The sequence below is a fragment of the Faecalibacterium sp. 3 genome (genome assembly GCF_048323735.1).
Taxonomy (GTDB): Bacteria; Bacillota; Clostridia; order Oscillospirales; family Ruminococcaceae; genus Faecalibacterium; species Faecalibacterium wellingii.
This window is the reverse complement of sequence record NZ_JBLWFN010000001.1, coordinates 2,417,971-2,533,313: the sequence shown is the minus strand read 5'-3', so window position 1 is coordinate 2,533,313 and position 115,343 is coordinate 2,417,971. Positions and strand designations below refer to the sequence as shown.

Here is a 115,343-nt window from a genome sequence, read left to right as displayed (position 1 = left end):
TGCGCCTACTTTGTGGAGCGTGCCGACGACAAAGCCCTGTCCGAAGCGGCCCGCAAGGTGGAGGCCGTGGGCGGCAGCGTGAAGCTGGTGCTCAAGCGTCTGCCGGAAGAAAACTGATAACGGAAAAAGAAAGGTGCAGCGGCTATGAAGATCAAGGTTTCTGTCCCGGCCACCAGCGCGAACATCGGCTCCGGCTTTGATGCGCTGGGTCTGGCGGTGACGCTGTATAATACGGTCACCTTTGAAGACAGCGAGGTGCTGGATATCTCGTCTGCGGACGGTACCCGCATCCCGCGCGGTGAATCCAATCTGGTGTACCGCTCGGCAAAGGGCCTGTTTGAAAAAGTTGGCAAGCAGATCCCGCCCCTCAAGATCACCCAGACCAACCCCATTCCCATGGCCCGGGGTCTGGGCTCTTCTTCGGCCTGCATCATCGCGGGCCTGCTGGGTGCCAACCGGATGCTGGGCGATGTGCTCAACACCCAGGAGCTGCTCACGCTGGCCACCTCCATCGAGGGCCACCCCGATAACGTGGCCCCGGCCCTGCTGGGCGGTCTAACCAGCAGCGTGTTTGAGGAGGGCAAGGTGTACTCGGTCAAGCGCAATGTGGACGAAACACTGTGCTTTGCCGCCATCGTGCCGGACTACAAGCTGCTGACGGAAGCCGCCCGTGCGGCCCTGCCCAAAGAGGTCTCCCACAAGGATGCGGTATATAACCTTTCGCGTGCAGCGCTGGTGCCTGCCGCTTTCTGTGAGGGCAGACATGACCTGCTGGCCATTGCCACGGAGGATAAGCTGCACCAGCCCTACCGCATGCCGCTGATGCCGGGCTCCAAGGAAGTGTTCGACATGGCGCGCCTGTGTGGTGCAAAGGCGGTCTATGTTTCCGGTGCGGGCAGCACCGTGATGGCGGTGGCCGAAAAGGCTGAGGCCGAAAAGTTCTATTCCAAGCTGGAAAAGGGTCTGGAGCTTCTGGAAGGTCTGGACGGATGTGAAGCATTTACATTGCTGCGTTTGGATGCCGATAACACCGGCGCAACGGTGGAATGATAAATGGGATAGGGAAGTGCAAGGTTCTGCCTGCTGCTTCCACCCGGTGTACCCCTTTTGATCAAGGGACAAAAAGAGGAGAGTGACAAGATATGGCGTTGATCGTACAGAAGTTCGGCGGTTCTTCGGTGAAGGACCGTGACCGTATCTTCAACGTGGCACGCATTGTGGCAAATACCCACAACGCGGGCAATGACGTAGTTGTGGTGGTGTCCGCTCAGGGCGATACCACCGATGACCTGATCGCCAAGGCTGGGGAAATCACCCACAACCCTTCGGCTCGTGAAATGGATATGCTGCTGGCTACCGGCGAGCAGATCAGCATTTCGCTGCTGGCCATGGCGCTGAATGAGCTGGGCTGCCATGCCATCAGCCTGACCGGCTGGCAGGCAGGCTTCCGCACCGACCGCGCCTACACCAAGGCACGCATCAGCCGTCTGGAGACCGAGCGTATCTCCTCGGAGCTGGAGCGCAACCGTGTTGTTGTTGTAGCTGGCTTCCAGGGGCTGAACAAGCTGGACGACATCACCACTCTGGGCCGCGGCGGTTCCGACACCAGTGCGGTTGCCATTGCAGCAGCCCTGCACGCAGACCGCTGCCAGATCTATACCGATGTGGAAGGCGTTTACACTGCCGACCCGCGCAAGGTGCGCAACACCCGCAAGCTGGAGGAGATCACCTTTGACGAGATGCTGGAGCTGGCATCTCTGGGCGCACAGGTGCTGAACAACCGCAGCGTGGAACTGGCGAAGAAGTATAATGTGGAGCTGGAGGTGCTCTCCAGCCTGAATCCCGTGCCCGGTACGGTGGTCAAGGAGGTTACGAAAGACATGGAAGGTATGCTGATCAAGGGCGTCGCAAAGGACGCTGATGTTGCTGTTATCACGATTCTGAACGTTCCCGACGAGCCGGGCATGAGCTTCAAGATCTTCGGTCTGCTGGCACAGAAGAACATCAACGTGGACATCATCCTGCAGTCCACCGGCCGCGATGGCAAGAAGGATATCAGCTTTACCTGCTCTGAGGGCGAAGCCGATCTGGCCATGCGCGTGCTGAAGGAGAGCGCACACTTCAATGATGTGAGCGTGGACACCACCTGCGCAAAGGTCTCCATCGTGGGTGCCGGTATGCAGAGCCACAGCGGCGTTGCTTCCAAGATGTTCGAGGCAATGTCCAACAACAATATCAACATCAAAATGATCTCCACCAGCGAGATCAAGATCTCCTGCATCATCGACCGCGGGGATGCCGACAAGGCCGTTTCCGCCATCCACGATATGCTGTTTGACTGATTTGTAAAAAAATGAATTTTGTGCGCTGTACAGTTTCTTTGAGAGCTGTACGGCGCTCTTTTTGTTAACGGCCTCGCCCTCTCAGTCGTTTGCGCGACAGCTCTCCCAAAGGGCGAGCCTCTGGCGAAGAGAAAAACTTTCTGGTTCTGCCAAGGCCTCTCACTTTGGGAGAGGTGGACACGAACAGCGTGAGCGGACGGAGAGGGCAAGGCCGCTGACGAGGACGGTCATACTTATTTTACACTTCCGGCGTTTACACAAAATGCAAAGGGGTGTATAATATACACTGTATCTGTGCGGCGCAGCGCGCTGCAAATTCTGCCAAAGGAGCTGCAACGCACCATGGAACCAACCAGCAAAAAAACTGTAAAGCCCCGTATGACCCGTGAGCAATACATGCGCCGCAAGCGCCTGCGTCTGGCCCGCAACTGGGCGCTCCTGATCCTGATCTGTGCTGGCATCGTGGCTCTGATGACCCGGGGCATCCTCTGGCTGCTGCCCAAAGCAAACGCTCTGCTTGCCGGGCCCCGGAGCTTTGAAGCTGCCAGCTACAGCGGCACCGGCTACACCTTTGACGCCGACGATGCGCGGCTTGTACTGGTAAACGCCAATCTGCCCTTTGCCGGGGAACCGTCGCCGACCCTTGCCCCGGCCAATGAGGATGGCACCATCCAGCTGGAAGCGGAAGCTGCCGATGCCTACCGGCAGATGTCTGCCGCAGCGGCAGAGGATGGCGTTGCGCTGGTGCTGTCCGCAGGCTATCAGGACGCAGATGCCCGGACCGCAGCCTATGAGGCACAGAAGCAGCAGTATCTGGAAAAGGGCAAGACCGAGGAGGAAGCCGCCAGCCTGTCCGCAGACATCCAGCTGCCTGCGGAATGCAACGAGCATGGCACCGGTTATGCGGCGGATATCCTCAGCAGCGACTACCCGGACCGTGACACCGGCTTTGATACGACCCGCGCCTACGAGTGGCTGACCGCTTATGCCGCGGAATACGGCTTCATCCTGCGCTACCCGGAAGACCGGCAGGCCGCGACCGGTGTGGTGTTCGAGCCGTGGCACTGGCGGTATGTGGGTACAGAAAATGCCCTTGCCATCCGGGCCAGCGGCTTGAGTCTGGAAGAATTTCTTGCCTTGCAGAAGGCATCATAAAATAAAAAGCTCCCTGCAAAAGCAGGGCGGAGGAACAAATTGAAACGTACTCTCATTGCGCCGGGCGTGCACCTTTCCTGCGACCCGGCGGAAAAATTCAACCGCTGCCGCATCAGCATCCATTTTGCCTTTCCGGCAAAGCGGGAGACCGCTACGGCACATGCACTTTTGCCCCTTGTGATGGAGCGCGGCTATGCCGACTGCCCGGACATGACCCGACTGACCAAAAAGCTGGCCAAGCTCTACGGTGCAGATCTCACGGTGGATGCCCGGCCCATGGGCTGCAGCCACAATCTGTGCGTCAGCGTCACCGGCATCAAGGATAAATTTGCGCTGGAAGGCGAAGAACTGACGCGGGAATATGCATCCATTGCACTGGGCGCGGCCTTCCACCCCTATTTTGTGGGCGGGACCTTTGACCCGGAGGCTGTGGGCATTGAAAAGCAGATGCTGAAAAAGGCGCTGGAGGATGAGATCAACGATAAGCGTCTGTACTGCCTGCATCAGGCCAACCGGGAATTCTTTGGCGACAGCCCGGCAGGCGTGCGGCAGGAGGGCTATCTGGAAGAGGTGGACGACCTGACGCCGGAACAGCTCACCACGGCTTATTACGAGATGCTGCGGACCGCGAACATTGAGCTGCTTGTGCTGGGCTGCGACGCCGCGCAGACGGCAGCCGTGCGGGATGCCCTGCTGGCCGAACTTGCCGCCATCGACCGGGCTCCGCTGCCGCTGGCCGAGAACATTGCCATGCCGCGCCGCGAGCCTGTGCACAGGGTAGAAACCTACGATATGGTGCAGGCAAAGCTGTGTATGCTGTTCACGCTGGGCGAGCCCATGCGCACCGAACAGCTGGCAGCAGTCCGCCTTGCCATGGCGCTGTATGGCGGCAGCGTGACCAGCCGCCTGTTCCTGAATGTGCGCGAGCGTGACCATTTGTGTTACTACTGCTCGTCCTCGTTCCAGAGCTTTACCGGCAGCATGGCTGTGAACAGCGGCGTGGAGCACGCCGACGCTGCCCGCGCAGAGCAGGCTATCCTGAAGGAGCTGGCCGACCTGTGCAGCGGGCCCATCACCGATGAGGAGCTGGAGGACTGCCGCCGGGGACTGCTGAGCGGGATGCAGGGCGTGGAGGATACGCTGGGCGGCATTGAGACATGGTATTACATCGAGGTGCTGCGCAGCGGCGGCGACCCTGCCAAAGTCCAGACGCCCGCCGAGGCCCGCGCCGCCCTGCAGGCCGTGACCCGGGACGATGTGCGCACGATCCTGCGTAAGCTGACCCTCTCGGTCAGCTATCTGCTCACAAAGGAGGTGGACGCCCATGCCGCAGAATGATCAGACCCTGCTGGAAAAGACCGTGGCCGATCAGTGGAAGATCCTGCCCTCCGGCCTGACCGTCATCGTGCGGCCTATGCCGGGCTATTCCAGCACCCATGTCATTTTTGCCACCCGCTTTGGCTCCATCGACCGGGATTTCCGGCTGGACGGAAAAGAAGTGCACCTGCCCGCAGGCGTGGCACACTTCCTCGAGCACAAGATGTTCGAGGATCAGGACGGAGATGCCTTTGCAAAGTACGCAAAGACCGGCGCGAACGCCAATGCCTTCACCAGCTTTGACCGCACCTGCTATCTGTTCACCGCGACCCAGCAGCTGGACGAGAGTCTGGATGTGCTGCTGGGCATGGTGACCCACCCCTATTTTACCGAGCAGACCATCGCCAAGGAACAGGGCATCATCGGGCAGGAGATCAAGATGTACGATGACAGCCCGGACTGGCGGCTCATCACCGGCCTGTTCGAGTGCCTGTACCACAGCCACCCCATCCGCAGTGATATCGCGGGTACGGTGGAGAGCATTGCGGAAATTACGCCCGAAATGCTCTACGACAGCTGCAAAGCGTTCTATGCACCGGGCAACATGGTTCTGGCAGCGGCTGGCAATACCACCATGGAGCAAATTTTAGCCGCCTGCGAGCGCCATGGTCTGACGGAGCCCCGCACGGCAGAGGGTGTGCGGCGCCTTTGGACGCCGGAGCCCATGACGCTGGCCGCAGCGGAAAAAACGCTGAAGATGCCGGTGTCCAAGCCCTGCTTCGGCGTGGGCTTCAAGGAAGAGCCGCTGCCGTCCGGCGACCTGCGCACCGAAGCGCTGTATGATCTGATCCTGAGCTGCATCACCGGCGGCATGTCGCCGCTGTACCGCCGCCTGTACGACGAGAGTCTTGTGAACCCGGGCTTTGGCGGGGAAGTGCTGCGGGTGGACGGCTGCTGCTGCATCCTGTTCACCGGCGAGAGCGACGCCCCCGATGCCGTGAAGCAGATGCTTCTGGACGAGATCGCCCGCATCCGCGCAGAAGGCGTGGACCGGGAGATCTTTACCCTGTGCAAGAACGAAAAATACGGCCAGCTGATCGAAAACCTCGAAAATGTGGAGGATTCGGCCAGTCAGATGGCAGATTTTGCCCTTTCCGGCCAGACGGTGGCCCAGCAGATCGCCATGCTGGCGGGCCTGACCGCGGAGGATGCGGATGCAGCGCTGCAGCACATCCTCAGCACAGAGCGCATGGCTGTCATGTATATCCAGCCGGACGGCACTGCGCCGCTGGCAGAGGACGAGGAGGAAGCAGAATGACAAATCTGGTACAGTTCCCGGGCCTTGGCCTGAGCTTTGAGCTCAACCGCGTGGCCTTTTCCATCGGTGGATTCAGCATTTACTGGTATGGCGTGTGCATCGCGTTCGGCATCTGTCTGGCGCTGGTGTTCGCGTTCCGTCACAGCATCGAGTTCGGCGTGGACCCGGACAGCATGGTGGATGTGATCCTGATCGGCATCGTGCTGGGCATTGTCAGCGCCCGCGCCTACTATGTGGCCATGGCACCTTTTAAATATGAGAGCATCTGGGAGATGATCGCGGTCCGCGACGGTGGTCTGGCCATCTACGGCGGTATCATCGGCGGCTTTGTGTTCGGAGGCCTTGCCTGCAAATGGCGGGGCGTGCCGGTGCTGCCCATGTTCGACCTGACCGCCATGGGCTTTCTGCTGGGGCAGGGCTGCGGCCGCTGGGGCAACTTCTTCAATCAGGAGGCCTTCGGCTGCAATACCACCCTGCCGTGGGGCATGTACAGCGAGGCTACCAGAGCATACCTCATGGGCAGTACGGTCACAGCCCAGAGCGGCGTGACCATCGACCCGAACCTGCCGGTGCATCCTACCTTCCTGTATGAGAGCATCTGGTGCTTCGTGGGCTTTCTCCTGCTGTTCCGCTACATCAAAAAGCGCAGATTCAACGGCGACATCGCCCTGCGGTATATGATCTGGTACGGTGCAGGCCGCTTCTGGATCGAAGCACTGCGCACCGACAGTCTGATGCTGGTGCCTTCTATTGGACTGCGGGCGTCCCAGCTGGTGGCAGGCATCGCCGTGGTGGCCGGTGTGGCGGCAGAGATCTACTTTACCCATAAGTTCAAGGACAAACCCCTGATGGTGGAGCTGGCTTTGAACGCTGATAATAAAGCGGCCATGAAAAAGCTGGACGGGCCCATCGCCTTTGCAGGCAGCAAGACCCAGCTGCTGGCTTCCAGCCCGCGCAAGCTCTTTGTGGAGCGCACCGAAGCGTATAACGCCGAAGTAAAACGCACCATCGCGGAAAGCGGAAAGGCGGAAAAATAAAAAATCTTTCGGAAAGAGGAAAATTCCTCTTGCAATCCCGGCCTTTTTTTGCTATACTATTCTAGCCGCGTGGTGTGGGCGCCTGAAATGGCCCAGTGTAAGGGCCTGCCTTTACGACCAGCGAGTACAACGAAAAGGAATGAACAAAATGTACGCAATCATTGTTACCGGCGGTAAGCAGTACCGCGTGGAGCAGGGCGACATCGTCTACATCGAAAAGCTGGACGTTGAGGCCGACTCCGAAGTGAAGTTTGATCAGGTTCTCGCTATTGGCGAGGAGGGTTCTGTGAAGGTTGGCGCTCCTGTTGTTGAGGGTGCTACCGTTTCTGCTAAGGTCATCAAGAATGGCAAGGGCAAGAAGCTGAACATCATCACCTATCGCGCAAAGAAGCACAGTGCTCGCCGTATGGGCCATCGTCAGCCCTTCACCAAGGTTGAGATCACTGCGATCAACGGCTAAGGAGGTAAATTACAATGGCACATAAAAAGGGCGTAGGCAGCACCAAGAACGGCCGCGATTCCGCAGCACAGCGTCTGGGCACCAAGCGTGCAGACGGTCAGTTCGTTCTGGCCGGCAACATCCTGGTTCGTCAGCGTGGCACCCATATCATGCCGGGTGAGAACGTTGGCAAGGGCAGCGATGATACCCTGTTTGCTCTGGTGGACGGTACCGTCCGTTTTGAGCGCGTGGGCAAGAACGGCAAGAAGTGCAGCGTCAAGCAGTAACTTCTTTCGGATAACTGCAAAACGTAGAGAGCCGGACCCTCGTGGCCCGGCTCTTTTTGATGAAAAGAACCCTCTCAGGCCGCGCTCTGGCGCGTCCAGCTCTCCCGAGGGGCGAGCTGAATAGAGGTAAAAACTAAGGAGGGGCTGTATGGCAGCACAAACCAACTTTATCGACATCGCCACGATATGGCTCCACGCGGGCAAGGGCGGCGACGGTGCGGTGAGCTTTCACCGTGAAAAATTCGTGGCCGCTGGCGGCCCGGACGGCGGCGATGGCGGCCGTGGCGGCGACATTATTTTTGTGGTGGACGATCACCTGACCACCCTGATGGACTTCCGCTATAAGCGCAAGTATGTGGCCCCGGAGGGCGGCAAGGGCGGCGCCAGCCTGTGCCACGGCAAAAACGCGGAGAACCTTGTCATCAAGGTGCCGCTGGGCACCGTCATCAAGGACGCCGAGAGCGGCCTTGTCATTGCGGATCTGTCCGACCACACCCCTGTCACCATCGCAAAGGGCGGCCGCGGCGGTTACGGCAATGCGCATTTTGCCACGCCCACCCGCCAGATCCCCAAGTTTGCAAAGCCCGGTATGCCCGGCGAGGACATTCAGGTGACGCTGGAGCTGAAACTGATCGCCGATGTGGGCCTGATCGGCTTCCCCAATGTGGGCAAGTCCACCCTCATCTCCACCATCAGCGCAGCCAAGCCCAAGATCGCAAACTACCACTTCACCACGCTGGTGCCCACGCTGGGTGTCGTATCCGTGGCAGAGGGCGCAAGCTTTGTCTGCGCCGATATCCCCGGCCTGATCGAGGGTGCCAGCGAGGGCATCGGTCTGGGCCACGACTTCCTGCGCCATGTGGAGCGCTGCCGCCTGCTGCTGCATGTGGTGGACGTCTCCGGCAGCGAGTGCCGTGAGCCCATCGAGGATTTTGAAAAAATCAACGAGGAACTGGCAAAGTTCAGCCCTGTGCTGGCTGAGCGTCCGCAGATCGTCATTGGCAACAAGTGCGATCTGGCCACCGAGGAGCAGATCGAAGCTTTCCGCAAGTATGTGGAAGCCAAGGGTCTGACCTTCGTGCCCATCTCTGCCGCCACCATGCAGGGCGTCCGGGAGCTGCCGGGCCTCGTGTATAACCGCCTGAAGGATATCCCGCCGGTGCCGGTGTTTGCTCCCGAGTACAAGAAGCCCGAACCCAAGGCCAACGACCGTGCGTTTGAGATCAAGCGCATGGAAGCCCATGTATGGAGCGTGGAAGCCCCGTGGCTGGAATACATTCTGGCCGGCAGCAATGTGGACGACTACGAAAGCCTGCAGTTCTTCCAGCGTCAGCTGGGAGAGAGCGGCATTCTGGATGCTCTGGTGGAAAAGGGCGTGCAGGAGAACGATACCATCCTCATCGGCGATTACCAGTTCGATTATATCTTCTAAGAGGTCACTATGAACGAATCAGAAAAGATCGACCCGCGGGAGCTCAGCCCGTTGGCGCTGGCCTTTGTAGGTGACAGCGTGCTGGAACTGCTGGTGCGTCAGCGGCTGGTGGAGCACCACCGCCTGTCTGCCGGAAAGCTCAACGCAGAAAAGGTCAAATATGTTTCGGCCCGGGCACAGTTCCGGGAGGAGCAGCTGCTGGAGCCGCTGTTCACCGAGGACGAACTGGCTGTGTTCAAGCGGGGCCGCAACGCCAGCAAGGCCAGTGTGGCAAAGCATGCATCCCCTGAGGAATACCGCGCTTCCACCGGTTTCGAGTGCCTGCTGGGCTGGCTGTATCTGAATGGTCAGCTGAGCCGTGTGCATGAGCTGTTTGATACGCTCTGGCAGCAGTTTGACCCCAACGACAAGTAAGTAAACATGCGAAAGCCCGCTGCTTTCCGCACTGGAAAACAGTGCCGGAGGGCAGCGGGCTTTGCGGTTTGAGAGAAAGGTCAAAGGGTGCACGTCTGTGGTCCGTCAGGCGCGCAGGGCAGCGTTAGCGGCTGTTTCTGGCGTTGCTGGAACGGCTGTTCGTGGAGTTTTTGGCACTTTCGTCGTCAGCGCCCTTGGTGTACTGGTTGGGGTGCTTGTGCTCGTTGGTGGCGCTGTTGGAGGTCTGATTGCTGGTGCGGTTGGAAGTCTGGTTGGACGTACGGTTCGAGGTCTGATTCTTGCAGTTATTGCTGCGGTTTTCGGTTGCCATAGTGAATGATCTCCTTTCGGTTTTCCGTGCGGGGCGGTGTGCCCCTCACAAGACCTAGTTTGGCCGCAGACGGCGGCTTTATACATCCCACAGGAGGATTGCAGAATGCCTACAGAATATTTTGAGCAGCGGGAGCGTGCCCTGTTGGGAGAGCGGTTCGACGCACTGTACGCGGCCCCGCAGGAGACCGCCGAGCGCGGCGTGACGGTCTCGGCCCTGCGCACGACGCCGGAGCAGTTCGCCGCAAAGGCAGACTTTTCGCTGGAAGCATCACCCTTTTGCAAGGCGGCATTTGTGGTGCACCAGCCGGACTTTAAGCCCGGGCGGCATCCGTACCACCATGCGGGCGTGTTTTACTCGCAGGAGCCGTCGGCGTCCTCGGCAGCGCCGCTGCTGGGCGTGCGGCCCGGGATGCGCGTGCTGGACATGTGTGCAGCCCCCGGCGGCAAAAGCAGTCAGCTGGCGGCGGCATTGCAGGGGCGCGGTGTGCTGGTGAGCAACGAATATGTTGCGGCCCGTGCGGATATCCTGAAAAGCAATCTGGAACGCATGGGCGTGTCCAATGCGGTGGTGCTCAATGAGTCGCCCGCCCGCATTGCGGACGCTCTGCCGGAGTTTTTTGACCGTGTTCTGGTGGATGCACCCTGTTCCGGCGAGGGCATGTTCCGCAAGGAGCCGGTGGCTCGTCAGCAGCACTGTGAAGCGCTGGTGAAGCAGTGTGCTGAGCTGGGCACGGAAATTCTGGACTGTGCAGCTGCCGTGCTGGCCCCGGGCGGGCAGCTGGTTTATTCCACCTGCACCTTTGCGCCGGAGGAGGACGAGGGACAGGTGGCGGCATTCCTGCAGCGCCACCCGGAGTTCACACTTGCAGATGCCTTGGGAAATGTGGACTACACCTTTGGCAGCGAGGGCGAAGCCAACCGCACCGGCGATCTGCCGCTGGATGTGAGCAAGGTGCGGCGCATCTGGCCCTGTCAGGGCGGCGAGGGGCATTTTATGGCAAGGCTTATCAAGGCAGGCACGCCCCGCGCCCTGCCGCCGGAAGGAGAATACACCCCGGAGGAGCAGCTCTGGCTGACCGCAGCGGAAGCCGCAGGCAAAAAGGCCAAGGGAAAGAACGGCAAGACTGCCAAGACCCCGGACGCCCGCAGCGCCCGCCGCGAGAATGCCCGCGCCTGCCGTGAGGCGGTGCAGGGCAGCAAGCGCAGCCGCGAAGCACAGGCAGGGGAGACAAGCCCTGCCCAGAGCCTTGCAGCGTGGCATGAATTTGCCGGGCAGTATTTCCCGGCGCTGGCAGACCGCCCGGCTGTGGTGCATGGCGGCGGTGTGCTGCTGCCGGTGCCCTTCCCGCAGACGAACCTGCATGTGTTGCGGGCGGGCGTGTTCGTGGGCAGCGTGCAGAAGGGCCGCTTTGTGCCGGAGCACCACCTGTTCACGGCGTTCGGCGCGCAGTGTACGAACTGCGAGCAGCTGACCCTTGCCGACCCGCGCACGACAGAGTACCTTTCCGGCCATGAGGTGGAGGCCCGCACTGCCGCAGACGGCTGGTGCTGTGTGACGGTGGACGGCTGGCCGCTGGGCGGCGGCAAGGTGTCCGGCGGGCGGGTGAAAAACCACTACCCCAAGGCCCTGCGGCTGCTGTAAACAGGCAGAAAAAGCGCATTTTTCCCTACGATCCGCCGAAAACCGGGCCGATAAGACTTGAACGCTCTGCCCGGTTGTGCTACAATAATAGAGTTAGATTTTGTGTGCTGCCACAATGCGGGCGACCACAGCCCGTCTGCCCGCAGGCGGAGATTTGAGAATATACAGGAGGCTCTTTCCCATGTCTGGACATAGCAAATGGAACAATATTAAGCGCAAGAAGGAAAAGACCGACGGCGCAAAGGCGAAGGTCTTTACCAAGATCGGCCGCGAGATCAGCGTTGCCGTCCGTACCGGCGGCCCGAACCCTGCTTCCAACAGCAAGCTGGCTGACCTGATCGCCAAGGCAAAGCGCATGAGCGTGCCCAACGATAACATCCAGCGCATCATCAAGAAGGCTGAGGGCGGCGATAAGACCGAGTACGAAGCAATCACCTACGAAGGCTACGGCCCCGGCGGCGTTGCCGTTATGGTGGAGACCCTGACCGACAACCGCAACCGTACCGCTGCCGATCTGCGTCACTACTTCGACAAGAACGGCGGCAATCTGGGTGCTATGGGCTGCGTGGGCTTCCTGTTCAGCCAGAAGGGTGTCATTGATATCTCTCTGGAAGATAAGGATGCCGACGAGGCTATGATGGATGCTCTGGATGCCGGTGCCGAGGACTTCGACGCCAGCGAGGATGCAGCTGAGATCACCACCGATCCCGAGAACTACTCTGCCGTGGTCAAGGCCATGGAGGAGAAGGGCTACGAGATCCTGTCCGACGATCTGGCTATGGTGCCCATGACCACCACCCGCCTGACCGACCCCGATCAGCTGAAGCTGATGGGCAAGCTGCTGGATGCGCTGGAAGACAATGATGACGTCCAGAACGTCTGGCACAGCCTGGAGAACGAAGAGGACCTGCCGGAATAAGCTTCCGCAAGGCTCTTTGCTTCTGAAATAAGACGATAAAAAGCCGCTTTTTGTGCTGCGAGGCACGAAAGGCGGCTTTTTTGTGCTGTGTTGTGGAATGAAGGTCGGCCCGATATCTTCGCTGAGCAATAAAAATCCCCCGCCGGCAAGGCATACCGGCGGGGGAAAGGGGGGAGAGCGACTATCTTAAAAGATCAATGCACGCTTGCGAGGAACCGCACAAAGCCTGCACGGCCAGCCTCGTCCAGCTTGTAGACGCCGGCATCGGCGAGGACTTCGGCGAACACCTGACCGATCTCATCCTGCAGGATGGGGTGCACATTGTCGGCGCTGAGCTCCGGGTGACGGGCAAGGATGTCCTCGGCCCACTCGGCATGCTTCTGCAGCTCTTCGGGGTACTGGGCTGCAGGTGTGCGGGAGACCAGCACATCGGCAAGCTCAGCCATTTCCTTTTTCAGGCGGCTGGGCAGCACGGCAAGGCCCATGACCTCGATCAGACCGATGTTCTCCTTTTTGATGTGGTGCAGCTTTGCATGAGGGTGGAACACGCCCAGCGGATGCTCCGGGGTGGTGATGTTGTTGCGCAGCACCAGATCCAGCTGGTATCTGCCGTCCCGCATCCGGGCGATGGGGGTGATGGTGTTGTGGGGTTCGCCGTCCGTCTCGGCAAAGACAAAGCAGCTCTCGTCAGAATAGCCGCGCCATGCGGTCAGGATCTTGTCCGCCAGCTCCACAAGGCGGCTGTCGTCCTCACTTGTCAGGCGGATGCAGCTCATGGGCCAGTGCACGATACCGGCATCCACGTCCTCAAAACCGGGGAACACCCACTTCTTTTCAATGGGAGCCTTGGCCATGGCAAACTCGTAATGACCGCCCTGAAAATGGTCGTGGCTCAGGATGCTGCCGCCCACGATGGGCAGGTCGGCGTTGCTGCCCACAAAATAGTGGGGGAACAGGCCCACGAAGTCCAGCAGCTTGCGGAAGGTGGCACGCTCGATCTTCATGGGGGTGTGCAGATTATTGAACACGATGCAGTGCTCGTTGTAGTAGACGTAAGGGCTGTACTGCAGGTTCCACGCGCTGTCGTTGATGGTGAGCGGGATGATGCGGTGGTTCTCGCGGGCGGGGTGGTTCATGCGGCCTGCATAGCCCTCGTTCTCAGCGCAGAGCTGGCACTTGGGATAGGCGCTCTGGGGGGCCAGCTTTGCGGCGGCAATGGCCTTGGGGTCCTTCTCCGGCTTGGAGAGGTTGATGGTGATGTCCAGATCACCGTAGGAGGTCTTGGTGACCCATTTCAGATCCCGCTTGATGCGGTAGCGGCGGATATAATCGGTATCCTGACTGAACTTATAAAACCAGTCGGTAGCGGCCTGCGGGCCTTCGTTTTCGTAGCGCTCCTCAAAATTGGCGCGCACGATGCTGGGACGCGGAGTCAGCACACCCATGAGTTTGGTGTCGAACAAATCGCGGGCGGTAGAATTATCCTCGCACACGCCGCGGGCTGCGGCGTCGTCCACCAACGTTTTCAGGATGCTTTCCAGATCAGTGTAGCACACCTCACCCTCGGGTGCCGTAAAATCGTCCAGCTGCATGGTCATGAGCAGCTGGTTGCGGATATAGATTTCGTCATCGGGCAGGATGAGCCCGGTGTCCAGCCCGTAATTCACGAGCTGCTGGATGGCAGTAGAGATCACAGGACAGCGCCTCCTTCGGGACGGATGCTCAGCACATGGCAGCGGCCCTCGCCGAGGATGGCCTCCATGTTTTTCTTGAAATCAGCCAACATTTCCACCGGCACAAAAGCCTGAGCGGTACCGGCAAAGCCGCCGCCATGCACGCGGACCGCGCCCTTGCCGTTCAGGTAATGCTTGGCGGCAGCAATGGTCACGCCCATTTCCTGATGCTCCTTATACCCGGCGGGGATGACGTTCTGCAGGTATTCCCAGCTGCTGTGGCCGGATTCGCTGACCAGACGCAGGAAAGTGCCGAAATCACCCTCGCGCAGAGCAGCGACCTGTTTTGCCACACGGTCGTTGTCGGCATAAATATGGAAGGCACGCAGCACCGCGCGGTCGCCGCACTGCCTGCGGCATTCCGGCAGCTTTGCAAGGAAGGTCTCGAAGGGCACATCCCGCAGCACCTCGCCGCCGCACACAGCGGCCACAGCGCGGCATTCGGCGGGGACGGCGGCGTATTCGTCGGTCAGGTCAGCATGGTCTGCGCAGGAGTCCAGAATGCACAGCGCAAGACCGGCCTTGGAGAAATCCACCGGCACCGGCTCCACATCGGGGTGGGCAGGGTCGGCAAAATCGATGGTGATGATGTTGCCCACGCTGGAAGCCATCTGATCCATCAGGCCGCAGGGCTTGCCAAAGTAGACATTTTCTGCCCACTGGCCGATCTGCGCGATCTCGATGGGGGAGACCTTATCGGTCATGAAGCAGTCGTTCAGAATGACGCCGATCAGCACCTCGAAGGCGGCAGAGGAAGAAACGCCGCTGCCCTTGGGCACGTTGGAAGAAATGTACACATCCAGGCCGGCCAGCTCTGCGCCGCGCTGACGGAACGCCTCACACTCGCCGCGCAGAAGGGAGATGGTGGTGTTTTCCTCTTCCTTACGGGCGGTCAGGTCGTCAAGGCTGATAATGCACAGGTCGTAGCCCTCGCTCTGCACACGCAGCTGGTTCAGGCTGTTGGGCGCGGCGGCGGCGATCATATCAATGTTCACACTGCCGGCCAGAACGCGGCCGTGCTGGTGGTCGGTGTGGTTGCCACCGATCTCGGTGCGGCCGGGTGCGCTGTAAAGGCCGGCTTCGGCATGGGGGCCAAAGGTGGTCTCCAGACCGTTCAGGGCTGCTTCGTAGCGGGCAGCCTGCGGGGCGGTCTCTTCGGGTGCACAGCAGTACAGCGATGCCAAACGGGCAGCGTGTGCGCCGCTGGAAAGCTCCTGCTTCCATGCGGAAACAGATTTCATCATAGGATAGTCCTCCTTTTGAGCGGGTTGGAACTGCAAGTACAGGGCAGCATACAGGACGCTCTGCACACTTCTGCCTTTATCATATAAAATCCGGACGAAAAAAACCATGTGTTATTGTTGCATCTGAATGAAAAGTTGCAAAAAGTATAAAATCCGGCATCGGAAGGGAAATAGACGATTGAAATAAAATCGATTTAGAAACGGAAAAACCATTGTGGAAAACGCCTGTGAATCGGGTGCTTTGCGCAAGGTGGACAAACACTGCACGGCATGGAGATTTGCGTCGGACAGATGGATCGATGCCGTTGACAGCCATGACCCTTCCGGTGAAATGAAAAAGCCGGGGCTGCTGCACATCGTCTGGTGCAGCAGCCCCGGCCTCCTATGATAAAAGATCCCGCCTGAGCGGTTATTTTGCAAAGTCGCTGCCGGTCAGGCCGTCCATGTTCAGCATTCCTTCCAGTGCAGCCACATCGGCGGAGACATCCAGCGCGTCGGACTGGAACAGCTTGTCCAGCTGGTTTTCAAAGGCGGTCACCAGCAGGTCCATGCTGCGCTCGATGTTCTTTTTGGCATCGGCGATGTTTTCGCCCTGCACATCCTGCGCGGGAAGGCTGGCGTAGGTGTTCAGCAGCTTGAGAGCAGTGGGCAGATAGTAGTCCATGAATTTCTGCAGCTGCGCCTTTTTGCCGGGGTCCTGCTTTGCCAGCTCAAAGATGCGGGCGCTGACCGCTTCCAGACGGCTGATCTTGGCGGTCATCACCGGGTCAGGAATGGCATCGTTGGCCTGCCGCAGCTGCTGCAGAAGGGCGGCGTACTGGTCCGCTGGTTCCGGTGCGGGCTTCGGTTCCGGCTGCTTGGGCGGCTGGGGCGCAGCACCGCGCACCACAAGGGTAGCGGTGCGGTTGTCGATGTAGGCGTCGGCACCGAAGTAACCGTGAGAAATGGCGCTTTCCACCGCAGCACGCCCCTTTGCGGCATCGATGCCTGCGGCGGCAAACAGCTCGTCCAGCGGGATGTTGTCGCGGTCGCCTGCGATCTTGTCCAGCAGGCGTTCCAGCTTGCGGGTGCGGTCCATGCGCAGACCGGTCAGCAGAGCAGCGCCGCCGCCCAGCATCTGGGCGATGGCTGTAAACGCCTCCATCATGCTGTCAGCACCATCCATGAACAGGGTGCTGAAGCCCGCGAACAGAAAGACGGCACCGCCGATGGTGCACAGGGTGGTAAGGAGCTTGTGCCGCTCCTTGGCATCCTTCTGCTCTTTGGTGGGAACATCGTGGCCGTAAGTTGGCTCGGTTTCCTGCCGGGGTGCCGTCTGCGCAGGGGCGGGGCCGAGGTCGGAACGATAGTCTGCCTGCGCCTGTGCAGCGGCTTGTTCTTCTTTTTCGGCGTTTTTGTCGATGCTTTTTAAGATGAACAGCAGCACGCCCAGCGGTGCCGACATGGCAAACACAATAAAAATGGCAATGGTAGGGATATGCGCAAAATAGTGCTTCTTTGGCTGCATGGATAAGACCTCTCAATGTATCAAAAACAGTTCAAAACAGAAAAAGACCGCGTTCCACTCTATTATAGCGGAGCACGGTCTTTTTGTTAAGGGGTAAATATCGATGCGTACGAAAACAGCAGGGGAGTAAGACCGCTGTTTTCCGGGAAACGTTACTTCATCAGGCTGCAGACGGCCTCCGCGTAAGCGGCAGGGTCATCCACCGGCAGGCCTTCAATGAGCTGCGCCTGTGCATACAGCAGAGCGCTGTACTTCTTGAGCTTGTCGGTGTCACCGGCCTCTTGTGCGGCCTTGAGCACGGCAAACACGGGGTGGTTGACATTCAGCTCCAGCACCTTGTCGCTCTTTACGCCCTCGCTGCCGGGCTGCTTGGACAGCACTTTTTCCATTTCGATGGACAGCGGGCCGTCGGCACTCAGACACACGGGGTGATCCTTCAGACGGGTGGAGACCTTGACCTCCTTCACCTTGCCGTCCAGAGCATCCTTCATGGTGTCGAACAGAGCCTTGTTCTCGGCGGTGGCATCCTCGGCGGCCTTCTTCTCTTCCTCGGTCTCAAGGCCCAGATCGCCGCTGTTGACATTCTTGAACTCCACAGTGCCGTCCTTGCCCTCGGCATCCTTGCGGGGATAGCTGCGCAGGATCTGCAGGCAGAACTCATCCACATCCTCGGTCAGCAGCAGGACGTCATAGCCCTTATCCATGACCAGCTCAGCGGCGGGCAGCTTTGCCAGACGGTCGGTAGAATCACCGGCAGCAAAGTAGATATACTTCTGCTCAGCGGGCATCTTGTCCACATACTCCTGCAGAGTGACCATCTTCTGCTCCTTGGCAGACCAGAACAGCAGCAGGTCGCGCAGCAGCTCGGCGTGCATGCCGTAGTCGGAGTAAGCGCCGAACTTGATCTGACGGCCGAACTCCTTCCAGAATTCCTCGTACTTCTGGCGGTCGTTGGCCAGCATGGCGTGCAGCTCGTTCTTGATCTTCTTTTCCAGAGCGTTGTGGATCAGCTTGAGCTGGTTGTCCTTCTGCAGCATCTCGCGGCTGATATTCAGGCTCAGATCCTGACTGTCCACGATGCCCTTGACGAAGCTGAAGTAATCGGGCAGCAGGTCGGCACACTTCTCCATGATGAGCACACCGGATGCGTACAGGGCCAGACCCTTCTCGTAATCCTTGGTGTAGAAATCGTAGGGGCGGTGGCTGGGTACGAACAGCAGGGCGTTGTAGTTCGCGGTGCCCTCGGTGCGGCTGACGATGACACGAGCGGGGTCGGTATAATCGTTGAACTTCTCTTTATAGAAGCTGGCGTACTCCTCGTCGGTCACTTCGCTCTTCTGCTTTTTCCAGATGGGCACCATGCTGTTCAGGGTCTCCAGCTCGGTGTAGCTCTCCCACTCGGGCTTGTAATCCTCGGGCTTGGGGTCCGGTTCCGGCTTCTGGCGCTCGTGCTGGCGCTCCATCTGGATGGGGTAGCGCACATAGTCGCTGTACTTCTTGACGATGGCAACAATGCCGTATTCATCCAGGAAATTATCGTAGTGGTCGGTCTCGGTGTCCGGCTTGATGTGCAGGATGATCTGGGTGCCGGCGGTGTCCTTCTGGGCGGGGGTCATTTCGTAGCCGTCCACGCCGGAGGACTCCCACTGCCATGCTTCATCCGAGCCATAGGCCTTGGAAATGACCGTAACCTTGTCGGCAACCATGAAGGAGGAGTAGAAGCCCACGCCGAACTGACCGATGATGTCGATGTTCTCGTCCTTGTTGTCTTTCTTGAAGTCCAGAGAACCGGAGTGGGCGATGGTGCCCAGATTCTGTTCCAGTTCCTCTTTGGTCATGCCGATGCCGTTATCCTCGATGGTCAGGATGCGGTTATCCTTGTCGCGGGTGATGAGGATGTGGAAATCGCCCTTGTTCATGCCCACGGAGGGATCGGTCAGACTCTTATAGTAGAGCTTATCAATGGCATCCGATGCGTTGGAGATCAGCTCCCGCAGGAAGATCTCCTTATTGGTGTAGATGGAGTTGATCATCATATCCATCAGTTTTTTGCTTTCAGCCTGAAATTCTTTCTTAGCCATAATGCAAGACCTCTTTTTATCTATATTCAGCGCCGGGCACTCGGGAAGCTGGAACACTTCGGAATGCTTAGCACTCATGACTTTCGAGTGCTAATATACACCGCTTCCCGGCAAAAATCAAGGGCTTTCATAAAAAGTTTAAAAATCGGAAGCGGCCTGCGGTCTGTGCAGACCTTTTGTGCCTGCCAATTAAAACGGAACTGCCATTATAGATGACCGTGGTGCACACAAAGACGGGTTTGAATCGTATTTCAAATGAAAGCGTTTTGTGCTATAATGAACCCCGAAGATCATTTCCGAAGGGGGAAAATATCATGCAGCTGAAGCAGCTGGAACTGGAAGGCGGCGGAACGCTGACTGTTTATCTGCGGGATTCCTGCGAACGGATGCCGAAGGCCATCGACCGGCCTTTGGTGCTGGTGGTGCCCGGCGGCGGCTATACCCACGTCAGCGCCCGGGAGGGCGACCCGGTGGCACTGCAGTTTGCAGCAGCGGGATATCATGCCGCTGTGCTGGACTACGCCATCTGCGAACAGGCAGCGGACTATCTGCCGCTGCGCCAGCTGGCACAGGCCATCGGCCTTGTGCGGCAGCACGCGGCCGGGTGGCATATCCTGCCGGAAAAGATCGCAGTGTGCGGCTTTTCGGCGGGCGGCCATCTGGCACTTTCCGGTGCTGTGCTGGACATTCCCGGGGAGCGCGCCCAGCCCCGGCCCGATGCGGTGATCCTGGGCTATCCGGTGATCACGGCAGGGCAGTATGCCCACCGCGGCAGCTTTGTGCAGCTGGCGGGCAGCACCGACCCGGCGGCACAGCAGGCATTCGGTCTGGAGGATAAGATCACGCCGCAGACGCCGCCGGTGTTCGTGTGGGCCACCATGGAGGACGCCACCGTTCCGGTGGAAAACACACTGATGATGGTGAGCGCCCTGCACAGGGCAGGTGTACCCTGCGAGGCGCATCTGTTTGAAAAGGGGGTGCACGGCACCAGCATCAGCACCGCAGAGGTGGATCAGCCCAGCCGCCACCGGCATCACTGGGTGAAACTGGCAGTGGAATGGCTGGGAGACACTTTTGACTGGTCGGTTGGATAAGTCTGACATATTTGAACGAACCTACAAAAAATTTACAATTAAACTGTTGACTTGCATAAACCTTTGACGTATACTGGTCAGCAGGGACAAACTCAAGGAGGAATACCTATGGTTATGGACCCGACCCTGCCGCGTGTTTCTGTGCGCGACCTGCTCATGCAGGCATTTCTTACCGGATGGGAGCTTTCGGACAAGACAGTCTCGCAGGACGAATACCTGCAAAGCTCCATTCAGGTGATCGAAATGCTGCAGGTGGAACCGGAAAACCTTTACGCCGAAGAAGGCCTTGGCCTGCCGGACGGCGAAGAGGTGGATCATCTGGACGATTGGCTGCGTGCCGACGGCCAGTGGCTGTACTACGGGGTGGAGGAAGAGAACTTCTTCCTGATCCAGTGGTATCCGGACGAAGCGGCTGCAAACGCAAAGCTGGCCCAGCTGGAAGAACTGGGCGACGGCAAGCAGTATCTGGTAGATCTTTCCCTCAAGCGGGAGAACCCTTCCAGCGCAGAAAACTTCGGCAATTCCAATCCGGTTCAGCTTCGTTCCTGAAAACATCACCTTAAAGCGAAAGGAAATTTTGCAGCATGCAGCTTTCTGAGATCGAGCGCGAACAGCTTTATGCCATCGTAGAAAAATACGATCATCACCCGGATGTACAGCGGATGCGGGAGTATATCCAGCACGGTTCTGTCACCACCTACCAGCATTGCAAGAATGTGGCGCTGGTGAGCTTCTGGCTCAACCGCCGTCTGCGTCTGCACGCCGACGAGACCTCGCTGGCGGTGGGGGCCCTGCTGCATGATTTTTATCTGTATGACTGGCATAACAAGGGCACCTTCCACGGCCTGCGCCGGTTGTTTGAGATGCACGGCTTCTCGCACCCGGGCTGTGCCTGCATCAATGCAGAGCGTGTGTTCGGCATCACCAAAAAGGAACAGAGCATCATTTCCAGCCACATGTGGCCGCTGACCTTCCGTCATGTACCCACCTGCCGTGAGGCCATTATCGTCTGTCTGGCAGATAAGTACTGCGCTGTGGTAGAGAGCATGTTCCAGCGCTCCCACGCCGGTGCTGTGGTAGACGGCAGCGTGGAAGTCGATGGCGAAGAGTGGTAAGCCTGCCTGCTGGTAAATAAGCGAAACAAAAAAGGACTCTGCATCGTCAAGGTGCAGAGTCCTTTTTTGCATCTCACAGCTTTTTGTAGCCCTCCGGCTCATCCGCAGCGGCACGGCGCTCCATGAGGAAGGTGTCCAGCCAGCGGCCATGACAGTCCCGCGCAATGCGCTCGCGGCGGCCTACCAGACGGAAGCCACACTTGGTGTGCAGGGCACGGCTGGCAGCATTATCCTGCAGCACGGTGGACTGCAGGGTCCAGTAGCCGGCCTCTTCGGCCTGACGGCACAACTCGGCCAGCAGATGACAGCCCAGTCCATGGCCGCGGAACTGCTCCCCCACATAGATGCTCACCTCAGCTACGCCGCGGTAGCACCAGCGCGGGTCTACCCGGTGCAGTGCGGTCCACCCGGCAATGACATCGTTCACCAGCAGTACCAGCCGACAGTCCTTTGTGTGGGAGGCATCCCACGCAGCGTATGGGGGGCAGGTAGTCTGAAAGGTGGCATGTTCTGTGGCGATGCCCTCTAAATAGATTCTGGAAACGGCGTCCCAGTCTTCCGGCTCCATGGGCCGGATCGTGATCTTGCTCATATGCAATTTCCCAGCGGACAGGCAGAAGCCTGCCCATACCCTCAACTCTCAAAAATGACCGATTTCAGTATAGCAGAATTTGCAGTGCGGTACAAGCGCCGCACTGCACAGAAATGTCTTTGACATCAGGCAGGTTTGTGATACAATAAAACATATAAACAAGAGCACGGCGCAGAGACCGCCGCTGCAGAACGGAGGACATTGACACATGAAATGGATCAGAACGGCACTGTGTGCGCTGGGAATGCTGGCGTGCCTGTCACTTTCGGCTTTTGCAGCAGAGCTTGGAGAGCCGAACATCACAGAGCAGACCACGATGAAGGAGCTGCGGGAAAACCCCAGCATCAAGGGTTCGGGCTTTTACACCTACTGTAACGAGTGGATCGAGGGCAGCACAAAATACGACAACACGCCGATCAAGGGCTATGTGAGCTGGGCGGCCTCTGAGGATGCCGCCGAGGGCATGAACCTTGTGATCGAGAACTACAACAAGGGCGTGCAGGTCACATGGCAGGTGTATACACCGGAAGAGATCGAGGCAGACCCGGCGCTGGGCATGGTGCAGCTGTTTTATTTCCCGGCAAAAACGGAAAACGCCAAATATGTGGTCGTGGTGCCTGGCAACGGAGGCAACACCACGGCAGAGCTGAACGAGGGCGCATCCATCGCGAACCAGCTGCACGATCTGGGCTATGCGGTGTTTGTGCTGCGGTACCGTTCGTTCCTGAATGCTTCCGACAACGCGCCGCTGTACGACATTGCCAATGCCGTGAAGTATCTGACTAAAAATGCAGAGCAGTTCGGTGTCCAGCGCGAGAACTATGCCCTGATGGGCTTCTCGTCCGGCGGACACATCGTGGGACTGATCGGCTCGGACAACGAGCGGTTCGGCTACAAGGCCTTTGGCATTCCTCAGCCGGCAGCACTGCTGCTGGGTTATCCCATCAACGATTTCTATGAGGTAAAGCCGCTGTACCACATTGCCATCGACCCGCTTATCATCGGCTGGCGTTACTACTGGACCAACATCTCGGATGTGGTAAACAAGAATTACACCCCCACCTTCTTCTGGTACGGCAAAAACGATTATTACATGGAGTGCATGAACTACGAAAAGCAGGGCCCCCTGCTGGAAAAGACCCTGAAGGAGAGCGGTGCGACCTATCAGTGCGTGGTGTATGAGGACGCCCCGCACGCCATTGGCCCGGGCCGTCACACCGATGCGGACGGATGGATCAAGCTGGCTACTGAGTTCTGGGAGGAACAGTGTAAATAACCGACAGAAAAAGGGGATTGCTGTGAAAAAACGATTTCGTGCGGTGCTGCTGAGTCTGGGATTCCTGTTCCTGCTGGCACAGCCTGCATTTGCGGCAGAGCTGGGCGAGCCCAATATCACACCGCAGACTACCATGCGGGAACTGCGGGAAAACCCATCATTGAAAGCTTCCGGATACTATACTTACTGCAGGGAAATGCTGCCCATCGAAAGCAATTACTGGAACAATAAAACACTGGCCCAGTATGCAAAACCACAGCTGGTCTATGATTGCGCGGATGCGATGAACCTTGTGATCGAAAACTACAATAAGGGCGTACAGGTCACATGGCAGGTGTACACTCCGGAAGAAATTGCGGAAAATTCTTCTCTGGGCATGGTGCAGCTGTTTTATTACCCGGCGGAAGAATCCGGCGGGCGCTATGCGATAGTGTTGCCAGGCAACGGAAGCACCATCACCTCAGAAATGGAAGAGGGTGGCTCTGCTGCCAGCCAGCTGCATGCGATGGGTTATACCGTATTTGTGCTGCGGTATCGTTCTTTTCTGGATGCAACGGACAATGCGCCGCTGGACGATATTGGCCGCGCTGTGCAGTTCATCACGCAGAATGCAGAGCGGTTCGGCGTACAGGCAGAAGGGTATGCCATTACAGCGTTTTCCTCTGGCGGACAGCTGGCTGGACTGTTCTGCAACGAGGAGGTCGGCTGGGGCAGATACAGTGTGCCCAAGCCCGGTGCGCTGCTTATGGCCTATCCGGTCATCAACTTCAACGAGGTCAAGCTGCTGTATCATGTGCTGATGGATCCGGGCGAGTGCGGCTGGCGCTTTTACTGTTCCAGTGTAGCCGATGTGGTAACGGATGATTACCCGCCGGTGTACTTCTGGTATGGCAAAAATGATATCATCCTGCCGCTGATGGACCTGCGGAAGCAGGGCCCTGCCTTTGAAAAAGCTTTGCAGGCACATGGTGTGCCATACCAGATGCATGTGTATAAAAATGCGGGACACAGCATTGGCACAGGGCGTGGCACAGACGCCGAAGGCTGGCTGAACGAGGCTGTTGCGTTCTGGGAAGAACAGGTCAGATAAAAAGGAGGCGCGGCAATGAAACGCAAACTCTGTACAGCTGCAGTGTGCATCGGGATGCTGCTGGCTCTGGCACTGCCCGCATGGGCGGCAGAATACGGTGAAGCCAATATTACCCCGCAGACCACGATGAATGAGCTGAGGGAAAATCCCAGCATCGTGGGCTCCGGTCTGTACACCTACTCGCGTGAGCAGGACTGCACCCTGAAACAAGCCTACTGGGGTACACAGGAACTTGAAAAGTTCTCCAACCAGTGGACGGCACAGGATGCGGCAGAGGGCCTCAATCAGTTGATCCGGAATTATAATGCGGGCATCCAGATCACCTACCCGCTGTATACGGCAGAGGAAATTGCGCAGGACACCAGCCGGGACGTTGTGGAACTATACTATTTTCCGGCGCAGGGAGAAACGAAAAACCGGAAATATGCACTGGTGCTGGGTGGAAATGCCCTGATTACCAGCGCCGAGATCCGCGAGGGCATATCTACGGCGTGGCAGATGAACCAGATGGGCTATACTACGTTTGTGCTGCGCTACCGTATCGGGATACGGGCAGGTGGCAACGCACCCATGGAAGATGTGGCGCGGGCAGTGCAGTATATCACCGCACATGCAGAGCAGTTTGATGTGCAGCCGGAGCAGTATGCGGTGATCGGATACTCTTCCGGCGGACAGATCACCGGTCTGTTCGGTACGGATGCAGTGGGATACCGGAACTACGGCTTGCCAAAGCCTGGTGCTCTGCTGCTGGGTTATCCGGTAAATACATTCCGGGAACTGAAACCGGGCTATCGGATCCTGCTGGATCCCGATGTGCTTGCACAGCGGTATTACGATATGAATGTGTCGGACTATATAACGCCGGATTATCCACCGACCTTTTTCTGGTGTGGCAAAAATGACCTGACGCTTATGCTGATGGACTGGTACGCACAAATTCCGCAGCTTCAAAAAGCGATGGAGAAGAACGGCGTGCCCTATGTCAGCCATGTGTATGATAACGCGCCGCATTCGATTTCTACAGGACGCGGCACCGATGCAGAAGGATGGCTGAACGAGGCTGTTGCATTCTGGAAAGAACAGACAAAATAAAAAAACACGCAGATCCGGGCTTTGCAGCTGCACAGCCCGGATTTTGCAATGGGAGACGAAAATGGAATTTCTGGCATTTCTTTACACGGTGCTGCTGGTGGCCATCTGCCTGATGATGGCGCTGCTGCTCTACCGCTCGGCAAAGCCGACGGCCAGCCGGGACGATACGGAACTGAAGGAATGGCTGCGCCAGCAGCTGGATGCGCAGAACCGTCAGATGGAAGCAAAGCTGGCAGAGATGTCTCAGCAAAACCTTGCCGCCATGGGGCAGATCAGCGAGACGCTGCAGGCTTCGGTGCAGAGTATGAGCACCGCCCTTGCTGCCGGGCAGGGCAGTCAGCAGCAGACCATGGAGCAGCGGCTCCAGGGGCTGGAAGCCTCTAATTCCCGCAAGCTGGAAGAGATGCGCCGCACCCTTGCCGAGGGCCTGACCACCTTGCAGGCCCAGAACGCCCAGAAGCTGGACGAGATCCGGCATACCGTGGACGAGCAGCTGCAGGATGCCCTGCAAAAGCGGGTGACCGAGAGCTTCAAAGCGGTCAATGACCAGCTGGAACAGGTATATAAGGGTCTTGGCGAGATGCAGAACCTTGCCGCCGATGTGGGCGGGCTGAAACAGGTACTTTCCGGCGTGAAGACCCGCGGCATTCTGGGCGAGATCCAACTGGGTGCGATCCTGGAAGAGATCCTTGCCCCGGAACAGTACGACACCAATGTAGCCACCATCCCGGGCAGTACCCAGCGGGTGGAATATGCCATCCGGATGCCCGGCGCGGACGGCGGCACGGTCTGGCTGCCCATCGATTCCAAGTTCCCCGGCGATACCTATGCTCACCTGCAGGACGCGCAGGCTTCCGGCGACGCACAGGCCGTGGAGAACGCCCGCCACGCACTGGAGCTGGTGCTGCGCAGCGAGGCCAAGGACATCCGGGAAAAATATGTGGAGCCGCCCTATACCACGGCCTTCGGCATCCTGTTCCTGCCGTTTGAGGGCCTGTATGCCGAGGTGGTGAACGCCGGTCTGCTGGAAGTGCTGCAGCGGGACTATCAGGTGAACATCGCGGGTCCCAGCACCATGGCGGCGCTGCTCAACAGTCTGCAGATGGGCTTCAAGACCCTTGCCATCCAGAAGCGCTCCGGCGAGGTGTGGCAGCTGCTGGGTGCGGTAAAGACCGAATTTGACAAGTTCGGGCAGGGGCTTTCCAAGATGCAGCAGCGTCTGCGCCAGACCGACGAAGAGCTGGATAACCTCATCGGGGTGCGCAGCCGTGCCATCAGCCGCAAGCTGCGGGCGGTGCAGACCATGGACGAAAGCACTGCCGCCGCGCTGCTGGAGCTGGACAACGAGCCGGGCAGACCGGTGGCGGCACGTCTGCCGGAGAATGGGGAAGAGCTCTGATGCGCAGAATATTCCCGCGTTATCCCTTGCGATTTTTCTGACGATGTGGTATGATAGGAACTGTTCTCAGAAACAACCGCCGCAAAAACGCGGCACTGCATAAAAATATAAATAAGGAGACCGAGCATTATGAGCGTAAACAAGATCAGTGAAGCCATTCTGGGCGTTGGTGTGGATGATACCACCATCGACCTGTTCGAGAGCCAGTATCCGGTGCCCACCGGCGTCAGCTATAATTCCTATGTCATTCTGGACGAGAAGACCGCCGTTCTGGATACGGTGGATGCCCGCGCCACCGAGCCGTGGCTGGAAAACCTGACCGAAGCTCTGGCAGGCCGTAAGCCGGATTATCTGGTGGTCTCCCACATGGAGCCGGACCACGGCGCAAATATCGCAAAGCTGGCGGCACTCTATCCGGAGATGCAGGTGGTGGGCAACGCCAAGACTTTCCTGTATATGGATCAGTTCTTTGGTGCTGATGCTGTGGCAAAGGAGCGCCGCGTGGTGGTGAAGGACGGCGAGAGCCTGAGCCTTGGCACCCACACCCTGACCTTTGTGTTTGCCCCCATGGTGCACTGGCCGGAGGTCATGGTCAGCTATGAGAGCAGCGAGAAGGTGCTGTTCTCCGCTGATGGCTTTGGACGCTTTGGCGCTGTGGCAAAGTTTGACGAAAAGGCCGACTGGGCCAGCGAAGCCCGCCGCTACTACCTGAACATCGTAGGCAAGTACGGTCCGCAGGTACAGGCGCTGCTGAAAAAGGCAGCGGCTCTGGATATCCGGACCATCTGCCCGCTGCACGGTCCGGTGCTGACCGGAGATCTGGGCAAGTATCTGAACTACTACGACATCTGGTCCAGCTACAAGCCCGAGGAGCCGGAAAAGATCCTTGTGGCAAGTGCTTCCATCCACGGCCACACCCGTGCAGCAGCCCACCTCATGGCAGAAAAGCTGCGTGCAAAGGGCGCAAAGGTAGTGGAGATGGACCTGACCCGCACTGATGTGTCCTATGCCGTCACCGAAGCCTTCCGCTGCGGAAAGATCGTGCTGGCCTGCGCCACCTATGACGGCTTCCTCTTCCCGCCGATGGAGAATCTGCTGACCCACCTCAAGACCAAGAGCTTCCAGAACCGCACGGTCGGCCTGATGGAGAATGGCACCTGGGCACCCATGGCTGCAAAGCTCATGCGCGCCGAGTTGGAAGGCATGAAGAACATCACGGTCTGTGAGAATGTGGTTACCATCCGTTCTGCTGCCAATGCCGCCGCAGAAGCCCAGATGGATGCTCTGGCTGCGGAGATCATGGAAAAGTAAACAGAATGGTCTGTACAGGGTCGCTGCCTGCCGGAGAGCCTCGGCGGGTAGCGGCCTTTTTGCAGCCATTGAACAGACGAAAGAAGTCTGATATAATACAGCTAAAACATATGGTGGGAGGAGCTCAGGAGTGTTAAAATCGATACACAGGGATGTGCTGCAATGGTGGAAAGGCCCGGATAAAAAGTATTTTTGTGTGATGCTTGGGTTTGCTGTTGTGGTGTATTTTCCACTAATGAGTCAAAAACTGACAAATACATTTGACGGACTTTGGATGGATACATATTATATTGCCGGCGGCTGGGAACTTTCTATCGGCAGATGGCTCTGGCCGCTTGCAGATGCGCTGAGGTTTGGCGTTCAGACGGACCCGATCAATTCGCTGCTTACGCTCTCGCTCGTGACACTTTCGTTTATTCTGGTGCGCAGGCTCTTTACGACAAAGGATTCGTTTCTTACCTATCTGCTGGGAATGGCATTTATCTCAAGTGCATCGGTCAGCATCCAACTGTCGTATCGGTACATGTCACCGATCTTCGGATTATCGCTTTTTCTCTCGGTTGCTGCAGCATACTGTGTGATCCGCACGGAAAATAAGGTCAGAGCAGTTGTGCAGGGGACAGTGTGTCTGACACTGAGTCTGGGTCTGTATCAGGCAAATCTCGGGAGTTTCTGCCTGATCCTTCTGGTCTATTTCCTCATGCTTCTGTTTCAAAAGCCGGATCGCAGCCTGATTCATGGGCATATTGCAAAAAGTCTTTGCAGTGCGGCGGCTGGCGTGGTATTGTATTATCTGACCCTGAAGATCGTTTTGCTGATTACGGGCTCTCGGATGTCAGAATACAACGGAGCTGCGAGTGTTTCACCGCTTTATGTTTTAAAGCGGCTGCCCACAGGAGTAGCAAGGGCATACCAGATCTTTGGGATCTATTTTTTTCGGAACCAGTATCGGAACAATATTCTGCAGGCCATGGGCTTTTTTGCGCTGATCGTTTTGCTGGTCGGATTCGGGCTGTTAAAACGCTTTTGGCGGGTCGTCCGGAGCAGAGACCCGGAATACATTTTGCTGAGCGCTGCGGCGTTGGCAGTGCTGCCGGCAATATGCAATGTGACGTTGTTGATTACCAGCGAAGCAACCTGGCATCTGCAGATGGCAGGGGCACTGGATCTGTTTATCCCTCTGTGCATCTTGCTTCTGGATGTGACCCGGAAGGAACAGCCTCAAAATGAAAAATTAAGGATGGCGGCTATCGGAGGGGCCGTCCTTTTGGCAGGCCTTATCGTATACGGCAATGTTTATATGAGGGCGGTCGATCAGGAAGCGATGTATGAAGGCAGAAAATCGCTAAAGACCATGACGGACCGGATCGCGGACGATCTGATCGACTTTGGATATTTTGACGGAGAAGAGCGGCTGCCGGTGGTGTTTGTGGGTAGACCCAGTTCAAACTCGGCTTTCCTGATGAGAGAATATTACCTGTATGCAAACACGTATGCCCAGATAGGCCGATTCTGGGGTGGCGCCGATGTTGCCCGGCAGGTGTGGAAGAGCGTTTTTCAGAATATCACACCGGTCAACTTTACCTATGGAAGAGTGGAACGTTACCTTGAAGTTTATGCGGAAAGCGAAACGGAGCAGATGCCGATCTATCCGCAGGAGGGGTATATCCGGCAGATCGGAGATACGGTGGTCGTCAAGATCTCGGACGATTACAAGGATGAGCTGACCAGCGCGGAAGAAGAAAAGCCGCTGTCGGGCTTTTTTGAACTCGGGCAGGTAGACAATGGCTTTTATGAGCCGTGGAAAGAGGAAGAATGAACCTGTCTGAAAAATGCGGTTGAGTGCGGCATTTGCGGAAACTGCGTGCGCAGCCCTTGCAAACTTCCGCGAAATGTGGTAGTATACATATGGTTATGAACCTGAATACTCCCAAACGCAGCGACGGAGAGAGTAGGTCTGTACCGCACGGCAAAGAGAGAAGCTTCACCGGCTGAAAGGGCTTCCGTGTGCGGGCTGGCTGAAGTTCGCTCCTGAGCGGTCTGTGCGAAAGGCGGAAGCTCACTAGCACAGAACGGTTGCGCCCCGTTACGGCGTTCTGAGAGCCGCCCGGCATCTGTGCACGGGTGGAAACCGGGTGGTACCGCGGAGCAGAAGAATTACAGCTTCGTCCCTTTTGCCTGAGAAATCGGGCAGGGGACGGAGCTTTTTTGTTGCACTCCGCTCATCAACACGAAGAATAAAGGAGAGAACATCCATGCAAGCAATGATCGACGAGCTGGCAAAACAGGCCGCTGAAAGCCTTGGTCAGGTGTCCGGCAAGGAAACGCTGGCCTCCTTCTGGCAGGAGTACCTCAGCAAAAACGGCAAGATCTCTGCCCTGATGAAGAACCTGCGCACCGTTGCGCCGGAAGAGCGTCCTGCCATGGGCAAGATCATCAACGAACTCAAGGCAAAGGTGCAGGCAGACTATGACGCTGCCGCAGAACAGGTGAAGCAGGCAGAGCTTGCTGCCCGCAATGCCGCTGAGACGGTGGATATCACGCTGCCCGCCAAGACCCGCCCCATGGGCGGCCTGCACCCGCTGACCCTGATCACCAACCAGATCATCGACGTGTTCTCCGGCATGGGCTTTTCGGTGGGCACCTTCCCGGAGATCGAGGACGATGACCACAACTTTACCCGTCTGAACGTGCCCAAGGATCACCCGGCACGCGACATGCAGGACACCTTCTACCTGTCGGAGGAGTTCCTGCTGCGTACCCAGACTTCCGGCGGCCAGATCCGCACCATGGACGTTCAGAAGCCGCCCATCAAGATCCTGATGCCCGGCCGTGTGTTCCGCTCCGACTCCGACGCTACCCACAGCCCCATGTTCCACCAGATGGAAGGTCTGGTGGTGGATAAGGGCATCACGCTGGGCGACCTGCAGGGCGCACTGAACACCTTCGTGCAGAAACTGTTCGGTGCTGACACCCGCACCCGCCTGCGTCCTTCTTACTTCCCGTTCACCGAGCCCAGCGTGGAGGTGGACGTGAGCTGCTTCGAGTGCCACGGCAAGGGCTGCCCGCTGTGCAAGCACACCGGCTGGATCGAGGTGCTGGGCGGCGGCGTTGTCAACCGCAAGGTGCTGGAGAACTGCAATATCGATCCGGATGAGTATTCCGGTTTCGCCTTCGGCATCGGCATCGAGCGTATCGCCATGCTGAAGTATGGCATCAACAATATCGGCCTGATGTTCGAGAACAACCTGCAGTTCCTCAAGCAGTTCCACGAATAAGAGGGGAGAGAAGAGACAATGAAAGTACCTTTCAGCTGGTTAAAAGAATTTGTAGATATCGACGTTACTGCGCAGGAACTGGAGGAAAAGCTCTTCTCCTGCGGCTTTGAGGTCGAAGAGCTGATCCCGCTGGATGCCGGCATCAGTAAGGTGGTCGTCGGCAAGATCGTGGAGATGGAAAAGCAGGAGGGCACCCACCTGACCAAGTGTGTGGTGGACTGCGGCGACTACGGCCACGACATCCGCATCAGCACCGGTGCCGCCAACATGAAGCTGGGCGACTGCGTGCCCGCTGCTCTGGATGGCTCCACCCTGCCCGGCGGCATCAAGATCAAGGCCCGCAAGATGCAGGGCGTGGAGTCCAACGGTATGCTGTGCTCCGGCGAAGAGCTGGGTCTGAACGACGACCTGTTCCCGGGCTCTGAGGTCTACGGCCTGCTCATCCTGCCCGAGGATTCTGTCCCCGGCACCGACATTGCCCCCGTGGTGGGTCTGGATGACTATATCTTTGATATCTCCATCACCGCAAACCGCCCGGACTGCCAGTCCGTTCTGGGCATCGCCCGCGAGGTGGCTGCCGTTCTGGGCAAGCCCCTGCACATGCCCGCCATGGACTACAAGGCTGTCTGCGAGCCGGATGCGCCCATCACCGTCAAGGTGGAGGCACCGGATCTGTGCCCCCGCTACATGGCACACTATGTGCGCAACATCCGCATGGGCGAGTCTCCCCGCTGGATGAAGCGCCATCTGGCTCTGTGCGGCCTGCGCTCCATCAGCAACGTAGTGGATATCACCAACCACACCCTGCTGGAAATGGGTCAGCCCATGCACGCCTTTGACCTGAACAAGGTCGCCGGCCGCACCATCGATGTGCGCCGCGCACAGGAAGGTGAAAAGATCGTCACACTGGACGAGAAGGAATTTACCCTGAACCCCAACAATCTGGTCATCTGCGATGCCGAAAAGCCGGTGGCACTTGCCGGCATCATGGGCGGCGCAAACTCCGGCATGGATGAGAACACCACCAGCCTGCTGTTTGAGTGCGCCACCTTCGCCCGCGACTGCGTGCGTAAGACCAGCCGCGCTCTGGGCCAGAACAGCGATTCCTCCGCCCGCTACGAGAAGGGTGTGGACCGCCACTCTCCTGAACTGGGCCTTGCCCGTGCCCTGCACCTGATTCAGGAGCTGGACTGCGGCGACATCACCACGCTGGAATATGACCTGACCGATGGCCGCCCGATGGAGCGCAAGCACATCGTTACCACCCCGGCTAAGATTTGCGGCGTGCTGGGCATCACCGTGCCGGATCAGACCATGATCGACATTCTGCAGCGTCTGGAGTTCACGGTGGATGTACAGGCCGATGGCAGCTGGGACGTGTCCGCACCCCTGTACCGCGAGGATGTGGAGAGCTTCCCGGATCTGGCCGAGGAGGTCATCCGTGAGTACGGCTACGACCACATCGTGCCCACCTTCCTGAACACCGCCTCCGTTACAAACGGCGGTCTGAACTACGACCAGAAGCAGCAGCTCAAGACCAAGCGTCTGCTGGCTGCGCAGGGCTTCTACGAGGCCTCTACGCTGGCCTTCTACTCCAACGCAGAACTGGATATGCTGCACATCCCGGCGGACGATGCTGCCCGCAAGGCCATCCGCATCCTGAACCCCATCAGTGAGAATCTGTCCATCATGCGTACCCTGCTGGCTCCCTCCATGCTGAATGTCATTGTGGACAATCTCAAGAAGGGCAACACGGAAGGCCGTCTGTTCGAGATGGCACCGGTGTATCTTGCCAAGGAACTGCCCATCAATGAGCATCCGCACGAGCGCCAGACCCTGTGCATCGGCGCATTCGGCCCTGAAGAAGATTTCTTCACCGTCAAGGGTGCACTGGAAGCGCTGGCAGCCGGCTTTGGCCTGAGCTTTGACTACAAGCGCGAGACCACCTCTTGGCTGCACCCCGGCATCAGTGCCGCTGTTTACTGCGGTGACAAGCGTCTGGGTGTATTCGGCAAACTGTCCAACGAGATCAACGGCGAGCTGGAAATTGCAAAGGATCAGAAGGACAGCCAGAATATCTATCTGGGTGAACTGGACTACGAGGCCCTGATGTCCTGCGTGGATGGTGAACTGCGCTATCAGCCGCTCAGCCCCTATGCTGCTGTCAAGCGTGATCTGGCACTGGTCTGCGATGAAGAGACTACCTGCGGCGAGATCGAAGAAACCATCAAGAAGGCCAGCCCTCTGGTGGGTGAAATCAAGCTGTTCGATATCTATCGCGGTGCAAATCTGGGCGAGGGCAAGAAGAGCATGGCGTTCACCCTGTCTCTGTCCGATCCGAAAAAGGAAGTTTCCACTGAGGAAGTGGAGCGCGTGGTCAAGAAGATCCTCGGCAATCTGAAGTTCAAGCTGGGTATCGAGATCCGCTAACTTTATTATAGAAGTAATATAAGGCCGTCTGTGCAGGAATGTGCAGGCGGCTTTTTTGCGTAAAAAAGAGAACGTTGAATACTGCTGGGTATCCGTAAAACAGTTTTCGAAAAATGACACGGCAACTGCCTGTCAGGATTGGTTACGGAGTACCCGGCTAGGCCGAGGAAACATCAAGTCCCATGTCCGCACCGTTAAGGTGTTGGGTATGGGGCTTTTTGCATTTCAGGAACGTATACACCTCTGGAAAGGTGTAACACACTAGACTTTGTACCAAAGTCGTGTGCCAAGGGTGCTGCGCCCCTTTGGAATCCCTGCTTACATCGCCTGTGGGCGATGTAGATTCGCCGCACAGAAAGCTCTCACAAAGGTGCACCGGGCTGTCTGCGGCGAGGAAAAGGCACTTCTGCGGAAGTGTAATAACCCACTATGACACTTTCATCCCTGCGGTCTGCAAAGTGTAGTGGGCTCTCCGAGGGGGAACGGCTGTATAGAGTGCGTTTCGGGCAAATCGCTACGTACGTGCGTACAGGGTTCTGGTACGTATGTACGCAGTAAATCGGCCAAATTCTCCTATATAGGGGTATTCTTTCATTGGAGAATATGGTATACTTGGTTTGGCCCAGTAAATCGGAATTTGTAAAGGAGATGTACAACATGAAGAAAGTTTGCTTAGTGGTTTTGCCGGCTTTAACAATAGTGTTAGAATCGCTGCCTTTGGGAGCAGTTTGCATTTTTGCAACATCTCCAACAGAAAGAGTAAAAGAAACATTCTCATACTTTAGCCTTACACCGTTTGGCTATGCAAATTTTGCCCCACTTATTACAGCCATACTTACCGTTGCCATCTTCTTGCTTTCATTGTTTTCATTGAAGAAGAACAGTGTTCTCAAAGCATTGTTTGTCCTTTCAATTATTACAGTAGTTGTTTCTCTTTTGCCGTTGATGTATGGTTTAAACTACTACACCTTTGTAGGAGCCTTTATAACGGTAACACTTGTAATAGAAAGTATTTTGGCTAAGATTCAACAAAAAATAAAGTGACAGCTTCCAGCCTTTTAAACAGAAAGCTAATTTCCTATTTAGCGGAGAACAAATAGAGCAAAAAATCGGAATCCAACAAGGGCAAAGCAAATGGAGCAGATCATCAATTATAGAGACATACCTACAGATAAAAGAACTGATATTCTAAACGCTCTTGCGCAAATAGGTTTTATTCCAGCATACGGCGGAGTGAAAACAATGCAGCGAATTATGGAAAAATCGGTTCCGGGTTCAGGACCTCAATTCTATTTTGTTTTTCGCGAAGAAAAGTTGATAGGGTACAATTTTCTCATTGGTGACACTAAAAGATATAAGGCATTCCCATGGCTCGCTATTAGTAATGCAGATGAGCAGAAAATGGTTGTTTGTGAAGAAATGATGGGAATGCAGGTTGCTTTTTTCGAGAAACTTGGAATGAAGAATATAGCAGACCATTGTGTTAGGCTTATGGAAAATTACAGAAAAGGAATTGGAAAACGAGAAGAAAGTGGTAGCAGATAAATTCCAGTTTGCCGTACTTGTTTCTAGCAGGGTTTGGGGCAGGCACGCCCCAACAAGAAGCTGTCCCAAAGGGGCAAGAATTTTCAAGAATTGAAAATTTGTGGCCACGGGACGATTCTTGCTCTCACGAAAACCTATGCTTTTTGAAAATCCGCTTTTCACAGCCAAAGGAGGATGAACCATGAAAAAAGAAATCGAAGCCTTTGTCAATGCAGCCAACGAACAGGAGTTGGAAGCCGCATGGAACAACCTCTCGGCAGAGGAACAGCAGGTTTTCGAGCAGCTCATGGAGGAAGACCCGCCCGAAGATGCACTGGCATTTTTCGCCCAGCTGTATGACGATGCCCCGAAGGAGCAGGCCAGCGAGACCGTGAGCATCTCCGAAAATGAAATCTATTTCAAGCGGCAGCCCTTGACCGAAGAACAGAAGAAGCACGACTCTTATGTGGACGAGAACGGCAATCTCCACGTCAAGAACCTGTCCGCGTTCTGGATTCCTGAACTGACCACCACGGAGAAAGTCGGTCACACCACCTACACCGTGACCGGCAGCTATGAGGGTAAGGAATCCTTTTTGAAGAAGCTGGAGCGCATTGTTGCCAAGAACGCCCAGCAAAAATTTGAAGATGAGGGTGCAGACGAATGACAACTGCGCCCAATTCTGCTATACTTGACCCGGTAACCAATCCTGTACTGACAGTTGCTCCACAGAGTAAGGAGGACACAACAATGTCTGGAGCAACGAATAAAATCACCGCACTTTATTGCCGACTGTCACAGGAGGACGCGCGACTCGGTGAAAGTCTTTCTATCGAGAACCAGAAGGATATCCTTTTGGACTACGCTAAAAAGAACCACTTCTCGAACCCGGTGTTCTTTGTGGATGATGGCTATTCTGGCACGAACTACGACCGCCCCGGCTTTCAGAGTATGCTGGCCGAGATTGAAGCAGGGCGTATAGGAATCGTTATTACGAAAGACCTGTCCCGACTGGGGCGCAACTCTGCCTTGACGGGACTGTACACAAACTTCACCTTTCCCCAGTATGGCGTTCGCTACATTGCCATTAACGATAATTACGACACCATTGACCCGAACAGTGTAAACAACGATTTTGCAGGCATTAAGAACTGGTTCAACGAGTTTTACGCCCGTGATACCAGCCGAAAGATTCGGGCTGTCCAGAAGGCCAAGGGAGAGCGTGGAGTGCCGCTGACGGTCAATGTGCCGTACGGTTATGTAAAAGACCCGGAGAACCCGAAGCATTGGCTTGTTGACCCGGAAGCGGCTGCGATTGTGAAGCGCATCTTCTCCATGTGCATGGAGGGACGTGGGCCGACCCAAATTGCGAACCAACTGTGGGAAGATAAAGTTCTGAATCCTACCGCCTACAAGTTGAGCCATGGCCGGAGTACAAACGCACCTGCCCCGGAAGACCCTTATCGCTGGGATAAAAGAGCAGTAAGTTTGATTCTGGAACGCCGGGAGTACACGGGCTGCACAGTCAACTTCAAGACCTATACTAACTCTATCTGGGATAAAAAGAGACATCTGAATCCTGTGGAAAATCAGGCTATCTTCCTAGATACACATGAGCGCATTATTGACGATGATGTGTTTGAAAAGGTTCAGGAGATTCGTAACCAGCGTCACCGCATGACCCGGACAGGCAAGAGCAGCATTTTCTCCGGTATGGTCTACTGCGCTGACTGCGGTTCTAAGATGCAATATGGTTCGTCCAACAACAGGGACTTCAGTCAAGACTTCTTTGATTGCTCTCTGCACAAGAAGAACGGGAGCAAGTGCAAGGGACACTTCATCCGGGTAAAGGTTCTGGAAGGACGTGTACTGAGTCATGTTCAGCGGGTGACGGACTACATTCTCCGTCATGAAGACTACTTCCGCAAGGTCATGGAGGAGCAGCTTCGGGTGGAAAGCACCGAAAAGCTGACCGTCCTGAAGAAGCAGCTTGCCCGGAATGAGAAGCGGATTGCAGACCTCAAACGGCTGTTCATGAAAATCTACGAGGATAACGCCAGCGGAAAGCTGAGCGATGAACGCTTTGACATGATGAGCCAGAGCTACGATGCCGAACAGAAGCATCTGGAAGAGGAAGCCCTCTCTATCCAGCAGGAAATTGAAGTACAGGAACAGCAGATCGAGAATATTGAAAAGTTCGTCCAGAAAGCGCACAAGTACGTTCATATTGAAGAACTCACCCCTTATGCTCTCCGTGAACTGGTGTCGGCCATCTATGTGGATGCCCCGGATAAGTCCAGCGGAAAGCGGGTGCAGCACATCCATATCAAGTACGATGGGCTGGGGTACATCCCTCTGGATGAACTGGAAGCAAAAGAAAAGGCGTGACCGAAGTCACGCCAAATCTTCCCCATTTCGGGAGCTTTTGCAAATACTGTTTTATGGGAACTCTGCTACAAGAAAATGAACGTTTTTCAGCAGCGCAAGAAAAAAGATGAAAAAATCTGTCAAAAAGTGTTGACAAGGAGGCGGGGGTGTGGTATTATACTTGAGCGCCAAGCGCTGAGGCAAAAGAATGACTTCCGGAGCCACAGCAGGAAGCCCTTGAAAAGAACCAATAGACGCTGAAAAAGTTCCAGTTTGTTCTGAGAAACTTCTTGAGTGTCCAAGTTCAGAAAGCTCAAAAGCTTCTAAAAAATAAGGCTTGACAAAAAACCACTTCGGTGGTACAATAAACAGGTCGTCAGCCGCAAGGCTGAGGCGCTACAGGACCTTGAAAATTGAACAATATCGAAAAAACTTGTAAGGAACCTTTATGTGTTTGGAAAAACACTTAAAACAATTCCAAAAGTAATTCACACAGGACGCAAGCGATTGCGTGCTGAGCGAACAAGATTTAACACTTTTAAGTGATAAATATCATTTATAAAGAGTTTGATCCTGGCTCAGGACGAACGCTGGCGGCGCGCCTAACACATGCAAGTCGAACGAGCGAGAGAGAGCTTGCTTTCTCGAGCGAGTGGCGAACGGGTGAGTAACGCGTGAGGAACCTGCCTCAAAGAGGGGGACAACAGTTGGAAACGACTGCTAATACCGCATAAGCCCACGGCTCGGCATCGAGCAGAGGGAAAAGGAGCAATCCGCTTTGAGATGGCCTCGCGTCCGATTAGCTAGTTGGTGAGGTAACGGCCCACCAAGGCGACGATCGGTAGCCGGACTGAGAGGTTGAACGGCCACATTGGGACTGAGACACGGCCCAGACTCCTACGGGAGGCAGCAGTGGGGAATATTGCACAATGGGGGAAACCCTGATGCAGCGACGCCGCGTGGAGGAAGAAGGTCTTCGGATTGTAAACTCCTGTTGTTGGGGAAGATAATGACGGTACCCAACAAGGAAGTGACGGCTAACTACGTGCCAGCAGCCGCGGTAAAACGTAGGTCACAAGCGTTGTCCGGAATTACTGGGTGTAAAGGGAGCGCAGGCGGGAAGACAAGTTGGAAGTGAAATCTATGGGCTCAACCCATAAACTGCTTTCAAAACTGTTTTTCTTGAGTAGTGCAGAGGTAGGCGGAATTCCCGGTGTAGCGGTGGAATGCGTAGATATCGGGAGGAACACCAGTGGCGAAGGCGGCCTACTGGGCACCAACTGACGCTGAGGCTCGAAAGTGTGGGTAGCAAACAGGATTAGATACCCTGGTAGTCCACACCGTAAACGATGATTACTAGGTGTTGGAGGATTGACCCCTTCAGTGCCGCAGTTAACACAATAAGTAATCCACCTGGGGAGTACGACCGCAAGGTTGAAACTCAAAGGAATTGACGGGGGCCCGCACAAGCAGTGGAGTATGTGGTTTAATTCGACGCAACGCGAAGAACCTTACCAAGTCTTGACATCCCTTGACAGGCATAGAAATATGTATTCTCTTCGGAGCAAGGAGACAGGTGGTGCATGGTTGTCGTCAGCTCGTGTCGTGAGATGTTGGGTTAAGTCCCGCAACGAGCGCAACCCTTATGGTCAGTTACTACGCAAGAGGACTCTGGCCAGACTGCCGTTGACAAAACGGAGGAAGGTGGGGATGACGTCAAATCATCATGCCCTTTATGACTTGGGCTACACACGTACTACAATGGCGTTAAACAAAGAGAAGCAAGACCGCGAGGTGGAGCAAAACTCAGAAACAACGTCCCAGTTCGGACTGCAGGCTGCAACTCGCCTGCACGAAGTCGGAATTGCTAGTAATCGTGAATGAGCATGCCACGGTGAATACGTTCCCGGGCCTTGTACACACCGCCCGTCACACCATGAGAGCCGGGGGGACCCGAAGTCGGTAGTCTAACCGCAAGGAGGACGCCGCCGAAGGTAAAACTGGTGATTGGGGTGAAGTCGTAACAAGGTAGCCGTAGGAGAACCTGCGGCTGGATCACCTCCTTTCTAAGGAGTCAGGCAAGGACAGAACATCAAAAGATGGACAGTTCTTGGACAGGTTTGAACGAGTAGAGTAGATATTGTTCGATTTTGAGGGCCCTGAAAAGGACACTCAAAGACGTACCTTGAAAACTGAATAATAACTGCGAAACAAAGATTATAGTAAGTTCTTTTTAAGAAATATTGCAATTTCAAAAGGAAGGGTAACAATAATCTTCGTTGGCAAGAGAGAATCAAGAGGATACCAAATGTTCCAAGAGAACGTTTGAAAGGTCAAGCGAACAAGGGCGCAGGGCGAATGCCTTGGCACTGGGAGCCGATGAAAGACGTGATAAGCTGCGATAAGCTTCGGGGAGCTGCAAATAAGCATTGATCCGGAGATTTCTGAATGAGGAAACTCACCTGGGTTCATACTCAGGTACGTTATACTGAACTTCAAAATAGGTATATCGAGGGAACCGCCTGAACTGAAACATCTAAGTAGGGCGAGGAAGAGACATCAAACGAGATTCCGTAAGTAGTGGCGAGCGAACGCGGAAGAGGGCAAACCGAGAGTAGAAATACTTTCGGGGTACGGAGCGCATTTAGGACTTAAGTTGTTAACCGAACGGCATGGGAAGGCCGGTCAGAGAGTGTGAGAACCACGTAGGTGAAAGCGACAAGAGCCGAGCGAATTCCAGAGTACGGCCAGACACGTGAAACCTGGTCGGAATACGGGGGGACCACCCTCCAACCCTAAATACTACCCAGTGACCGATAGCGTATAGTACTGTGAAGGAAAGGTGAAAAGCACCCCGGGAGGGGAGTGAAAAAGAACCTGAAACCCTGTGCCTACAAGCACCTAGAGCGCGTCAAAGCGTGATAGGGTACTTTTTGTAGAACGGTCCGGCGAGCGATTGTATGCAGCAAGGTTAAGGACTTAAGGTCTGGAGCCGAAGCGAAAGCGAGTTTGAAAAGGGCGTTAAGTTGCATACAATGGGCCCGAAACCGGGTGACCTACCCATGGTCAGGTTGAAGTGGAAGTAAAATTCCATGGAGGACCGAACCGACCTCCGTTGAAAAGGCGGCGGATGAACTGTGGGTAGCGGAGAAATTCCAATCGAACCCGGAGATAGCTGGTTCTCCCCGAAATAGTTTTAGGACTAGCCTCAAGTTAGATACCTGGAGGTAAAGCACTGAATAGCCTAGCGGCCGAGAGGTTAGCGAAGCTTATCAAACTCAGAATGCCAGAGTATTGATGCTTGGGAGTCAGACAGTGTCAGATAAATGTCATTGTCAAAAGGGAAACAGCCCAGATCTACAGCTAAGGTCCCAAAGTCAGGTTAAGTGGAAAACGATGTGAAGATACGCAGACAACCAGGATGTTGGCTCAGAAGCAGCCACTCATTCAAAGAGTGCGTAATAGCTCACTGGTCGAGCGTCTTTGCGCGGAGAATTTAACGGGGCTAAACCTGACACCGAAGCTTAGGCAATACAGCAATGTATTGGGTAGGGGAGCGTTGTATACGCGGTGAAACAGTAGCGCAAGCGGCTGTGGAGTGTATAGAAGTGAGAATGCCGGAATGAGTAGCGCGAATGCAGTGAGAATCTGCATGGCCGAAAGCCTCAGGTTTCTGGAGGAAGGTTCGTCCGCTCCAGGTCAGTCGGGAGCTAAGGTGAGGCCTAACGGCGTAGCCGATGCACAGACGGTAGAGATTCCGTCACCACCAAAAGAGTTAAACACAGGGACACATATGAAGTCTCGGAGCCGGGTGTTGGTTCCGGTAGCGATCGAGGGAAATTAGTACCGAAGTCCGGGATGGAAGATGGCGAGAAAAGCTGTGTGTATTTCTGCGGTGCCCGTACCGCAAACCGACACAGGTAGGTAGGAAGAAGATTCTAAGGCCAACGGGAGAAGGGTTGTTAAGGAACTCGGCAAATTGACCCCGTAACTTCGGGAGAAGGGGTGCTGCAGCAATGCAGCCGCAGAGAATCGGCCCAAGCAACTGTTTACCAAAAACACAGGTTTGTGCTAAATCGAAAGATGACGTATACGAGCTGACGCCTGCCCGGTGCTGGAAGGTTAAGAGGAGATGTGCAAGCATTGAATCGAAGCCCCAGTGAACGGCGGCCGTAACTATAACGGTCCTAAGGTAGCGAAATTCCTTGTCAGGTAAGTTCTGACCCGCATGAAAGGCGTAATGATTTGGGCACTGTCTCAACAGCCCGCCCGGCGAAATTGTAGTACCGGTGAAGATGCCGGTTACCCGCGACAAGACGGAAAGACCCCATGGAGCTTTACTGTAGCCTAATATTGGGTTTCGATGTTGCATGCACAGGATAGATGGGACACTGGGAAGCAGGTGCTTTGGCGCTTGTGGAGTGGCCGTTGGGATACCATCCTTGCGATATTGGAATTCTAACCTGCGCCTTTGAATCAAGGCGGGGGACATTGTTAGGTGGGCAGTTTGACTGGGGCGGTCGCCTCCTAAAGAGTAACGGAGGCGTTCAAAGGTTCGCTCAGCTTGAACGGAAATCAAGCAAAAGAGTGCAAACGCAGAAGCGAGCCTAACTGCGAGACTGACGGGTCGAGCAGTAACGAAAGTTGGAGTTAGTGATCCGGTGGTATGTGAGTGGAAATGCCATCGCTCAACGGATAAAAGTTACCCTGGGGATAACAGGCTGATCTCCCCCAAGAGTCCACATCGACGGGGAGGTTTGGCACCTCGATGTCGGCTCATCGCATCCTGGGGCTGTATTCGGTCCCAAGGGTTTGGCTGTTCGCCAATTAAAGCGGTACGCGAGCTGGGTTCAGAACGTCGTGAGACAGTTCGGTCCCTATCTGTCGTGGGCGCAGGATATTTGATGGGAGCTGTTCCTAGTACGAGAGGACCGGAGCGGACGTACCTCTGGCGCACCAGTTGTTCTGCCAAGAGCATAGCTGGGCAACTATGTACGGATCGGATAAACGCTGAAAGCATCTAAGCGTGAAGCCGACCCAAAGATAAGATATCCCATTGTTTCAAACAAGTAAGACCCCTTGAAGACTACAAGGTTGATAGGCACGATGTGTAAGTGGAGCGATCCATTCAGCAAGCGTGTACTAATAGGTCGAGGGCTTGACCACAATTCGCTTGAGACTCTGAGAGTCAACGAAAAAATGTAAGCAGTGATTATTCAGTTTTGAAGGCACGTCCTTCTAAGAAACACTGGACAAAGTACAACAGATATGTTATACTAGGCCAGTCAGATCGGTCGGTGTCGATGACGGTGAGGTTCCACCTGTTCCCATTCCGAACACAGAAGTTAAGCTCACTTGTGCCGAAGATAGTTCGCTGGAAACGGCGCGTGAAAATAGGTAGTCGCCGACTTGAACAGAAAGCCCTGAGATGGATGTCTCAGGGCTTTTTTGAATTTATGCTGGCAGGATTGCAGGGAAAGAAGGAAGAACAAATGAGGAACCATCATATCGACCTTTGCGGACAGATCGATTTCACACGTACGGATGCCATGCCTCTGCTGGCACGGGACGCGCATTTCAGCTTTGCGTGCAATGGCTGTGGCGATTGCTGCCGGGGGCGGGAGGATATCGTGCTGTCGGGCTTTGATCTCTGGCGCATTGCGGCCCGGCTGCGTCTGCCGCCGCAAATGGTGGCGCGGGGGTTCTGCCGGGCAAGCATCGGCACAGTGAGCCATCTGCCGGTGCTGCGGCTGGCCCCGGTGAAAGAAAACCGAAACAATTGTCCTTTCCTTACTGGGGACCACTGCGCCATCCATGATGCTGAGCCGCTGGTGTGTGCACTTTACCCGCTGGCGCAGGAGATCAGCAGGGAAGGGGAGGTGAGCTATTTTCTGCAGCCCACTGCCTGCGGTGGACGGGTGATCGAAGCGAAGGTGGAGGATTACCTGTCCCGCTATGATGTTCCCGCCCGGGAGCAGACGGACGTGCGCTGGGCACTGGGCTGTATGGAGCTGGAAGATGTGGTGGAACAGGCCGAGACTCTGCTCAGCCCGGTGCTGGTACGCCGGATGCAGGCGAAACTCTGGCAGGCACTGTACTTTAATTACGATTACACCCAGCGGTTCCTGCCGCAGTTGGAGCGCAACCTCAATTGGCTGAATGGCGAAATTGTAAAATTGACGGAATATCAGAAGAAACAGAACGGCAAATCAAAATAATCGATAGATATATTTAATACAATCGATAATAAAGGCCGTTTTTGGACAAAAGTGAGTTGTTTTACCGCGAAATGTGTGTTATACTTCACGAGTGTAAAGCGAGACTGTACGAGTCCCGCATACAAGACTATGCTTTCTGGCGCGGCACCTGTAGGCCGCGTAAGCAAAAAGATAGAGGAGATAGATCATTATGCGTAAAATCACTCGTCGTTCGTTTCTGGCAGCAGCCGCTGCCTGCGGTGCTGCAGCTGCTCTGACTGCCTGCGGCGGTTCTTCTGCATCTTCTGCAGCTGCTTCTTCTGCCGCCCCTGCATCTTCTGCAGCAGCCTCTGCCGCAGCTGACGGCCAGAAATTCACCATTGGCATCTGCCAGCTGGTGCAGCATGCCGCTCTGGATGCCGCCACTCAGGGCTTTGAAGATGCTTTGACTGCGTCCTTCGGTGAGAATGTTACTTTCGATTTCCAGAATGCACAGGGCGATTCTGCAACCTGCGCTACCATCACCAACGGCTTTGTTTCTGCTGGTGTGGATCTGATTATGGCAAACGCCACTCCTGCCCTGCAGGCTGCACAGTCTGCCACCAACACTATCCCGGTGCTGGGCACCTCTGTTACCGAGTACGGTGTGGCTTTGGGCCTGACCGATTTCGATGGCGTTGTGGGCGGCAATATCTCCGGCACTTCCGATCTGGCCCCGCTGGATCAGCAGGCTGAGATGATCGTGGAGTGGATGCCTGAAGCCAAGAAGGTTGGCCTGCTGTACTGCTCTGCTGAGGCCAACAGCCAGTATCAGGTGGATGAGGTTCAGAAGTATCTGAAGGAAAAGGGTGTCACCGTTACTCAGTACGCTTTCTCTGATTCCAACGACCTGTCCTCTGTCTGCCAGAAGGCTGCGGACGAGAACGATGCTCTGTACGTTCCTACCGATAATACGGTCGCTGCCAACACCGGCATCGTGGACGGTATCTGCCGCCCGGCAAAGAAGCCTGTGTTCGCAGGCGAAGAGGGCATCTGCGCCGGCTGCGGTGTGGCTACCCTTTCCATCAGCTACTACGATCTGGGCTACACCACCGGTGAGATGGCAGTCAAGATCCTGAATGGCGAGGCTGATATTTCTTCTATGCCCATTGAGTACACCGATGTGACCAAGAAGTACAACAAGGCCATCTGCGACGATCTGGGCCTGACCGTTCCCGACGGCTACGAGGAAATCGAAGGCTAAAGTATTTCGGAAAACAAAATAGAAAATCAGCGGAGAAGGGCTGAGAACGCTCTTCTCCGCTTTCCCGTATTCAAACGGGTGAATAAAAAAGTGTATCAGAATCAGGAGGAATTGTTTTGGACGTTATTGCAAGATTGGCAAATCTGCCGGGCGCTTTGCCGGGTGCCTGCGCACAGGGCCTTATCTGGGGCATCATGGCCATTGGCGTGTATCTGACCTACCGCATTCTGGATGTGGCTGACCTGACCGTGGATGGCTCCTTTGGTACCGGCGGCGCGGTGTGTGTCATGTGCCTGCTGTCCGGCCAGAATGTCTGGGTCTCGCTGTTCATGGCGCTGTTGGCAGGCTTGCTGGCAGGCTTTGTCACCGGCATCCTGCACACTTTTATGGGAATCCCGGCTATCCTTGCCGGTATCCTGACCCAGCTTTCGCTGTATTCCATCAACCTCAAAATCATGGGCAAGGCCAATCAGGCTATCAATGTGGATAAGTACAGTCTGCTGATCTCCCTGCGCTGGGTCAAGGAATTTGCAATCCATAACCCCATTATCATGGTCATCATCGTTACCGCTGCGCTCATCGGTATCCTGTACTGGTTCTTTGGCACCGAGCTGGGCTGCGCCATCCGTGCTACCGGCTCCAACCCCGCAATGTCCCGGGCGCAGGGCATCAACACCAACTTCAATATTGTGCTGGGTCTGGCGGTCTCCAATGGTCTAGTGGCTCTGTCCGGTGCGCTGCTGAGCCAGTATCAGGGCTTTGCAGATGTCGGCATGGGCCGTGGCGCCATCGTCATTGGTCTGGCTGCGGTTATCATCGGCGAGGCACTGTTCAGCCGCATCTTCCACAACTTTGCACTCAAGATGGCTGCCGTTTCTCTGGGTGCCATCATCTACTACATTGTGATCCAGCTGGTGCTGACGCTGGGCTTTGATGCAAACCTGCTCAAGCTGCTGAGCGCCTCCGTGGTGGCAATTTTCCTTGCCGTGCCGTACTGGAAGGGCAAGTACTTCTCGAAGCCGGTGAAGAAGGCAAAGGAGGATGAAAAAAATGCTTGAGATCCAGAACGTTTCCAAGACCTTTAACGCTGGCACGGTCAACCAGAAAACTGCCCTGAACGACCTGAACCTGAAGCTGAATGAGGGCGATTTTGTCACTGTGATCGGCGGCAATGGTGCGGGCAAATCTACGATGCTCAATGCTGTTGCCGGTGTGTGGCCGGTGGATGAGGGCAAGATCATCATTGATGGTGTGGATGTCACCCGCCTGAGCGAGCATCAGCGCGCTGCCTATATCGGCCGTGTATTTCAGGATCCCATGACCGGCACCGCCGCTACTATGCAGATCGAAGAAAACCTTGCGCTGGCAGCCCGCCGCGGTAAGCGCCGCACTCTGCGCATCGGCATCACGAAGGCCGAGCGTGAGCAGTACCGTGAGCTGCTCAAGACCCTTGATCTGGGCCTTGAAAATCGTCTGACCGCCCGTGTAGGCCTGCTTTCCGGCGGTCAGCGTCAGGCACTGACCCTGTTGATGGCTACCATGAACAAGCCCAAGCTGCTGCTGCTGGACGAGCACACGGCGGCATTGGACCCCAAGACGGCATTAAAGGTGCTGACCCTATCAGCCAAGATCGTGGAGGAAAACCACCTGACCACCATGATGATCACCCATAACATGAAGGATGCCATCAAGTATGGCAATCGCCTCATCATGATGCACGAGGGCCACATCATCTATGACGTGGCCGGTGAGGAAAAGAAGAATCTGCATGTTTCTGACCTGCTGGCCAAATTCCAGATCGCCAGCGGTGGTGAGTTTGCAAACGACCGCATGATGCTGTCCTGATAAAAATTTCGTTGCCCGCAAAAATCAAAGGACGCCTGCCCTCGGAAAAAACCGAGGACAGGCGTCCTTTTTTCAAATACGGGAAGCACGTTGAGAGGCTTCATAGGTAACCGCCCAGTGAAAGCACGCCCACAGAAAGACAAGAGGCTGTTGCACAAGGATAGTGAACCGCTCCCTGTCAAGTAGACAGACGAAAAAACAAAATATTTTCTCCAGGATTTCAGAGATGAGATATACAACGGCAACTTTTTCATTGCAAAATGCTTGTTGGGGGACACCAAAACCCGTGAACTGCATCTGCCGGATGCAGGCTGATGTACCGAAAAAACTGGTATAACAAACAAATTTCAACCGAATGATTTGGATAAAATGCGGCTGTTTGGAATTTCTATTTTATTGTTGAACTATTAGTGGTAATATTAATCTATTATAATTGGGTTCGACAAAGTGTATGAGGAGAACTATTATGGGATCACTAACGCATGTATGTGTGTGGTCTTCTAAGGGCTGGACTCATATCGCACCTGAAGAAGTCGCCCGTAGCCATCCGGGAGAAGCGGTATCTGCACGCAGTGGGCTTTTTATGTGTGAATTGTGCGGACAATATGCAAAGTCGTATGCAGTTCAGAAGATTTTGAATGTCTGATAAGACAATAGAACTCTATATTATGTAAAGTGTACAGGAGAGTGTGCTCGATGACTGAACAGGAAAAACTCCACCACGCAAAACACTATATTGACAGCCTTGCCAATGGGGTGAATCCACTGGATGGAACACCGATTCCAGAACAGGACATCGTGAATAACGTAGAGATTTCTCGATGCCTGTTCTTTGTATCCGATGTCCTGAGAAAACAGCTTGATGGTCATGAACCTAAAAAGGTGTCCGAGAAGGATAAGAAACTGTTTTACATTACGGAAGAAGAAAAGCTGCAATATGTACCGTCAAAAACACCGATACCTGCCAGTGGAATCAGCTATAAAGTAAATGAGATTCTGGACGAAAAGAAAATGCGGAAGGTATCTTATCGAACCATCACCACGTGGCTGGTAAAAGTTGGACTTATGGAGGAGGAAGATATTTCAGATGGAAAATGTCGCAAGGTTCCAACTGCCAGTGGTATTGCGATGGGAATCACTACTGAAATCCGTACAGGAGTACATGGAGAATATCCGTGCGTTGTCTACGATGAGAATGCACAGGAATTCGTGATAGACAATCTGAATGCAATCATGAATCCAACGGATGATTGAAAAATCCCCAGTCTAAACCGACTAGAATCGGTATAGACTGGGGATTGCTTATCAGATTATCTTAAAATACTTCAATGCTTCCACAATCGCATCCTCTTTATCCTTCGGACACTTAGGTTGCTTTGCATACCATAAAGTTATTCAAATTTTTAGGAAGTGATACTTCCGCTTTTTACCTTCAAAACCGGAAGTAATAGTTCCGGTTTGATGTGATATTGGATGAATCAACGCCGATTTTCATAGAACAAATTTTTCTCCAAGAAAATTTGCTCATTCGGCATCAGCGAGAATACACGGTCAGCGCAATTTTGTGCGGAATATCGGGTTTGGGCGAAGCCCAACAAGTGTTTTGAAGCTGGATTTGTAAAAAATCAGGTTCAAAACTTGCGAGGTGGTACCGGCTTGCCCTGCTTGCTGCGATTGCAAACTCGAAAACTTCCTGAGCAAAAAATAACCGTCCGCTTCAAGTTGAACTTGAAAACGGACGGTCTGATTTGCAAAATGATTTTCAAATTTGGGAAGCACGTTGAGAGGCTTCATAGCACCCGCAAGCAATGCAGACGTATATACATCTGCTTATTTTGCGTTGCAAAATACTTGTTGGGAACACCCAAACCCTTGAACTGCATCCCGTGGATGCAGGCTGTTTTAAGCAAATAAAAAGGGAAAACTGTTTTACTTATTGCGGAATTCCCCATACAGCCACTCTGCCAATGCCGACATAATAGCCTTGTACTTGCTGGTGTCCTCAAACAGGGAAGAGAAGGTGTCCTGCGCTTCGAGATAGCTGTCCTGTGCGGCAGTATCAAAAGCCTTGGGGAAGATGCTCTCGGTGAAGATCTGCGGGTCGGAGCTGCGCGCCAGCTTTGCCAGCTTCGGGTCGGCCAGCAGACGGTCATGCAGGGCAGTAAGCAGCACCCGGTCGGCGTTGGTGAACTCGCCCTTGAACTTCTCATTGATCTTCAAAATGATCTCGTCCAGCGGCTCCTTGGGGTCGTGGCCGAGAGCGCCTTTCTGGGTGACTGGCTCGTAGACGCCCTTGGCGTGTTCCAGCTCGATGGCACCGGCAAAGGTCTTTTGCAGCTTGTAATACTCCAACTGTAATTTGCCCTCCAGATCCAGCGGAGAGACCTCGTCCGGCGGCAGCAGTTTGAGCAGGTAAGCGCAGAATACGTTCTCCTTGTGCAGCTCTTCATCAAACATCCGCGCCACCTGTGAAACGTAACCGTACCACTTGACAAGGCTGCGCAGCAGGCGGCGGAACTGGTACCGCTCGGCCTGCGTTTTCTGGTTGTAGCGGTCTGCCACCGGCTTCAAGACGCTGCTCATGCGGCCCACGGCATTTTTGTCCTGCTTGGTGCTGCGGAAATACTCCTTGGCAAAGGCTTCCACGTCTGCATCGGAATAAACGGCAAAGCTCCGCAGCTCCTTCTGGGTCTTGTAAATGAGGTCGGTGTTGACCTCCTGCTCCAGAAAGGTTTCCTGATAAAACGGCTGGAAGGCCTCCCGGATGTCCTCTGCCTTGTTCACAAAATCCAACACAAAGGTGTCGATTTTGCCGGGGCAGGTACGGTTCAGACGGGAGAGGGTCTGCACCGCCTTGACGCCCTTCAGCTTTTTGTCCACGATCATGGTGTGGAGCAGCGGTTCGTCAAAACCGGTCTGGTACTTTTCTGCCACGATGAGCACGTCGAAGTTGTTGTGGAACTCCTTTTTGGTCTGGCTCTCTGCAATGTGGCTGCCGTCGGCGCGGACGTTCAGGGACTGCTCCGTGTACTCCACGCCGCCGTCCGGTACGGCACCGGAAAACGCCGCTAAGATTTGCACATCGTCATAACCCTGCTCGGCAATGTAGCGCTTGACCTCGTGGAAGTACCGCACCGCCGCCAGCCGGGAGGAGGTGACTACCATCATCTTGCCCCGCCCGCCGATCTTGTGGCTGGTGGTCTCCCGGAAGGTCTCTACAATGATCTTTGCCTTTTGGCTGATGTTGTAGGGGTGCAGTTCCTCGTACTTGCGGATAAGTTTTGCCGCCCGGCTGGCAGGCAGGTCGGGGTTGTCCGGGATGGTCTTGGCAATCTTGAAGCAGGTGGTATAGGTCATGTAGTTTTGCAGCACATCCAGAATGAACCCTTCCTCGATAGCCTGCCGCATACTGTAAATGTGGAAAGGGTGGTGGCTGCCGTCCGGGTACTCGGTGCCGAACAGTTCCAGCGTGGCGGCTTTTGGGGTGGCAGTAAAGGCAAAGAAGGACAGGTTCTTGTGCCGTCCGTGGGAGGTCAACTCCTTCACCAGTGCATCCTCCGGGTCGATCTCGTCCTCCGCTTTGCCCTCCAGCTCGGCATATTCCCGCAGCGCATCCTCGGTGTCGGCAAGGGCGGCTTTCAGCTTCAAAGCAGAGGTGCCGGTCTGGGAGGAGTGCGCTTCGTCGATGATAACGGCATAGTTCTTCCCGGCGGTCTTGTTTACCTCAGTATAGATGACCGGGAACTTTTGCAGCGTGGTGATGATGATGCGTGCGCCGTTGTTGATGGCATCCCGCAGGTCGCCGGAGTTTTTGTCCTCGCCGATGGCCTCCACCGCACCCAGCGTGTGGTCGAAGCCGGAGATGGTCTCCTGCAGCTGTGCGTCCAGCACGGTGCGGTCAGTCACCACGATGACGCTGGCAAACACCGGCTTGTTCTCGGTGTTGAACAGGGAAGCCAGCCGGTACGCCGTCCATGCAATGGAGTTGGACTTGCCCGACCCGGCGCTGTGCTGGATGAGATAGTGCTGCCCGGCACCCTTCTGCCGCACATCTGCCACCAGCTTGCGCACCACGTCCAGCTGGTGATACCGGGGAAAAATCAGTTTTTTTCCGTCCTGCAGGCTCATAAACTTTTGCAGGATGTCCATCATGCTGTCCTTCTGGAACACTTCTTCCCAGAGGTAGGCGGTAAGGTAGCCGTTGGGGTTGGGCGGGTTGCCTGCACCGCCGTCCCGCCCGGCACCGTTAGAGCCCTGATTGAAGGGCAGAAAGCGGGTGTCCTTACCCGCCAGCCGGGTGGCCATCCACACCTCGGTCAGGTCTACGCAAAAATAGCCCAGAATGCGCTTATTGAACTGGAAACACACCTCCCGGGGGTCCCGGTCGTGCATCCACTGCTGTTTGGCGTTCTCCACGGTCTGCCCGGTGAACTGGTTCTTCAGCTCAAAGGCGAACACCGGGATGCCGTTTACCGCCAACACCATGTCCACCGAGTTGTGGGCGGTGTCGGAGTAGAACCACTGCCGGTTGCAGGTGATCTCGTTTTGGGCGTAGCGCTGGGCGTCCTTCTGGTTCAGCGCAGATTCCGGCTGAAAATAGCACACCCGGAACCGCCGTCCCCGGTGCTTGAACCCATACCGCAGCACCGAAAGCAGCCCGTCCGCATCGCAGGCATTGTTAAAGGCCGTGCAGAACTTCCGCACCGGGTTTACCGGGTTCTGCTTTTCAAAAAATGCCCACTCGTTGGGCTGGGTCTTTTGCACAAAGCGGATGAGGGTATCCACAAACAGCCCCAGCTTGGGGTCGTAGCAATCCCCGTTTCGGGTGTAGCCCCCGGCAGGGGAGAGCAGCGCCGCCGCAATGTCCGATTCAAACTGCTTTTCGGTGGTGTTGAGGGGCATAGTTAGACCTCCTTAGTTTTTCATTACATGGGTTTGACAGTCAATAGCGTCAAATTTTATTACTTTTTCTTTGCAGGAAAGTTTTGGATGTGGGTCGCCGGTATACTCTTCAATTCGGAAGCGCAAAGGATATTCATACAAATTGAAATTGCTATCGTAAACGCCAAGTGAGATAGATTCAATAGAAGAGAATATAAAAATTGAGATGAGATTTCCAATAATTTGAAAAGTTTCAAAAGGTTTTATGGGGGATTTAGTCGGGAAAGCGTAAGGAGAACTATTGATTTTTATATAAGCAAAGATGCCAGTACTATTACTCACATTAGTAAGAACTAAATTTTCCCAATGATAAACAACAGAAGTTTGGGTTAACGAAGGAAGGGGAGCGGCAGAATCATTCGGGATGGAAAGTGTTTTAATATTTTGAATTTCGCTTTTAGAAAGATCAACTAAATGCTGTACGACTAAGTAAGGTTTGATGCTCTCTAAATAATTGCGTCGCTCTTTCTTTTGCTCGTGCTTGATAGTTAACCACACGCCACCGAAAGTAAATAGACCACCGATAATACTAGACAATATAGAAATAATAATATTTGAAGCTGTCTCCATTTTACACCTCCCGTTTCCCCGTTACAACCTCATAAATCAAACTCTTCTTGTAGCTTTCCAGTTCTTTCACCAGCTGCTCCTTCTTTGCAATCAGCTTATCAATCTCGGCGCACTTGGCGTCAAGGTAATCGGCAATTTCTTTTTGTTCGGTTAATGAAGGAACGGGCAGAAGATAGTTGCATATCGTAGAAATATTAACATGTGGAGCTGTGCTGCCGATTGTATCTAAAGCACCCTGCATATACACTGTTTCGGAGTTAAGAGCATACATAGCATACTTGGGATAGAGCAACCGAGTATTGCAACGAAACTGCATTACACGTTGTCCAAGACAATATTTATTACTTTGAGGAACGAGACAAGCGAGACCCCAACTTCCTTCGCGTCCATAGACAATATCATCTTTGTCTAATGTCAAACGACGAGTGCGCTTTTTATATTCAGCTTCATCAAGGCGGTACATGTCTTCATCACAGCGCAAGGATGCTAGAGATTGGTCAGAAGTTCGAATTACTAAGTAGTTGCCTGTAAATGTATAAATGGGAGTTTCATGTGGACAATCAACGATAATATCCATTAAATACTTAAGCTTGACATTCGGGCAGTTCAGCGTTGTCACAGCCTGAGTAATAACCGCTTGTTTGAGCTTTTTGTATTCCTCAATGCTGGAGCGGGTTTTGAAAAGTATTTTATCAATACTTGAGCATTCTAAATCTAGAAAATCAGCTCTTGATTTTTGCTCATCAAGAGGAAGGGTGAAAAGCCGGACTTGTGCAAAGTTAGAATAACGCATTGCCTGACCATCACGAACCATATTTGTGGTTCGTTGCAGGGCGTCAATATAAACTGAGGACTTCAAAAGCCATCTATAAAAGCGTGGGTAAACTAATTCAAGATTCGGGACAAGCATAACGTATGCGGAGCTAATAGCGCCGGATTTTGTGCTGTATTCCAGTCCGCCTTGAAAACTACGCATACTGATTACAAAATCACCAGCTTCGACGTGTTTGAGAATATCAAAATCTTTTTCAACAGTAACAACTTTAGAGCCAGTCAGCTCCATATAGTCATCCTGATAAAGAATGCCATGTTGTTGGCTAGAGGTAAGCTGGCGCTCGCCTTTCTGTGCCTTGTCTTTACGCTGAGTGAAGAGAGCTTTTGGGTTTATGGTTCTCCACCCCTCCGGGATCTCCCCGATCCATTCAATGCCGCTGTCTTTCATCTTACGCATTTCCTGCACCATGCTTTCCGTATTCTGCAACTAGATAGTTGACAATTGCGCTGCAAGTAACCATCATAAATTTGGCTTCTTCAAAAGTGACAGTACTTTCGGTTTCGCGCTCGGAGTGACGGATGCCGCCTTCGTCAGAAGCATAGCCGTATAGGGCCAAGATGGCTGATTTTAGGCTGCCATGAATGTTCATGCCATTGGCAATTAAACTGTTGAGAGCATCTTTCAGAGCGGCTTTTTCGTTGCCAGAGATTACTTTGCAGACGGATTCCACAGCACTGATACTTTCTTTGATGCAGTTTTTGTAGTCAGGATGTTCACGGTCAGATAAAAATCCAAGGGCCTTTTGAAGCTGAGCACGCGCACCGTCAAAAGGAGTTTGACAAGCTTGGCCAATTTCTTGCGCTTCGCTTTCATCCGTGATAGGAACAATTTGCTTGGAAACAAAACGATAACCGATATGTTCTTGCTCGAATATATTGTTAAAGTTTTGATAGACAGTGTTTTTAGTCCCGGAGCGGTATTCTACAAGATTACAAACATACTCAATAATATCGAGGACTTCATTATAAGGAGCAGTTGTAATTACTTCCTTGACGCTAGAATAAATGACTTTCCAACTATAGCTATCAGAATAATGATGCTCATCATGTTCATGAAAAACATTACGAATCATATTTTTACAAAATGATATTTCATAAGAGGAGGGGTATTCAGGAAAAAGGGCAGCAGAAGAACTGTATTGAATTGCAAATGTACTATACAGAAAATCATAGATACAATTGCATAATGCAATCCGAGAACAGTTGTCGAATTCAGTTGATTGTATAGCATCAGAAAATTGGATGATTTTATTTCGTTCACTAAATCCACCCCGAACTTTAATCATGCTTTTCCGTTCATTCTTATCCATAAATTACCCCTCCTTATGGAACAACTCTGCCAGCCCGGCGGAGATATCCTGTTCCAGTGCGGTAATGCGTGCCACGATATCCTCCACGGCTTCCGGCGCCTGATACTCATAGAAATAGCGGGTCATGGGGATCTCGTAGCCCACCTTGGTCTTGCTGTGGTCGATCCATGCGTCGGGGGCGTAGGGCAGAACTTCCCGGGCAAAGTAGGCGTCAATATCCTGCACCAGCGGCACGTTTTCGGTGTCCCGCAGGCTGGTGTCCGGCACAGGCTTGCCGCGTTTCAGGAGAATGTTGCCTGCCTCGTCCCGCTGGGGGCGCTCCACCACGATCTTGTTGTAGCCGAACTCCACGCTCTCGAACACCTTGCTCTCGCAATAGATGCCGTTTTTGTCGCCGTACACCTTGCCGTTGGCAAACTCACCGTAGGCGGTGACGATCAGCTCCCGGCAGGCATCGGTGATGTCGTTGCGCTTGGTGCCGATGCTCTTGCGGCGTGGCTCAAAGCAGTGACTGGCGTCAATAAGCTGCACCTTGCCCGCACGGTGGGCGGGCTTATCCTTGCTGAGCACCCAGATGTAGGTGGAGATGCCGGTGTTCATGAACATATCGGTGGAAAGCTGGATGATGCAGTCCAGCCAGTCGTTTTCCAGAATATACTGCCGGATGTTGCTGGGCCCGCTGCCGGCATCGCCGCTGAACAGGGGAGAGCCGTTCTGGATAATGGCCATCTTGCCCTTGTTTGCCAGCTTGGCAAGGCCGTTCAGCACAAAAAGCTGCTGACCATCGCTGATCTTGGGCAGACCGGGCGCAAAACGCCCCATCTCGCCCCGGGCGGCTTCGGCTTCCACCGCCTTCTGCTCCCTCTTCCAGTCAATGCCGAAGGGCGGGTTGGAGATGATGTACTGGAAGGTGAATCCGGGGAACTGATCCTCTGACAGGGTATCACCGAACCGCATATTGTTGGGGTCGCCGCCGCGGATCATCATGTCCGCCTTGGCGATGGCAAAGGTGGAGGGATTGAACTCCTGCCCGAAGCAGGTCACCTCAATGTCGCTGTTCAGCTCGTGGATGCGCTCCTCCATGCAGCTGAGCATCTGGCTGGTTCCCATGGCCATATCGTAAACGGTCATGCTGCTGGTATCGAGGTCGGCTTCGGACAGCAGCAGGTCGGTCATCAGGTAGATGATATCCCGGCTGGTGAAGTGGGCTCCGGCTTCCTCGCCAAAGCTTTCGGAGAACCGCCGCACCAAGTCCTCAAAGATGTAGCCGCAGTCCACGGCACTGATCTTGTCCGGGCCGAGATAGCCCTTCTCGGAGCCGAACTCCTTGATAACGAGGTAGAGGGTGTTGCTCTCCACCATCCGCTTGATGATGTTGTCAAAGTCGAACTTTGCCAGCACGTCCTGTGCGTTGGCAGAAAAGCCGGACAGGTAATCCCGGAAGTTGGATTCAATGTTGTCCGGGTCTGCCAGCAGGGTCTCGAAGGTAAAGCGGCTGGTGTTATAGAACTGGTAACCGGAGGCCTTCTGCAAAAAGCCGTCGATGACCTGCAGCTTTTTCACCTTTTCGTAGGTGTCCAGCACTGCCTGATGGGTGGGCAGCAGGCAGTCGTGGAACCGCTTCACCACGGTCATGGGCAGAATGACCAGACCGTACTCGTGGGGCTTGAACGGCCCCCGCAGCATATCGGCCACGTTCCAGATCATGGCGGCTTTTTCGGCAATGTTGGCACCTACGGCGGTGATCTTATCGTTTGGCATACGTTGCTCCTTATTTTTTGTGATATGTGGACATCCTAATCTTACAACAATTGGTGTCCTATAAATCGGATAGCAGAATGCTTTTCCTGAAAAATGATTCTTGCATCTATTGTACCACGGATTTTGAGGAATGACTATATTTTGCCAAAAAGAAATGCCCGCCTGAAAACCAGACGGGCATACTGTAAATCAAATCATTTGAAAATGCTTCAATGCTTCCACAATCGCATCCTCTTTTTCCTTCGGACACTGAGGCTGCTTTGCGTTTTCGGATTTAGCCTTGTGGTGGTTCTCCCGTACCTCCAGACCGCATTTCTGCTTGACCTGCGAGATATACAGGGAAGATACCTTCAGTCCAGTCTGTTCCAACACACGGGCCTTGATTTCGGGATAGGTCGCACCTTTCTGCAATCCGGAGGTGTCCATGCCCTCCAAAGAGAACTCTACACGTACTTTTTTGGCGTCGATCTCGCCCTTGGAAAGTGCGATTACACATTCCACATGTGTCGTCGCTAGAATCGGAACACATGGATTCAGCCTCGTTAGAAGCATGGGAACACAAAACAGCAGGGGAGTGGTTCTCCTTGCTATTCTTGCGAAGCGGCTTGAAATTCTTGCCGTCCACACTGTTTTTGAACCCGGTCTTGTAAACAAAGACAATCATGTAGGGGTCTTTGTTCCCATTACTATCATAACCGCCCACGATTACTTTTTCAACTATACTTTCAAAAATATGTCGGTCAAAGGTGTCCAGAACCTCGTTCTGTTCAAGGGTCTGCCGGAACGTGGCAACACGCTTGCGCATTGTAGATTCGGTTTCGGCTGCATCTTGCAGGCTTTCACACTCTTTCTGCAACTGCTCAATCTGGCTGGACAGGTCCAAATACTTTCGGTCGTAGGTCTCCTTGTCGATGGTATCTTCAAGACGCATATCAACCAGCTTGTTTTTCTTGACTTCCAGAGCGTGAATATCTCTTTCGGCTTTCGCAAGACGCTTGCCCGCGTTGCTTTCAGAAAGAGTTTCTTCTGTCCGTTTCATAAACTCGTCCAGAACATCCTTGTTATTCTGGCACAAGAGGCGATAAGATTCTACAAAAGCCCGCTCAATCGTTCTTTCGTCAACGCCCTTGCTCTCCGGGCAGAACTTTTTTCCTTTTTTGGTGGAAACAACACATTGCCAGATTGCTTTATTATATTGTGAACTGCTATGCCAACTCCTCCTTGTCAGGGTGCCACCACAGAAACCACATTCTATCATGCAGCTAAAAGCGTATTTCCGGCTGAACTTTTCACGTTTGCCGTCTACATTAAGGCTGCGGGGCTTTGCACGCCGCCGCAAAATTTCTTGGGCGGCTTCAAAGACTTCTTCCGAAATAATGGGCTCGTGGTGCTCACGAATATAAAATTGATCTTCCTCGCCGAAGTTGTACAGACGCCGTTTTGAAATAGGGTCAACGGTGAATGTCTTTCCTAACAAAATGTCGCCTTTGTATTTTTCGTTTTTGATAATGCCGATTACGGTACTGTCCGCCCATTTGGGACTGCCGCGTTTGGTTTTATAACCTAAGTTTTCAAGTTCTTTGGCAATAACCGAACCACCGGCACCCTCCGTGTATCGCTGAAAAATGTAACGGACAACAGCCGCTTCTTCTTCGTTGACGGTGAGGGTTTTGTCCTCTGGATTGTAGTCATAGCCTAAACAGCCCTGAAAACCGACCAGCTCACCGCGCTGCATTTTCATCTTCAAGCCCTTTTTGACATTCGCAGAAATATTTTCGACTTCCTGCTGTGCAACAGAACTTAAAATCACAAGGAGCAGTTCGCCGTCCATAGTAAGGGTGTTGATGTTTTCTTCTTCAAAAAACACAGCCACACCTTTATCTTTGAGCATCCGAACATATTTCAGAGTGTCAAGCGTGTTTCGTGCAAACCGCGAAATGGATTTGGTAATCACCATGTCCACGTCACCGTTCATACAGTCGTTGATTAACCGCTGGAAATCCTCGCGCTTTTTCACCTGCGTACCTGTGATAGCTTCATCAGCATAGATGCCGGCCAAAGACCATTCCGGCTTACTTTTTATAAGTTCGGTATAGTATTTGACCTGCGATTTGTAGCTGTTCAGCTGATCTTCGGTATCAGTACTGACACGACAATAGGCAGCTACGCGTAGCCTTTTTTCAAAGTTTGTACGCGCTCGTGGTGAGAGCGTGTTGTGCGCTTTAATGACTTCAACATCTTTCATGCTTGACCTCCTTGTTGAATGTGTTCCTTTCATTGCGTTAATCATAACGCCAGTGCGACACAAAATCAAGAGGATAGTTCGGAAACCACACGATAATCTTTCATTAAGCGCTGTTTGATAAGGGAATACTCTCTATCGGTTATGAGCTTTCTTTCCAACAGCTGCTTCAAAAAAGCAAGCTGAATGCTATAACGTATCAAATTTTGTTCTTTCAAAAATATCCCCCTTTCACAAAATAAAAAATGAGCCAACGGATGGCTGCTGGCAGCAGCCCACGGGAATCTCACCCCTGCATTCCTCATGCAGCCCTACTCATTGCCTGCGACGCTCTGAACGCTCGGACTTTGACGGTAAGGGAGTATCAGCCTGTCTGTATGTCATGGCCCGCAAGCAGCCGCGCTTGCATTGCGGCGGGGTGGAGATCGCTCCGCTTTTCAGAGAAAAGCATCGTGGCGCACCCGCCGTCCGGCTCGATACAGACAGCAACGTATCCGTTTGCCCTATGATGCACCGCCATTATCCTGCGAGCATGTTTTTCAAGGTGCAGTCCCGAAACGTGGAAAGGGTCAGACCGTTTCGGCTTTGGTTACAATAGAAGAAATCAGTTTGATTTCCAGATGGCGTTTCATGTACTCGTCTATGCACACATGAGGCTGACCGTGCTTGTCATAGAGAATGCCTGTACAGAGCTTGTTGATATAACCTCTGTAATGTCGCAAAACCTGTTCAACTGCATCGGTGTCCCCAGCGCAGGCAGAACGAATCACCGAGAGCGGCAAAAAATCTCTGCTCGTGTGTTCATAGGAGTTCATTTACGCCTAACCTCCCTCCGGCAAGTGCGCCTTTAGCTTTTTTTGCAGCTCGTTCAGCGTTTTTGTCCGGTGGCGCTGTACAGCACTCCGGGACATTCCCATGAGGTCGCCAATCTCGCCATCGCCCAGTTCCAGAACACAAAACAGAATCAGAATGCTTTGTTCTTGCTTCGGCAGGGCGGTAAACGCATTGGCAACAAGTTCATTGTCGATGTGCAGATCACAGCCGTAGGACGAAAATACAAATTCTTCACTTGGATAATAGTCTACACTCGTGAGCTGCCCCAGTTCTTCCAACGAAAGAACGCTGAATGACTTTTCACGGTCGAGCAGGCGTTTTTTGTTTCGGTGATAGTTCCGGGCCTCATTTCGCAGCACCGCTTTGCAGAACGCATCGAATCGGTACTGTTCGCCATCGTTGCGAGGGATAGCTTCCATCTTCTCACCCCCTTTCCGTGGGGATGTCGGGTGGATTTTTCCCTTTCCGCTAATATGACACCTGAAACACCCGATTCTGCCCGCTTTTTTGAAAATTTCCAAAAATATTTTTGAAACAGGCAGCTTTTCAGGCGGCAATAGAAAAGCCCAGCAGACCGAAAACGGCCAACCGGGCATAATGGCAGCACGAAACGCGCAGTATCTACATCGTATAGTACATAGTAAAAGCCCTGCTGACCCTGTGCGGGAGCAAGGCTTTTTTTGACAGTTCAAAGCTAGGCGTTCGATAGAATATCAGGCGCATGGCGGCATCCTCCTAGTGGCCGCCATACGGACGATGAAACGCTTTGATAAGCAAAAAGAACCGGCGGCCTTGATTTTCTCAAACACCGCCGGTTCAAAATGGGCGCAAAGAGTCACCTGCTCAAACCAACGGTTTTTTTCTTTCCCCGTTGGGCGGGGCAGGCTCTTATCGTATACTAAAATAAAAAAGAGCCGATAATCACAAGTGAATTTACCTTGTGCATTATCGGCTCTGCGTCTGTGCGTCTGGCTCTTGGATGATAGATAAATTTAGTTTTCTTACCGCAATCAGGGTTTCATGTTTGCATTTAGGACAATATAACGGAAAATTATCCAATATTGTATCATCGCGAATTTTCAATCGCGTTTTGCTGCCGCAAAAGGGGCATAAAATCCATTCTATCTTCATGTTATCTTCCTCTGTGCTTGGCTTTCTTTTTTTCCTGCCGTATGGCAAACTGGCGGTCTTTCTCCGCATCTTTCTGCTCACGACTCTTGGTTTGTCGTTCCAGCTTACATTGCTCATGCTGGAGTTTCAACGCCTGCTGCGCCTTTGTTCCAATGCCTTTATCCTGCAGTTGGCTTTGAATTTCGCGCTGCATACGTTTGGGATTGATTTTTCGCTCCATGGCTACTTCGGCCTGGATTGGGGGACTAAATTTCAACTTGTGCCAATTCTTCAGCAGAAACTCATAGACCTCGTAATCTTTGGGCTCTGAGCCAAAAGTGATTTTGCATACCTCGTACTTACCGTTATCCGTTCTTTCATATAGACCGATCCAAAACGGAGCTTCGAACAGGATGGTCAAACTGCTTTGGGGGCCTGTACTCATTCTTCTAAGAACTGCCCTTCAAAGTGATCCAGCCATTCCAGAAGGGCTCGATAGAGAAGCTGCTGCTGCTCAAAAATCGTTCTCCCAACCAAAGGAATGTCTGCAAATTCCCGCGCATAGCCCTCGTTCGATTCAGCCGAGGACTGTATGCTCCGGCGCAAAGTCGAAACCAGCTCCAACGCTTCGGCTTTGTCCATCTTGTTCAAATTGGTAATGACCACATTGAAATCGAATAGCAAGGGTACTGTGCCAGCGGCACAAGAGGCCATCAGCTCCTTGAAATACGCTCTGCCCTGATCGGTAATGGAATAAATGGCCTTATCCGCAAACTTATCGCCCTTGACAATATCGCTTTGAAGATAGCCCTTATCGCTCAGCTGGAGTACTTTTCTATAAATAGAAGGTACACTTATTTTTGTCCAGCGAGAAAGATGGTGGTACTCCACATCCTTTTGAATGTCATAGGCGCTTTGGGGTTTCTCCAAAACAATGCCAAGTATAACTAAATCGATTGATGACATAACGACACCTCCACTTTTACTATTATCAATAGTACTATTAATGATAGCAAAAGTCAAGGCAACTGACCAAAAATGAACTTCAAAACTTTTTTCGTTGGCCCTCTTATTAAGCCATCTACCCAGTAGCATTTTCCTTTTCTTCCACCGAGGGAATCACAGAAAAAGTGAAAACAGAGCCGATAACATCGGAGTTTTTTCTCTGTGTTATCGGCTCTGCGTCTTAGCGTCTGGCTCTTGCACGATGGATAGATTTAGTTGTCGAACTGCGATTAAAGTTTCATGCTTGCATTTGGGACAAAACAATGGGAAATTTTCAAGAATGGTATCGCTGCGGATTCTTAATCGTGTTTTACTGCCGCAGACAGGACATAATACCCACTCAATATGACTCATATCCTTATTGCCCGCAGCAAGTAACCCGATATTCCTTGATATGACCGGGGTAAGAATGTACTTTGTCCATAAGCGGCCCTCTTGCTCCCATTGTAAATGCGATGTCACTGCTTTTAATCGACATGAGAATATCCCCACAGGAAAGATTCAAATATCGCATCGTGTTTTCGGGCAGCCTCACAACACCGTTTTGAGAAATATGCAGCCAAGTATAGCCTCGTCCTTTATAGCGAACGAATTCTCCTTCATCAATCGTGTACTGTGACAATGCGGGACAATCATCTAATATATGCTTCAATTTTGATTGCCCAAGTAATTGTTTGCTGGTCACGCAAAATCCGCCCGTGATTTTGCTCCCCGTGAAAATAATAATGCGTCCTTCTTTTTGAACGGGATATTGTTCAAGAGTCTCTGCCGGAAAAAGTATTTCTCGCCTATTGCTGATGGCAGAAAGTCCAAATACATATTTTCCACCCTTATTTAGTTGCGGCATTTTACTCCCCCTTGTATTTTGATTATAACTGTGGTACAGTTATAATATAATGTTGTAGTACTCTATATATAGAGTACTACAACTTAAAACTAAAGTCAAGGGGTATGCGTTATGCTCTCGAAATCTGCTACTATGTTATTGGGTCTGATCAATCAAAGACCGCTTAATCCATATGAAATTATCAAGCAACTACAAATCATGAATGTTCATCGTTGGTACAACATCGCCAATTCGACAGTCTACGCTACACTAAAAGTCTTAGAGAAAAAAGAATATATTTATGGCAGCGTTGAAAAGGATGGAAATATGCCCGACAAGACGATTTACTCGCTTACAGACAAAGGGAAACAAGAATTTGTGGCAACATTACAGCAATCAATTTTGTCCTTCGACTATGATACCAACATTTTCTCGATTGCCGCATTTTTTATTGATGCGTTAGATGATCCGCAAAGTCTGCTTTCACAGCGTTTGAAAATATTAAATAGTTATCTTGAGGGAATTGAGCAGCAGATAACAGTCATAAAAGACGACATACCTTCCATTGCAAAAGCTAATATTGAACGAACTAAATATATTGTTGAAGCAGAAATTGCAGGTACTGAGAGTTTGATTCATGCAATATTGTAATGACCAACTGTTGAAAGCTGCTTGGTATCTGATAAACTAGGTGCGCAACCCCGGATTATGAATTATAAAATGTAGACAGAACGGACATAGCAACATTTCGCCAATCGCCCATGAAATATAAAATGTATATGGGTGATGCAGAATGGCGAAAATTGAGGACTGTCCCGGCTTTGAAACGTTCGGAGCGGATGTCAAGGCAGCACGAAAGGCAAAACAGCTTTCCCGCAGTGCGCTGGCCGACATGATACATTGTGACAGCCGGTATCTTGCGAATATCGAGAACGAGGGCACGCTGCCCAGCCTGCCGGTGGTGATTCAGCTGATAAAAATATGCGGTCTGCCCGTGGAACGGTACTTCAACCCGGAACTCATGCGGGAAGAAAGCGCGGAGCGTCAACGGGTCAGCCACAAGCTGCAGCTTTGCCCGGAAGAATACTTGCCCATCGTAGAAGGCGCCATTGACGGTGCCCTGCGAATCCAACAACAAGAGAAAGAGCCCGTGTGTGTCTGATTGTCATGCACGGTCATTGAGAGGATGCAAAAGCGTCCTCTTATTTTTTTTTGCATTTTGCGGGCAAAACGGGGGTGTTGTGGTGTCATAGTAGTAGGGAAAGGTAACGTAGCAAGCATAGGGAGTGTAGCCACTCCCGGCAGAAATGCTTGCTGGGGAGTACCCCAGACCCCCAAGAAACGAGGTGAAACTATGGCGAACCGAACCCGAAAAATTGTTCTGCGTGTTCCCGTGACGCCGGAGGAACAGGAACTTATCCGGCAGAAGATGGCTCTGCTGCATACCCGGAACTTTTCTGCATACGCCCGGAAGATGCTGATAGACGGTTATGTTGTCCACATCGACACCACCGACATCCGGGCGCAAACCGCCGAACTGCAAAAGATTGGTGTCAACGTCAATCAGATTGCGCGGCGGCTGAACAGCATGGGGCCGCTGTACACACAAGACGTTGCGGACATCAAGGGAGCATTGGCGCAGATATGGCAGTTACAAAGATACATCCTATCAAGTCAACGCTGAAAAAGGCATTGGACTACATCGAGAATCCGGCCAAGACGGACGAAAAAATGCTGGTGTCCTCCTTTGCCTGCTCCTACGAAACCGCCGACATCGAATTTGAACTGCTGCTGTCACAGGCCATGCAGAAAGGCAACAATCTGGCCCACCACTTGATACAGTCTTTTGCGCCGGGCGAAACCACGCCGGAGCAGGCCCACGAGATTGGTCGACAGCTTGCAGATGAAGTCCTGCAAGGAAAATATCCCTATGTACTGACCACGCACATTGACAAGGGGCACGTCCACAACCACATCATTTTCTGTGCTATGGACATGGTGAACCAGCGGAAGTATGTTTCCAACCGGCGGAGCTATGCTTACATCCGGCGCACCAGTGACCGACTTTGCAAGGAACACGGCCTGTCCGTGGTAATGCCCGGCCAAGACAGAGGCAAGAGCTATGCCGAGTGGGACGCACACCGCAAGGGCACAAGCTGGAAGGCGAAGCTGAAAGCTGCCATAGATGCAGCCATCCCGCAGGCCAAGGATTTTGACGATTTTCTGCGGCTCCTGCAGGAGCAGGGCTACGAGGCCAAGCGTGGCAAGTATGTTTCGTTCCGTGCGCCCGGACAGGAACGGTTCACCCGCTGCAAAACGCTGGGCGAAGCCTACACCGAGGAAGCCATCATCGAACGCATCAAAGGGCGGTTCGTGGAGCGGAAGCCCAAAGAAAACCGCAAAATTTCGCTGCGGATTGATTTGGAGAACAGCATCAAGGCCCAGCAGTCTGCAGGGTATGAGAAGTGGGCAAAGCTCCACAATCTGAAACAGGCGGCCCGGACGCTGAACTTTCTGACGGAGCATGAAATTGATAGTTACCCGGATTTGGAAAGCCGGGTGGCCGAGATCACCGCCGCCAGCACCGAAGCTGCCGCCGCGCTGAAAGCGGCTGAACGCCGACTTGCAGAAATGGCCGTGCTGATAAAGGATGTCACCACCTGTAAAGAGCTGCGACCATTGGTGCAGGAGTACCAGCGGGCCGCTGACAAAAAGCAGTTCCGACGCAAGCATGAAGGCACCCTGATTCTCTATGAAGCAGCGGCCAAGGCCCTGAAAGAACAGGGCTTTCAAAAGCTGCCCGACCTCTACACCCTGAAAGCCGAGTATAAGCAACTGGCCGAGCAGAAAGACCAGCTGCAGCGGCAGTACGCCGAAGCCAAACGCCAGATGCAGGAGTATGACATCATCAAGCAGAATGTGGACGGTGTTCTATTCCAGAATCACAGGCAGGAGAGGGATAAGACCCTGTAAGCATTACTTGACAACGACACATTACTTTCAACTAAAATAATGTGCGATTGTCAATTCGCCGTTGACGAACACACATTATTTCTATATAATATAATGTGTGAATGTCAAGTGAGGTGATAGCATGAACAACATGGGCAAAGTAGAAAAAATAGTGCAGTCTGCCCCCAATGGCATCATTACGGCCGCACAGTTGACGAAAGCCGGATTACATCGGGGCTATCTGCATGATTTTGTCGAGAGCGGGGAACTGTACCGTTTCGGGCGCGGCCTGTATGTACAGAGCAGTGCATGGGAAGATGATTTTTACCTGTTGCAGCGGAAGTATAGCCGCGGCATCTATTCGCATGATACCGCCCTTTATCTGCTGGGCTATTCTGACCGCACCCCGGCAAGATACACGATGACCTTTCCCAAGGGCTACAATGCACTGTCCTTGAAGCAGGAGGAGTTGATCGTCAAGCGTGTTATTCCAGAAAATTATGACTTCGGCATTATTGAAATCCAATCGCCATCCGGCAATCCCATTCGTGTTTACGATTTGGAACGGACGCTGTGCGACATCCTGCGCGGCAGTGGGAGCGATATACAAATTGTTGGTGCAGCCATGAAGCGTTACGCCGCATCCAAAGACAAAGACATTCACAAATTGATGCAGTACGCAGAACGACTTCGTGTGAAGCCAAAGGTTCTGCGCTACATGGAGATTTTATTATGATTACAAAAAATCCGATGCAGTTAAAAGCCTATATCAAAAAGAAAGCAGCCGAGAAGCATATTTCCGCGCAACTTGTGATGCAGAACTATGTGCTGGAAAGACTGCTGGAACGCATTTCGCTTTCACCGTATAAGCATAACTTCATTATCAAAGGCGGCTTTCTGGTGTCGGCTATCGTTGGTCTGGACACACGAGCCACTATGGATTTGGACACAACTATCAAAGGCTTTACGTTGACCCATGAGGCTATCCTTTCCATTTTCAAAGATGTGTGCGCAGTCCAGATTGACGATGATGTGCAGTTTGAAGTTATGGGCGCTGCGGACATCCGGGAAACAGACGATTACCCCGGAATCCGTGTGTCGCTGAAAGCCAACTACCCACCGATCAGCGTTCCGCTGACGGTGGATGTTACCACTGGCGATATGATAACGCCCCGCGAGATCGAGTACACCTTTTCAATGCTGTTCGATGACCGCACAATCAGCGTTCTGGCCTACAATCTCGAAACGGTTCTGGCCGAAAAGCTGGAAACCGTACTGTCCCGCAATATTGCAAACACCCGTCCGAGAGATTACTACGACATCTACATTCTGTACGCTCTGCGCGGGGCAGAGTGCGACAAGGCAACGCTGCGGCGGGCACTGGAACGGACAACGGAAAAGCGCGGTAGCGGTAAAATTTTAACGCAGTACCCGGAGATTATGCAGGAAATCCGGGGGAGCGATATACTCCGTAAGCAATGGAACAAGTATAGCAGGGAATACGACTATGCAAAGGATATTTCTTTTGATGATACCTGCAATGCGATTCAAAAAATTATGGACGCAATCGTAATGTAAATCAACAAGTAATATTACGAAAATTTCCAAAATCAAAAATTATAGAAGTGAATTTATAGATTGAAGGCGCAGACTAATGAAAACTGTAAACATCCAAACTGTGAGTGGTGAATTTTCCAGTAGCATCAGAGAAATTACATCTTACACTGAAAGATGTAATCAAGTTTTTGCAGATGAAAAGAAGTATCTATCATATTGTTACGAAAATGCTATAATCATGCTTTATAAGGCATTTGAGCAGTTTGTACTTAGATCGATGATTGCATGTCTTAATCACGACCACTCTTATTTTCAGGAGAAGCACGGAATCAAGTTAGGGAAACATATTAACGATGATGTCTGTGAGTTTCTTATAACAAAAGGTGGATTTTTTGATTTCAGGGGAAAAAGTGGGCTTTACAAAGTTTTAAATGAGATGATTGGCGCAGACCATACTATTGCCACAACTTTTAAAAAAGCCGAGTACAAAGATACTATTGATCAACTTTGCACGATACGAAACTATGCTGCGCATAATAGCTATCAATCGAAACAGGCTGTACTGAAAACATTTAATCTTCAAAGAATTAGTAGCGCAGGTAGCTTTCTAAAACAACAACATCGATTTGAAAATATTGCAAACAGGCTACTTGAGTTGGCAGAAGATGTAAAAAACACTCATCTTCAATAAAATAGCCGGACACAGCAGCCACAAGGCCACCGTGTCCGGCTATTTCTGTGTTGGCAACGACACATCACTTTTGCTGAAAATAATGTGTTATTGTCAAGTCTGTGGTATCACTCACCCACAAAATCAAACCTCTGTCCGTCAAAGTCAGCATCGGTCATGCGATCCAACTTTGCAATGGTGCTGTTTGCCAGTTGCCGCATTTCGGTGTCCATATCCGGCAGGGTGGCCAGCATCCGCACCATCGTTCGACGGCGGTCAGAAGTGTGGTACATACAGATCAAATTTTCTTCTTCTACGCTGAAATTCATGGTCAGACCTCCATTTCGTACTGTTTTCTGCGGGCCGCTGCCTTTATCGGGCTGGCAGCCTGTTTTGTTTCGGAAAGCTGCTTGCGGACGGAAGCGCGGGGCTTGCGAATGTTCTTATCTCGGTTTTCGTTTTTGCCAACCAGCGCGTAGATGCCGAAACGGTCTTTCACGCTGGACAGGTGCAGGGACTTGTACGGCAACATGGCAAGCAGCTGGTCCGTGTCCCGGCTGGATGCCAGCTTGGTGAAATAGGGCGATACCTCCACCATAAAATGATTCTTGTCCGGGCTGTTGGGAGCAGCCAGCCGCTTCATACCGGCCACAATGCGCTGCGCCTCGGCCTCGATCAGCCCAGTGTGCAGTGCCGCAAGGTGTTCCTTGAAGTCACCGGGCCGTGCCGGTTCCCGGCTGTGCTGCTCCTGCCGGATGGCTGCTTGCAGAAGTTCCGGGGCGCGGGGCTGCATTTCATACCGCACGAACTCCCCGAAATATTTGTCCGGGCGACTGTCGAAATGCTCTTTCGGGCCAATCTCCCGCATCCCGCTTTCGTAGATCAGGCGATTGGCACCCACGGGCAGGGCTACATCCCGGATATGCTGGAAGTGCTGCTGATAGTCCAGTTCATACAGATTGCCTTGCACAGTTCCGTTGGCCGCGCCGGTCAGCTCCACCGCATAGGCAAGAATCCTGTCATGGGTCTGTTCGCCGCAGAATTTCCATGTGTTATAGGCTTGCGTGTCTTTGAGCAGCACGTCCCGTTCCCGGAAGCAGAATGTTCCAGAAGGCCGGGACAGCCACAACAGCAGCTTATCTTCCGACTGGTCGCTGCGGGCGGCCTCCCGCAGTATCTTAATGTCAAAGGCAAAATCGCTCTGATAGTATGCGGTGTTCTGGTGCATGATGGCTTCCAGCGCAGCGATCAAGTCCATATTTTCAAACTTCTGCACGGTTTACACCTCCAATTCTTTTGTCTTTTCCCGTGGCGGTGTTTGTTTGCTCTGCTCTTTTTTCGCGGCATCCAGCTGAGCCCGGATGGACGGCTTTTTCGGCTTGGCCGTGTGGGACTTCTTGGCTTTCGGTGCCTTTTCTGCGGCGTTGACTGCGGCGGCAAGGTCCGTCAGAGAGATTTGTTCTCCGGCTTTTGCTTTGGCCTCCAACTCGCCCAGAGAGGGCGCATTGTTCAGCACACCGTCAATCATATTTTCGTTCTGTTCGGTGGAAAGTTCTGCGGTGCGCAGCGGATTTTCCCGTAAGAACTCCGGCACCTGCTGGAAGCCCACACTGTCGCAGTAGTGGGCGGTGTCCTGCCCGTTCTGGTGCAGCACCACTACATCCGAAACAGACAGCGAGTGTCCCTTGAAGTCTGCCGGATGGTCTATATTGAATGTGCGGTAGATGTCCTCCAACGTGGTACCAGCAGTCAGCGGCGCGGCATACACCTCCATATAGTTTGCCTTATCCACGGTTCGGCCAGCGGCCTGCAGGCGGTCGTAGGGCTCAAAACGGTAATCGCGGGTGGAATCTTCATTGCGCAGCTGGTAGATGGAAAAGCTGTCCTGCTGCGGTGCTTCAAAGCCTGCCGCTGCGTATTCCTCTACCGTCATTCCAGCATCGGCCGCTTCCTGCGCGATCTCTGCCTGCACCTGCGCCTTGTAGTCCTGCAAGCTCTGGTCAAAGTCGGCCAGCTTGGGCGGTTCCGGCAAGTTATACTGGCCTTGGTTAAGCAGCGAGCGGCAGTCCTGCACATAGGCCACAACAGTGTTGTAATAGGCAGCCTGTTCCGGCGAAATGTTCTGTTCCTCCCGCAAAGCGGCGGTGGCTGCCTGCTCCATGGCCGAAAGATTGCAATGTTGTTTGAGGTACGGGATAAACTCGTTCAGCACCATTTCCCGCTCTGCCTTGTCTTGTTCCCACGCTTCCGGGCCTTTGTTGTGCAGAACAAAATTTTTCCAGTTCTCGTCCTTGGCGTAGTATTCGTGGTAGTTCTGGATATGCTGAACCAAAGAACCCTCTCCGTCACCAAAATCCTGCCGTCCCTCGTAGTTGTCGGGCTGGCCGTTCAGGGTAAAATCAATACGGAATGCGGTCTTGTCGTACCAGCCGCCCGTGTAGCCGTCCTTTTCCCGGTTCGTGTGCTGGGCGGTGTCCAGTTCTTCAAAAACACGATTCGCCACGGACAGCGGCATGATTTCGCCGTCCTGCAGCTTGTCGCTTTCGCTCCACAGAATCGTGACCGTGGGCTCTGCGGCGGGGTCTGGAATTTTAACGGGTGCGGGAATTTCGTTGGCCTTTTCCGCCGCCTCTTGGAACGCCGCCAGCTTGTCGCCCAACAGGACTTCCGCCACCGCGGCTGTCTGCCCCAGCAGATTAAGTGCTTCCTGCCCGGCATCCGGCAGGGTCAGACCGGGCGCGTCCAGCTGCCCACCGTCCAGAGCCGTGTGGTCCGGGCCATACAGAGTGTAGTCATAGCCGGAATCGCAGGTCTGGATGAACAGCGTATTGCCGTTGTCCAGCGCAAATGCGGCTTTCTGTGCGGCGGAAAGGTCTGCTTCCCGCTGCTGGCGCAGTTCTGCCAGATGTTCGTCCAGCGCAGAGATCAGCTCATGGGCCGCGCTGCGAATAATTTCCAGAGAGGCTTTTAGTTCGTCCAGTTCCCGGCCCGAACTCCACCCAGCTACATAGCCAAACGAATACTCGGACGTGTCCAGCCCATAGTGCTGGCAGACGGCATAGGCCACACTTTCGGCCTGCACCTCGCGGGTGCGGCTGTCCGGGCGGTTGGCCTGTTCCGGGTCGTCTGGGTCGATGGCGTGCAGCTTTGCATGGGCAATCTCATGGATGGCTGTCTTGATGGTTTGCAGCTGGCTCATGCCCTCTTGGATGGCAATGCGGTTGTCGAGCAGATGAAAATAGCCGTGCGCCCCGCCCTCGATGTCCTCAAGCCCGATGGGCACCGGGGAAGCCTGCTCCAACGCCTTGAAAAAATCTTGATAGTCCTGCACGCTGCCGGAAAGTTCATTCACCGCAATGGATGGCAGCGGTTCGCCCTCGGTCTGGCTGACATCGAACACAGAAACCACTTTGAAGGCCGGAATCTGCACCGTCTTTTCCTCGGTCAGTGGCTTACCGTCTTTGTCCAAAACGGGCTTGCCCTGTTCGTCCAGCTTTTCCGTTTTCTGCTTAACCTTGTAGGGCGCGGGAGCAAGAATCTTGATGCCCTTTTCGCCCTTTTTCACGGTGCGGTGGAACGTGTTTTTCCACTTGTTGAAGCCCGCCACCAGCTGTCCGCCCTGCATGGCGATCAGCAAGGTGTTGTTGAAGCTATAATTGTGGAATTTTGCCATCGTGGTGAGATAGGCTTTGTAGCGGTCGCTGTCGAACAACTGCTGAATCCCTGTTTCCAGTCGGTCCGTAATTTCTTTCATCCGCTCTGCGCTGTCCTTACCATTCAGGATAATGGGAATAACTTTCTGCGGTTCCGTTTCAGGCTGAATAGGCGGCGGGATGTTGGCCGCATCCCGCAGAACTTCCGGCGCGGGAAAGGACAGCACCCGGTATTCCTCCGGCACGGGCTGGCCCTCGTGGACTTTCTGCCACTCGTCCCCGCTTTTGACAAGGTAGCCGTACTGGGTGAACGCACCCTGTTCCTGCTGAGCCACATACCGGCCAAACTGTGCCGTGTCGATGCCGCCTTTCCATTCTTCCGGCATATCCACCATGCCGGAGCGATTCAGGTAGTAATCTCCTAGCTGGGCAGGCCCGTGCACATCCGGCAGATGCACATAGTAGTCCACGTTTTCGGGAAAGTCGGTGATTCTCCCGATGCTGAAAAGCTCACTCTGCGGGGCTTGCAAGGCGGCGTTCAGTTCTGCGCGTTCCCCGGTAGAGAGTGTTTCCAGTCGTGATGCCAGAAAGTTCAGTTCGTCCACATTGGATGCCAGCACCATGTTGTAGGGGATGGCAAAACGCTTTTCTTCCTCGGCAAAATAGCCGGAAATGAAAAGGCCCTGCGGATTATCGGACGAAATGCCGATTTGCCGCAGGGCCGCTTGTACCTGTTCGGTTGTAGTGGGCAGGTCCAGCCAGATGCCATCCCTGCCTTGCTGCTGCCGATTTTGCAGCTGGATGGAAAATAATTCGCTCATTTGGTCACACTCCTTTTTTGCTATCCTACGGATAGAGAGAGCCGGTTATGGCAAAATGAATGCTTCACCTTACCATAACTGGCCCTCGTATTTTTGCCTTACTCTTTGCGCTCTACCCGGTAATTGACGTACTTGCCTCCCGTATCTGCCAGAAGCACCGTTGCATCGTAGGTTTTGCCTGTCTTTTCGTAATAGAGGCCCTTGACCTTTGCCTTACCGTTTTTGAGCAGAGCGGCGGCGATCTTCGGTGTGAACGCCTTTTTGCGCTGCTCAAAGAAGCGGTCATTCTTCCACATCACGAACTGACAGCTACGATTCCCGCAGTAGAAGTTTTTCTTGCCCTCATAGACGTTTTCACTGCACCGGGGACACTTGCCGATGATGACCCGTTCCGACTGGAACAGGTTTTGCTTATCTGCACTGATACAAGAATAGGTCTTGACCAGCTGGCGCACCTGCGCTTCAATTTCGGCCATGAACTCGTCCGCGTCTGCATTGCCCTTGGCAATCTCGGTCAGGCGGTTTTCCCATTCGGCGGTCAGGACGGGAGAGGTCAGGCTTTCCGGCAGAACCACCGCCAGATTGATGCCGTCCTTGGTGGGGACAAGCTGTTTGCCCTTGCGCTGCACAAAGCCCATTTGCACCAATTTTTCCAGAATCGCGGCACGGGTGGCCGGAGTGCCCAGCCCTTTGCGTTCCGCATGGCCCAGGCCACCCTCTCTTGCTCCTGCGGAGCAATTCACCTTGTCCTCCGGCATATCCTCGGTCCCGGCCCGCTCCATTGCCGACAGGAGCGTATCTTCGGTGTAGGCTTTCGGCGGGGACGTGAAATGTTCCGAAACGTTAGCCGTCACGGAAAAACTCTGTCCCTCGGCCAGTTCCGGCAGGGTGTTCAGCACTTCTTCCTCGGTATCTGCTTTCAGGGTGGAGCGGAACCGCTGGTCGATTTCTTTCCAACCGGGAACAAGCACGGTCTTTCCCTTGGCGGTGAACTCGTTCCCGGCGCAGGAGAACACAGCAGTCACAGTTTCGTACTCATGGGGCGCGGCTATCGCGCAGAGCAGTTTGGAGCAGACAAGGTTCATCAGCTTACATTCACTCTCGGCAAGGCCAGTGAACCCCTGCTTTGCAAATTCGGCGGTGGGAAGGATGGCGTGGTGGTCCGATACCTTTTTGCTGCTCAGCACCCGCCCCACATCCGGGGGCAAGTCAAGCCCTTGGGCAAAGGGCAGCAGCCACAGCAGGTCGGACACAAGATGTTGTACCGTCTGGCCCATGTCCTCGGTCAGATATTGGCTGTCGGTGCGGGGATAGGTCAGCAGTTTCTTTTCGTAAAGCTGCTGGGCATAATCAAGGGTCTGCTTTGCCGTGAAACCGAACAGGCGGTTTGCCTCCCGCTGCAAGGTGGTCAGGTCATAGAGCTTGGGCGGCTGTTCTGTCTTTTTCTCTCGCCGAATGGACGTGCAGACTGCATTTGCACCTGTGCATTTTTCTTTGAGAGAATTTGCGGTTTCTGCATCCGCAATGCGCCCACTGTCCGCTTTCAAGCTGCCGGACTGGATGCCGACTGTGTAATACTTTTCTTTTTGGAAGCGCAGGATTTTTGCGTCCCGGTCCACCAACATTTTCAGTGTCGGGGTCTGCACCCGGCCTACCGTCAGGGTTTTGTGATACAGCACCGAAAACAGTCGCGTTGCATTGATACCCACCAGCCAATCCGCCTTTGCACGGCAGAGGGCCGATTGATACAGAGCATCATAATCCAAATCCGGGCGCAGGTTTGCAAAGCCCTCCCGGATAGCGGCATCCTCCATGCTGGAAATCCAGAGCCGCTTCACAGGTTTTGTGCAACCGGCTATTTGGTAGACGAAACGGAAAATCAGTTCTCCCTCCCGGCCTGCATCGGTCGCGGCGGTCACACTGTCCACATCCGGGCGGTTGAGCAGAGAGCGCACAATTTCAAACTGCTGTTTCTTTTCGTCCGGGACAATGAACTGCCACGGCTGGGGCAGGATGGGCAAATCTTCGTACCGCCACTTGCCGTATTTTTCATCGTACTGGCCCGCTTCCGCAAAGGACACCAGATGCCCGATGCACCAGCTGACCAGATACCCGCCACCCTGCCAATAGCCGTTTTGCTTTTCAATGGCCCCGATCACGGCGGCGATGCTGCGGGCAACACTGGGCTTTTCGGCAATCACCAGCTGAAAGCTCATGTTTCGTCCTCCTGTCCGTCCTCTGAATGAATTTCGATTTCAGCCGGTTCCTCGTCTGCATCCTCATCCTCGCCAAAATCGTACTCGTCCAGATCATCGTGCCCGGTGGTATCGGCCTTGGGCTTGCGGAACTTGAAATAATAGAGGGCCGCGCCGCCGCCCGCCAGAGCCAGCACCAGCAGGATCATCAGACTGCCCATGTTGGACTTCGGCTTTTCCTGCGGCGTTTCTGTGTCGGTTTTCACTGCTTCCGGGGCCGTGCAGTCGCGCAGGCTCTTTTCACACAAGGGGCAGTTTTCGTTGACGTTCCCGGCTTCACATTTCACGGTGCAGGTGCAGAACTCGGTGTCATGCGGTTCTTCATCCAGCAGGGCCAGCAAGTCGGCATCGTCCACTTGGTTCAGAAAGTGAACAGAAGTTTCCTTGTCCTCGTTGGCACGGTCAATGAGGATGTAAAAATAATTCCCGGCCTTGGTGGTCACAGTGATAAGCTGCTTGTCGCCGTAAAAATCATCCACCAGTGTTGCGTTGCCTTTGGGCGTAATGGACACGCCCTCCGGCTCCATGCCGCCCGTAGTCGGTTCTCCCTCGGTAATTTCCGGCAGAAGTTCCGGGGCTGGGTCAGTGCCGCTTGCAAAAGCAGGCATGGAGAACGAACAGAGGCAGAGCAGGATAGCCAGCAGTCCGGCAGCGAAGCGGTTCCAGTTGTCAGGTTTCATCGGCGGCATCCTCCTGTTTGTGGTACGGGGTGACAGTGGGTGCAGCGTTCAGCGCACCGCTGCGCAGGAAAGCTGCGAACTCGTCCGGCTTCATGTTCATGCTGCGCACCAGCTGAATGATCTGCAGGTTTTCCTGTTCAGTCTTTGCAGCTTCCAGTTCTTTCAACTGCTGCTGGTATTCAGAGATTTTTTCTTTGAGCCGTTCAATATCGCGCTCAATGCGGGAAAGTCTTTTTGCCATACAAAATCCTTTCTGGCGTTACGGTAAACGCCCATAGCTGTAAAAATGTTCCTGCCAATATTTCGAGTTGAGGTTTGTGTAAGAGATAGGGTCGCCGCAGTGCAGCATGATGGAATTGCCTACATAGATACCGCAATGGCTCACGCCGGGGGTATCGTAGGTTCCCTTGAAAAACACAAGGTCGCCCGGTTTGACCTGCGCCGTCGAAACAGGAGTACAGAGGTTGTAAAGGCCCTGTGCGGTCTGGCGGCCTACGTTCCAGCCGGAGTGATTCAGCACCCACGAAATGTAGCCGCTGCAATCAAAGCTGGTGCTGGGCGAACTGCCGCCCCACACATACGGATAGCCGATGTACTTCGTGGCTTCCTCCATCATGGCGGCAAACCTATCATCCTTTAGTTCTTCCGGGGGAATATCGTAGTAGGTGGGCTGCTTGATGGTGGACGCATTGGGGTATTGCGCTTTGCCAAACAAATCCGGCCGGTTGCCCAGCGTGCGCATATAGAGCGAATAGGCACTAAGCTGTTCTTCGGTCAGCACTTCCACGGGCAGGTGGGACAAATCTTTGTTCTTCAGCTTGACCGTACAGATGTAGTATTCATACGGCTCTTGGTAGGTGATAACCTGCGGCACACCATACGGGCCAATAATGACCATCATTTTTGTGCGGTAACGTATCTGCATGGTCACGGTCTCGGTCAGGATGTACTGCTTTTCAAAGAGCATTTCAAGTTCGCCCTGCACCTCGGCCAATGTAAAAACGCCATCATGGAGTGCGGACAAAATCGAGATCAGCACATAGGGGTCATGCTCGATTTCGTCCAGATAAAAATGGTATTCATCGTAGTTGTGGGTGGCCTCGTAGGTGTCGAGATACCGTTGCAGTTTTTGTTCCAGCTTGGCGTAGGCTTTCTCTGCACCCAGCATATCCTTGTCCTTGGAAAAGTAAGAGGATGCCGTCACGCCGGTTCCAGCGGTGCCCGCCATCACCGTACAGGACTGCAACCCCGTTATCAGGAGCAGAGCCAGCAGACCGAACACCGCCACGATCAGAATGGTTTTCCAGTTCCGGGCCGCAAATTCGGCTACCCGTTCGCCGCCCTTGGACGCCAGCTTTGTTACCCGGAAACCGTTCTCTGCGGTGGCGGCTGCACCCTGCGCGGCGGCTTGTCCGGCCTGCCGTGCAGCTTTGGCATACTGCTGTTTGATACGCCGTTTCTGCCACATCCGGGAAATGGGGTTGCTGGCCGCCTGTGCAATTTGCGGATTGTCCCGCAAGGATTTCTGGTAAAAGTATTCTGCATTGGCAGACATGAGCTGACGCTCTGCCTTTTCCACGGCCTTGTAGGGCTTCATCTTGTGGTGCCGGATGCCGCTGCGGATGGCTTTAGCGGTCTGACGCTCCACCAGTTCTTCACCCTTGTGGCCACCCTCCACACCTACATTTTCGTGTTCGACTTCATGGATTTTTCCGTGAGCGAACAACAACGCTTCCGATAGCGGGCGGCTGGCCGGGTTTGGTTTCAGGCTGGGTGGGCCTTTGTCCTGCTGCTCAAAACGCAGGGTGGATTTTGCCTTGCCGCTGACAGCATCGTAGACTTTTTCCTTGACTGGGACGCGCTTTTTCGGCAGAGCTGCGCGGGCTGAATCCAGCTTGTCAGCCTTTGCATCCGCTTTTTGAATAAACGGCTGCAACGCCGGGTCTGCCCGTTCTTCCTCGGTCAGTTCCAGACGGGCGGCGGAACCGTGTAGGCCATCTTCGCTTTCGGCGGTTTCCGCAGCTTGTTTGGCTTTTTTCTTTGCCTTGTGCTTGTCCTTTACGTCCTCGGTGCGTTCCAGTATTTTTTCGGTCTTGCCCTCGGAATCCGTTGAGTAATCCTGTTCCGCTTCCCGACTGGAAACGTTCTCCACAGTGCCGTCCGCTTGATTTTCCATCACCAGACCATCACGGGTCATGGTCTGGGTGACTTTGGCTTTCGCCTGCAATTCTTTCAAAGTTCTTCACCTCCCATCGGACAGCGGTCCGTTTCAATGTCCGCAATGTATTTGAGAATCGGGAACACCTGCGGCGGCGAAACTGCATTGCCCAGCGTTTTCATCCGCTTGCTGCGGTTCGGCACCTCTTCGGTCAAACGCGGGATGTCGGCGGGTTCTTCGGCCCAAAGGGAATGTCCGTCCATTTGCGCGGGAAACCCATCAGCCACTCTACCCAGTCCGGGTTGAGATACGGCTTTTCCAGCGTGGTGGGTGTCATTCGGTAGACCACATGGGAAAGCCGCGCTGTCCACGCCTTGCCATCCTTGTTCATTTTGCGGTAACTGCCATTTGCAGAAATCTGGATGTCCAGCCCCTTGCCCACATCCCCGGTGTCGCTGGCAAGGGGTGTGGGAAGCAGCGGAGCCGATGATGAATACCCGTTTCCGTTCGTGCCACGCGCCAACGGCAGCAGCAGGTAATACGAAAACCCGAACATCGTAACCTGCCTGCTCCAAGTCAATGAGCGTTTTGTCGAGCCCCATACGGAGGAAGCCAGCAACATTTTCTCCAAGCACCCAACGGGGCTGCAATTCCCGGATAACCCGCAGCATTTCGGGCCACAGGTAGCGTTCATCGTGGAAGCCGCGCTGCCGCCCTGCGGTGGAGAACGGCTGGCACGGGAAGCCGCCTGAAATGAGAGTGACAGTGCGCAGTCCTGTTTTTTCAAAGAAAGCCTCCTTTGTTACGGTGGTGATGTCTTGAAAGCGGGGCACCTCCGGCCAGTGGCTTGCCAGCACAGCGGCGGGAAACGCTGCCCACTCGCATTGGCAGACAGAGGTGAAACCCGCTGCTTCCGCGGCAAGGTCGATGCCGCCGATGCCGGAAAACAAGCTGAAATGCGTTAGGCTCATAGCTCCACTACCTCACTGAGCCGGGTGGTCATAATTTTGTAAAGCTGGGTGTTATTCGGGATAGGGTTTGAGAACGGCAGCACCACATTTTCAAAAATCAGCAGTCCTTCGCCCGGTTCCGAATTGTCGATGTACTTCTGCTGGTCTGCGGAAAGGTTCAGCCGTTCCGACAGGATTTTGCGGTCGCCGGATGCCTGATTCAGCAGCGTGATGAAGTCGCTGTTTTCCAGAATGTTCTCAATTTCCGGGGAAGAAAGAAGGTCCTTCACATTCTGGGTGGCGCCCGTGGGCACACCGCCCCATTTGCGGAAGCGTTTCCAGATTTCTGCGGAATAAGCAGCGGTCTGTTCTTCTTTCAGCAAAAGGTGGAACTCGTCTGCAAAATACCATGTGGCGCGGCCTTGGCTACGGTTCTGGGTAACGCGGCCCCATATCTGGTCTTGGATAATGAGCATCCCCAGTTTTTTTAACTGCTTGCCTAACTCTTTGATGTCAAAGGCCACAAGCCGGTTGTGGATGTCCACATTCGTTTTGTGGTTAAAAACGTTCAACGAGCCAGACACATACAGGTCCAGTGCCTGCGCCACCCGGTCCGCTTCCGGCAAGTGCTGGTCGAGCAGGGCTTGGTGGAGGTCGGATAAAATCGGCATATTCTCCGGGCAGGGGTTTGCCAGATAGGGGCGGTAGATGGCTTTCACGGCACGGTCTATCACGGTGCGCTCAATCGCTTCCAGACCTGTTTTACCGCCCATGACCAGTTCACAGAACGACAGCACAAAATCCGATTTCAGGGCAAGCGGACTATCATCCTCGGAGTAGTTGAGGTTGATGTCCAGAGGATTCACATAGTCCTTGCTGGTGGGCGAAAGTTTGATGACCTGCCCATGCAGCCGCTTGACCAGCGGATAATACTCGGCTTCTGGGTCTGAAATAAAAATATCGTCAGCAGTCGTTAAAAACACACTGACGATTTCGGACTTGCAGCTCATGGATTTGCCGCTGCCGGGCGTACCCAGCTTCAAGCTGTTGGGACACCGGGCCTGCTTGCGGTCCAGCATGATCATGTTGTGGGATTTTGCGTTGATGCCGTAGTACATGGCCGCGCCGCTCTGGAAAAGCTCCTGCGTCACAAAGGGCACGAACACCGCCACGTTGGAGGTGGTGAGGCTGCGCTGAATCTTTATCTGGTTGATGCCCAGCGGCAGGCTGGACACAAGGCCCTGTTCCTGCTGGTAGTCCAGCCGGACAAGCGAGCAGTTATACTTCTGTGCCACACCTGCGGCTTGGAACACATCGTTGCCCAGCTTTTGCTTGGTGTCGGCCACATTCAGCACAAGAAAGGTCAGCATGAAAAGCCGTTCGTTCCGGGTCTGCAATTTGTTCAGCAGCTTTTTGGCGTCCTCGCCGTAAGTGGCAAGGTCGCTGGGCAGGATGTCCATGTCGTACCCGGAACGGACAGCCTTTTTCTGCTCCTGAATCTTCATGGCGTCAAGGTCTGTGATCTTCCGCTTGATGGTTTTGATGGCCTCGGTCTGGTCGATGGCCTGCACATGGAGATTGACGAGAATGCCGCTTTCCGTTTTGAGAAAATCGGCCAGCATTTCATCCGAAAGTTCCGGCGCAAGGATTTGTAAAAAGCTCACAGCTCCATATTTGCCGCCCAGTCCAAAAGTCTTGGCCGTGCCGAAGCAGAGGGAGGACGGGGCCACAAAATCCTTAGTGGACAGGCCGGAGGGCGCCAGCCAGTCCCAGTCAAAGCGGAACGGTTCCCCGTCCGGGTGGAAGATGCCGTGCAGAACCTCCAAACGCGCCTGTCCGTCCATGACGTGCGCCACGCAGCCCATGGTCTTGAAATAGCCCAGCAGGTCAAGACCAATGCGGGTCAGCCGCGCCCGTGCGGTTTTTAGATTGTCTGCCTCGATGGTGAAGGTCAGGTACTTGGTTTTGACAATGCCGTTGTTTCCGCTGGCAAGCTGCTTTTGCAGGATGGCGGTGTACTCGGCGCGGATGTCGTCAAAATCATCCCCCTGCGGTGCGATCTCAAAACTTTTTGCGTACTGCACCGGGTCAACCTTGCGATTGAGAAACGAAAGCTGCACATGGATGGAGGCATCCACATAGTTGTACAGGTCGCACAGGTGTTCAAAGATGGCGGTCCTCGTTTCCGGCTGGGCCAGCTGATAGCTGATGTCCTCAAAGGCAATGCACTTGGAGAACGTGCGTCGGTCAATGCGGCACACACCGTCCGGGTAGATGGCCTCATACGGGATGGTGGCCTGTGCCGTGCGGGGCTTGCCGTCACCCTTGTACTTGCGGAGAACGGCATCAATTTCTTTTTTCTGGGCGCGGGTGAGCTTTTTGGGCTTTTCGGTTTCGCTGGGTATCGTTTTTCTGGACAATGGCCTTTACCTCCTGTTCCATTTGGTATTGCCGCACAAGGGCGGCGTAAGCATTGTTGGTCTGATAGGGCCTTTCCTTGGGACGAATAAAGCAGCACTGAATCATTTGCTGAATCACCACTTCAAGGGGCTGGCCGTGCCGCTCGAACAGAGCGAACAGCAGTCCCGGCAGCATGGCAAAAATCATCAGCAGGGCCGCTGCACTGTTGGAAAGATAGTTCCGGGCCAAAAAATAAAGCGGTCCGCCCGTTAAAAGCGCGCCGCCGAAGCAGACCAGCTGCCGCTTGGTCAGCCCGAATAAGACTTTGGATTTTACATGGGTCAAATCTTTGGGAACGGTCACATACGCCATACGTTTTTCCTTTCTCGGCCTTAGTGGGCACCAAACACCGACTTGCTGATGCTGCCGGTCTTGAACAGACAGAAACAAAGTAGCACGGTGTAGCCCATGCAGCCCCAGATAGCCCCGGCAATGTCCGCCGCGCCTGAAATGTTGCGTATCAGCACCGCATAAATGCCCACGACAATCATAATCAGGAACGCTTGGAAGCCTAACGCCAAAAGCGATTTCAAATAGTTCTGCCCGGTGCTGCGCCACTCGCTGCTGCCCATGGTCGCCAGCGGGATAGGCCCCAGTGCAATCACAACGTAAATCTCAATCATGCGGCCGTAGGTCACAAGGAAGATGCAGATGGACAGGATGTTCATGGTCAGGCCCACCACAAGGGTCTGGAACCACAGGCTGAGCAGACTGCCAATGGTCATGCTTTCCAGCTGAAATTCCAGTCCGGGTATCAGGCGGTCAAAGTGGATGGATGTTTCACCGATGATCACGCCGGAACTTTGGTTGACAACGCTCTGGGTGGCATCGAACACACCCATAACGATATTCCATGTGTTGCTGACAATGAGGATGGCAAAAGCAGACTTGAAAATCCAGCGGAAGAACATGGAGGTGTCAAAGTCGTGCATATTGTTCTTTTCGGTAATCATCTGGATAAGCTCATGGCACATCACAAGGGCAAGGATAGCCGCTGCAATGGGCAGCACCACCGTTTCGGAAAGACTACGCAGCATATTGAAAATGCCGCTGTTCCACGCCTGCGGGGTAGAGCCGACATCCGAAGCGATTTCGCCCACCTTGGCGTTCACGTTATCGAACAGGCCGGAGAGGTTGCCCGTGATGCCATCTATCAAAATGCCTTTTATCCATTTCTCGATGATCTCACTAATCAAGCAAAGATACCTCCTTTCCCGCGCCCTCCCATGTGAGAGGGAGAGCGCGGCGTAGGATTTTAAGTGTTAGTTGTTCGGAAAATTGTAGGCAGCGATGCAGGACTTAGCCCAGCAGCCCGGACAGCAGCGGGACAAGGGTCACGCCGATCAGGGCAACGCCGCCGCCCGCGACCAGCTGCTTCACGCCCTGGCTCTTGCTGCCGGGGTTATCCTGTCCGTAGCCCTCCAACAGGTTGATGCCGCCCCAGACACACAGGGCACCGCCCAGACCGACAACGATCGTCTGCAAAGTATCGACTGCGCTGTTGAAAAATTCCATAAGGTCCTCACTTTCTGCCGCTTGTTCTGCGGCACTCAAAAATTTTTTCAAAAAATGCCGCCTCATTCGGCGGCTGCATCTTCATCCGACAGGTCGATTTCGTACAGGTCAAAACTTTCGTCCTGTGCGACTACCTGCTGCCGTTTCCGGCGCAGGGTGGATAAGAACCTGTCCACCTCAAAGGTATTCTTTTTGTCCGCGTCCGCAAGGTACTTGTAGTGCGGGTGCTTTGTAATGTCGAACTTCTCCGAGAAGAACGGCCTCACGCCCCGCAACTGCAAAATGCACCTGCCGCCGTCCATGATTGCGATTTCGTCCTCTGACATCAACGCCTTTCCTAATTTTTGATAGTTCAGTCCGTGGGAGGTTTGAGAACCCCGGTTCTCGCTGGTGTTGAAACTGTCGATGGTCTCTTTCCCCAGCGCATCGGAGATCTCTTTGGCATTCTTACCCCGCCCACTCAAAAAGAGAACAGAATCGCAGTTGTCCGAAATGATTTCGGCCGCATCCTTGTAGATGGCTTTTAGCTGCGACTGGCTCTGCAAAATGATGGATGCCGAGATTTCCCGGCTGCGGATGGTGGCGATCAGCTTGTCGAAGTTGGGAATCTGCCCAATGTTGGCGAACTCGTCCAGAATCAGCCGTACATGGACAGGCAGTCGGCCACCGTATTTATCATCCGCACGGTCACACAGCAGGTTGATAAGCTGGCTTTGAAGCATGGCAAGAATGAAGTTGAAGGTGGTGTCCGTGTCGCTCATAATCAGGAACAATACCGTCTTTTCATCCCCGATGGTGTCCAGCTCCATTTCATCGTCCTCCATCAGTTCACGCACTTCCCGGATGTCAAACGGGGCTAAACGGGCACCGCAGCTTATCAGGATGGAGGAACGGGTCTTGCCCGCCGACAGCAAGAACTTTTTGTACTGCCGGACAGCGAAGTGGTCCGGGTCTTTCTGTTCCAGCCGCTCAAACATGAGGTCCACCGGGCTTTGAAAGTCCGGGTCATCCTCGCGGGCTTCACTGGCATTTATCATTTCCAGCAGGGTGGTGAAGTTCATTTCCTCTGCCGGGGCCTCGTACCAGATGTAGCCGATCAGAGCCGTGTAGAACAGCCGTTCCGACTTCACCCAAAAATCTTCTGCTGATTTTTCACCCTCGCCCTTGGTGTTGGCGATAAGGGTATTCACCAGCTTCAGCACGTCTTTTTCCGAGTGGATATAGACAAAGGGGTTGTACTTCATGGACTTGGAAAAGTTTATCGTGTTCAGGATTTTCACCCGGTAGCCCGCCCGCTGGAACATTTGGCCTGTTTCGAGAACCAGTGTGCCTTTCGGGTCTGTGACTACGAATGAGGTGGGATAATCAGACGTGGGAAAGCATTGCATGAGGTTGGGCTTGACGTAAAACCGCGTCTTGCCGCTGCCGGAGCCGCCGATCACCAGCACATTCTTGTTCCGGGCCGTCTTAGGGTCTTTGGGCCGCCCGGTCATGGTCAGGCGTTCGGTCTGGGTCAGCAGGATGTTGTTTTCAAACTTGGGGTCGATGTACGGGGCAATGTCTTTGGCGGTGCCCCACCGGGCAGAACCGTATTCCTCACCCTTGCGGTACTTCTTGGCGTTCTTGCCCTTGCTGTACACGATGAGCCGGACAGCCACCGCCCCGGCAAGGCCTACGCAGAGGTCAAACGGATGCAGGCTGGGCAGCGGGTTTGCAAAGGCAGCAGAGATGCCGTTCGTCAGGTGGAGTAGCTTTGCCGAAGCATCCACGCCCGCCGCCAGACGGTATGCCTGCCCGCATTTGGCGAACAGGTACACGAACAGCAGATACGGCAGATTCAGCACCAGCAGCTTTTTCAGTTCAGGCTTCATCACTCTAACCCCCTTTGCTTGATTTTTTCTTTGGCGCGTTTCGGCTGCTGGGCCGCTTTCTGCTTGGCTGCTGTCAGCACCTTGCGGATGGAGGGCCGCTGCTCCTTGGAGAGTGTTTTGGCCGTGAACTCCCGGAACGCCTGTTCCAGATTGTCCGCATCCTTGGCCTTGAAGATCACGATGTAGTGGGGCGGCTGGGTGGTCTTGTCCTTGCGCAAGGTGAAGTCTACGCCGTACTTCTTGGCACAGGGCTTGAATGCCCCGATGTTCGCCTCTGTGACTTCAATGTTGGTCAGGGACGCGCCGTGGGCTTTCAGCTGTTTCAGGCTTTGCCTGCCGTGGTGCAGCTTTGGCCCCTTGGCCCGGTGCTGCAAATATTTTTTCAGGGCAGCTTGCAACGCTTGGGCGGTGAGCTTGCCCGTTTTCATGGACAGGGCAATAGTTTTCTGGGTGACTTCTTCCTGCAATATGAATCCCTCCTTGTTGCAGAAAATTCAGAGCGGCAGCTAGGGTGGAACCACCAGCCGCCGCAGGTAAAGTGTTCTCATGGATGGGTACTCCTTTCGGTCAGGTGTTGGGCGGGCGGCCCCAATCGGGCTGCGCCATATCGTGCGCCACAAGGGACGCATAGTAGCTGTTGATGGTGCTGGGGGCGTTGAACAGCATGGCCCGCAGGTATTGCTTGATGTTGCGGACTTTGGTGGTGTTATCCCGCAGGCAGTCCATGACGAACTCAATGTGATGGCTGCCCAGTTTCAGGAACTTGGCCTTGACCAACTCTGCCGGGTAATCGTCCCCGGCCACCCGGATGGACTTGCGGTTGGTGCAGACGGTTTCCAGTAGGATGTCCACGATCTCGTCCAGCTGCTCCCGGTCTATCCGGGGATTCTGGATGAGGGTGTCATACTCGATGTTCTCCAAAATCAGGTCCCGGTAGATTTGATAGGCCGTTTCCTTTCGGCTTCCTGTCCGTTCCGGCGGCGGTGCCGCTGCCTCGTCCTCGTCCAAAGGCAAGGGGTTTGAGGAATGGATAGGAAGGGAATCGGTATTTAATCCCTCTTTCTTTTGTTTTTCTGTAATTAGTTTATCTTTATTTAATTGCATTGGATTTTCCAACGTAGGGTTTTCCTGCGTGGGATTCTCCAACGTTGGATTTTCCAATGTAGGTGAAACCGATGCAGGAACGGGCTGCGGCAGCTCAAAGATCACATAGTCTGCACCGCGCAGCCGCCCTTTCTCGTCCCGTTCTCTGGAACGCTGGATGTAGCCCGTCTGTTCCAGTTCCCGGATGGCCTGCCGTATCGCGTCTATGCTTTCCCGGTTGATACGGGCCAGTCCTTGCAGGGTGTAGTCCCAATCTTCCGGCAGGGAGAGCATTTGGGAGAGTAAGCCTTTGGCTTTCAGGGACAAGGCTCGGTTCCGCAGGTGATGGTTCGACATGACCGTGTAGCCGCTGTTCTTTTCTACACGAAAAACTGCCATTTCACGGATGCCTCCTTTCTGTTTTGGGGCAAAGAAAAAGCCGCAGGCTTTTTGTGAAAGTCTGCGGCTGTGCCGATTGTTAGATATTCAATTCTTTGTGTTTCCGCACTCCATATCAATTACCACCGAAACGGTGATGTGATTTTCAATGCGTTTATTGCGGAGTTTATCGCCCTCGCCATCGAACACAACATGACGAGAAAACAACGTAAAGCGGATGATTTCCACTAGATTTCTCTTTGTAGCGAAACTATCGCTTCCACGTGCTTCGTCCTTGGAAACAGATCCACAGGCTGCACTTTCTCTGCGTGATACCCATTTTGTTCCAACCATGCGGCGTCCCGGGCGGCGGTGGCAGGGTTGCAGCTGACGTAGACCACCCGGCGGGGGGCCATGCATACCACGGCAGAAAGGGTGGCCTCGTCGCAACCTTTGCGGGGCGGGTCCAGCATCACGACATCCGGGTGCAGGCCCTCGGCGGCCAGCTGTGCGGCCGCCTGCCCGGCATCAGCGCAGAAGAAACGGCTCTTGGCAGAAACCGCTGTACCCATGCGGGCGGCATTGGCCTTGGCACTCTCGATGGCTTCGGGTACGATCTCCACGCCCACCAGCTCACGGCAGTGGTCTGCCATGGAAAGGCCGATGGTGCCCATGCCGCAGTAGAGATCCAGCAAAAGGTCATCCGGTGTCAGCTGGGCGTATTCGGCAGCGATGCCGTAGAGCTGCTCAGCGGCAAGCGTGTTTACCTGATAAAACGAAAGCGGGCCAAGCTGCACCGGGACGCCGCAGAGGGTGTCTTCAATATACCCCTGTCCATACAGGGTGTGAGTCTCGGAACCAAGGATGACATTGGTGTTTTTTGCGTTGACATTCAGCAGGATGGTGACAATGTCCGGAAACGCCTCCTTCAGCCGGGTGCACAGCTCGTCGGCAGAAGGAAGCTTGGCACGAGTGCATACCAGACAAACCATGATCTGTCCGCTGTGTGCACCACGCCTCAGGAAGATATGCCGTACAAGGCCCTTGCCGGTCTCCTCATTGTAGGGGTGGATGCCTTTTTCTGCAAAGAATGCGCACAGTGTGTTGCCGATCTCATTCAGCACGCCGGGCTGCAGACGGCAGTCCGGACAGGGAACGATACGGTGGGTACGCCCGGCATAAAAACCAATGCAGGGGCGGCCGGCTTTGTCTGTTCCGACCGGAAACTGGACTTTGTTGCGGTATCGGTCGATCTCCGGGGAGCCTACGATGGGAAGGACCGGAACATCCAGCCCGCCGATGCGTGCAAAGGCGTCTGCAACATTCTCCTGCTTGGCGCGGAGCTCGGCGCCATAGTCCAGATGCCGCAGGCTGCAGCCGCCGCAGGGACCGGCCACAGCACAGTCCACCGGGATGCGATCCGGCGAGGGCGTGAGCACCTTGTCCAGAATGCCGAAAGCGTAGCGCTTGCAGTCCTTGACGATGCGTACCCGGGCTTCATCGCCGGGCGCTGCACCGGGAATGAACACGGTCTCACCCTCCGGGCTGTGGGCGACACCGCTGCCATCGCTGGACAGGCGCTCCACCTGCAGAGTGAGAACTTGATTTTTCTGTAAGGGCATGAAGGGTCTCCTTTACTGGTGGTCGGTGCCGTCGGCAGGGGCATCTGCCTGTGCCGCAAAATACTTGCTGGGCGGCACGCCCTTGGCACGCTTGAATACCCGCGAAAAATAGAACTGGTCGAAGAAGCCTACCGAAACAGCGACCTCTGCAATGGACAGATTGCCTGCACGCAGCAGCTTGCAGGCTTCGTTGATACGGTACTCGGTAAGGTAATCGATGGGGCTCTTGCCGACATTCAACATGAACACACGATAAAGATGGCTGCGGGATACGCCTACACTTTTTGCCACATCGTCGATGGAGATATCGTGAGAATAATTGAATTGGATATACTTGATTGCATTGAGCACATACTGGCTGGAAGAAGAAGCCGTGTGAGGCTTGCCGACGCTGGTCTCCTTCATCAGGGAAGCAATGAACAGGTACAGATATCCCACCATGGCAGCTTCGTCCTGCGGCTGCAGCCCACGGGAGGAATAAATGTTGGCCAGTGCGGTACGCATTCCCTCCGGATCCTGCGTGTGATGCACAGGCGAGTCATCCGTAAAAGGCAGCTGTGCAGTCAGTTTATGGGCACATGCGCCATTAAAACCGACCCAGCTGTACTCCCACGGCTGCTGCTCATCGGCTGTGTAACGGATGAGCTGGCTGGGCCGTGCAAAGAACAGATCCCCCGGGCTCACTTCCCAGGTGCGGCCACCCACCTCGAATACACCCTTGCCGGAAAGCACCAGATGGATCAGGTAATGATCCCGGATGCCGGGGCCCCAGGTCTGCCCCGGAGCACAGCGTTCGATACCGCAGTTGAAAATGGACAGCTCAATATTGTTGGTATAATTTTGCTTGAAGGATTGCTTGTATACGTCCGCCATAGCCGCGTTTCCTCCACTTTGTCATATTGCAGGCAGCTTTCTGCCCGACGTTGAGATAAGTATACCACACATCTGCCTGCAAGTTCAACAAAAGTACATCTTATTCTTTGAGCTGGACGCCAAAATTCGTGCTTTTTCTGCGATGGAAATTGAAAAAAGGGGCTGGATGCATTACAATAGGCATAACAAACCCGTCTATCTCAAGACAGCATTCTGAGGGAGGGATCGTCATGGCGACCAGCACACAGCTTCGGCAGCGGATCGCGGCAGGGGAGTGGGACCCAAAGCTCCGGGCATTGTACGGAAATACGGAACAGGAGCTTTGCCGCCAGCGTGCAAGGTACTGCGCCGCACTGGAACAGTTTGAGCTGTATTTCGGCCCGGGCAGGCAGGTGCAGGTCTATTCAGCACCGGGCCGTGCAGAGCTGGGCGGCAACCATACCGACCACCAGCACGGTTACGGCCTTGCAGCGGCGGTGACACTGGACCTTGTGGCGGTCGCAGCCCGCAATACGGATGGCTATGTCCGGGTAAAGTCCCGTGGGTTCAACAAATTGGATGTCATTGACCTGACTGTAGCAGGCCCGCAGGAAGGGGAGGGAACCCACTCCGCCAGCCTGATCCGCGGCATTGCGGAGGGGTTCCGGGCCGTTGGAAAAAAGGTGGGCGGCTTTGATGCCTATACTGCCAGCGATGTGCTGCGCGGGTCCGGACTTTCCAGCTCTGCGGCCTTTGAAATGGGAATGGCGGTCATCTGGAACGGGGAGTACGATTGCGGCCTTGCCCCTACGGAGCTGGCGAAGATCTGCCAGTACGCAGAAAACACCTACTTTGGCAAGCCGAGCGGACTTTTGGATCAGCTGACCAGTGCGGTGGGCGGCATCATCTTTGCAGACTTTGCAGATCCGGCATCGCCGCAGATCGAAAAGATCCATACGGACGGCCTGCTGCCGCCGGGCATGAGCCTGTGCGTTACGGATACGCGCGGCAGTCACAGTGAACTGACAAGCGAGTTTGCAGCCATCCGGAAAGAGATGGAGCAGGTGGCCGGGACGTTGGGCAAAAAGGTTCTGGGACAGGTGACGGAAAGCGAATTCTGGGCGGCGCTGCCTGAGCTGCGCAGCAAATGCGGCGACAGGGCTGTGCTGCGAGCCATTCACTATTTTGAAGAAAATACCCGTACGCTTGCACAGCGGGACGCGCTGCAGGCGGGAAAGTTTGCGGCTTTTGCTGCGCTGGTTCTGGAAAGCGGCCGGGCCTCTTTTGCATTGTGTCAGAACGTCTATTGCAGCACGGATGTGCGGCATCAGGGACTCTCCGTGGCGCTGGCGCTGAGCCAGTGCATCCTGCAGGGCAGAGGTGCTTGGCGGATGCAGGGCGGCGGCTTTGCAGGAACCATTCAGGCCTATGTGCCCAGGGAACTGCTGGAACGCTATCACAGTGAGATCGAGCGGGTGTTCGGCGCAGGCAGCTGTTATGTGCTGCGCCTGCGGGAACAAGGTGCTGTGCGGGTAGGTTGAAACAGCAAAAAGAAAAGCATCTGCGGTGTGATATGTACCGCAGATGCTTTTTATACGTAAGAATGTAAACCGGATAAAATCAGCAGCCAGACAGGAAGCCGTTTGTCGGATTCTGTGCCTGCTGTTTCCGCTGCTGCTGATCCGAGAGATACTCCACCATTTCCTTTTCCTCACGGGAGAAATGGAACAGGTTGGAGAGCGTGTCATAAGCACCGACCACAAAATTGAAGCCGGTCTTTACCACATTGAACAGCAGAAGAGGAACAAAGGTGAAGGAGAACGAAATCAACCCGCCGCCAAAGAAGATGTCATCCAGACGCAAATTGCTGAAGAAAAGGTCCAGCGCATCGCCCAACGGCCCGCCGCCGGAAATGGAATACAGCTCCTCTTCCGGGACAGATGCGTAAGAATGAGGCATCTGAAGGTTTTTCATGGATGAAACTCCTTTCCGACAAATAGATCTGCTTCCTCAGGGTCAAACGCAGGGATCAGGCGGCTGCCGTATCAGAAGCCTGTCCGTTGTTGAAAGCAGGCATGGGGTTCACAAGGTCGTTGTAGAGGTTCTTGACCGTACGGATAATGCTTACGACCTGACCGTATGCATAATAACCTGCCAGAGTACCCATACCAAACAGAGCAAGCTTGCTCCAGCCGTTCATCTTATCCCAGGTGTGGTAGAAGGTGCCAGCCGGGGACAGACCATTGTTGGCTCCGCTGACAATAGTATTTTTGAAATAACTGAGGGAATAACTGCCACCCAGAAGGAGCGCATTGACAAGAGCGCTTTGGCAGAAGATGACAAACTGATCGGTATTGAAGGTGATGTCGTAGCCAAACACACTGCCAAGAAGAATCTCCTTGCCGCCGTCCAGATAGGTCATTTCTTCTTCAGAAATAACGGCGTAGGAAGCCGGTAAAAGCATGGTGGTCTGATAGAGATGGTCCATGATGGGAAAACTCCTTTCCATAGTGGAATCTGCATAAAGGCAGATAATATACTACCTGAATTGTAGCATAACTGTGTCAAAATAACAAGAGCAGAGCTGCGTAAAATCATGATACATTTGTGAATAAATTGTTACAAGGAAGCAGCAAAATGACGAATGCCAGTGTAAAACCGTGCGGCGTGACCCAATTCCGGTTCCGAAAAAATGTTCCGGCGCAATAATAAAAAGCATCTGCACGGATCCGTGCAGATGCTTTGAAGAGAATGCAAAATTTTACGCAACCCGCTCATACAGCACGGTCAGACCGGCAATGTGAGCAGAAAGACCTTCCGGCAGGGGAGTGGAGAGCCGCCACTGCCAGTTGGTACCCTGTGTGCTGGGGGTATTGATGCGGGCTTCGCTGCCCAGATGCAGCCAGTCTGCCAGCGGGATGATGGCCATATCCGAAACACTGGCAAGGCAGGCGCAGATCATGGCTTCGGTCAGTTCCTCAGGCTTGCAGCGCAGATAGCGGCAGGCATAGGCAACGTCCTCTGCACTGGCGTTGATGCGCCAGCCTTCCGTCGTCACATTATCGTGCGTGCCGGTGTACACCACGCTGTTGCGGTGGTAGGTGTGGGGCAGATAGTTGCCGGACTCGCGGCTGTCGAAGGCGAACTGCATGATCTTCATGCCCGGGTAGCCGCTGGCAGAAAGCATGGCCTTGACCTCCGGGGTCAGGTAGCCAAGATCCTCGGCAATGATACTGCCCTCGCCCAGCGCTTCGTGCATGGCATGGATGAAGTCCCGGTCGGGACCCTTTTCCCAGTGGCCGTTCGCTGCCGTTTTGTCCCCGGCGGGGATGCAGTAGTAGCTCTCAAAGCCCCGGAAATGGTCGATGCGCACCACGTCGTAAATGGAGGTGGCGTACTTCATGCGCTGCTTCCACCATGCAAAGCCGGTGGCCTTGTGAACGGACCAGTCGTACAACGGGTTGCCCCACAGCTGTCCGTCTGCCGCAAAGGCGTCCGGAGGGCATCCGGCCACCTGCGTCAGGTGCATGGTGCCGTCGGTCTGGAACAGCTCCGGGTGGGTCCACAGGTCGCTGGAATCCGGGCTGACATAGATGGGGATATCGCCCACCAGCCGGATGCCCTTCGCGTTTGCGTAGGCCTTGAGGGCACTCCACTGGGTGTAGAAGAAGAACTGCACAGCCTTGTAGTAGTCGATACTCCCGGCAAGCTCTGCCTTGGCTGCGGCAATGGCTTCCGGCTCACGGCAGCGCAGCGCGTTCGGCCAGTCGGCAAGGCCCGCCTGCCCCTGCGCGGCCTTCACCGCCATGAACAGGGCATAATCCTCCAGCCAGAAGCTGTGTTCGCGGCAGAAGGCTTCATAAGCGGGGGAAGGGGAGGCCAGCAGACGATCCGCTGCTTTTTTCAGGACAACGGGCCGCTCGTTGTAGAGCGCACCGTAATCGATGGGTCCAACGGGCCTTTCCGCAGGAATCTCGTCAGCGGTCAGCCAGCCGTCAGAAGCCAGCAGGCGGTAATCAATGAAATAAGGGTTGCCGGCAAAGGCAGAAAAGCTCTGGTAGGGGCTATCGCCGTAGCCGGTGGGGCCGATGGGCAGGATCTGCCAGAAGGCCTGCTTCGCCTCGGCCAGAAAATCCACGAATGCAAAGGACTCTTTTCCCAGCGTACCGATGCCAAAGGGGCCCGGCAGGCTGAAAACAGGCATCAAAATGCCGCTTGCACGCATTGTGCGCACCTCCTTAGCCCTTCACGGCACCTGCCACAACGCCTTCGATGATGTACTTCTGGCAGGTCATGTACAGGATGATGATGGGGATGATGGCAATGATGATGCAGGCCATCATGGGAGCCAGCTCCACACGGCCGTAACCGCCGCGGAAATACTGGATGGCCATGGGGATGGTACGATACTTCTTGATGTCCAGCACCAGCGTGGGCAGCAGGTAGTCGTTCCACACCCACATGGTCTCCAGGATGGCGGTGGAGATCATGGTGGGCTTGAGGATGGGGAATACGACCTTAAAGAAGATCTGGATGGGGTTGCAGCCGTCGATCATGGCAGCTTCCTCGATCTCCATGGGCACGCTCTTCATGAAGCCGGTAAACATGAACACGGCCAGACCTGCGCCGAAGCCCAGATAGATGATGCAGATGTTCCAGGGGGTGTTCAGCTTGAGCTGGTCAGCAGTCTTGGACAGGGTGAACATGACCATCTGGAAGGGAACGACCATGGAGAACACGATCAGCAGGTTCATGAACTTGCTCAGCTTGTTGTTCACGCGGGTGAGGTACCAGCCGGTCATGGAGCAGCACAGCAGGATCAGCGCCACACTGGTAACGGTGATGACAAGGCTGTAGCCAAGGCTGGAAAGGAAACCCATTTTGGTGACGCCGTAAACGTAGTTGCTCAGACCCGCAAAGGTCTCTGCGGTAGGCAGCTTGAACACGGTGGAGGTGGTAAAGCTGCCCTCGACCTTCAAACTGTTCAGCAGGATCAGCACGATGGGGTAGATCCACAGCAGACTCAGCAGAGACATGATGACGGTGAGAACGTTATCCCACATTTTTTTCTGTTTAGGCATTACTGCTGCACCTCCTTGGAACGGGTAAAGTGGAGCTGGATCAGAGAAATGACCACAACGATCAGGAAGAACACCACAGCCTTTGCCTGACCGATGCCCTTCCACTGGGCACCGGAACGGCCATAGAAGGTGTTGTAGATGTTCAGGGCCAGCATTTCACTGGCGTTGGCGGGTTCGCCTGCGGTCAGGGCAACGTTCTGGTCGAACAGCTTGAAGCTGTTGGTCAGGGTCAGGAAGGTGCAGATGGTCACGCTGGGCATAACCATGGGAATTTTGATCTTGAACAGGATCTCGCGGTCATTGGCACCGTCGATCTTGGCGGCTTCGATCAGGTCGCCGGGCACGCTCTGCAGGCCGGCAACGTAAATGATCATCATGTAGCCGATCTGCTGCCAGCACATCAGGATGACCAGACCGACGAAACCGGCCTTGGCATCCAGCGCCAGCAGAGGTTTCTGCAGGTTGGCCAGCACACCGTTGAGCAGGATCTGCCAGATGTAGCCCAGCAGGATGCCGCCGATCAGGTTGGGCATGAAGTAGACGGTACGGAAGATGTTGGTGCCGCGGATGCCGCGGGTGAGCGCCAGCGCAATGGCAAAGGCGCAGACGTTGATGAGCACGGTGGAAACCACAGTGAACGCTGCGGTAAAGCCGAACGCGTGCAGAAAGGTGGCATCCTGAAATACGCTGAGATAGTTCTGAATGCCCACAAAGGTGGTCTTGCTCACAGTGGTGAACCGCTGGAACGAAAGGTAAATACCCCAGATAAAGGGCCAGATAAAGCCGATGATGAATGCGATGAGGGTAGGCAGCACGAACACCGGCCAGTATTTGCTGATGGCTTTTTGCATGATGTACCTCCTATATGCGGAGTGGTTAACAAAAAAGGGGAGGCGGGGCGAACTTCTTCGCCCGCCTCCCTGTTCAGTTCTTTTTTATAGACCGATCAGGAGCTTAGCCGTTTGCCAGCTTGTATTCCTTAGCCCAGCCATCGACGAAGGCGGTCACAACGCCGTCCCAGTCGCCGGTGCCTGCTGCGTAAGCGGTCAGAGCGCTGCCCACGCCGTTCTTCCACTCCTCGGAAGGCATGGTGGAGAAGCACCAGTCCACACTGGTCTTGCCCTCGGCAACGTAATCGTTTGCAATGGCGATCAGAGGGTTGGTGGAGTCCTTAGCCTTCTTGAAGGGGATCACGAAGCCCATCTTGTCAGCCATCGCGCTGGTGCCGGCCTCAGAGGTGACACACCAGTACAGGAAGTCCAGAGTAGCCTGAATGTCGGCATCAGAAGAGTTGTTGTTCACGCACCAGAAGTTCTCGGAACCGGTGCACAGGCCCTGATTCTCCTCGCCATCCACGCCGATGTAGATGGGCAGCATACCCAGGTTGTCGTCGCCCAGATCCTTCACGTCATTGTAAGCCCAAGTGCCGTTCTGGTAGAACACAGCCTTCTTGCCCACAAACTCAGCCACAGCGTCATCGCCAGTTTTGGAAGCCAGCAGGGTGGGATCACAGGTGGAATCGGTGATGTACAGATCCCAGATCTGCTTGTAGTTGTCCAGATAAGTGCCCTTGATGGCGTCGGTGGAGCCGATGCCGTCTGCCTTGTACTCGTAATAGATGGGCAGGTTTGCCAGATGGGTCTTGAAGCGCCAGTCAGAAGAACCGTCCATGCCAGCGGAGGTGAAAGCACCGTCCACGCCCAGCTCAGCCTTGCGTGCCTGAATATCGTCAGCGACCTTCTTCAGATCAGCAAAGCCCTTGATATCGTCCTGCGTGTAGCCGGCGGCGCTCAGCAGTTCCTTGTTGTAAATGATGCCATAGGTCTCGATGACATATGCGATGCTGGTAACAGCGTCGCCATCCTTCAGTGCGAAAGAGTCGCTGGTCAGCTCGCCGTACAGCTGGCTGCCGGACAGATCATAGCAGTAATCCTTCCAGTTTGCCAGACCAACAGGGCCGTTCACCTGGAACAGGGTGGGAGCCTCGCTCTTCTCCATCTCGCTCATCAGGGTGGTCTCGTACTGGCCGGAAGCGGCGGTGACAACGGTCACAGGCACGCCGGTCTCCTTGGTGTACTCAGCGGCCAGATCCTGCCAATCCTGATCCTGCTCGGGCTTGAAGTTCAGGTAGTAGACCTTGCCGTCAGCCTTTGCAGCGGTGCTGGAAGCAGCGGCAGAACCGGCAGCAGAGGAAGCAGTGCTGTTGGAAGAGCCGCCGCAGGCAGCCAGACCCAGAGCAGCGGCAGAAACGCCAGCGGCCTTCAGGAAGTTACGACGAGTGATCATTTTCTTCATAATAAGTTCTCCTTCTTATTAAAAATAAACTATTTTAAAATCTCCGTCCCCTGACGGAGGGAGTACAAAGTTTAGATGGCCCTCACGCTCTCACCCTGCTGCAGCTCCGGCTGCAAGGTGATGGTCTGGGCCGGTGCACCGTGCTCGATCTGCCGCACCAGCAGCTCAATGCTCTGCAGCGAGATCTGTTCGCTGGGCTGCACGATGGTGGTCAGCACGGGCACGCAGTAACGGGACATCGTGATGCCGTCAAAGCCGATCACCGAGACATCCTCCGGCACCCGCAGCCCGGCGCTTACCAGCGCACGGATGGCACCTAAAGCGATCACATCGCTCATGGCGAACAGGGCGGTAAAGTCGGCCCGGTGGGCCAGCAGGCTGTTCACAGCGTGATAGGCAGACTCAAAATCGTAGTTGGACAGGCCGTACAGCTTGTCGCTGAACAGGATGCCTGCGTCCCGCATCGCCTGCTGTGCACCTTCGCGGCGCATCACGCTGGGATAGCTGGTGACCGGACCGCCCAGCACTGCGATCTTGCGGTGTCCCTGCTGGATGAGGTAGTCCACAGCAGCGTAGGCTGCGGCGCGGTCATCCACGCCCACCATGGAAAGATTGGGAAAGTCCAGCTCGTCGGAGACCAGTGTGGTCAGCACCGAGGGGACTGTGATGTTGGCAAAGCCTTTTTTGAAGTTGGCTACGCTGCCGCCCAGAAAGATCATGCCTTTGGGCTTGATCTCCCGCAGGATCTTTTCGGCGGCATCGATCTCGTTGGCGTTTTCATCCAGATAGGAAACGATGCCATTGTAGCCATACAGGGTAGCGGCCCGCTGCAGCTGGACTAAGAAGTCCGAGAAGAAGAGATTGCGGGTACCCTTGACCACGAACACCAGACTGCGGGACTGCTGGATCTTCAACTGTCGTGCATTGGTGTTGGGCACGAACCCGGCCTCCCGCATTACCGTAAGCACATGTTCCTTGGTCTCGGGCCGGACGTCGGGCCGGTCGTTGATGACACGAGAAATGGTGCTCACCGAGCAGCCGCTGATCCGGGCAATGTCCTTGATGGTCAGATTCGGCATTTTGTCGGAGTACCTCACTTTCGGTAATATATTCGGGAACGTTGTCGGGAACGTTTTCAGTGACTATATTATGGCATAATCTGTATAAAAAATCAATAACCCCAAAGTGTTTTCGTGAAAATTGCATAGCATATGGAGCGGCTTTTGTGCAGATTGAATTGCGTGCAAATCAAAACATGCCAATAGTTCCGCAAATTCCCGGTACAAGTCAGGAACAACCGGTAAAACCGTACCGATTTGTAACTTTTCGACATAGAGCAGTGGTTTTATAAAAGGGGGAAAGGAAATAAAAAACAATGCCCGGCAGATAACACAGCCTGCCGGGCATTGCATGGTTTTGAAATGCTTTATCCGCTTTTTCAAAAATACGGGTGCTGATAGGGTTCGGGTTCCGGGCCGCAGTACAGGCCAAATGCATCGCAGATCCAGTAGCTGCCGTCCTCCATGGGCACGCGGCACCACTGGTGAGTGTACTGGTTTTCGTTCACATGCTCATAGGGGATGCCCAGAATGTCCAGACAAAGAGCGGTGGCCCGGGCACATCCGGCACAGGATGCTGTGCGCAGTACAAAATAACCGTAGGGGTCGTTGTAGTGGTTGGCTTCCATGGAGTAAGCCATGGAACCATCATCCACCACCGCACGCAGGGCAGAGGCAATGCCGTAAAGCTGGTCTTCCCGGCTCATGAGCGCCAGCGGTGTGACCACCTTCAGCGCTTCCTGATATGCCTGCGCAAACTCCTCGTCAGTGCATTTGCGCTTGAGGGACTTGTAGTGGGTCAGCTTGTTGATGGCCACCGGCGACCAGACGGAAGAAAACTGCGCTTCGGTCAAAGAAAGCTCGTCATCACCGGCAATGCCGTCCGCAGAAGGCTTGCGGCCTTCGTCAATGCCGTGATCCAGATAATGACGCAGCAGCGCGCCTTCGTCATTGCCGCATACGGCCGCAACATCCGGATACTGTGCAGCGTAGTATGCTGCATCAAAGGTAGAAAGCGCAGCAGCGGAAAGACCGGTCTGTGCGGTCAGCAGCACACCGGCCGTCAGCGCCGCAAGTCTAAGATACCGTTTTTTCATGACAGAAAACCTCCTCAAAAAATAATAAAACAATCCCTGAACTCAGTATAGCACGTCCGGGCCGGAAGGAAAAGAGAAAAAAGCGCTCCCACCTTGTCATCGGTGAGAGCGCTTTGCTGATTGCTGATTATTTTGATTGGATTGATTCTTTAAAGATTAGTCGCTGACGTAGGGCATCAGAGCAACGTGACGAGCACGCTTGATGGCGATGGTCAGTGCGCGCTGATGATAAGCGCAGGTGCCGGTCACACGGCGGGGAATGATCTTTGCACGCTCAGAGACGTACTTACGCAGACGGGGCACGTCCTTGTAATCGATGGTGTCGATGCGATCGACACAGAAGCTGCAAACCTTCTTGCGGCCGCGACGCATGGGGCGTGCGGGGCGAGAGCCTTCGGTTCTTTCAAAAGCCATTGCTTATTACCTCCTATTGAATTTTTAACGGATTGACCGTTTCGTGTCAGAACGGCAGGTCATCGCTGTCATCAATCACAGCGAAATCGTCTGCATTGCCGGCAGAGTAGCTGGGAGCTGCCTCCACAGCGGCCGGGCGGGCAGGCGCTGCGTTCTGGTAGGCGGGAGCAGAATTATTCTGATAATTTGCTCCGCCGCCTGCATTGCTGTTTTTGGAGCCTGCGAAGTTGATGTTGTTGGCTACCACTTCCACAGCGGTACGGTTGTTGCCGTTCTTATCCTGATACTGGCGGGTCTGAAGACTGCCTTCAATGGCGATCAGACTGCCTTTCTGGAAATACTTGCAAACAAAATCGGCCTGCTGGCGCCATGCAACGATATCAATGAAATCGGCCTGACGCTGCTCGCCCTGACGCGCAAAATTGCGGTCACAGGCAATGCGGAAACTGCACACATTGGTACCCTGCTGGGTGGTGCGCAGTTCAGGATCCGCCACAAGACGGCCCATGATGGCAACAACATTCAACATACTACGGTCTCCCTTTCTGTCACGGAAGGATTACTCCTCGTGAGCAATGATCAGGCTGCGCATAACGCCTTCAGTGATCTTGTACACACGGTCCAGCTCAGCGGGGAAGCTGGGCTCGCTGGTGAAGTCGATCACGGTGTAGACGCCTTCCTCCTCGTCGTTGATGGGATAGGCCAGACGGCGCTTACCCCACTCGTCGATGGAATCGATCGTACCGTTAGCCTCGATCAGGGACTTAAACTTACCAACCAGAGCGGCGGTAGCCTCCTCGTCGAGAGCGGCGCTGGTAATCAGCATGGTTTCGTACTTTGCCATTTTGTAGCACCTCCTTTTGGACTTAAGGGTCCTGCAATCACAGGACCAAGGGTACACACAAAACGCGGCGTCGCGCCTTGTGTGCGGCGTGTCTGTTCAGACAGCAATTCATTATAGCAAGCTGTAAAGGATCTGTCAAGTGTTTTCTGAAAAAAGATACAACAAAAAATGTTTTGATTTTTTGTTGAAAGAGGACTATAATATAGTCGCTTTCAGAGGATGAACGGAAGGGCAGCCGGGGATCGGCCGTCTCTCTGCTCTCTGTTATCCGTCTTCGAAAGAAATGTATATATGGTTTTGGGAATTTTATAGTAAAGGAAGGATTCTTTGTGTATTTGGTTTTCCGTGATCTGGCAATTATCATCCTCAGCGCAAAGTTCTTTGGCCTTGTGGCCCGCAAGTGCAAGGCACCGCAGGTGGTGGGCGAGATCATTGCCGGCCTGCTCATCGGTCCGTGCATCCTGAACCTCGTGCAGACCAGTGATGCCATCTCCACCTTTGCGGAGATCGGCGTGGTCATGCTGATGTTCACCACGGGCCTTGGCACCAATCTGAAGGAACTTATCAAGGCTGGACCCATCGCCACCTTGGTCGCCTGCGTGGGCGTAGCCGTTCCGCTGGTGGGCGGCACCCTGCTGTACAGTGCGTTCTACGGCTTCTCTGCCGTGGGCAGCCCTGAGTTCTACCGTGCTCTGTTCATCGGCACCATCATGACCGCCACCAGCGTGTCCATTACGGTGGCGACCCTGCAGGAGCTGGGCCACCTGAAGAGCTTTCTCGGCACTACCATCGTCAGTGCCGCCGTCATTGATGATGTCATCGGCATCGTAGTCCTCACCTGCGTGCTGGGCGCAAGCTCCGGCACCGGCACAGGTCTGGGCAAGGTGCTCATCAATACGGTGCTGTTCTTTGCCACTGCCGTGGGCGTGGGCGTTGTGGCTCACTTTGCTATGACATGGCTGGACAAGCGCAATCCCCACACCCAGCGCATCACCATCGTGAGCATGGCGTTCTGCTTTGCCATGGCCTACATTGCCGAGGAATACTTCGGCATTGCAGATATCACCGGTGCCTATATCGCCGGTATCGTTCTGTGCACCATGGACGATGCCCCCTACGTGGAGCGCCGCGTGGACATCAGCAATTATATCATTTTTGCACCCATCTTCTTTGCATCCATCGGCTTGAAGACCGACATCAGCGGCCTGACGCCGGAAATCTTCCTGTTCTGTGTCTGCTTCGTCATTGTGGCACTTATCACCAAGATCATCGGCTGCGGTTTGGCCGCAAAGCTCTGCCGCTTTAACTGGGGCGACTCCCTCAAGATCGGCGTTGGCATGATGACCCGCGGCGAGGTGGCACTGATCGTGGCCCAGAAGGGCCTGGATGTCGGCGTGGTGGACTCGGTCTACTTTACCGCTGTGATCCTGCTGATCGTGGTGTCCAGTGTGGCAACGCCGCTGGTGCTCAAGGCACTCTTTACCAAAATGCCGCCGCAGCTGCACCCCAGTCAGGCGGAATAAAGAATGAGGCTGCTACGCAAATGATGTGGCTTACGCCATGATGTCTGCTGCGCAGATGATGTGCACCGCACAGCGGTGCAATGAAAACACCCCGGAAGCTTTCGCATTCCGGGGTGTTTTTTTGCTGTCGTATCGTCCTTCATGCGCCGCAGCGCGCATCATTTTTGCGAAGCAAAATATCATTTGAAGAACATCATTTGCGCAGCAACCTCATTTATTTACAGTGTCTTGCAGAACTCCTTCAGGTACTCGCGGAAGGCTTCGCCGATCTCCGGATGCTGCAGGGCCAGCTCCACCTGAGCCTCTACCACCTTGAGCTTGTTGCCCATGTCGTAGTGCTTTCCGGTGAACTCTACGGCCGTCATTCCGCCGCAGGTGCGGGCATACTCGGCCATGGCATCGGTCAGCTGGATCTCACCGCCGGCACCGGGCTTGGTGTGGGCGAGGATCTCGTAGATCTGCGGAGTCAGCAGCACACGGCCCAGAATGGAGTAGTTGCTGAACTCCTGCCCTTTCTTGGGCTTCTCGATCATGTCATCCACAAAGAAGTAGTTGTCGTGGATGGGGGTGGTCTTCAGACTGCAGTACCGGCTCACATCCTCCCAGGGCACAGCGGAAACACCCGCGACCGGACGGCCGAACTCCTCGTAGGCGCGGATCAGCTGAGCGCAGACCGGGTCTTCGCCCCAGATCACGTCATCGCCGTAGATGACAACGAAGGGATCGTCACCGGTGAAGGCCTTGGCGGTGTTCACGGCATGGCCCAGACCCAGCGTCTGCTTCTGGCGCACAAAGAAGATGTTTGCCATGTTGGCGATGCCAAGGCACTCTTCCAGAGCCTTTTCCTTGCCGGGCTTTGCCAGCTTTTCTTCCAGCTCAGGGCTGCGGTCAAAGTGATCCTCAATGATGCTCTGGTTGCGGCCCAGAATGATGAGGATATCGGTGATACCGGAACGCACCGCCTCTTCCACCAGATACTGGATGGCGGGCTTGTCCACAATGGGCAGCATACCCTTGGGCATGGCCTTGGTAGCGGGCAGCACGCGGGTGCCAAGACCGGCGGCAGGAATGACAGCTTTTGTGACTTTCTTCATCATGATCCATATTCTCCTATTACTATTTTGAAATCCGCAATGCCAGCCTTTGCAGGCGGCATTGCAGATCAGAGCATCCCGACCAAAGCGTCCAGATTCGGGCCCATGAGCATGGTGGCACAGGCACCCAGAACCATCAGCAGCACAAAGGCACCGATCACACTGGCGATGCTCACGCCGCCCTGTGCAGACAGGACCGCACGGCGCTGAGCAGCGTCCGGGAACTCGGCACGGATGCGCCGGATGCGTTCGGCTGCACTTTTGCGATACAGCCATTTGGCGTACAGGGTGCGCAGCATCACCAGCGCAAAACTGAGCACCGTCATAATGCGGGACAGCACAACGATGACCGTGCTGCTGATGCCGGCGGTCAGCGGACTGCCGGTGGCCTGCATCATGCTCAGCAGGGTGGGCAGGGCCAGCACCAGCTCTGCAGCCAGAAAACCGAAGGCAGGCTTCCACGCCTTGCGATAGAAGAAATAGAACGGACCGAACACCAGCGCAGAGAGGCACATGGAGATCTTGGTGTGCTGCAGCTGCATCCGGCTGTAGTCGTTCAGATAGACAGGCGCGGCCTTGCCGATGTAATCGTTCCAGTCGCTGTAGGGGATCCCGTCGATCAGCTCTTCCTTGCCAAAGGCCGCCTGTACATTGCGGCGGGTGGGTTCTTCCACGGTCTGCTGGTACTGGCGGTAAAGATCATCATAGTCAAATCGGTTCTGGTCTGCGCCGGAAGCAGTCTGGGCGGAAGGATCCGGGCACTGATCCTCCGGCGGCATGACGGCACCGCAGCAGCGGCATACCGTCTCGGAACGCAGGGTGCGCTCACCGCAGCTGGGGCAGGTGCGCAGTTCTTCATCCTTGTACGGAAACCTCCATTCATAGCCTGCGCCGTGGGCGGGGGTATGGATGCAGCGGCCCAGCTTCTCGTAACACTCGCGGTGATAGGGTGCGCCGCAGTCCGGGCAGACCACGATATCATCGGTCAGCGCCAGCGGTCTGCCGCAGCCTTCGCAGGGACAGCCATAATATTTTGGCATGATTTCCTCCTGTTATATGATTCATACTGGTATTATACTCCCCTGAGAACGAAAAGAAAAGGCAAAAATCTTCAAAATTCCAGCAGGATAATCCATTTACCTCTTTACTTTAACACAGATTCTCGGTATACTAGTGAAGTATCTGTGTATAAACTGTGTCTTTTGAGAATAAAAGACTTTACCTTATTATCATTTCGAGAGGAACTGAAAGAATGATCACGATTGACGAACTGAAGGTGCAGCTTGCCGATTATGGCAAGGCGGTCAAGGACCTGGAAGAGGCTCTGGCCATCGATGCCTCCCGCAAGCGCGTGCAGGAGCTGGAGCACACCATGTCCCGCCCCGGCTTTTACGATGATGCAGACCTGAGCAAAAAGGTGTTTGACGAGGTGGGCGACCTGAAGGGCAAGCTGAGCCGTTTTGAAAAGCTGCAGGGCCTGTACGATGACGCCGAGACCATGCTGGAAATGCTGGATGAAGAATATGACCCTGCCATGATCCCCGAAGCAGAGGAGTCTGTGAACGCTGTGGGCAAGGCGGTGGACGAGCTGCAGCTCATGACGATGCTGAACGGTGAGTACGACCACAGCAACGCCATCCTCACCTTCCACGCCGGTACCGGCGGCACCGAGGCACAGGACTGGGCCGAAATGCTGTACCGCATGTACAATAAGTGGGCTTCCAACCACGGCATGACCGTGGAGGTTCTGGATTATCAGGACGGTGATGAAGCCGGCATGAAGAGCGCCTCCATGATGGTGAAGGGTGCCAACGCCTACGGTCTGCTCAAGAGTGAGAACGGCGTGCATCGTCTGGTGCGTGTGTCGCCCTTTGACGCTAACGCCCGCCGTCAGACCAGCTTTGCTTCGCTGGAAGTGATGCCCGAGCTGGACAACACCATTCAGGTGGATATCCGCCCCGAGGATATTGAGATGCAGGTGTACCGTTCCTCCGGTGCCGGCGGCCAGCACATCAACAAGACCTCTTCCGCTGTCCGTCTGATCCACAAGCCCACCGGCGTCGTGGTCAGCTGCCAGACCCAGCGCAGCCAGTTCCAGAACCGTGACTACGCAATGGAAATGCTGAAGGCAAAGCTGTATCAGATCGCAAAGCAGCAGCATATGGATAAGATCGACGACATCAAGGGCGTGCAGAACGAGATCGCATGGGGTCACCAGATCCGCAGCTATGTGTTCATGCCCTACACCATGGTCAAGGATCACCGCACCAACTACGAGACCGGCAATGTGGACGCCGTGATGGACGGTGATCTGGACGGTTTCATCTTCGCATACCTCAAGGCTGCAAGCCGCGGGGAACTGCAGGATACCTGATCTTGAACGTATAAAATGCAAAGGCCGTGCTTCCTTTTGTGGAGGCACGGCCTTTTTTGTGTTCTTATGCCAGATCGGGCAGAATGGTGTCCCAGAGGTTTTCCTCCTGCCGCAGGGCGTTGAAGCAGCAGTCCAGATACATTTTGTTTGCCGCTGCAAGGATCGTGCTGCGCAGAAGCAGCTTTTCATCTGCGGCATCCACGGCAAGGTCGCGGATCTCTCTGGTGCAGCCGAATACGAACGGCAGGCAGTTCTCCATCTCGTCGCAGAAGTAGTCGTAAGCTGCCCCGGCAGAACAGTGCGCCCGCTGCATTTTGAACAGGGCATCGATGTTTTCCATCGAAAGGACGGTCTTGGAGACTGCAATGTACATCAGGGATGCGATCTGATCGCGGGCATATTTCTTGCGCACCGGGTGGGACAGAATGCCCTTTTTGACGTAGTTGCTGACCATGGAAGAGGTGAGCTCCACGCCGCAGAAGGTGCGGAAATAGCTGTTGACGTACTGCACGGTCTGGTCAAGGTAAAGCCCCATCTGCGGGAGATCGGCGTACCGGGGCAGGGCAAACCCGGCGGCGCAGGCCGCAACGCGGCATTTGGTTTCAGTTTTCATATCGTAAGCAGTTCTCTAAGGTTGGCGCAGCTGGGCTGCGCGGGATACAGAAAATGGTTTTATGGCGGTATTATAGCGCAAATCTGTACTTTGGTCAACGGATTTTTAAAACTTTTGAAAGAATGCATAAAATCACTTGACAGGTTTTTGAAAAACTGCTATGATGTCTGCAGTGAACCGAAAAAACCATGCAGGCGGAAGTGCGTGTAAGGCACGGAAAATACAAAAATGACCTGCTATCACAAAATAGATTTGGAGCGTGCATTTTATGAAAACCAAGATCGTTGTGGATTCTTCGTCCAGCCTGTATGCCCTGCCGGGCGTGGATTTTGCCTGTGTGCCGTTGAAGATCGTCACGGATGAACAGGAATATCTGGATGACGGCACTCTGGATGCTGTGGGCATGGCCCGGTCTCTGCGTACTTACAAGGGCAAGACCAGCACCTCCTGCCCCAATGTGGCAGACTGGCTGGCTGCTTATGAGGGCGCAGAGCAGATTTTTGTTGCCACCATCACGGGCACACTGTCCGGCAGCTACAATGCTGCACTGCTGGCAGCGGAAGAATACAAGGAAACACACCCGGAGGCCCGTATTTTTGTGCTGGACAGCCTGTCTGCCGGGCCGGAGCTGCGTCTGCTGGCAGAGCGTCTGCGGGACCTCGTCCGGATCGGGATGGAGTTTGACGAGATCTGTGAGGCAATCCTGGCTTACCACAAGCACACGCATCTGGTGTTTTCGCTGGAATCGCTGGCAAATCTGGCCCGCAACGGCCGTGTAAAGCCCGCCGTTGCCGCCGTGGCACGGATGCTGGGCATCCGGGTCATTGGTCAGGCCAGCGAGAGCGGCGAGCTGGAGGTGTTGTGCAAGACCCGCGGTGAGCACGGCGCACTGGAGCGCATCGTGCTGGAATTGAAGGATCACGGCTTTACCGATGGCAAAGTGCACATTGCCCACTGTGATAACCCGGAAGCTGCCAAGCGCCTGAAGCTGATGATCCATGCGGTGTTTGCAGGCGCACAGGTGGATGTCACCGAGTGCGGCGGCCTGTGCAGCTACTACGCTGAGCAGGGCGGCCTGATGGTGGGCTTTGAGGACGGCGAAGCCGAAGCATAAAGCGGCTTTCAATGGCTCCGCATTTGCGCGGGAACTGCAATAGCTGTCTCTTTGACGAAAAAATCATTTCTTTGATTGCCGACCGGAAAAATCTGCGGATTTTTCCGGTCGGCTTTTTGCGGGGCGCATCAGGAAACAACGCAAATCTTGAAAAAGCTGCAAAACCGCGCTATACTTACACATATTATAATAAAGGAGGAGAGCAGGCCGATGTTTTTTCGTTCGCCGATCGTGCGCTTTTTCAACCGCATCCTGAACCGCGTCACCATCACGGTGGTGCTGGTAGCGCTGCAGCTGCTGTGGCTGTGCTGGGTGTTCTATTCCATTACCACCGGTACAGGCCGTGTATGGGTGAACGGTCTGCTCAACGCCCTGAGCCTGCTCATTATCCTGTACCTTGTGCGCAAGGACGAGAACAGCGCCTATAAGGTGGGCTGGATCGCATTGATCGGCATTCTGCCGCTGCTGGGCGGTGCACTGTATCTGGCCTTTGGCAACAAACGCCCGAGCAAGCGCCTGAGCCTGAAAATGCATGCTGTGGACAGCGCACATAAAAAAGACCTGCAGCAGCAGCCGGGCGTACTGGACAGTCTGGATGCCGGCGGGCAGGGCCAGAGCCGTTATGTGGCAAAGTATGGCCCCTATCCGGCATGGCAGAACACCCGTGCGCAGTATTTTGCCAGCGGCGAAGCGATGTATCCGCGGCTGCTGGCCGATCTGGAAAAGGCCCAAAAGAGCATCTTTCTGGAATTTTTCATTGTGAGCCATGGCTGCATGTGGAATGGCGTCGAGAAGATCCTGCGCCGCAAGGCGGCACAGGGCGTGGATGTGCGTCTGATCTACGATGATTTTGGCAGTCTGCTGGGTCTGCCTGCCGATTTTATCGTGCGGATGGAGCGGGCGCATATCCGCTGCATCCCGTTCAACCCGGTGGTGCCCCTGATCTCGCTGGTGATGAACCACCGCGACCACCGCAAGATCGTAGTCATTGACGGTACGGTGGCCTACACCGGCGGCGTGAATCTGGCAGATGAGTATATCAACGCAGAGCAGCGCTTCGGCTACTGGAAGGATGCAGCCCTGCGTGTGGAAGGCGACGCCGCGTGGAACTTTACGGTGATGTTCCTCAACTTCTGGAATGCCTTTCGCCCCAGCGAGACGGATTATGATGCGTTTCGCCCCATGCCGCTGGTGTCGTCGGCATCGGACGGCGTGGTGCAGCCCTATGCAGACAGTCCGCTGGACGAGGAGCCCATGGCAGAAACCGTTTATCTGAATATCCTTGCGCAGGCAAAACAGTATGTCTACATCTATACACCCTACCTTGCGATCGGCGAGGAAATGCTGGATGCGCTGAAAAACGCTGCCAAGCGCGGGGTGGATGTCCGTCTGGTGCTGCCGGGCATCCCGGACAAGAAGCTGGTATTCCGGTTGAGCCGGTCGTACTATCTGCCGCTTTTGCGGGCGGGTGTACGCATTTACGAGTTCACCCCCGGCTTCCTGCACGCCAAGTGCTGGGTGAGCGATGACAGCACCGCTGTGGTGGGCAGCATCAACATGGATTACCGCAGCCTGTTCCTGCACTTCGAGTGCGGCGTGCTGCTGCAGAACAACAGTCAGGTGACCGTCCTGCGGGATGACGTGCGGGATACACTGCTCAAATGCCGGGAGGTACAGGTATCGGACTGCCATACCGGTCTGCTGGGCACTGTGCTGGACAGCGTGCTGCGGCTGCTGAGCCCTTTAATGTAAAAGAAACGACAGACCGCGGTAGACGCGAAATAAAACCGCTGCTTTCCGGGCAAACTAGCCCAAAAGCCCCTTTACGATGGGGCAGGAAAGGGAGCGTTTCGATGATAACGAAAAAGATATCCTGCACGGTTTTGGGCTGCACGCTGGCGGCGGCGCTGACACTCACCGCCTGCGGCGGGAGCGGCTCCGGTTCTTCCGGAAGCATGAGCACAGGCATGGGCGGCAGCTCGTCCCAGACCACGCAGAATGCCGCATGGCGCACCGGCCTTGGCATCTTGACGGAAGCGGACGGAGAGGAGCGTGCCGGGAAGATCAACACGATTGCTGCCGCCGTTTTGCTGGATGCTGAGGGGAAAGTGGCCGATGTGATGCTGGATGAGGTGGAACTTTCTGTAACGGGGGACGGTACCGGCAAGGTGACGATACCCGGCGAAACTCTTACCAAGCGCCAGAAAGGGGAGGACTACCCGCTGGCTGCGGTGTCCTCGCTGAAAAAAGGCTGGACAGAACAGGCAGATGCCTTTGGCGATTTTCTCACAGGTAAGACGCCGGACGAGGTGAAAAAGCTTGCCACCGACGATGACGGCAAGCCCAAGGATGCCGACCTGCTTTCCGGCTGTACCATTGCAGTGGACGGCTATCGGGATGCAGTGGTGCGCGCCTGCGAGAACGCAAAGGCGGTTGGCTCGGCCCGCGGCGACCGTGCTGTGCTGGGCGTGTCGGTGCGCAATGACACCAAAGATCTGACCGCCGCCGACGACCACGATGTGACTGCGCAGGTGGATATTACGGTGACAGCTCTGACGCTGGATGCCGACGACCGCGTGACCGGTGCCATCGCTGACGTGACGGAGCCTGCCCTGACGGTGAGCGCGGACGGCACCGTGTCGGCACCGGAGCTGGTGAAAACCAAGCTGGAGCAGGGCGATCAGTACGGGATGCGCGGTGCGTCCGCTCTGGACAAAGAATGGTATGAGCACAGCGAGGGCTGGTGCGACTACCTCAAGGGCCGGACCCGCGCAGAGGTGGCGTCCATCCCGGATGACGGCTCGGATGCCGACCTTGCGGCTGTATGCACCATTTCAGTAACAGAGCTGCAAAGGGCGGCACTGGCAGCGTTCGCAGAAGAATAAGCAATCGGAAAGGGGAAAGACACTGCGTCTTTCCTCTTTTATTTGTGCAATTCAACAAGAGACGAAACGAAAAGAAAAAAATAAAGGGCAATATGCACTAACTTTTATATTTCCTCTTGCCAAATGCCTTCAAACGCGCTATTCTATAGTCACAGTTTAACACTTTAGCATGATAAAATGCTAAACCGAGAGGGAACATCTTTTGGGAAATAACGAGGGAGGAAACCTGTTATGAAACGTTTAGTCTCCGCTTTTCTGGCCGGTGCCATGGCACTGAGCCTTGCCGCCTGCGGCGGTGCCGCATCCACTTCCACCGTGGCATCTTCTGCCGCGTCCGGCAGCGCAGCCGCTTCTGCTGCCGAAACCGCTGCCAGTGATCTGGATTACATCAAGGAAAAGGGCAAGATGGTCATTGGCTACACCGTCTACGAACCCATGAACTACACCGATGCAGACGGCAACTTCACCGGCTTTGACACCGAGCTGGCAACGGCTGTGTGCGAAAAGCTGGGGGTCGAGCCGGAGTTCGTGGAGATCAACTGGGACACCAAGGTGGTTGAGCTGGACGCCAAGAGCATCGACTGCATCTGGAACGGCATGACCCTGACCGATGATATCATGGCCAACACCGCCACCACCAAGGCCTACGCCAAGAACGCACAGGTCGTGGTCGTGAAGGACGGCACCGACTACAGCTCCACTGCAGATCTGGTGGGCAAGACGGTAGTGGCTGAAGCTGGCTCTGCCGGTGAGGCTGCCATCGAAGGTGACGAGAATCTGGCACAGGCCGATTACGTCTCCAAGAGCGTGCAGACCGACTGCCTGATGGAAGTTGCCGCAGGCACTGCAGATGCTGCTGTTCTGGATCTGACTCTGGCCAACGCCATGATCGGTGAGGGCACCGACTATGCAAGCCTGAAGATCGTGGACGAGCTGAATGCTGAGGAGTACGGCGTGGCCTTCCGCAAGGGCAGCGATGCCGCCGCCGCTGTGGATACCGTCTTTGACGAGCTGAAGGCTGACGGCACCATGCAGGCTCTGGCCGACAAGTACGATCTGGCTCTGGCCGATTAAGCATTTACATTTAAAATGAACGGAGCGCCCCCTGAGCGGGGCGTTCCCTTTGTTAAAAACGGATTGATGGGTGTGTTCTTGTGTCTGTGATTCTGAGTCGCCTTTCCGGCGCGTTTCTGCTCAACTGTGAACTGTTTGCATTGACCCTGCTGTTTGCGCTGCCGCTGGGTCTGGTGGTCGCTTTCGGCTCCATGAGCCGGTGCAAGCCGCTTTCCGGCGCGGTGAAAACTTTCGTGTGGGTCATCCGCGGTACGCCGCTGATGCTGCAGATCATCGTGATCTACCTTGGCCCCGGCCTGCTGGGCATGAATAATCCGTGGCCCTCCGGCTCCGGCGGACGCATGGTGGCGGCGGTGGTGGCCTTTGCCATCAACTATGCCTGCTACTTCTCCGAGATCTACCGCGGCGGCATCGAGGCTGTCCCCAAGGGCCAGACCGAGGCCGGTCAGGTGCTGGGCATGACCAAGACCCAGATCTTTTTCAAGGTGACGCTGCTGCAGGTGGTCAAGCGCATTCTGGCCCCCATGGGCAACGAGGTCATCACCCTCGTCAAGGATACCTCGCTGGCCAACACCATCGCCAACAAGGAGATCATCATGATGGCCAAGGAATACAGTGCAAAGGGCCTGATTTGGCCGCTGTTCTCCACCGCCATCTTCTTCCTGGTGTTCGTGGGCGCGCTGACTTTGCTGTTTGGCTGGGCTGAAAAGAAACTGGATTATTTCCGCTGATGAAAGGAAGGAAACTGAATCATGGCACTGCTTGAAGCCTCCGGCATCGGCAAAAACTTTGGCGAGACCAAGGTACTCAAAGATATTTCGCTGAACCTTGAACAGGGTGAGGCGCTGGCCATCATCGGCTCGTCCGGTTCTGGCAAGACCACCCTGCTGCGCTGCCTGAATTTCCTTGAGAGGCCGGATACCGGCATCATCAAGGTGAACGGCGAGACCATGTGGGACGCCGCCGACCCAGCCACCCAGCGGGAAAGTGAGGTGCGCAAAAAGCGGCTGCACTTTGGTCTGGTATTCCAGAACTTCAACCTCTTTCCGCAGTACACCGCCCTGCAGAACGTGATGCTGGCCGGTGAGCTGCTGGCAAAGGAGAGCCCGGATTACAAGGCAAACAAAAAAGCCATCCATGCCCAGCTGGAACAGCAGGCACAGGAGCTTCTGGCCCAGATGGGCCTGTCTGCCCGTGCAGGCCACTATCCGCACCAGCTCTCCGGCGGTCAGCAGCAGCGCGTGGCCATTGCCCGCGCACTGGCCCTGCACCCGGACATCCTCTGCTTCGACGAGCCCACCAGCGCCCTTGACCCGGAACTGACCGGCGAGGTGCTGAAAGTTCTGCGTGACCTTGCTGACCGCAAGACCACCATGATCATCGTCACCCACGAGATGCATTTTGCCCGTGACGTGGCCGACCGTATCATGTTCATGGATGGCGGCGTTGTGGTGGAGGAAGGCCCTGCCCGGCAGCTCATCGAGCACCCGCAGGAGGAGCGCACCAAGCAGTTCCTTGCGCATTACTCGGAATAAGCAAAATCACCAATTCTTTCTGCAAAAATTCGTAAATATTGATGCAATGCAAATCTTGTAAATCCTGCGTCACTCCACTATAATATCATTCATGAATGTACAAAACGTCCTGCCCCTTTCCGGCAGGGCGTTTTTCACGGCAAAAATACGCCGTTAAGCAGATTTTTCCGGGGCGCATCTGAAAAGCTGAAAACATGGTTTGTTTCTTTGCTTTGCTTTCAGATATCCCCTGAGTGGTAGGAGGTTTTGCCATGACAAAGGATATGACTCAGGGCAGCCCGCTGAAGCTGATCCTTGCGTTTGCGGTGCCGCTGATGCTGGGCAGTCTGTTCCAGCAGTTCTATAATCTGGCCGATACCATCATCGTTGGCCGCTTTGTGGGTGTGGAGGCGCTGGCGGCTGTGGGCAGTGTGGGCGGCCTGAATTATCTGGTGCTGGGCTTTGTGAACGGCATCGCCTGCGGTTTTTCCATCCCGATCTCCTGGACCTTCGGTGCCAAGGATTACAAGGAAATGCGCCGTTACACCGCCAATACAGTGTGGCTGTCCATCTTTTTTGCGGTGGTGCTCACCATCGTTACGGTGGCACTGACCCGCTCGGTGCTGGTGTGGACGAATACGCCGGAAAACATCATCGACCTTGCGGATATCTACATCCGCACCATTTTCTGGGGCATCCCGTTCACCCTGCTTTATAATGTGACCAGTGCGTTGATGCGCGCTTTGGGCGACAGCAAGCGTCCGCTGTACTTCCTGCTGGTGGCAAGCTTTTTGAACATCGCTCTTGACCTTGTGTGCATCATCGTATTCGACATGGGCGCATTCGGTGCGGCTTTTGCTACCGTGTTCAGTCAGGCGGTGGCGGGCCTTGGCAGTCTGCTGTACATCATGCGCCACTACCCGGAGCTGCGCTGGAGCAGGGAAGAGGGCCGTTTCAGCCTGGCCCACTGCGCAAAGCTGTGCAACATGGGCATCCCCATGGGCCTGCAATGCAGCATCACGGCCATCGGCAGCGTGGTACTGCAGGGCGCTGTGAATGGTCTCGGCAGCGACATCGTGGCTGCGCAGACTGCAGGCGGCAAGGCGGCGCAGTTCCTCAGCGTGCCGCTGGAGAGCATCGGCACCGCCATGACCACCTACACCAGCCAGAATATGGGCGCCAAAGACCTTGGCCGTGTGAATCGCGGCGTGAACACCGCACTGGGCATCGGCTGCGTATACAGCATTGCGTCCTTCCTCATCCTGCGCGTGACGGATAAGCTGCTCATCGGCCTGTTTTTGGATGCCAGCGAGACCGCGATCATGGCCAACGCCCAGAGCTTTATCTTCTGGAACAGTGTTTTTTATATCCCGCTGGCGGTGCTCATCATCTACCGTTACACCATTCAGGGGCTGGGCTTCTCCGGCCTTGCCATGTTCGCCGGCGTGGCCGAAATGGTGGCCCGCGCAATGGTAGGCTTCTGGTTCGTGCCGCTGTGGGGCTACTTTGCGGCCTGCATCGCAAACCCGGTGGCGTGGTTCTTTGCCTGCTTCTTCCTCATCCCGGCCTACTTTGTGGTGCGCAGAAAGCTGCAGAAGGAAAAGGATATCGAGAAAGCGCACGACGCGCAGGCGGCAAAGGCCTGACGCGGCAGCGCGAATATTTATAATAGCACAAGCCAGCTGGGCCTTCGGGTCTGGCTGGCTTTTTTGTGTGGAAGAAAACGACTTTTTGCAAAAGTGCTGAAATTTCAAAAAGTCCTTGACAAAAATCCTCGGGGGGGGGATAATAAGGAAAATTCTGGAAGCAGAAGGTTTTGATTGAGGAGGAAAATCGAAATGAAACTGAAAAAACGGCTTGCAGCGGTTCTTTTATCTGCGGTGATGATCCTGACCGGACTGACGGCCTGCGATGGGACGGCCCCGGCGGGTCCGGCAGAGCTGACGTGGCAGAACTCCCGCACCAAGCAATATTTTGATGCAAAGGGGATTAAGGCGCAGGAGTACACCCTGACGGCGGATATGATGGCCAGTGGACAGAAGGTGGAGCTGAAATACGCGATCAAGGGTAAGCAGGCCGGATATGAGACCGCGGCCGACCATAAGCTGCGTGTGGATGGTGACGGCAATGTTTACCTGATAGGTTCCAGAGGCGGCAACAAAGAATGGTGGAAGTATCCGGCTGGCAGCCCGACTGCAGATAGCTATGCTGCTTCCATCCGGGCGTGTTACGGCTATTTTACGCTGCCGACCGATCAGAACGTTGGCTCCATTTCGGCAGGAAAATACAAAAAAGATGATAAGACGTATGACACGGAAACACTCAAGGTGCATCAGGAGAACGTTTATGCAACCTATACTTACTGCTACGATGGCAACGAGCTGAGCTTTATTCTGGTGGAACCCATTGTCGGCATGGAAAACATTGAGCTGAAACCCACGGCAGATGAAGCAGTGATCGCAATCCCGCCGGTTGACCGAGTGATAAATGATTGAACGAACAAAACCGGAAGCATCATACAAGGTGCTTCCGGTTTTGTTTTTTTCTGTTGACTCTTCTGATTTACAAATCCCGCCAAAAGCGTTATACTACATATGATTGTGTATCTGGCAGGAGGTGAGCGTATGGCAGAACTGGAACAGATCGAAGGCACCGTGGAAGATATCATCTATGAAAACGAGGATAATGGTTACACCGTGTTTGAACTATCCGGCGGCGGGGTGGTCACGGTGGTGTGCGGCATCGTGGGGGAACTGCACGCAGGCGAAAGCGTGGTATGCCGCGGCCGGTATGAGAACCACGCCACCTATGGCCGCCAGTTCCACGCACAGGAGTGCGAGACCGACATGCCGAAGGATCTGGAAGCTGTCTACGCCTTTCTGGCCAGCAAGTCGCTGCCGTATATCGGAGCCAAAACAGCGGATAAGATCATCGATCTGTTCGGGGCTGAGGCGCTGGAAGTGATCGCCAACGACCCGGTCCGGCTCACGCAGGTGCCCGGCATCTCTGCCGATAAGGCCGACCGCATCCAGCAGGAGTTCAAGCGGATGTTCGGGATGCGGGAGCTCATTGCCTATCTGGCTCAGTTCGAGATCAGCCCCCGCAGGGCAATGGAAGTGTTCCGCACCTTTGGGCCCGGGGCCATGCAGGCCATTGCGGCAAATCCCTATCTGCTCTGCGGCGAACCGCTGCAGCTGGACTTCCGCCATGCGGACAGCATCGCCCAGTATTACCATATGGAGGGCGACTGCGCCCAGCGGCTGGAAGCAGCCCTGCTGCGCACCCTGCGCCACAACGCAGGCAACGGCCACACCTGCCTGCCGCGCACCCAGCTGCTGGAAACGGCGGCGGGCTTCATCCATCAGCCGCCGGAAAAGCTGGCCGCAGCACTGGATGAATGCATCCGAACCGAAGAGCTGCGGGTGAAGCTGTTCGATGGCACACCTTATATCTATCTGCCCGACCTGCTGGAAGCCGAGGAGGACATTGCTGCCCGGCTTGCCATGCTGACAAAACGGGGCAAAAACACTGCCCATGGGCTGGATAAAAACATTCAGATCCTGGAACTGACGCAGGGCTTTGCCTATGCACCTTTGCAGAAGGAAGCCATCCGCAAGGCCATGACCGAGAACTGCCTTGTGCTCACCGGCGGTCCCGGCACCGGCAAGACCACTACGGTCAACGCCATCCTGCAATTGCTGGAAGATCAGGCAGAGAGGGTGGCTCTGTGCGCCCCCACGGGCCGCGCAGCCAAGCGCCTGAGCGAACTGACCGGGCGCAAGGCCAGCACCATCCACCGTCTGCTGGAGGTGGACTACACCGGCGGCGTGGTCAGCTTTATCCATAACGATAAGAACCTGCTCAAGTGCGATGTGGTCATTCTGGACGAAATGAGCATGGTGGATGTGAAGCTGTTTCAGGCCCTTATTGCGGCGCTGCGCTACAGCTGCCGCATCATCATGGTGGGCGATGCCGACCAGCTGCCCAGTGTGGGGCCGGGCAACATTCTGGGCGAGGTGATCCGCTCCGGGCTGGTGCCCACGGTCTGCCTGAACGAGATCTTCCGGCAGGCGGCGCGCAGCCTGATCGTGGAAAACGCCCACCACATCATCAGCAGTGAGCCGCTGCAGAAGGGCGGCAGGACCGACGACTTCTTCTTTCTGGAATCGGACGGCGACGCGGCCCGGAAGCTGGTGTGCGATCTTGTTACCACCCGCCTGCCGCGCAGCTATGGCTTTGACCCGATCCGGGATATTCAGGTGCTCTGCCCCACAAAGCTGGGGCCCACCGGCACGCAGGCGCTGAATGTGGAGCTGCAGAATCTGCTCAACCCGGAGCAGAAGGGCAAGCCTCAGCTGCAAAGCACGTCCCGGGTATTCCGGGTCGGCGATAAAGTGATG

104 protein-coding genes, 3 rRNA genes and 1 other annotated feature (2 of these 108 only partly in view) are annotated in these 115,343 nt (G+C 54.6%); of the genes, 55 read left to right on the top strand and 52 right to left on the bottom strand.

Translation table 11 applies throughout. The features are described 5' to 3' along the window. The 11 genes from ACNSPV_RS11970 to ACNSPV_RS11920 form a co-directional block, all read left to right on the top strand. Nucleotides 1–117: the 3' portion of a homoserine dehydrogenase gene (locus ACNSPV_RS11970; protein WP_249236912.1), read on the top strand. It extends 1,119 nt beyond the left edge of the window; 117 of the gene's 1,236 nt are visible here — the last part of the coding sequence; its start codon lies off the left edge, out of view; the stop codon is at nucleotides 115–117. A 27-nt stretch (nucleotides 118–144) separates the two neighbouring features. After that, on the top strand, nucleotides 145–1,050 hold the full coding sequence (thrB, locus tag ACNSPV_RS11965) for a homoserine kinase (RefSeq protein WP_249236910.1): 906 nt from the start codon (nucleotides 145–147) through the stop codon (nucleotides 1,048–1,050). Between the two features lie 92 nt (nucleotides 1,051–1,142). Next, the gene (locus ACNSPV_RS11960) at nucleotides 1,143–2,342 is read left to right on the top strand and encodes an aspartate kinase (RefSeq protein WP_348583231.1); all 1,200 of its coding nucleotides are present in this window, start codon (nucleotides 1,143–1,145) and stop codon (nucleotides 2,340–2,342) included. Between the two features lie 342 nt (nucleotides 2,343–2,684). After that, nucleotides 2,685–3,497 (top strand): M15 family metallopeptidase, encoded by an 813-nt coding sequence (locus ACNSPV_RS11955; RefSeq protein WP_348583232.1) that lies wholly within the window; start codon nucleotides 2,685–2,687, stop codon nucleotides 3,495–3,497. Nucleotides 3,498–3,536: 39 nt separating this feature from the next. Next, nucleotides 3,537–4,835, top strand: coding sequence for a M16 family metallopeptidase (locus ACNSPV_RS11950; RefSeq protein WP_348583233.1), 1,299 nt, complete (start codon nucleotides 3,537–3,539; stop codon nucleotides 4,833–4,835). Next, nucleotides 4,822–6,132 carry an EF-P 5-aminopentanol modification-associated protein YfmH gene (gene yfmH, locus ACNSPV_RS11945; RefSeq protein WP_348583234.1) on the top strand — a complete coding sequence of 437 codons (1,311 nt, stop codon included), beginning with the start codon at nucleotides 4,822–4,824 and terminating at the stop codon, nucleotides 6,130–6,132. The genes ACNSPV_RS11950 and yfmH overlap by 14 nt, the downstream gene beginning before the upstream one ends. Further along, on the top strand, nucleotides 6,129–7,169 hold the full coding sequence (gene lgt, locus ACNSPV_RS11940) for a prolipoprotein diacylglyceryl transferase (protein WP_348583235.1): 1,041 nt from the start codon (nucleotides 6,129–6,131) through the stop codon (nucleotides 7,167–7,169). The genes yfmH and lgt overlap by 4 nt, the downstream gene beginning before the upstream one ends. A gap of 148 nt (nucleotides 7,170–7,317) precedes the next feature. Then, a complete protein-coding gene (gene rplU, locus ACNSPV_RS11935) occupies nucleotides 7,318–7,629 on the top strand; it encodes a 50S ribosomal protein L21 (RefSeq protein WP_120120768.1) in 312 nt (103 codons plus the stop codon). Nucleotides 7,630–7,643: 14 nt separating this feature from the next. Continuing rightward, nucleotides 7,644–7,895 carry a 50S ribosomal protein L27 gene (rpmA, locus tag ACNSPV_RS11930; protein ID WP_097800350.1) on the top strand — a complete coding sequence of 84 codons (252 nt, stop codon included), beginning with the start codon at nucleotides 7,644–7,646 and terminating at the stop codon, nucleotides 7,893–7,895. Nucleotides 7,896–8,043: 148 nt separating this feature from the next. After that, nucleotides 8,044–9,327: a GTPase ObgE gene (gene obgE, locus ACNSPV_RS11925; RefSeq protein WP_348583237.1), complete on the top strand. Its 1,284-nt coding sequence runs from the start codon at nucleotides 8,044–8,046 to the stop codon at nucleotides 9,325–9,327. Nucleotides 9,328–9,336: 9 nt separating this feature from the next. Then, entirely contained in the window at nucleotides 9,337–9,741 is a 405-nt protein-coding gene (locus ACNSPV_RS11920; protein WP_348583238.1) for a Mini-ribonuclease 3, read from the top strand. 124 nt (nucleotides 9,742–9,865) lie between these two features. Here the strand turns inward: ACNSPV_RS11920 and ACNSPV_RS11915 are convergent, their stop codons facing one another. Further along, entirely contained in the window at nucleotides 9,866–10,072 is a 207-nt protein-coding gene (locus ACNSPV_RS11915) for a hypothetical protein (RefSeq protein ID WP_249236901.1), read from the bottom strand. Nucleotides 10,073–10,177: 105 nt separating this feature from the next. Here ACNSPV_RS11915 and ACNSPV_RS11910 point away from each other — a divergent pair, with 105 nt between their 5' ends. After that, nucleotides 10,178–11,716 (top strand): RsmB/NOP family class I SAM-dependent RNA methyltransferase, encoded by a 1,539-nt coding sequence (locus ACNSPV_RS11910; RefSeq protein ID WP_348583240.1) that lies wholly within the window; start codon nucleotides 10,178–10,180, stop codon nucleotides 11,714–11,716. 181 nt (nucleotides 11,717–11,897) lie between these two features. Further along, nucleotides 11,898–12,635, top strand: coding sequence for a YebC/PmpR family DNA-binding transcriptional regulator (locus tag ACNSPV_RS11905; protein WP_044954219.1), 738 nt, complete (start codon nucleotides 11,898–11,900; stop codon nucleotides 12,633–12,635). A 194-nt stretch (nucleotides 12,636–12,829) separates the two neighbouring features. Here ACNSPV_RS11905 and galT read toward each other — a convergent pair whose 3' ends face one another. The 4 genes from galT to htpG form a co-directional block, all read right to left on the bottom strand. After that, on the bottom strand, nucleotides 12,830–14,329 hold the full coding sequence (gene galT / locus ACNSPV_RS11900) for a UDP-glucose--hexose-1-phosphate uridylyltransferase (protein ID WP_348583241.1): 1,500 nt from the start codon (nucleotides 14,327–14,329) through the stop codon (nucleotides 12,830–12,832). Further along, nucleotides 14,326–15,612: a galactokinase gene (locus ACNSPV_RS11895; RefSeq protein ID WP_348583242.1), complete on the bottom strand. Its 1,287-nt coding sequence runs from the start codon at nucleotides 15,610–15,612 to the stop codon at nucleotides 14,326–14,328. Before ACNSPV_RS11895 ends, galT begins: the two co-directional genes overlap by 4 nt. A 409-nt stretch (nucleotides 15,613–16,021) precedes the next feature. Then, the gene (locus tag ACNSPV_RS11890; protein ID WP_348583243.1) at nucleotides 16,022–17,119 is read right to left on the bottom strand and encodes a 5-bromo-4-chloroindolyl phosphate hydrolysis family protein; all 1,098 of its coding nucleotides are present in this window, start codon (nucleotides 17,117–17,119) and stop codon (nucleotides 16,022–16,024) included. Nucleotides 17,120–17,271: 152 nt separating this feature from the next. Then, nucleotides 17,272–19,200, bottom strand: a complete 1,929-nt coding sequence (htpG, locus tag ACNSPV_RS11885; RefSeq protein WP_348583246.1) for a molecular chaperone HtpG — start codon at nucleotides 19,198–19,200, stop codon at nucleotides 17,272–17,274. A gap of 314 nt (nucleotides 19,201–19,514) precedes the next feature. Between htpG and ACNSPV_RS11880 the strand changes: the two genes are divergently transcribed. From ACNSPV_RS11880 to ACNSPV_RS11870, 3 genes are all read left to right on the top strand, one after another. Next, a complete protein-coding gene (locus ACNSPV_RS11880) occupies nucleotides 19,515–20,294 on the top strand; it encodes an alpha/beta hydrolase (protein WP_348583247.1) in 780 nt (259 codons plus the stop codon). A 108-nt stretch (nucleotides 20,295–20,402) separates the two neighbouring features. Continuing rightward, nucleotides 20,403–20,843, top strand: a complete 441-nt coding sequence (locus tag ACNSPV_RS11875) for a hypothetical protein (protein ID WP_339395114.1) — start codon at nucleotides 20,403–20,405, stop codon at nucleotides 20,841–20,843. 35 nt (nucleotides 20,844–20,878) lie between these two features. Next, complete coding sequence (locus ACNSPV_RS11870) at nucleotides 20,879–21,409, top strand: HD domain-containing protein (protein WP_348583249.1); 531 nt, start codon at nucleotides 20,879–20,881, stop codon at nucleotides 21,407–21,409. Nucleotides 21,410–21,482: 73 nt separating this feature from the next. Here ACNSPV_RS11870 and ACNSPV_RS11865 read toward each other — a convergent pair whose 3' ends face one another. Then, nucleotides 21,483–22,001, bottom strand: coding sequence for a GNAT family N-acetyltransferase (locus ACNSPV_RS11865; RefSeq protein ID WP_348583250.1), 519 nt, complete (start codon nucleotides 21,999–22,001; stop codon nucleotides 21,483–21,485). A gap of 208 nt (nucleotides 22,002–22,209) precedes the next feature. Here ACNSPV_RS11865 and ACNSPV_RS11860 point away from each other — a divergent pair, with 208 nt between their 5' ends. The 20 genes from ACNSPV_RS11860 to ACNSPV_RS11765 all read left to right on the top strand — a co-directional run bounded on the left by ACNSPV_RS11860 (nucleotide 22,210) and on the right by ACNSPV_RS11765 (nucleotide 48,307). After that, nucleotides 22,210–23,277, top strand: a complete 1,068-nt coding sequence (locus ACNSPV_RS11860) for an alpha/beta hydrolase (protein WP_348583251.1) — start codon at nucleotides 22,210–22,212, stop codon at nucleotides 23,275–23,277. Between the two features lie 22 nt (nucleotides 23,278–23,299). Continuing rightward, nucleotides 23,300–24,367 (top strand): alpha/beta hydrolase, encoded by a 1,068-nt coding sequence (locus ACNSPV_RS11855; protein ID WP_348583253.1) that lies wholly within the window; start codon nucleotides 23,300–23,302, stop codon nucleotides 24,365–24,367. A 15-nt stretch (nucleotides 24,368–24,382) separates the two neighbouring features. Further along, nucleotides 24,383–25,459 (top strand): alpha/beta hydrolase, encoded by a 1,077-nt coding sequence (locus tag ACNSPV_RS11850; protein ID WP_348583254.1) that lies wholly within the window; start codon nucleotides 24,383–24,385, stop codon nucleotides 25,457–25,459. Between the two features lie 61 nt (nucleotides 25,460–25,520). Beyond that, nucleotides 25,521–26,858 (top strand): DNA recombination protein RmuC, encoded by a 1,338-nt coding sequence (gene rmuC, locus ACNSPV_RS11845; protein WP_348583256.1) that lies wholly within the window; start codon nucleotides 25,521–25,523, stop codon nucleotides 26,856–26,858. 129 nt (nucleotides 26,859–26,987) lie between these two features. Further along, nucleotides 26,988–28,169, top strand: a complete 1,182-nt coding sequence (locus tag ACNSPV_RS11840; RefSeq protein WP_348583257.1) for an FprA family A-type flavoprotein — start codon at nucleotides 26,988–26,990, stop codon at nucleotides 28,167–28,169. Nucleotides 28,170–28,299: 130 nt separating this feature from the next. Continuing rightward, complete coding sequence (locus ACNSPV_RS11835) at nucleotides 28,300–29,988, top strand: glucosyltransferase domain-containing protein (protein ID WP_348583259.1); 1,689 nt, start codon at nucleotides 28,300–28,302, stop codon at nucleotides 29,986–29,988. Nucleotides 29,989–30,099: 111 nt separating this feature from the next. After that, nucleotides 30,100–30,345, top strand: a binding site (T-box leader). A 79-nt stretch (nucleotides 30,346–30,424) separates the two neighbouring features. Next, nucleotides 30,425–31,447 (top strand): phenylalanine--tRNA ligase subunit alpha, encoded by a 1,023-nt coding sequence (gene pheS, locus ACNSPV_RS11830; RefSeq protein WP_348583261.1) that lies wholly within the window; start codon nucleotides 30,425–30,427, stop codon nucleotides 31,445–31,447. Between the two features lie 18 nt (nucleotides 31,448–31,465). Continuing rightward, nucleotides 31,466–33,877: a phenylalanine--tRNA ligase subunit beta gene (pheT, locus tag ACNSPV_RS11825; RefSeq protein ID WP_348583262.1), complete on the top strand. Its 2,412-nt coding sequence runs from the start codon at nucleotides 31,466–31,468 to the stop codon at nucleotides 33,875–33,877. A gap of 657 nt (nucleotides 33,878–34,534) precedes the next feature. Next, nucleotides 34,535–34,921: a hypothetical protein gene (locus ACNSPV_RS11820; protein ID WP_242702813.1), complete on the top strand. Its 387-nt coding sequence runs from the start codon at nucleotides 34,535–34,537 to the stop codon at nucleotides 34,919–34,921. A 90-nt stretch (nucleotides 34,922–35,011) separates the two neighbouring features. Then, a complete protein-coding gene (locus tag ACNSPV_RS11815; protein ID WP_149794255.1) occupies nucleotides 35,012–35,422 on the top strand; it encodes a hypothetical protein in 411 nt (136 codons plus the stop codon). Nucleotides 35,423–35,603: 181 nt separating this feature from the next. Then, the gene (locus ACNSPV_RS11810; RefSeq protein WP_348583265.1) at nucleotides 35,604–36,068 is read left to right on the top strand and encodes a hypothetical protein; all 465 of its coding nucleotides are present in this window, start codon (nucleotides 35,604–35,606) and stop codon (nucleotides 36,066–36,068) included. Further along, nucleotides 36,065–37,789 (top strand): recombinase family protein, encoded by a 1,725-nt coding sequence (locus ACNSPV_RS11805; RefSeq protein WP_418268282.1) that lies wholly within the window; start codon nucleotides 36,065–36,067, stop codon nucleotides 37,787–37,789. Before ACNSPV_RS11810 ends, ACNSPV_RS11805 begins: the two co-directional genes overlap by 4 nt. A 534-nt stretch (nucleotides 37,790–38,323) precedes the next feature. Further along, nucleotides 38,324–39,834 (top strand): 16S ribosomal RNA (locus ACNSPV_RS11800). A gap of 265 nt (nucleotides 39,835–40,099) precedes the next feature. Further along, nucleotides 40,100–42,934: ribosomal RNA gene (locus ACNSPV_RS11795) — 23S ribosomal RNA — on the top strand. A 127-nt stretch (nucleotides 42,935–43,061) separates the two neighbouring features. Further along, a 5S ribosomal RNA gene (gene rrf, locus ACNSPV_RS11790) occupies nucleotides 43,062–43,178 on the top strand. Together the 16S, 23S and 5S rRNA genes form the textbook arrangement of a ribosomal RNA operon. An 82-nt stretch (nucleotides 43,179–43,260) precedes the next feature. Then, on the top strand, nucleotides 43,261–43,986 hold the full coding sequence (locus tag ACNSPV_RS11785) for a YkgJ family cysteine cluster protein (protein ID WP_348583267.1): 726 nt from the start codon (nucleotides 43,261–43,263) through the stop codon (nucleotides 43,984–43,986). Between the two features lie 190 nt (nucleotides 43,987–44,176). After that, the gene (locus ACNSPV_RS11780) at nucleotides 44,177–45,208 is read left to right on the top strand and encodes an ABC transporter substrate-binding protein (protein WP_348583268.1); all 1,032 of its coding nucleotides are present in this window, start codon (nucleotides 44,177–44,179) and stop codon (nucleotides 45,206–45,208) included. Nucleotides 45,209–45,324: 116 nt separating this feature from the next. Continuing rightward, nucleotides 45,325–46,266, top strand: coding sequence for an ABC transporter permease (locus tag ACNSPV_RS11775; RefSeq protein ID WP_348583269.1), 942 nt, complete (start codon nucleotides 45,325–45,327; stop codon nucleotides 46,264–46,266). Next, a complete protein-coding gene (locus tag ACNSPV_RS11770) occupies nucleotides 46,259–47,053 on the top strand; it encodes an ABC transporter ATP-binding protein (RefSeq protein WP_348583271.1) in 795 nt (264 codons plus the stop codon). The genes ACNSPV_RS11775 and ACNSPV_RS11770 overlap by 8 nt, the downstream gene beginning before the upstream one ends. 696 nt (nucleotides 47,054–47,749) lie before the next feature. Further along, entirely contained in the window at nucleotides 47,750–48,307 is a 558-nt protein-coding gene (locus tag ACNSPV_RS11765; RefSeq protein WP_348583273.1) for a hypothetical protein, read from the top strand. A 675-nt stretch (nucleotides 48,308–48,982) separates the two neighbouring features. Here the strand turns inward: ACNSPV_RS11765 and ACNSPV_RS11760 are convergent. The 14 genes from ACNSPV_RS11760 to ACNSPV_RS11695 all read right to left on the bottom strand — a co-directional run bounded on the left by ACNSPV_RS11760 (nucleotide 48,983) and on the right by ACNSPV_RS11695 (nucleotide 62,507). Then, nucleotides 48,983–51,955, bottom strand: coding sequence for a type I restriction endonuclease subunit R (locus ACNSPV_RS11760; protein WP_348583275.1), 2,973 nt, complete (start codon nucleotides 51,953–51,955; stop codon nucleotides 48,983–48,985). A gap of 12 nt (nucleotides 51,956–51,967) precedes the next feature. Then, complete coding sequence (locus tag ACNSPV_RS11755; RefSeq protein WP_348583276.1) at nucleotides 51,968–52,564, bottom strand: hypothetical protein; 597 nt, start codon at nucleotides 52,562–52,564, stop codon at nucleotides 51,968–51,970. Nucleotide 52,565: 1 nt separating this feature from the next. Then, on the bottom strand, nucleotides 52,566–53,786 hold the full coding sequence (locus ACNSPV_RS11750; RefSeq protein WP_348583277.1) for a restriction endonuclease subunit S: 1,221 nt from the start codon (nucleotides 53,784–53,786) through the stop codon (nucleotides 52,566–52,568). A gap of 1 nt (nucleotide 53,787) precedes the next feature. After that, complete coding sequence (locus ACNSPV_RS11745; RefSeq protein ID WP_348583278.1) at nucleotides 53,788–54,708, bottom strand: AbiJ-NTD4 domain-containing protein; 921 nt, start codon at nucleotides 54,706–54,708, stop codon at nucleotides 53,788–53,790. Nucleotides 54,709–54,711: 3 nt separating this feature from the next. Continuing rightward, nucleotides 54,712–56,469: a type I restriction-modification system subunit M gene (locus ACNSPV_RS11740; RefSeq protein WP_097777662.1), complete on the bottom strand. Its 1,758-nt coding sequence runs from the start codon at nucleotides 56,467–56,469 to the stop codon at nucleotides 54,712–54,714. Nucleotides 56,470–56,743: 274 nt separating this feature from the next. Further along, nucleotides 56,744–58,714 carry a recombinase family protein gene (locus tag ACNSPV_RS11735; protein WP_348583279.1) on the bottom strand — a complete coding sequence of 657 codons (1,971 nt, stop codon included), beginning with the start codon at nucleotides 58,712–58,714 and terminating at the stop codon, nucleotides 56,744–56,746. Between the two features lie 65 nt (nucleotides 58,715–58,779). Beyond that, a complete protein-coding gene (locus ACNSPV_RS11730; RefSeq protein ID WP_112115216.1) occupies nucleotides 58,780–59,016 on the bottom strand; it encodes an SHOCT domain-containing protein in 237 nt (78 codons plus the stop codon). 264 nt (nucleotides 59,017–59,280) lie between these two features. Continuing rightward, the gene (locus ACNSPV_RS11725) at nucleotides 59,281–59,526 is read right to left on the bottom strand and encodes a helix-turn-helix domain-containing protein (RefSeq protein WP_098922169.1); all 246 of its coding nucleotides are present in this window, start codon (nucleotides 59,524–59,526) and stop codon (nucleotides 59,281–59,283) included. A 6-nt stretch (nucleotides 59,527–59,532) separates the two neighbouring features. Further along, nucleotides 59,533–59,964 carry a sigma-70 family RNA polymerase sigma factor gene (locus tag ACNSPV_RS11720; RefSeq protein ID WP_348583280.1) on the bottom strand — a complete coding sequence of 144 codons (432 nt, stop codon included), beginning with the start codon at nucleotides 59,962–59,964 and terminating at the stop codon, nucleotides 59,533–59,535. 526 nt (nucleotides 59,965–60,490) lie between these two features. Continuing rightward, on the bottom strand, nucleotides 60,491–60,676 hold the full coding sequence (locus ACNSPV_RS11715; protein ID WP_097800017.1) for a cysteine-rich KTR domain-containing protein: 186 nt from the start codon (nucleotides 60,674–60,676) through the stop codon (nucleotides 60,491–60,493). A gap of 1 nt (nucleotide 60,677) precedes the next feature. Further along, on the bottom strand, nucleotides 60,678–61,100 hold the full coding sequence (locus ACNSPV_RS11710; protein WP_097800016.1) for a YjdF family protein: 423 nt from the start codon (nucleotides 61,098–61,100) through the stop codon (nucleotides 60,678–60,680). Next, nucleotides 61,097–61,621 (bottom strand): PadR family transcriptional regulator, encoded by a 525-nt coding sequence (locus ACNSPV_RS11705; protein ID WP_097800083.1) that lies wholly within the window; start codon nucleotides 61,619–61,621, stop codon nucleotides 61,097–61,099. The genes ACNSPV_RS11710 and ACNSPV_RS11705 overlap by 4 nt, the downstream gene beginning before the upstream one ends. Nucleotides 61,622–61,825: 204 nt before the next feature. Next, nucleotides 61,826–62,014: a cysteine-rich KTR domain-containing protein gene (locus ACNSPV_RS11700; RefSeq protein WP_097800015.1), complete on the bottom strand. Its 189-nt coding sequence runs from the start codon at nucleotides 62,012–62,014 to the stop codon at nucleotides 61,826–61,828. Between the two features lie 4 nt (nucleotides 62,015–62,018). Continuing rightward, on the bottom strand, nucleotides 62,019–62,507 hold the full coding sequence (locus ACNSPV_RS11695; RefSeq protein ID WP_097800014.1) for a hypothetical protein: 489 nt from the start codon (nucleotides 62,505–62,507) through the stop codon (nucleotides 62,019–62,021). Between the two features lie 111 nt (nucleotides 62,508–62,618). Between ACNSPV_RS11695 and ACNSPV_RS11690 the strand changes: the two genes are divergently transcribed. From ACNSPV_RS11690 to ACNSPV_RS11660, 7 genes are all read left to right on the top strand, one after another. Continuing rightward, on the top strand, nucleotides 62,619–63,137 hold the full coding sequence (locus ACNSPV_RS11690) for a PadR family transcriptional regulator (protein ID WP_097800013.1): 519 nt from the start codon (nucleotides 62,619–62,621) through the stop codon (nucleotides 63,135–63,137). 142 nt (nucleotides 63,138–63,279) lie between these two features. After that, nucleotides 63,280–63,648, top strand: a complete 369-nt coding sequence (locus tag ACNSPV_RS11685) for a helix-turn-helix transcriptional regulator (RefSeq protein WP_348583283.1) — start codon at nucleotides 63,280–63,282, stop codon at nucleotides 63,646–63,648. 192 nt (nucleotides 63,649–63,840) lie between these two features. After that, nucleotides 63,841–64,170 (top strand): plasmid mobilization protein, encoded by a 330-nt coding sequence (locus ACNSPV_RS11680; protein ID WP_117526957.1) that lies wholly within the window; start codon nucleotides 63,841–63,843, stop codon nucleotides 64,168–64,170. Beyond that, nucleotides 64,131–65,459 carry a relaxase/mobilization nuclease domain-containing protein gene (locus tag ACNSPV_RS11675; protein ID WP_418268281.1) on the top strand — a complete coding sequence of 443 codons (1,329 nt, stop codon included), beginning with the start codon at nucleotides 64,131–64,133 and terminating at the stop codon, nucleotides 65,457–65,459. Before ACNSPV_RS11680 ends, ACNSPV_RS11675 begins: the two co-directional genes overlap by 40 nt. A 121-nt stretch (nucleotides 65,460–65,580) precedes the next feature. Beyond that, complete coding sequence (locus ACNSPV_RS11670; protein WP_302275806.1) at nucleotides 65,581–66,174, top strand: type IV toxin-antitoxin system AbiEi family antitoxin domain-containing protein; 594 nt, start codon at nucleotides 65,581–65,583, stop codon at nucleotides 66,172–66,174. Next, nucleotides 66,171–67,016, top strand: a complete 846-nt coding sequence (locus tag ACNSPV_RS11665) for a nucleotidyl transferase AbiEii/AbiGii toxin family protein (protein ID WP_348583287.1) — start codon at nucleotides 66,171–66,173, stop codon at nucleotides 67,014–67,016. Before ACNSPV_RS11670 ends, ACNSPV_RS11665 begins: the two co-directional genes overlap by 4 nt. A gap of 76 nt (nucleotides 67,017–67,092) precedes the next feature. After that, a complete protein-coding gene (locus ACNSPV_RS11660) occupies nucleotides 67,093–67,686 on the top strand; it encodes a hypothetical protein (protein WP_348583288.1) in 594 nt (197 codons plus the stop codon). Nucleotides 67,687–67,793: 107 nt separating this feature from the next. Here the strand turns inward: ACNSPV_RS11660 and ACNSPV_RS11655 are convergent, their stop codons facing one another. The 18 genes from ACNSPV_RS11655 to ACNSPV_RS11570 all read right to left on the bottom strand — a co-directional run bounded on the left by ACNSPV_RS11655 (nucleotide 67,794) and on the right by ACNSPV_RS11570 (nucleotide 87,984). Beyond that, nucleotides 67,794–67,994, bottom strand: a complete 201-nt coding sequence (locus ACNSPV_RS11655; protein WP_348583290.1) for a transposon-transfer assisting family protein — start codon at nucleotides 67,992–67,994, stop codon at nucleotides 67,794–67,796. 2 nt (nucleotides 67,995–67,996) lie between these two features. Beyond that, complete coding sequence (locus ACNSPV_RS11650) at nucleotides 67,997–68,923, bottom strand: hypothetical protein (RefSeq protein WP_348585183.1); 927 nt, start codon at nucleotides 68,921–68,923, stop codon at nucleotides 67,997–67,999. A 21-nt stretch (nucleotides 68,924–68,944) separates the two neighbouring features. After that, nucleotides 68,945–72,139, bottom strand: a complete 3,195-nt coding sequence (locus ACNSPV_RS11645) for a YodL domain-containing protein (protein ID WP_348583292.1) — start codon at nucleotides 72,137–72,139, stop codon at nucleotides 68,945–68,947. 98 nt (nucleotides 72,140–72,237) lie between these two features. Beyond that, complete coding sequence (locus ACNSPV_RS11640; protein ID WP_348583294.1) at nucleotides 72,238–74,355, bottom strand: DNA topoisomerase 3; 2,118 nt, start codon at nucleotides 74,353–74,355, stop codon at nucleotides 72,238–72,240. Then, nucleotides 74,352–75,074, bottom strand: a complete 723-nt coding sequence (locus ACNSPV_RS11635; RefSeq protein ID WP_348583296.1) for a DUF4366 domain-containing protein — start codon at nucleotides 75,072–75,074, stop codon at nucleotides 74,352–74,354. The genes ACNSPV_RS11640 and ACNSPV_RS11635 overlap by 4 nt, the downstream gene beginning before the upstream one ends. Further along, nucleotides 75,064–75,315: a DUF4315 family protein gene (locus tag ACNSPV_RS11630; RefSeq protein ID WP_097777297.1), complete on the bottom strand. Its 252-nt coding sequence runs from the start codon at nucleotides 75,313–75,315 to the stop codon at nucleotides 75,064–75,066. Before ACNSPV_RS11630 ends, ACNSPV_RS11635 begins: the two co-directional genes overlap by 11 nt. A gap of 18 nt (nucleotides 75,316–75,333) precedes the next feature. After that, a complete protein-coding gene (locus ACNSPV_RS11625; protein ID WP_348583298.1) occupies nucleotides 75,334–77,310 on the bottom strand; it encodes a C40 family peptidase in 1,977 nt (658 codons plus the stop codon). Then, the gene (locus ACNSPV_RS11620) at nucleotides 77,307–78,203 is read right to left on the bottom strand and encodes a DNA (cytosine-5-)-methyltransferase (protein ID WP_348583299.1); all 897 of its coding nucleotides are present in this window, start codon (nucleotides 78,201–78,203) and stop codon (nucleotides 77,307–77,309) included. The genes ACNSPV_RS11625 and ACNSPV_RS11620 overlap by 4 nt, the downstream gene beginning before the upstream one ends. Then, nucleotides 78,200–80,602, bottom strand: coding sequence for a VirB4-like conjugal transfer ATPase, CD1110 family (locus tag ACNSPV_RS11615; protein ID WP_348583300.1), 2,403 nt, complete (start codon nucleotides 80,600–80,602; stop codon nucleotides 78,200–78,202). Before ACNSPV_RS11615 ends, ACNSPV_RS11620 begins: the two co-directional genes overlap by 4 nt. After that, nucleotides 80,529–80,954 (bottom strand): PrgI family protein, encoded by a 426-nt coding sequence (locus tag ACNSPV_RS11610; RefSeq protein ID WP_348583301.1) that lies wholly within the window; start codon nucleotides 80,952–80,954, stop codon nucleotides 80,529–80,531. The genes ACNSPV_RS11615 and ACNSPV_RS11610 overlap by 74 nt, the downstream gene beginning before the upstream one ends. 20 nt (nucleotides 80,955–80,974) lie before the next feature. Beyond that, entirely contained in the window at nucleotides 80,975–81,838 is an 864-nt protein-coding gene (locus ACNSPV_RS11605; RefSeq protein ID WP_348583303.1) for a VirB6/TrbL-like conjugal transfer protein, CD1112 family, read from the bottom strand. Nucleotides 81,839–81,941: 103 nt separating this feature from the next. Continuing rightward, entirely contained in the window at nucleotides 81,942–82,157 is a 216-nt protein-coding gene (locus ACNSPV_RS11600) for a Maff2 family mobile element protein (RefSeq protein ID WP_005922889.1), read from the bottom strand. A 62-nt stretch (nucleotides 82,158–82,219) separates the two neighbouring features. Beyond that, nucleotides 82,220–84,028 (bottom strand): VirD4-like conjugal transfer protein, CD1115 family, encoded by a 1,809-nt coding sequence (locus tag ACNSPV_RS11595; protein WP_348583306.1) that lies wholly within the window; start codon nucleotides 84,026–84,028, stop codon nucleotides 82,220–82,222. Next, nucleotides 84,028–84,495, bottom strand: a complete 468-nt coding sequence (locus ACNSPV_RS11590) for a PcfB family protein (protein ID WP_348583307.1) — start codon at nucleotides 84,493–84,495, stop codon at nucleotides 84,028–84,030. Before ACNSPV_RS11590 ends, ACNSPV_RS11595 begins: the two co-directional genes overlap by 1 nt. A 100-nt stretch (nucleotides 84,496–84,595) precedes the next feature. Next, nucleotides 84,596–85,510, bottom strand: a complete 915-nt coding sequence (locus ACNSPV_RS11585; protein WP_348583308.1) for a DUF6017 domain-containing protein — start codon at nucleotides 85,508–85,510, stop codon at nucleotides 84,596–84,598. 87 nt (nucleotides 85,511–85,597) lie between these two features. After that, nucleotides 85,598–85,738 carry a hypothetical protein gene (locus tag ACNSPV_RS11580; RefSeq protein WP_166444378.1) on the bottom strand — a complete coding sequence of 47 codons (141 nt, stop codon included), beginning with the start codon at nucleotides 85,736–85,738 and terminating at the stop codon, nucleotides 85,598–85,600. Further along, nucleotides 85,738–87,111, bottom strand: coding sequence for a 23S rRNA (uracil(1939)-C(5))-methyltransferase RlmD (gene rlmD, locus ACNSPV_RS11575; RefSeq protein ID WP_348583310.1), 1,374 nt, complete (start codon nucleotides 87,109–87,111; stop codon nucleotides 85,738–85,740). Before rlmD ends, ACNSPV_RS11580 begins: the two co-directional genes overlap by 1 nt. A 12-nt stretch (nucleotides 87,112–87,123) precedes the next feature. Next, the gene (locus ACNSPV_RS11570; protein ID WP_249236835.1) at nucleotides 87,124–87,984 is read right to left on the bottom strand and encodes an AraC family transcriptional regulator; all 861 of its coding nucleotides are present in this window, start codon (nucleotides 87,982–87,984) and stop codon (nucleotides 87,124–87,126) included. 230 nt (nucleotides 87,985–88,214) lie between these two features. Here ACNSPV_RS11570 and ACNSPV_RS11565 point away from each other — a divergent pair, with 230 nt between their 5' ends. Beyond that, nucleotides 88,215–89,504, top strand: coding sequence for a galactokinase (locus ACNSPV_RS11565; protein ID WP_348583311.1), 1,290 nt, complete (start codon nucleotides 88,215–88,217; stop codon nucleotides 89,502–89,504). A 79-nt stretch (nucleotides 89,505–89,583) separates the two neighbouring features. Here the strand turns inward: ACNSPV_RS11565 and ACNSPV_RS11560 are convergent, their stop codons facing one another. The 11 genes from ACNSPV_RS11560 to rpsF all read right to left on the bottom strand — a co-directional run bounded on the left by ACNSPV_RS11560 (nucleotide 89,584) and on the right by rpsF (nucleotide 98,752). Further along, a complete protein-coding gene (locus ACNSPV_RS11560; protein WP_348583312.1) occupies nucleotides 89,584–89,937 on the bottom strand; it encodes a hypothetical protein in 354 nt (117 codons plus the stop codon). Between the two features lie 55 nt (nucleotides 89,938–89,992). Further along, nucleotides 89,993–90,451 carry a hypothetical protein gene (locus ACNSPV_RS11555; RefSeq protein WP_348583313.1) on the bottom strand — a complete coding sequence of 153 codons (459 nt, stop codon included), beginning with the start codon at nucleotides 90,449–90,451 and terminating at the stop codon, nucleotides 89,993–89,995. A 273-nt stretch (nucleotides 90,452–90,724) separates the two neighbouring features. Beyond that, on the bottom strand, nucleotides 90,725–92,188 hold the full coding sequence (gene malQ / locus ACNSPV_RS11550) for a 4-alpha-glucanotransferase (RefSeq protein WP_348583315.1): 1,464 nt from the start codon (nucleotides 92,186–92,188) through the stop codon (nucleotides 90,725–90,727). 13 nt (nucleotides 92,189–92,201) lie between these two features. Then, nucleotides 92,202–93,044, bottom strand: coding sequence for a carbohydrate ABC transporter permease (locus ACNSPV_RS11545; protein WP_348583317.1), 843 nt, complete (start codon nucleotides 93,042–93,044; stop codon nucleotides 92,202–92,204). After that, a complete protein-coding gene (locus ACNSPV_RS11540; RefSeq protein ID WP_348583320.1) occupies nucleotides 93,044–93,895 on the bottom strand; it encodes a sugar ABC transporter permease in 852 nt (283 codons plus the stop codon). Before ACNSPV_RS11540 ends, ACNSPV_RS11545 begins: the two co-directional genes overlap by 1 nt. 103 nt (nucleotides 93,896–93,998) lie before the next feature. Further along, the gene (locus tag ACNSPV_RS11535) at nucleotides 93,999–95,339 is read right to left on the bottom strand and encodes an ABC transporter substrate-binding protein (protein ID WP_418268280.1); all 1,341 of its coding nucleotides are present in this window, start codon (nucleotides 95,337–95,339) and stop codon (nucleotides 93,999–94,001) included. Between the two features lie 71 nt (nucleotides 95,340–95,410). Next, a complete protein-coding gene (locus tag ACNSPV_RS11530) occupies nucleotides 95,411–96,418 on the bottom strand; it encodes a LacI family DNA-binding transcriptional regulator (protein WP_339395823.1) in 1,008 nt (335 codons plus the stop codon). Nucleotides 96,419–96,777: 359 nt separating this feature from the next. Continuing rightward, nucleotides 96,778–97,494, bottom strand: coding sequence for a hypothetical protein (locus ACNSPV_RS11525; RefSeq protein ID WP_348583321.1), 717 nt, complete (start codon nucleotides 97,492–97,494; stop codon nucleotides 96,778–96,780). 156 nt (nucleotides 97,495–97,650) lie between these two features. After that, the gene (gene rpsR / locus ACNSPV_RS11520) at nucleotides 97,651–97,908 is read right to left on the bottom strand and encodes a 30S ribosomal protein S18 (protein WP_015538096.1); all 258 of its coding nucleotides are present in this window, start codon (nucleotides 97,906–97,908) and stop codon (nucleotides 97,651–97,653) included. Between the two features lie 46 nt (nucleotides 97,909–97,954). Further along, nucleotides 97,955–98,437, bottom strand: coding sequence for a single-stranded DNA-binding protein (locus ACNSPV_RS11515; protein ID WP_348583323.1), 483 nt, complete (start codon nucleotides 98,435–98,437; stop codon nucleotides 97,955–97,957). 30 nt (nucleotides 98,438–98,467) lie between these two features. Beyond that, entirely contained in the window at nucleotides 98,468–98,752 is a 285-nt protein-coding gene (gene rpsF, locus ACNSPV_RS11510; RefSeq protein ID WP_005938979.1) for a 30S ribosomal protein S6, read from the bottom strand. Between the two features lie 329 nt (nucleotides 98,753–99,081). Here rpsF and ACNSPV_RS11505 point away from each other — a divergent pair, with 329 nt between their 5' ends. After that, entirely contained in the window at nucleotides 99,082–100,275 is a 1,194-nt protein-coding gene (locus ACNSPV_RS11505; protein WP_249236820.1) for a cation:proton antiporter, read from the top strand. Between the two features lie 218 nt (nucleotides 100,276–100,493). Here ACNSPV_RS11505 and ACNSPV_RS11500 read toward each other — a convergent pair whose 3' ends face one another. After that, nucleotides 100,494–101,369, bottom strand: a complete 876-nt coding sequence (locus tag ACNSPV_RS11500) for a UTP--glucose-1-phosphate uridylyltransferase (RefSeq protein ID WP_249238714.1) — start codon at nucleotides 101,367–101,369, stop codon at nucleotides 100,494–100,496. Between the two features lie 68 nt (nucleotides 101,370–101,437). Next, entirely contained in the window at nucleotides 101,438–102,409 is a 972-nt protein-coding gene (locus tag ACNSPV_RS11495; RefSeq protein WP_348583326.1) for an RING finger protein, read from the bottom strand. 212 nt (nucleotides 102,410–102,621) lie between these two features. On the opposite strand from ACNSPV_RS11495, the gene prfB reads away from it, so the two are divergent. Then, nucleotides 102,622–103,743, top strand: coding sequence for a peptide chain release factor 2 (gene prfB, locus ACNSPV_RS11490; protein ID WP_097775423.1), 1,122 nt, complete (start codon nucleotides 102,622–102,624; stop codon nucleotides 103,741–103,743). A 64-nt stretch (nucleotides 103,744–103,807) separates the two neighbouring features. Here the strand turns inward: prfB and ACNSPV_RS11485 are convergent, their stop codons facing one another. Further along, nucleotides 103,808–104,356: a DUF1836 domain-containing protein gene (locus tag ACNSPV_RS11485; protein ID WP_005938962.1), complete on the bottom strand. Its 549-nt coding sequence runs from the start codon at nucleotides 104,354–104,356 to the stop codon at nucleotides 103,808–103,810. 268 nt (nucleotides 104,357–104,624) lie between these two features. On the opposite strand from ACNSPV_RS11485, the gene ACNSPV_RS11480 reads away from it, so the two are divergent. The 9 genes from ACNSPV_RS11480 to ACNSPV_RS11440 all read left to right on the top strand — a co-directional run. Further along, complete coding sequence (locus tag ACNSPV_RS11480) at nucleotides 104,625–105,470, top strand: DegV family protein (protein WP_249236816.1); 846 nt, start codon at nucleotides 104,625–104,627, stop codon at nucleotides 105,468–105,470. Nucleotides 105,471–105,680: 210 nt separating this feature from the next. Further along, nucleotides 105,681–107,222, top strand: a complete 1,542-nt coding sequence (gene cls, locus ACNSPV_RS11475; protein WP_348583328.1) for a cardiolipin synthase — start codon at nucleotides 105,681–105,683, stop codon at nucleotides 107,220–107,222. A gap of 101 nt (nucleotides 107,223–107,323) precedes the next feature. After that, nucleotides 107,324–108,355 (top strand): hypothetical protein, encoded by a 1,032-nt coding sequence (locus ACNSPV_RS11470; RefSeq protein WP_348583329.1) that lies wholly within the window; start codon nucleotides 107,324–107,326, stop codon nucleotides 108,353–108,355. Between the two features lie 231 nt (nucleotides 108,356–108,586). Beyond that, a complete protein-coding gene (locus ACNSPV_RS11465; protein ID WP_348583331.1) occupies nucleotides 108,587–109,429 on the top strand; it encodes a transporter substrate-binding domain-containing protein in 843 nt (280 codons plus the stop codon). Between the two features lie 86 nt (nucleotides 109,430–109,515). Continuing rightward, the gene (locus ACNSPV_RS11460) at nucleotides 109,516–110,160 is read left to right on the top strand and encodes an amino acid ABC transporter permease (RefSeq protein WP_005938622.1); all 645 of its coding nucleotides are present in this window, start codon (nucleotides 109,516–109,518) and stop codon (nucleotides 110,158–110,160) included. 21 nt (nucleotides 110,161–110,181) lie between these two features. Further along, nucleotides 110,182–110,964, top strand: coding sequence for an amino acid ABC transporter ATP-binding protein (locus tag ACNSPV_RS11455; RefSeq protein WP_339395831.1), 783 nt, complete (start codon nucleotides 110,182–110,184; stop codon nucleotides 110,962–110,964). A gap of 251 nt (nucleotides 110,965–111,215) precedes the next feature. Continuing rightward, nucleotides 111,216–112,589: an MATE family efflux transporter gene (locus ACNSPV_RS11450; RefSeq protein ID WP_348583332.1), complete on the top strand. Its 1,374-nt coding sequence runs from the start codon at nucleotides 111,216–111,218 to the stop codon at nucleotides 112,587–112,589. Between the two features lie 192 nt (nucleotides 112,590–112,781). After that, complete coding sequence (locus ACNSPV_RS11445) at nucleotides 112,782–113,438, top strand: hypothetical protein (RefSeq protein ID WP_348583333.1); 657 nt, start codon at nucleotides 112,782–112,784, stop codon at nucleotides 113,436–113,438. A gap of 129 nt (nucleotides 113,439–113,567) precedes the next feature. Then, on the top strand, nucleotides 113,568–115,343 hold the 5' portion of the coding sequence (locus tag ACNSPV_RS11440; RefSeq protein WP_348583335.1) for an ATP-dependent RecD-like DNA helicase. It continues 444 nt past the right edge of the window; only the first 1,776 of its 2,220 coding nucleotides appear in the window; the start codon lies at nucleotides 113,568–113,570; its stop codon lies off the right edge, out of view.

Excerpts from the sequence above, each read along its gene's own strand:
- thrB (WP_249236910.1), top strand. The coding sequence starts at position 145 with ATGAAGATCAAGGTTTCTGTCCCGGCCACCAGCGCGAACATCGGCTCC.
- ACNSPV_RS11960 (WP_348583231.1), top strand. The coding sequence starts at position 1,143 with ATGGCGTTGATCGTACAGAAGTTCGGCGGTTCTTCGGTGAAGGACCGT.
- ACNSPV_RS11955 (WP_348583232.1), top strand. The coding sequence starts at position 2,685 with ATGGAACCAACCAGCAAAAAAACTGTAAAGCCCCGTATGACCCGTGAG.
- yfmH (WP_348583234.1), top strand. The coding sequence starts at position 4,822 with ATGCCGCAGAATGATCAGACCCTGCTGGAAAAGACCGTGGCCGATCAG.
- lgt (WP_348583235.1), top strand. The coding sequence starts at position 6,129 with ATGACAAATCTGGTACAGTTCCCGGGCCTTGGCCTGAGCTTTGAGCTC.
- rplU (WP_120120768.1), top strand. The coding sequence starts at position 7,318 with ATGTACGCAATCATTGTTACCGGCGGTAAGCAGTACCGCGTGGAGCAG.
- rpmA (WP_097800350.1), top strand. The coding sequence starts at position 7,644 with ATGGCACATAAAAAGGGCGTAGGCAGCACCAAGAACGGCCGCGATTCC.
- obgE (WP_348583237.1), top strand. The coding sequence starts at position 8,044 with ATGGCAGCACAAACCAACTTTATCGACATCGCCACGATATGGCTCCAC.
- ACNSPV_RS11920 (WP_348583238.1), top strand. The coding sequence starts at position 9,337 with ATGAACGAATCAGAAAAGATCGACCCGCGGGAGCTCAGCCCGTTGGCG.
- ACNSPV_RS11915 (WP_249236901.1), bottom strand. The coding sequence starts at position 10,072 with ATGGCAACCGAAAACCGCAGCAATAACTGCAAGAATCAGACCTCGAAC.
- ACNSPV_RS11910 (WP_348583240.1), top strand. The coding sequence starts at position 10,178 with ATGCCTACAGAATATTTTGAGCAGCGGGAGCGTGCCCTGTTGGGAGAG.
- ACNSPV_RS11905 (WP_044954219.1), top strand. The coding sequence starts at position 11,898 with ATGTCTGGACATAGCAAATGGAACAATATTAAGCGCAAGAAGGAAAAG.
- ACNSPV_RS11895 (WP_348583242.1), bottom strand. The coding sequence starts at position 15,612 with ATGATGAAATCTGTTTCCGCATGGAAGCAGGAGCTTTCCAGCGGCGCA.
- ACNSPV_RS11890 (WP_348583243.1), bottom strand. The coding sequence starts at position 17,119 with ATGCAGCCAAAGAAGCACTATTTTGCGCATATCCCTACCATTGCCATT.
- htpG (WP_348583246.1), bottom strand. The coding sequence starts at position 19,200 with ATGGCTAAGAAAGAATTTCAGGCTGAAAGCAAAAAACTGATGGATATG.
- ACNSPV_RS11880 (WP_348583247.1), top strand. The coding sequence starts at position 19,515 with ATGCAGCTGAAGCAGCTGGAACTGGAAGGCGGCGGAACGCTGACTGTT.
- ACNSPV_RS11875 (WP_339395114.1), top strand. The coding sequence starts at position 20,403 with ATGGTTATGGACCCGACCCTGCCGCGTGTTTCTGTGCGCGACCTGCTC.
- ACNSPV_RS11870 (WP_348583249.1), top strand. The coding sequence starts at position 20,879 with ATGCAGCTTTCTGAGATCGAGCGCGAACAGCTTTATGCCATCGTAGAA.
- ACNSPV_RS11865 (WP_348583250.1), bottom strand. The coding sequence starts at position 22,001 with ATGAGCAAGATCACGATCCGGCCCATGGAGCCGGAAGACTGGGACGCC.
- ACNSPV_RS11860 (WP_348583251.1), top strand. The coding sequence starts at position 22,210 with ATGAAATGGATCAGAACGGCACTGTGTGCGCTGGGAATGCTGGCGTGC.
- ACNSPV_RS11850 (WP_348583254.1), top strand. The coding sequence starts at position 24,383 with ATGAAACGCAAACTCTGTACAGCTGCAGTGTGCATCGGGATGCTGCTG.
- rmuC (WP_348583256.1), top strand. The coding sequence starts at position 25,521 with ATGGAATTTCTGGCATTTCTTTACACGGTGCTGCTGGTGGCCATCTGC.
- ACNSPV_RS11840 (WP_348583257.1), top strand. The coding sequence starts at position 26,988 with ATGAGCGTAAACAAGATCAGTGAAGCCATTCTGGGCGTTGGTGTGGAT.
- pheS (WP_348583261.1), top strand. The coding sequence starts at position 30,425 with ATGCAAGCAATGATCGACGAGCTGGCAAAACAGGCCGCTGAAAGCCTT.
- pheT (WP_348583262.1), top strand. The coding sequence starts at position 31,466 with ATGAAAGTACCTTTCAGCTGGTTAAAAGAATTTGTAGATATCGACGTT.
- ACNSPV_RS11820 (WP_242702813.1), top strand. The coding sequence starts at position 34,535 with ATGAAGAAAGTTTGCTTAGTGGTTTTGCCGGCTTTAACAATAGTGTTA.
- ACNSPV_RS11815 (WP_149794255.1), top strand. The coding sequence starts at position 35,012 with ATGGAGCAGATCATCAATTATAGAGACATACCTACAGATAAAAGAACT.
- ACNSPV_RS11810 (WP_348583265.1), top strand. The coding sequence starts at position 35,604 with ATGAAAAAAGAAATCGAAGCCTTTGTCAATGCAGCCAACGAACAGGAG.
- ACNSPV_RS11805 (WP_418268282.1), top strand. The coding sequence starts at position 36,065 with ATGACAACTGCGCCCAATTCTGCTATACTTGACCCGGTAACCAATCCT.
- ACNSPV_RS11785 (WP_348583267.1), top strand. The coding sequence starts at position 43,261 with ATGAGGAACCATCATATCGACCTTTGCGGACAGATCGATTTCACACGT.
- ACNSPV_RS11780 (WP_348583268.1), top strand. The coding sequence starts at position 44,177 with ATGCGTAAAATCACTCGTCGTTCGTTTCTGGCAGCAGCCGCTGCCTGC.
- ACNSPV_RS11770 (WP_348583271.1), top strand. The coding sequence starts at position 46,259 with ATGCTTGAGATCCAGAACGTTTCCAAGACCTTTAACGCTGGCACGGTC.
- ACNSPV_RS11765 (WP_348583273.1), top strand. The coding sequence starts at position 47,750 with ATGACTGAACAGGAAAAACTCCACCACGCAAAACACTATATTGACAGC.
- ACNSPV_RS11760 (WP_348583275.1), bottom strand. The coding sequence starts at position 51,955 with ATGCCCCTCAACACCACCGAAAAGCAGTTTGAATCGGACATTGCGGCG.
- ACNSPV_RS11755 (WP_348583276.1), bottom strand. The coding sequence starts at position 52,564 with ATGGAGACAGCTTCAAATATTATTATTTCTATATTGTCTAGTATTATC.
- ACNSPV_RS11750 (WP_348583277.1), bottom strand. The coding sequence starts at position 53,786 with ATGAAAGACAGCGGCATTGAATGGATCGGGGAGATCCCGGAGGGGTGG.
- ACNSPV_RS11745 (WP_348583278.1), bottom strand. The coding sequence starts at position 54,708 with ATGGATAAGAATGAACGGAAAAGCATGATTAAAGTTCGGGGTGGATTT.
- ACNSPV_RS11740 (WP_097777662.1), bottom strand. The coding sequence starts at position 56,469 with ATGCCAAACGATAAGATCACCGCCGTAGGTGCCAACATTGCCGAAAAA.
- ACNSPV_RS11735 (WP_348583279.1), bottom strand. The coding sequence starts at position 58,714 with ATGAAAGATGTTGAAGTCATTAAAGCGCACAACACGCTCTCACCACGA.
- ACNSPV_RS11730 (WP_112115216.1), bottom strand. The coding sequence starts at position 59,016 with ATGAGGAATGCAGGGGTGAGATTCCCGTGGGCTGCTGCCAGCAGCCAT.
- ACNSPV_RS11725 (WP_098922169.1), bottom strand. The coding sequence starts at position 59,526 with ATGAACTCCTATGAACACACGAGCAGAGATTTTTTGCCGCTCTCGGTG.
- ACNSPV_RS11720 (WP_348583280.1), bottom strand. The coding sequence starts at position 59,964 with ATGGAAGCTATCCCTCGCAACGATGGCGAACAGTACCGATTCGATGCG.
- ACNSPV_RS11715 (WP_097800017.1), bottom strand. The coding sequence starts at position 60,676 with ATGAAGATAGAATGGATTTTATGCCCCTTTTGCGGCAGCAAAACGCGA.
- ACNSPV_RS11710 (WP_097800016.1), bottom strand. The coding sequence starts at position 61,100 with ATGAGTACAGGCCCCCAAAGCAGTTTGACCATCCTGTTCGAAGCTCCG.
- ACNSPV_RS11705 (WP_097800083.1), bottom strand. The coding sequence starts at position 61,621 with ATGTCATCAATCGATTTAGTTATACTTGGCATTGTTTTGGAGAAACCC.
- ACNSPV_RS11700 (WP_097800015.1), bottom strand. The coding sequence starts at position 62,014 with ATGAGTCATATTGAGTGGGTATTATGTCCTGTCTGCGGCAGTAAAACA.
- ACNSPV_RS11695 (WP_097800014.1), bottom strand. The coding sequence starts at position 62,507 with ATGCCGCAACTAAATAAGGGTGGAAAATATGTATTTGGACTTTCTGCC.
- ACNSPV_RS11690 (WP_097800013.1), top strand. The coding sequence starts at position 62,619 with ATGCTCTCGAAATCTGCTACTATGTTATTGGGTCTGATCAATCAAAGA.
- ACNSPV_RS11685 (WP_348583283.1), top strand. The coding sequence starts at position 63,280 with ATGGCGAAAATTGAGGACTGTCCCGGCTTTGAAACGTTCGGAGCGGAT.
- ACNSPV_RS11680 (WP_117526957.1), top strand. The coding sequence starts at position 63,841 with ATGGCGAACCGAACCCGAAAAATTGTTCTGCGTGTTCCCGTGACGCCG.
- ACNSPV_RS11675 (WP_418268281.1), top strand. The coding sequence starts at position 64,131 with ATGGCAGTTACAAAGATACATCCTATCAAGTCAACGCTGAAAAAGGCA.
- ACNSPV_RS11670 (WP_302275806.1), top strand. The coding sequence starts at position 65,581 with ATGAACAACATGGGCAAAGTAGAAAAAATAGTGCAGTCTGCCCCCAAT.
- ACNSPV_RS11665 (WP_348583287.1), top strand. The coding sequence starts at position 66,171 with ATGATTACAAAAAATCCGATGCAGTTAAAAGCCTATATCAAAAAGAAA.
- ACNSPV_RS11660 (WP_348583288.1), top strand. The coding sequence starts at position 67,093 with ATGAAAACTGTAAACATCCAAACTGTGAGTGGTGAATTTTCCAGTAGC.
- ACNSPV_RS11655 (WP_348583290.1), bottom strand. The coding sequence starts at position 67,994 with ATGAATTTCAGCGTAGAAGAAGAAAATTTGATCTGTATGTACCACACT.
- ACNSPV_RS11650 (WP_348585183.1), bottom strand. The coding sequence starts at position 68,923 with ATGGACTTGATCGCTGCGCTGGAAGCCATCATGCACCAGAACACCGCA.
- ACNSPV_RS11645 (WP_348583292.1), bottom strand. The coding sequence starts at position 72,139 with ATGAGCGAATTATTTTCCATCCAGCTGCAAAATCGGCAGCAGCAAGGC.
- ACNSPV_RS11640 (WP_348583294.1), bottom strand. The coding sequence starts at position 74,355 with ATGAGCTTTCAGCTGGTGATTGCCGAAAAGCCCAGTGTTGCCCGCAGC.
- ACNSPV_RS11635 (WP_348583296.1), bottom strand. The coding sequence starts at position 75,074 with ATGAAACCTGACAACTGGAACCGCTTCGCTGCCGGACTGCTGGCTATC.
- ACNSPV_RS11630 (WP_097777297.1), bottom strand. The coding sequence starts at position 75,315 with ATGGCAAAAAGACTTTCCCGCATTGAGCGCGATATTGAACGGCTCAAA.
- ACNSPV_RS11620 (WP_348583299.1), bottom strand. The coding sequence starts at position 78,203 with ATGAGCCTAACGCATTTCAGCTTGTTTTCCGGCATCGGCGGCATCGAC.
- ACNSPV_RS11610 (WP_348583301.1), bottom strand. The coding sequence starts at position 80,954 with ATGGCGTATGTGACCGTTCCCAAAGATTTGACCCATGTAAAATCCAAA.
- ACNSPV_RS11600 (WP_005922889.1), bottom strand. The coding sequence starts at position 82,157 with ATGGAATTTTTCAACAGCGCAGTCGATACTTTGCAGACGATCGTTGTC.
- ACNSPV_RS11595 (WP_348583306.1), bottom strand. The coding sequence starts at position 84,028 with ATGAAGCCTGAACTGAAAAAGCTGCTGGTGCTGAATCTGCCGTATCTG.
- ACNSPV_RS11585 (WP_348583308.1), bottom strand. The coding sequence starts at position 85,510 with ATGGCAGTTTTTCGTGTAGAAAAGAACAGCGGCTACACGGTCATGTCG.
- rlmD (WP_348583310.1), bottom strand. The coding sequence starts at position 87,111 with ATGCCCTTACAGAAAAATCAAGTTCTCACTCTGCAGGTGGAGCGCCTG.
- ACNSPV_RS11570 (WP_249236835.1), bottom strand. The coding sequence starts at position 87,984 with ATGGCGGACGTATACAAGCAATCCTTCAAGCAAAATTATACCAACAAT.
- ACNSPV_RS11565 (WP_348583311.1), top strand. The coding sequence starts at position 88,215 with ATGGCGACCAGCACACAGCTTCGGCAGCGGATCGCGGCAGGGGAGTGG.
- ACNSPV_RS11560 (WP_348583312.1), bottom strand. The coding sequence starts at position 89,937 with ATGAAAAACCTTCAGATGCCTCATTCTTACGCATCTGTCCCGGAAGAG.
- ACNSPV_RS11555 (WP_348583313.1), bottom strand. The coding sequence starts at position 90,451 with ATGGACCATCTCTATCAGACCACCATGCTTTTACCGGCTTCCTACGCC.
- malQ (WP_348583315.1), bottom strand. The coding sequence starts at position 92,188 with ATGCGTGCAAGCGGCATTTTGATGCCTGTTTTCAGCCTGCCGGGCCCC.
- ACNSPV_RS11545 (WP_348583317.1), bottom strand. The coding sequence starts at position 93,044 with ATGCCTAAACAGAAAAAAATGTGGGATAACGTTCTCACCGTCATCATG.
- ACNSPV_RS11540 (WP_348583320.1), bottom strand. The coding sequence starts at position 93,895 with ATGCAAAAAGCCATCAGCAAATACTGGCCGGTGTTCGTGCTGCCTACC.
- ACNSPV_RS11535 (WP_418268280.1), bottom strand. The coding sequence starts at position 95,339 with ATGAAGAAAATGATCACTCGTCGTAACTTCCTGAAGGCCGCTGGCGTT.
- ACNSPV_RS11530 (WP_339395823.1), bottom strand. The coding sequence starts at position 96,418 with ATGCCGAATCTGACCATCAAGGACATTGCCCGGATCAGCGGCTGCTCG.
- ACNSPV_RS11525 (WP_348583321.1), bottom strand. The coding sequence starts at position 97,494 with ATGAAAAAACGGTATCTTAGACTTGCGGCGCTGACGGCCGGTGTGCTG.
- rpsR (WP_015538096.1), bottom strand. The coding sequence starts at position 97,908 with ATGGCTTTTGAAAGAACCGAAGGCTCTCGCCCCGCACGCCCCATGCGT.
- ACNSPV_RS11515 (WP_348583323.1), bottom strand. The coding sequence starts at position 98,437 with ATGTTGAATGTTGTTGCCATCATGGGCCGTCTTGTGGCGGATCCTGAA.
- rpsF (WP_005938979.1), bottom strand. The coding sequence starts at position 98,752 with ATGGCAAAGTACGAAACCATGCTGATTACCAGCGCCGCTCTCGACGAG.
- ACNSPV_RS11500 (WP_249238714.1), bottom strand. The coding sequence starts at position 101,369 with ATGAAGAAAGTCACAAAAGCTGTCATTCCTGCCGCCGGTCTTGGCACC.
- ACNSPV_RS11495 (WP_348583326.1), bottom strand. The coding sequence starts at position 102,409 with ATGCCAAAATATTATGGCTGTCCCTGCGAAGGCTGCGGCAGACCGCTG.
- prfB (WP_097775423.1), top strand. The coding sequence starts at position 102,622 with ATGATCACGATTGACGAACTGAAGGTGCAGCTTGCCGATTATGGCAAG.
- ACNSPV_RS11485 (WP_005938962.1), bottom strand. The coding sequence starts at position 104,356 with ATGAAAACTGAAACCAAATGCCGCGTTGCGGCCTGCGCCGCCGGGTTT.
- ACNSPV_RS11480 (WP_249236816.1), top strand. The coding sequence starts at position 104,625 with ATGAAAACCAAGATCGTTGTGGATTCTTCGTCCAGCCTGTATGCCCTG.
- cls (WP_348583328.1), top strand. The coding sequence starts at position 105,681 with ATGTTTTTTCGTTCGCCGATCGTGCGCTTTTTCAACCGCATCCTGAAC.
- ACNSPV_RS11470 (WP_348583329.1), top strand. The coding sequence starts at position 107,324 with ATGATAACGAAAAAGATATCCTGCACGGTTTTGGGCTGCACGCTGGCG.
- ACNSPV_RS11465 (WP_348583331.1), top strand. The coding sequence starts at position 108,587 with ATGAAACGTTTAGTCTCCGCTTTTCTGGCCGGTGCCATGGCACTGAGC.
- ACNSPV_RS11455 (WP_339395831.1), top strand. The coding sequence starts at position 110,182 with ATGGCACTGCTTGAAGCCTCCGGCATCGGCAAAAACTTTGGCGAGACC.
- ACNSPV_RS11450 (WP_348583332.1), top strand. The coding sequence starts at position 111,216 with ATGACAAAGGATATGACTCAGGGCAGCCCGCTGAAGCTGATCCTTGCG.
- ACNSPV_RS11445 (WP_348583333.1), top strand. The coding sequence starts at position 112,782 with ATGAAACTGAAAAAACGGCTTGCAGCGGTTCTTTTATCTGCGGTGATG.